We start from the raw sequence: 115,343 nt of genomic DNA, 5'->3' as shown, positions 1-115,343 counted from the left end.
TACGACGATGATTACGACGATGATGATTATGAGGATCAAGAGCCGATGCCGAAGAAAGCAAAAGGCAAAGGTAACAAGCCTCGCCGTAAACGTACCTGGCTATGGCTACTGTTCAAGCTAGGGATCGTGGTCGCGGTGCTGGTTGCCGCTTACGGTGTCTATCTCGATCAGAAAATCCGTAGCCGTATCGACGGCAAAGTCTGGGAGCTTCCGGCGGCGGTCTATGGCCGGATGGTTAACCTCGAACCGGATATGCAGATCAGCAAAAATGAGATGGTGCGTCTGCTGAATGCCACGCAGTACCGCCAGGTCAGCGCGATGACGCGTCCGGGCGAGTACACCGTGCAGGCCAACAGCATTGAGATGATCCGTCGTCCGTTTGATTTCCCTGATAGTAAAGAAGGGCAGGTGCGTGCACGTCTGACCTTTGACGGCGATCATCTGGAAACGATTGAGAATATGGAGAACAACCGCCAGTTCGGCTTCTTCCGTCTCGATCCGCGGCTGATCACGATGCTGCAGTCGGCAAATGGCGAACAGCGTCTGTTTGTCAAGCGCAGCGGTTTCCCGGACCTGCTGGTGGATACGCTGCTGGCGACCGAAGACCGTCACTTCTATGAACACGACGGGATCAGCCTGTACTCGATTGGTCGTGCGGTGCTGGCGAACCTGACGGCCGGGCGCACGGTGCAAGGGGCCAGTACGCTGACCCAGCAGCTGGTGAAAAACCTGTTCCTTTCCAGCGAGCGTTCTTACTGGCGTAAAGCGAACGAAGCCTATATGGCGCTGATCGTTGATGCGCGTTACAGCAAGGATCGTATCCTTGAGCTGTATATGAACGAGGTATACCTCGGTCAGAGCGGCGACAACGAAATTCGCGGCTTCCCGCTGGCGAGCCTCTATTACTTTGGCCGCCCGGTCGAAGAACTCAGCCTCGACCAGCAGGCGCTGCTGGTCGGGATGGTGAAAGGGGCATCGATTTACAACCCGTGGCGTAATCCGAAGCTGGCGCTGGAACGACGCAACCTGGTGCTGCGTCTGCTGCAGCAGCAGAACGTGATCGATCAGGAGCTGTATGACATGCTGAGCGCGCGTCCGCTGGGCGTGCAGCCGCGCGGCGGCGTGATCTCTCCACAGCCGGCATTTATGCAGATGGTTCGTCAGGAGCTGCAGGCGAAACTGGGCGATAAGGTGAAAGATCTCTCCGGCGTGAAGATCTTTACTACCTTTGACTCCGTTGCGCAGGATGCGGCAGAAAAAGCGGCGACCGACGGCATTCCGGCCTTGAAGAAACAGCGTAAGCTGCCGGATCTGGAAACCGCGATGGTGGTCGTTGACCGCTTTACGGGCGAAGTGCGGGCGATGGTCGGCGGTGCGGAACCGCAGTTTGCCGGTTACAACCGCGCGATGCAGGCCCGCCGTTCAATCGGTTCTCTGGCGAAGCCAGCGACCTATCTGACGGCGCTGAGCTTGCCGAACCAGTATCGCCTGAACACCTCGATTGCCGATGCACCGATCTCCATCCGTCTGCCAAACGGTCAGACCTGGTCCCCGCAGAACGACGATCGTCGCTTTAGTGGTCAGGTGATGCTGGTGGATGCGTTGACGCGCTCGATGAACGTGCCGACCGTTAACCTCGGGATGGCGCTGGGCCTGCCGGCGATAACCGACACCTGGGTCAAACTGGGCGTGCCGAAAGATCAGCTGCACCCGGTACCGGCGATGATTCTCGGGGCGTTGAACCTGACGCCGATAGAAGTCGCGCAGGCGTTCCAGACCATCGCCAGCGGCGGTAACCGCGCGACGCTTTCGGCGCTGCGTTCGGTCATCGCCGAAGATGGTACCGTGCTGTATCAGAGCTATCCGCAGGCAGAGCGTGCGGTGCCGGCGCAGGCGGCGTACATGACGCTGTGGACCATGCAGCAGGTTGTGCAGCGCGGTACCGGCCGTCAGCTTGGCGCGAAGTATCCGGGCCTTCATCTGGCAGGGAAAACCGGGACCACCAACAATAACGTCGATACCTGGTTTGCCGGTATTGACGGCGGTCAGGTGACCATTACCTGGGTGGGTCGCGATAACAACCAGCCGACGAAACTCTACGGTGCCAGCGGCGCCATGTCTATTTACCAGCGCTATCTGGCTAACCAGACGCCGACGCCGCTGGTGTTGACGGCACCGGAAGACGTGGTGGATATGGGCGTGGACAGCAATGGCAACTTCGTGTGTAGCGGGGGGATGCGTTCGCTTCCGGTCTGGACAACCACGCCGGATGCGCTGTGTCGCCAGGGCGAGCAGATGCAACAGCAGCAGCTGGAGCAGCAGCAGCAGAACAATCCGTTCAATCAGTCCGGACAGCAGCAGCCGGCGCAACAACAGCAGCAACAGCAACAGCCCGCGAAGCAGGAAAAGAGCGATGGCGTAGCAGGCTGGATTAAGGATATGTTCGGCGGTAACTGATCGTCGTCACCAGGCCCTCTGATACAGATGTATCAGAGGGCTTTTTTATTTCTGCACATTACTTAACAGTCACTTAACCCCACAATAACTGCCTGGTTATTATTTCATCCTTCAGTCTTCAGCGCGGGGCATACCACTTGCCTTGTATTCTGCCTTTCGCCTATTATGTCAACGGTCATAATAATAATTCTCGTTTACGTTATCATTCACTTTCATCAGAGATATACCCATGGCGCGTCCAAAAACTGCTCAGCCAAATCACTCGCTGCGTAAAATCGCAGTCGTAGTAGCCACGGCGGTTAGCGGCATGTCTGTCTATGCGCAGGCAGCAGTTGAACCGAAACAAGAAGAAACCATCACCGTTATCGCGGCACCTGCCGCGCAAGAGAGTGCCTGGGGCCCGTCGCCCACGATCGCGGCGAAACATTCGGCAACTGCGACCAAAACCGATACCCCGATTGAAAAAACACCGCAGTCTGTCTCCGTCGTCACCCGTGCCGAGATGGACATGAAGCAGCCGACGACGGTGAAAGAGGCGCTGTCCTATACGCCGAGCGTCTTCTCCACCCGCGGCAGCTCTACCACCTATGATGTGGTGACCATTCGCGGCTTCACGACCTCCACAACGGTCAATACCAACCAGTATCTGGACGGCATGAAGCTGCAGGGGAATAACTATTCAGAAGTGTCGATGGACCCTTACTTCCTTGAACGTGTGGAAGTGATGCGTGGGCCAACATCGGTGCTGTACGGCAACAGCAACCCTGGCGGCATCGTCAGTATGGTGAGCAAGCGTCCGACGACCGAACCGCTGAAAGAAATTCAGTTCAAAATGGGTACCGATAATCTGTGGCAGACCGGTTTTGACTTCAGTGATGCCATCGATGATAACGGCGTATGGTCGTATCGACTGACCGGTTTAGGCCGCAGTCAGGATGCGCAGCAGCAGATGGCGAAATCGACTCGCTACGCGGTCGCGCCCTCCTTCAGCTGGCGTCCGGATGATAAAACCGACTTCACTTTCCTGAGCAACTTCCAGAACGATCCGTATGCCGGTTACTACGGCTGGCTGCCTCGCGAAGGGACCGTGGTGCCGTATTACGATGCCAACGGCAATGCCCATAAGCTGCCGACTGATTACAACGAAGGCGAGCCGGATAACAAGATGTCCCGCCGTCAGCAGATGGTCGGCTACAGCTTCTCGCATCAGTTCGATGACACCTTCACGGTGCGTCAGAACCTGCGCTATACCGACGTGAAGACGCTGTATCGCTCCGTTTACGGTAACGGCTATTCGGCTCCGGGCCAAATCAACCGCGCCTATGTGCGTTCTGATGAACATCTCAATACGTTCACCGTTGATACGCAGCTGCAGTCTGATTTTGCCACCGGCGCGGTTAACCATACGTTGCTGACCGGCGTTGATTATTCGCGCATGCGTAACGATGTGAATGCGGAATACGGTTCTGCCGATTCAATCAGCATGAGCAATCCGCAATACGGTGATGCGAACGTCAACGTGAACTTCCCCTACGCGGTGCTGAACCGCATGGAGCAGACCGGCCTGTATGCTCAGGACCAGATGGAGTGGGACAAATGGGTGATGACGCTGGGCGGCCGCTATGATTACGCCATGGCTTCGACCCTGACGCGCTCTTCTAACGATCTCGCGGAAAACCACGATCAGCAGTTTACCTGGCGTGGTGGTATTAACTATCTGTTCGATAACGGCATCTCTCCGTACTTCAGCTATAGCCAGTCCTTCGAACCGGTTTCCGGCTCTTCCCGCGAAGGCAAGCCGTTCGATCCTTCTCGCGGCGAGCAGTATGAAGCGGGCGTGAAATACGTCCCGAAAGATATGCCGGTGGTGGTGACCGCGGCAGTCTATCAGCTGACCAAAGACAAAAACCTGACCGCGGATCCCAACGATCCGTACGGAATTTATAGCATTCAAACAGGTGAAATTCGCTCACGCGGCTTTGAGCTGGAAGCAAAAGCAGCGGTCAATGCCAATATCAACCTGACGGCGGCCTATAGCTATACCGATGCGGAGTACACCGAAGACACCGTATTCAAAGGCAAACGTCCGGCGGAAGTTCCGCGCAACATGGCGTCGCTGTGGGCGGATTATACCTTCCACGAGAGCGCGCTGAGCGGTCTGACGGTCGGGGCCGGGGCGCGTTATATCGGCTCGACGGTGAGCTACTACAAAAATGATACCGACACCGGGAAGAAAAACGACTCCTTCAACGTGGCCGGCTATGCATTGATGGATGCCACGGTGAAATACGATCTGGCGCGTTTTGGTCTGCCAGGATCGTCTGTGGGGATCAACGTGAACAACCTGTTCGATCGTGAGTACGTATCCAGCTGCTACAGCGAATACGCGTGCTACTGGGGCGCAGGACGTCAGGTTATTGCGACCGGAACCTTCCGCTTCTAATCACTTACCGGGCGCGGTTCGCCGCGCCGTTCACCAGGTCGCCGCTATGCAGGAAAACTCTCCGCACTCTGATACCACGTTTTCGTTGAATCGCGTTACCTTTCGCGTACCTGGCCGTACGCTGCTGCATCCTCTCTCCTTAACTTTCCCGGCGGGAAAAGTGACGGGGCTGATTGGCCATAATGGCTCCGGCAAATCCACACTGCTGAAAATGCTCGGCCGTCATCAGCCGCCGTCGGAAGGCGATGTGCTGCTGGACGGGCAGCCTCTGGACAGCTGGAGCAGCAAGGCCTTTGCCCGTAAAGTGGCCTATCTGCCGCAGCAGCTGCCGCCGGCGGAAGGGATGACCGTGCGCGAGCTGGTGGCCATCGGCCGCTATCCGTGGCACGGCGCGCTGGGGCGTTTCGGTGCCGCCGACCGGGAAAAAGTTGAAGAGGCGATTGCGTTGGTCGGCCTTAAGCCGCTGGCGCACCGGCTGGTTGACAGCCTGTCAGGCGGTGAGCGCCAGCGGGCGTGGATTGCCATGCTGGTGGCGCAGGACAGCCGCTGTTTATTGCTGGATGAACCTACCTCGGCGCTGGATATTGCCCATCAGGTGGATGTCCTGGCGCTGGTGCATCGTTTGAGTCAACAGCGCGGGTTAACGGTGATCGCCGTTCTGCACGATATCAACATGGCTGCCCGTTACTGTGATTATCTGGTCGCGTTACGTGGTGGGGAGATGATTGCTCAGGGCACGCCCGCGCAGCTGATGCGCAGCGAAACGCTGGAGCAAATTTACGGTATTCCGATGGGTATTCTGCCGCATCCGGCGGGTAGCGCGCCGGTAAGCTTTGTCTATTGATGGAAAAGACCCCTTTCATTACCCGTCGCCGTCTGCTGGCGGCGATGGCCCTGTCGCCCCTGCTGTGGCAGATGCGCGGCGCCCAGGCCGCAAGCTTCGATCCGCAGCGTATTGTGGCGCTGGAGTGGCTGCCGGCAGAACTCCTGCTGGCGCTTGGCGTGACGCCCTACGGCGTGGCCGATATCCCGAACTATAACCTGTGGGTGAATGAACCGGCGCTGCCTTCCTCGGTGATTGATGTCGGGCTGCGTACGGAGCCGAATCTTGAGCTGCTGACGCAGATGAAACCGTCGTTTATCGTCTGGTCGGCCGGATATGGGCCGTCGCCAGAGAAGCTGGCGCGCATTGCCCCGGGGCGGGGATTCACCTTCAGCGACGGTAAACGACCGCTGCAGATGGCGCAGCAATCTCTCAACGAGATGGCCGAGCTGATTGGCCGGCAGCAGGCGGCGAAGCGCCATCTGGCGGAATTTGACGCGCTGATGGAGAATCTGCGCCCGCGTTTCGCCCGCCGTGGCGATCGTCCGCTGCTGATGATCACCTTGCTCGATCCCCGCCATGTCCTGGTTTTCGGCAATAATTGTCTGTTTCAGGAGGTGCTCGATCGCCTGGGGATTAAAAATGCCTGGCGCGGTGAAACCGCCTTCTGGGGCAGCGTCAGCGTGGGAATCGATCGACTGGCCGCCTACAAAGAGACCGATGTTATCTGCTTCGACCACGGTAATCGTGCCGAAATGAGCCAACTGATGAGTACGCCGCTCTGGCAGGCGATGCCGTTTGTCCGCGAAGGGCGCTTCCAGCGCGTGCCGGCTGTCTGGTTCTACGGTGCGACGCTGTCGGCAATGCATTTTGCCCGCGTGCTGGCGGATGTCCAGGGAGGTGAGGCATGAGATCGCGACTGTCTCCTCTGGCGGCACTGCTGCTGACGGTGCTGGCGATGACCGCATTTGCGCTCAGCTTCTTGAATCTCCAGGCGGCGTTGCCGCAGCACGAGTGGCGCCAGGCGCTGTGGCAGCCGGATATCGACAATATCGCTCAGATGTTGTTCCACTACAGCCTGCTGCCGAGACTGGCGGTGTCGCTGCTGGTTGGCGCGGGGCTCGGACTGGTGGGCGTGCTGTTCCAGCAGGTGCTGCGCAACCCGCTGGCGGAACCGACCACCCTCGGGGTCGCGACCGGCGCTCAGCTGGGGATGACGGTGACGACGCTGTGGGCGATTCCTGGCGTACTGGCGTCGCAATTCGCCGCACTGGCGGGGGCCTGTCTTGTCGGGGCGCTGGTTTTCGGCGTCTCGTGGGGAAAACGGCTGTCGCCGGTAACCCTGATTCTTGCCGGTCTGGTGGTCAGTCTGTACTGCGGGGCGCTGAACCAGCTGATGGTTATTTTCCATCACGATCAGCTGCAAAGTATGTTCCTGTGGAGCACCGGTACGCTGACGCAAACCGACTGGAGCGTGGTGCAACGGCTGTGGCCGCAGCTGCTCGGCGGCCTCATGTTAACGTTGCTGCTGCTGCGTCCCCTCACGCTGATGGGGCTGGATGATGGCGTGGCGCGTAATCTCGGACTGGCGCTCTCTCTGGCGCGTCTGGCCACGCTGACGCTGGCGATCGTTATCAGCGCGTTGCTGGTGAATGCGGTGGGGATTATCGGTTTTATCGGCCTGTTTTCGCCGCTGCTGGCGAAAATGCTCGGCGCGCGTCGTCTGCTGTCGCGTCTGCTGCTGGCGGCGGTGATTGGCGCGCTGATTCTCTGGCTGTCAGACCAGATCATTCTGTGGCTGACCCGGGTATGGCGGGAAGTGTCCACCGGTTCCGTGACGGCGCTGATCGGCGCGCCGCTGCTGCTGTGGCTGCTGCCGCGCTTGCGCAGCATCAGTGCGCCGGTGATGAATGCCGGCGATAAAGTGCTGGTGGAACGGCAAAACGTACGGGGATTTGCGTTTGGCGGTTTGCTGATCCTGCTGCTGGCGCTCCTCGTCGCCCTGGCCTTTGGGCGGGATGCGCAGAGCTGGCACTGGGCGAGCGGCACGCTGCTGGATCAACTGATGCCGTGGCGCTGGCCGCGGGTGTTCGCCGCGCTGTTCGCCGGGGTGATGCTGGCGGTCGCGGGGTGTATTATCCAGCGCCTGACCGGTAACCCGATGGCCAGCCCGGAAGTGCTGGGCATCAGCTCCGGCGCAGCTTTTGGTATTGTCCTGATGCTGTTTTTCGTTCCCGGCAACGCTTTCGGCTGGCTGCTGCCGGCCGGTAGCCTGGGGGCGGCGGCGACGCTGCTGGTGATCCTGGTGGCTGCCGGGCGCGGCGGTTTCTCGCCGCACCGGATGCTGCTGGCGGGGATGGCGCTCAGCACCGCCTTCACTATGCTGTTGATGATGCTGCAGGCCAGCGGCGATCCGCGCATGGCGCAGATTCTGACGTGGATTTCCGGCTCGACTTACGGCGCCACGCCGGAGATGGTCGTTCGGAGCGGGGTGGCGATGGTGCTGCTGCTGATTCTGGTGCCGCTGTGTCGGCGCTGGCTGACGATTCTGCCGCTGGGTGGTGAAGCCGCACGCGCGGTAGGTATCGCGCTGACGCCGTCGCGGGTCGCTCTGCTGCTGCTGGCCGCTGGCCTGACGGCGGCCGCCACGCTGACTATCGGCCCGCTGAGTTTTGTTGGCCTGATGGCGCCGCATATTGCGCGCATGATGGGATTCCGCCGGACGATGCCGCAGATGGTGATGGCCGGGTTGATCGGCGGGTTGCTGCTGGTCTTTGCCGACTGGTGCGGGCGAATGATGATGTTCCCGTATCAGATCCCCGCAGGTCTGCTGTCGACCTTTATCGGCGCGCCGTACTTTATTTATCTGCTGAGGAAACAGAGCCGATAATTTTCCCCGGTGGCGCTTCGCTTACCGGGGCGACAAAAACACAGGCCGGGCAAGCTTGCGCTGCCCGGTCTTGAATTACAGCTTCGCAAACGCCTTACGGGCGGCGGCGATGGTATCGTTGATATCATCAGGGGTGTGGGCAATCGACATAAAGCCGGCCTCAAACGCCGATGGCGCCAGATAGACGCCTTCTTCCAGCATCAGATGGAAGAAACGCTTAAAGCGTTCAACGTCGCACGTCAGCACATCCTGATAGCAGGTGACCGTTTCGGCATCGGTAAAGAAGAGGCCGAACATGCCGCCCACATTATTCACCACCAGCGGAATGCCCGCTTCGCGCGCGGCATCCAGCAGCCCTTGAGAGAGCTGATTGGTTAAATCGGTCAGCGTTTCGTGGACCCCCGGCTGGGCGACTTCGCTCAGGCAGGCAAAACCGGCCGCCATGGCGATCGGGTTACCAGACAGGGTTCCGGCCTGATACACCGGGCCGGTCGGGGCCAGGGCATCCATCACATCGCGACGACCGCCAAATGCGCCGACCGGCATACCGCCCCCGATGATCTTGCCCAGACAGGTCAGATCCGGAACCACGTCGTAGTATGACTGCGCGCCCGCCAGCGCCACGCGGAAGCCGGTCATCACTTCATCGATAATCAGCAGCGCGCCAAATTCGTCGCACAGCGCGCGCAGGCCCGGCAGGAACGCCGGTAGCGGCGGGATGCAGTTCATGTTGCCGGCTACCGGCTCCACGATGATGCAGGCAATCTCTTGCGGATATTGCTCAAACGCGGCGCGAACGGAGGCCAGATCGTTATAGGTGCAGGTCAGGGTATGTTTAGCAAAATCAGCCGGTACGCCCGGTGAGTTCGGCTGGCCCAGGGTCAGCGCGCCGGAGCCCGCTTTCACCAGCAGACAGTCTGCGTGGCCGTGATAGCACCCTTCAAATTTGATGATTTTGTCACGGCCGGTAAAGCCACGGGCCAGGCGAATGGCGCTCATCGTCGCTTCGGTACCGGAGTTCACCATCCGCACCATATCCATCGTTGGGACCAGTTCGGTCACCAGCTCCGCCATTTTGACTTCCATTTCCGTCGGCGCGCCAAAGCTCAGGCCGCGCTCCGCGGCTTCAATCACCGCATTGCGAATGGCCGGATGGTTATGGCCCAGCACCATGGGGCCCCAGGAGCCGACATAATCGATATACGCTTTACCGTCGACATCGTACAGCCTGGCGCCGTCGGCGCGTTCGATAAACAGCGGTGTACCGCCGACGCCGCTAAAGGCGCGGACCGGCGAGTTCACGCCGCCGGGGATGAGTTCACGTGCGGCGCTATAGAGTGTTTCAGATTTGCTCATTGCCATGATCCTGGTTCGTGATAAATGTTTTGCTGGTTATTCTAAGTTATTCCAGGATAGTTATGAAAGTTTTGCCCAATTGAAACAAAGCGCAGCAGGTGCATTTTTCCCGCGACGTAGGACGTTCAGAAGGCTAAAATGTCCCCTTCGTATTTGTATGACTATTGACGATAAGAGTATGAAAACAGAAGCCTCTACTTTTGAAGCAAAACAAATCGTGCGCTTGCGTCGTGGCGATGTGGTACGTCGATTAGTTCAACGTGACAAAACGCCGCTGGCGGTGCTGCTGATGGCCGCGGTGGTCGGCACGCTGGCCGGGCTGGTGGGGGTCGCCTTTGAAAAGAGCGTCAGCTGGGTGCAGAACATGCGCATCGGTTCCCTGGTGCAGGTGGCGGATCACGGGTTCCTGATTTGGCCGCTGGCTTTTATTTTATCTGCGTTGCTGGCGATGGTGGGCTATTTTCTGGTGCGTCGTTTCGCGCCGGAGGCAGGGGGATCCGGTATACCGGAGATCGAAGGGGCGCTGGAAGAGCTGCGTCCGGTTCGCTGGTGGCGAGTGCTGCCGGTAAAATTTATCGGCGGGATGGGGACGCTGGGCGCCGGCATGGTGCTCGGTCGCGAAGGGCCAACGGTACAGCTGGGCGGCAACGTCGGGCGAATGGTGCTGGATATTTTCCGCATGCGCAGCCCCGAAGCGCGCCACACGTTGCTGGCCACCGGGGCCGCGGCGGGGCTCTCTGCGGCATTTAACGCGCCGCTGGCGGGGATTTTATTCATTATCGAAGAGATGCGCCCGCAGTTTCGCTACAACCTGATTTCGATTAAAGCCGTCTTTACCGGCGTGATTATGTCGAGCATTGTGTTCCGTATCTTTAATGGCGAATCGGCGATTATTGAGGTCGGCAAGCTGAGCGATGCGCCGGTGAATACGCTGTGGCTGTACCTGATCCTGGGGATGATTTTTGGCTGCGTTGGCCCGCTGTTTAATAGCCTGGTGCTGCGCACCCAGGATATGTTCCAGCGTATTCATGGCGGCAATACGAAGAAGTGGGTACTGATCGGCGGGCTAATTGGCGGGATGTGCGGCGTTCTCGGGCTGATTCAACCGGCGGCGGCAGGAGGCGGTTTTAACCTGATTCCGATTGCTGCGGCGGGCAACTTTTCCGTTGGCCTGCTGCTGTTTATCTTTATCGCCCGCGTGATAACCACGTTACTCTGTTTCTCCTCCGGGGCGCCCGGCGGCATTTTTGCGCCGATGCTGGCGCTGGGAACCTTGCTGGGAACCGCCTTCGGGATGGCCGTCACGCCGATGCTGCCGGCCTATCATCTGGATGCCGGGACCTTTGCGATTGCCGGAATGGGGGCCCTGCTGGCGGCGTCAATCCGCGCTCCGCTGACCGGGATTGTGCTGGTGCTGGAGATGACCGATAACTATCAGCTCATTCTGCCAATGATTATTACCTGTCTTGGCGCAACACTACTGGCGCAATTCCTTGGCGGTAAGCCTTTGTATTCCACGATCCTGGAGCGCACGCTGGCGAAACAGGCCGCAGAACAGGCGGCAAAAGCGCAGCAGGTTGCCGGGGAGAATACTTGAACGATTTACCAGGGTATTAGATAATGGCTCATAAGGTCGGGTTATTCTTTAACCGGTCAGAAGTATCAATGGGAGCATAAAATGAGTGATGACGTAGCGTTGCCGCTGGAGTTTACTGAAGCTGCAGCCAAAAAAGTAAAATTCCTGATTGCAGATGAAGACAATCCAAACCTGAAACTGCGTGTGTATATCACCGGTGGTGGTTGCAGTGGTTTTCAGTACGGCTTCACCTTTGACGATCAGGTTAACGAAGGCGATATGACCATCGAAAAACAGGGCGTCGGCCTGGTGGTCGATCCGATGAGCCTGCAGTATCTGGTCGGCGGTGCCGTCGACTACACTGAAGGCCTGGAAGGCTCGCGTTTTATCGTGACCAACCCGAATGCGAAAAGTACCTGCGGCTGCGGGTCTTCATTCAGCGTCTGATCCCCGCACTGGATTCTCGCCCCGGTAGTTTTTCTCCGCCGGGGCAATTTCCCCGTTCTATCGCCCGTGATCATCGAGGGCAAAAGTCGGCAGCTTCAGATGCCAACGGATGGCCGCAAGGCGAATCATCAGCGTGACGACCATGCCCATCATCGCCGAGTTCTGCAGCGAAACATGAAAAGTGTCATAGGCCGTGGCGTGCACGATACCGCCGACAATACAGGCCGTGGCATAGATTTCCGTGCGTAAAATCATCGGAATTTCGCGCGCCAGTACGTCGCGAATGATCCCGCCGCCTACGCCGGTGACGACACCCATACAGATAGCGACCAGCGGGCCGCTGTGGGCCAGAAACGCTTTATTCACTCCGATGCCGACAAATACCGCCAGACCAACGGCATCAAGCACCGGCAATATCCATTTCGGCAGTCGACGTGGCTGGCGCACCAGCAGAATGGTCAGCATGCTGGTGACCATCGCCACCACCAGATCAGTGGGGTCTTTTACCCAGAACACCGGGCCGTTGGCGAGCGCCATATCGCGAATGGTCCCACCGCCCACGGCGGTGACAACGCCGAGCACCAGCACGCCAAAAGGATCCATCCGGAGTTTACCGGCCAGCAATACGCCCGAGATAGCAAATACGGCGGTGCCAATAATATCCAGCCAATAGACAAGCATCGTCAGTTCTCGTTAAGCGCCCGGATCCTTAGGCTATTTTTACTCACCAAATTGCACCCGCACGGCGTCCGCCAACCGTACGTATGTCGGTTACACTGGCGTTCTCTGTAACGGATGTCGTTATTACCCTGCGCAAACGGCGCTATTTGACCTGCCCGAGCGCCTCGCAGAGCTGTTTTGCGGCGAGGATAATACGCGGGCTTGCGCGTTCAAACCAGTCGCCATCTACTGCAATCAGGGAAATTTTTAACTGATTATGCCAGTAACGTTCAACTTCAGGGAGTCTGCTGACATCACCGGCGATAACAATGGCCTGAGGCTGCCTTGCCAGGACCTGTTCACGACTCACCTGGGGCCAGGGAACCGGGCTGGAGGCAAAAATGTTGTCACCGCCGCACAACGTCAGCACCTGGTCCTGAATCGATCCCCGACTGCTGGTAAAAAGGGGATTGCTGCCAAACTGCAGAAAGACGCGTTTTTTCGGCGTATGTGCGTAGCGGGCTTTGAGGGCATCATAGTCGTCCTGCATTCGCTGTGCGGATGCGCGAGCCTTTTCCGGCTGCGGACTCCACTGCGCCAGCTGTCGCAGCGTCGCAATGATCTCTTCAATCGTCGCGGTATTGACCCAGAGTACCTTGATCCCCAGCGCGCTCAGTTGATTAACCTGCCGCTCGGCATTGCCGCCGCGCCATGCCAGAATCAGGTCCGGCTGCAACGCGACAATGCGTTCCAGGTTCATCCCTTGCCAGCTGGCAACCTGTTCGATACCGGCCGCTTGCGGCGGATAATCGGAATGGCTGCTGACGCCAACCGGCGTAATACCGGCGGCAAAGGCCAGTTCGGTATTGGAGGGGGATAGCGTGATAACCCGCGGCGCGGCGAAGAGCCACGCCGGGGTAAGCAGCAGCAGAGCGGCAAGCGCCCGTTTTAGCGACTTAGCCACGCGCCAGCGTCTGTACCAGTTTTTCCACCATCAGCGTGGACTGTTTGGCGGCAACGGTGAGGAACTCATCAAAGCTCAGGTGAGACTGCTGATCCGCCACGTCGGAAATCGCGCGTACCACCACGAACGGCACGCCGAAGTTGTGGCAAACATGGGCAATCGCCGTTGCTTCCATTTCAACCGCTACGGCCTGCGGGAAGTTGTGGCGGATTTTCGCCAGCCCGACCGAGCCGTTGATGAAGGCGTCACCGCTGACGATCAGGCCGCGCACCGCGTGCAGATTCAGCGCTTCGATGCAGCTTTGCGCGGCGGCAATCAGCTTATCGTCGGCTTTGAAGCCTGCCGGGCAGCCTGGCAGCTGGCCATACTCATAACCAAAGGCGGTGACGTCGGCATCGTGGTAGCGGGTCTCGTCGGAGATGACGATGTCGCCGACTTTCAGCGTCGACGCCAGTCCGCCTGCGGAGCCGGTGTTGATAATCACGTCCGGCTTGCAAATCTCCAGCAGCAGGGCCGCGCCCATCGCCGCCGCCACTTTGCCAATGCCTGATTTTAACAGGGCGACATCGGTGCCGTTCAGCTGGCCGGTGTAGATTTCGCTCCCGCCATGGGTCAGAGTCTGACGGTTTTCGATTTTGTCGCGCAGAAGGGTAACTTCTTCTTCCATAGCGCCAATAATGCCGATTTTCATAGATTTACTCGCGATGTGTCAGGTTTAGTTGCATAGTCTATCATGCACTCAAAGGGAAACGTTATTGCTTGCGCGGGAGAGGCCATGGCAAAGATTGATTTTCGCAACAAGATTAACTGGCGTCGGCGCTACCGCTCGCCGCAGGGGGTCGAAACGGAACGTGAGATCCTGCGTATTTTTGAAAGCGATCGCGGGCGCATTATCAACTCGCCGGCAATCCGCCGTTTACAGCAAAAAACCCAGGTCTTCCCGCTAGAACGTAATGCCGCGGTGCGGACTCGTTTAACCCACTCCCTTGAAGTTCAGCAGGTGGGACGCTATATCGCCAAAGAGATCCTCAGTCGCCTGAAAGAGCAGCGTCTGCTGGAAGCCTACGGGCTGGATGAACTCACCGGACCGTTTGAGAGCGTGGTGGAAATGGCCTGCCTGATGCATGACATCGGCAATCCGCCGTTCGGCCATTTTGGCGAGGCGGCGATTAATGACTGGTTCCGTCAGCGGCTCGCGCCTGACGATGCCGCCGGCGCGCCGTTAGCGCAGGATCGTTGTACGGTGGAGGCGCTCCGTTTGCAGGAGGGCGCTGACGAACTGAATGTGCTGCGGAGCAAAGTTCGTCAGGATCTGTGCTGGTTTGAAGGCAACGCGCAGGGTATTCGCTTAGTGCATACCCTGATGCGGATGAATCTGACCTGGGCGCAGGTTGGCTGCATTCTAAAATATACGCGCCCGGCGTGGTGGCGGGGAGAACTTCCCTCCAGCCACAGTTATTTAATGAAGAAGCCTGGTTATTATTTAGCCGAAGAGGGCTATATTGCGAGGTTGCGTAAAGAACTGGAGCTGGCTCCTTACAATCGTTTTCCTTTGACCTGGATTATGGAGGCGGCGGACGATATCTCATATTGTGTGGCCGATCTTGAGGATGCGGTAGAAAAACGAATTTTCAGCGTAGAACAACTTTATCAGCTGCTTCACGAGGCGTGGGGGCAGCATGAAAAAGGCTCTTTATTTTCGCAAGTGGTAGAAAATGCCTGGGATAAATCGCGCGCGAATTCTCTGAGTCGAAGTACAGAAGATCAGTTCTTTATGTATTTACGGGTCAACACGCTGAATAAACTGGTGCCGTATGCGGCACGCCGGTTTATCGATAATTTACCGAAGATCTTTGCCGGTGATTTTAATCATGCGCTGCTTGAGGACGATAGCGACTGCAGTCAGCTGCTGGAACTATATAAAAACGTTGCGATAAAACATGTGTTTAGTCATCCAGACGTTGAACAGCTGGAATTACAAGGCTATCGGGTGATTAGCGGTCTTCTGGATATCTATGAGCCGCTGTTAAAATTATCGCTGGCGGAGTTTAGCTTATTAGTGGAGAAAGAGCGGGTGAGGAGCTTACCTATCGCCTCGCGCTTGTTCCAGAAACTTTCGACGCGTCATCGGCTGGCCTATGTTGAAGCAGTAAATAAGGTTTCGCGCGATGCTGAAGAATTTCCGGTGATGGAATATTATTATCGCTGCCGTCTGATACAGGACTATATCAGTGGGATGACGGATTTGTATGCATGGGATGAATATCGACGCTTGATGGCGGTGGAATAAGTACAGGTTTTGTAAAGACGAACAATAAATTTTTACTTTTTCCAGATGCTTAATTCCGGAACTTAGCGCGATAAAATGACTCTGATAGTCACATACATAGCAATTTGCATTATCTAAAATCGAGATTGAGACATATGAAAAAAACCACGTTAGCAATGAGTGCACTGGCTCTGAGTTTAGGTCTGGCGTTATCCCCGCTCTCTGCGAGCGCGGCAGAAACGTCCTCTTCGGCCTCAAGTACACAGCAAATGCCAAGCCTGGCCCCGATGCTGGAAAAAGTGATGCCGTCGGTTGTCAGCATTAATGTTGAAGGCAGCACAACGGTCAACACTCCGCGGATGCCGCGTAACTTCCAGCAGTTCTTTGGTGATAATTCACCGTTCTGCCAGGATGGTTCGCCGTTCCAGAGTTCTCCGTTCTGTCAGGGCGGTGGACAGGGCGGCGGGGCGCCGGGAGATGGCGGTCAGCAGCAGAAATTTATGGCGCTGGGCTCCGGGGTGATCATCGATGCGGCTAAAGGCTATGTCGTGACCAATAACCACGTTGTGGATAATGCGACCACGATTAAAGTACAGCTGAGCGACGGACGTAAGTTTGATGCCAAAGTCGTTGGCAAAGATCCGCGTTCCGATATTGCGCTGATCCAGATTCAGGATCCGAAAAATCTGACGGCGATTAAGCTGGCAGATTCCGATGCGCTGCGCGTCGGTGACTACACCGTCGCGATCGGTAACCCGTTTGGTCTGGGTGAAACCGTCACTTCGGGTATTGTCTCCGCGCTTGGCCGTAGTGGCCTGAACGTTGAAAACTACGAAAACTTTATCCAGACCGATGCGGCGATCAACCGCGGTAACTCCGGCGGTGCGCTGGTTAACCTGAACGGCGAACTGATCGGGATTAATACCGCGATCCTGGCGCCGGACGGCGGCAATATCGGTATCGGTTTTGCCATCCCGAGTAACATGGTCAAAAACCTGACCGAGCAGATGGTTAAGTATGGCCAGGTGAAACGCGGCGAGCTGGGTATTATGGGGACCGAGCTGAACTCTGAACTGGCGAAAGCGATGAAGGTCGATGCGCAGCGCGGTGCCTTCGTCAGCCAGGTTATGCCGGGTTCTGCGGCGGCGAAGGCCGGTATCAAAGCCGGTGACGTGATTACCTCGCTGAACGGTAAGCCTATCAGCAGCTTCGCGGCGCTGCGTGCGCAAGTCGGTACTATGCCTATCGGTAGCAAAGTCCAGCTGGGACTGGTACGCGACGGCAAAGCGGTCAATGCGACCGTCGAACTGCAGCAGAGCAACCAGACTCAGGTTGACTCCAGCACCATCTTCAATGGTATTGAAGGTGCGGAAATGAGCAACAAAGGTCAGGACAAAGGTGTGGTGGTCAATAATGTGAAAGCGGGGACTCCGGCGGCACAAATTGGCCTCAAGAAAGGCGACATCATCGTCGGCGCTAACCAGCAGCCGGTGAAAAATATCGCCGATCTGCGCAAAATCTTTGATGCCAAACCTTCGGTGCTGGCGCTGAACATCCAGCGTGGCGATAGCACTATCTATCTTCTGATGCAGTAATCGCTAACGGCTAAACCAGCCCCTTCTCCTCGTTGCGGGAAGGGGCTTTTTTTTGCCCCGCTATCCGCCGCGCTTTCCTTTCTGTGACTCCACCCGCAACTCCATACTTCTCTGCCTGGCTTTATGCATATGCACAATGCGACGTTCGGCCAACTCTTTTATGCTGACCCCCTGTTGACGGGAGGGTTACATGGCTGGCTGGCATCTTGATACCAACATGGCGCAGGATATCGTTGCGCGAACGATGCGCATCATTGATACCAATATCAACGTAATGGACGCCCGCGGGCGCATTATCGGCAGCGGCGATCGCGAGCGAATTGGGGAATTGCACGAAGGGGCGCTGCTGGTGCTTTCCCAGGGGCGGGTCGTGGATATTGATGATGCGGTTGCTCGTCATCTACACGGCGTGCGTCAGGGGATTAACCTGCCTTTGCGTCTGGAGGGGGAGATCGTCGGCGTGATTGGCCTCACCGGCGAACCAGAAACGCTGCGCAAATATGGCGAGCTGGTGTGCATGACCGCCGAGATGATGCTGGAGCAGTCGCGGTTAATGCATCTTCTGGCCCAGGATAGCCGCCTGCGTGAAGAGCTGGTCATGAACCTGATTCAGGCAGAAGAGAATACGCCCGCCTTAACCGAGTGGGCGCAGCGGCTGGGCATCGATCTGAACCAGCCTCGCGTGGTCGCGATGATTGAAGTGGATAGCGGTCAGCTCGGGGTAGACAGCGCCATGGCCGAACTGCAGCAGCTGCAAACCGCCCTGACCACGCCCGATCGCAACAATCTGGTGGCGATTGTCTCACTGACCGAGATGGTGGTGCTCAAACCGGCATTCAATGCCTTTGGTCGCTGGGACGCGGAGGATCACCGCAAACGAATCGATCAGCTGATCGCCCGAATGAAAGAAAACGGCCAGCTGCGCTTTCGCGTGGCGCTGGGGAACTTCTTTACCGGCCCCGGCAGCATCGCCCGTTCCTGGCGCACCGCGCGTACCACGATGATGGTCGGCAAACAGCGGATGCCCGAGAGCCGCAGCTATTTTTATCAGGATTTAATGTTACCGGTGCTGCTCGATAGCCTGCGCGGCGGCTGGCAGGCCAATGAACTCGCCCGTCCTCTGGTCCGGCTGAAGGCGATGGATAATAACGGTCTGTTGCGGCGTACTCTACAAGCCTGGTTTCGCCATAACGTGCAGCCGCTGGCGACGTCAAAGGCGCTGTTTATTCATCGTAATACGCTGGAGTATCGCCTGAATCGTATTGCTGAACTGACGGGACTGGACCTGGGGAGTTTTGACGATCGTCTGCTGCTTTATATTGCGCTGCAGCTGGATGAACAGCGTTAGAAGATAGCCCGGATAGCGACACAGTGTCTTCTCCGGGTTGCTGTGGGTCTCTCCCCGGAAAGCATCGCCGGCCAGGGAGTGAAAACCAACTTATTTATTCCGCGTCAGTTTTTCCAGATCGGCTTCAATTTCACTGATCTTATGAGTGACGACGCTTTCCAGATGACGCAGATCGTCAAGGATCTTACGTTTGAGGTCGACTTCGGTGCGATCGCGCTGGCAGATCTGATCCAGCTCATCGATAACGTAGCGCAGATTCGGGCTAATTTCCTGAACCTCTTTATACCCCTGGCCTACGCCATCTGCGACAACGGTCTTACGCTGGCGCGGGTATTTAAACTTGACGCTTTTGGCGAAGAACTCGCCTTTGTCTTTCTGAAAATAGATTTTCAGAATGTCGTTGTTGGCTTCCTGCCGCAGGCTATAGCGATCGATCTCATCAGGATTGGTAATGCCAAGACTTTTCAGATTATCGTACATAACGGTACCTTTGATATCATCATAACCTTTGAATAATTAACGAAAAGATCCATCTTCGCCAGCTTCAAATATAAAAAAAGCGGGATATCTCCCGCTTTTTATTCTGCTTAGTCGATGGTACGCAGCAGTTCGTTAATGCCGACCTTGCCGCGAGTTTTCGCATCCACTTTCTTCACGATAACGGCGCAGTACAGGCTGTACTTGCCATCTTTCGACGGCAGGTTGCCGGAAACCACCACTGAGCCCGCCGGAACGCGGCCGTAATGGACTTCGCCGGTTTCGCGATCGTAAATTTTGGTGCTTTGACCCAGGTACACGCCCATGGAGATCACGGAACCTTCTTCAACGATCACGCCTTCAACCACTTCAGAGCGTGCGCCGATGAAGCAGTTGTCTTCGATGATTGTCGGGTTAGCCTGCAGCGGCTCCAGCACGCCACCGATGCCGACGCCGCCGGACAGGTGCACGTTTTTACCGATCTGCGCGCAGGAACCCACGGTGGCCCAGGTATCTACCATGGAGCCTTCATCAACGTAGGCGCCAATGTTGACGTAGGACGGCATCAGCACGGTGTTGCGGGCAATAAATGCGCCCTGACGAACCGCCGCCGGCGGAACCACGCGGAAGCCTTCTTTCTGGAAACGCGCTTCATCATAGTCAGCGAATTTCATCGGCACTTTATCGAAGTAGCGGCTTTCCGCACCGTCGATAACCTGGTTATCGTTAATACGGAAAGAGAGCAGAACCGCCTTCTTCAGCCATTGATGGGTGACCCACTGGCCATCGATTTTTTCAGCGACACGCAGCGCGCCGGAATCAAGCAGAGAAATCACCTGGTTAACCGCTTCGCGGGTTACGGTATCCACATTTGCCGGCGTGATGTCGGCGCGACGCTCAAAAGCGGACTCAATAACATTCTGTAATTGCTGCATTGTTTTACTCTTTCTCTTTACACATTAAAAGTTCGTCACCCTTTATCGTTTGGATTGAGGGCCTCTGTCAACCGTTGTTGTACTTCTTGTTGGAGCGCATTATTAAGCCCACGCCGGTCCGCCGTCGCGATTATAAATAAATCTTCTACTCGCTCACCAATTGTCGTAATTCTGGCCCCGTGAAGCGAAATATTGAGGTCGGCGAACACCTGACCCACGCGAGCCAGCAGGCCCGGCTGATCGAGCGCAATCAGCTCAAGAAACGATTTTCTGTCGGTGTGCGTTGGCAGGAAATTGACTTCGGTAACGACGGAGAAATGGCGAAGTTTCGCCGCCTGACGGCGCGGGGCCGGCGGCTGCCAGCTGCGTTGGGTGATGGTCTGTTCCAGGCCGTGGCGGATCATCTCATGACGATCGGCGGAAAGCGGACTGCCGTCCGGTTCCAGTACAATAAAGGTATCCATCGCCATGCCGTCGCGGGTGGTAAAAATCTGGGCATCGTGAACGCTGAGGTTGCGGCGATCCAGTTCGCCACAGACGGCGGCAAACAGGTACGGGCGGTCCGGGCTCCAGATAAAAATTTCGGTCCCGCCGCGCGTGGCCTGCGAGCTGAGCAGGATCATCGGTTTGCTCAGGTCGTGTTTGAGCAAATTGCGGGCGTGCCAGGCGAGCTGGTTCGGCGTATGGCGCACGAAGTAGTTGGCGCGGCAGCGATTCCAGATTTGATGCAGCGCCTCTTCATTAATATTTTCCATCCGCAGGAGCGCCAGCGCCTGCAGCTGATGATGGCGTACCCGTTCGCGCATATCTGGCGTGCTTTGCATCCCGCGACGCAGCTGTTTTTCGGTGGCGAAATAGAGCTCGCGCAGCAGGCTCTGCTTCCAGCTGTTCCACAAGGTTTCGTTGGTCGCACAGATATCGGCGACGGTCAGGCACACCAGGTAGCGCAGGCGGTTTTCGGTTTGCACCTCTTCGGCAAACTGCTTGATGACCTCCGGATCCTGAATATCACGGCGCTGAGCGGTGACCGACATCAACAGATGATGGCGCACCAGCCAGGCCACCAGCTGGGTTTCCCGCGAGTTAAGCCCGTGCAGCTCGGCGAATTTCAGCACATCCTGGGCACCGAGGACAGAATGATCGCCGCCGCGACCTTTAGCAATATCATGGAACAGGGCGGCAATCAGAATCAGCTCCGGGTGCGTCAGGCGAGGCCACAGTTCTACGCACAGCGGGTGGCGACTGCGGGTCTCTTCTTTGGCGAAGCTTTCCAGCTTCAGCATCACGCGGATCGTATGTTCATCGACCGTATAGGCATGAAACAGGTCAAACTGCATCTGGCCCACAATATGCGACCACTGCGGCATATAGGCCCACAGTACGCTGTGGCGGTGCATCGGCAACAGCCCCCGGCTGACCGCGCCCTGGTGGCGCAACATGCTGAGGAAAATCGTGCGCGCTTCCGGGATATAGCACAGCGGCTGCGTCAGATGGCGCCGCGCGTGGCGCAGGTGGCGAAGCGTCGTGGAGTAGATGCCGGTGATGTTGCTGTTACGCACCATAATATAGAACATGCGCAGGATCGCCTGCGGTTCGCGCATAAACAGCGTATCGTCGCGCAGGTCAATCAGCGTGCCGCGCAGCTGAAAATCATCATCGATGGGCCGCGGCTTTTCATCTTCGGTGAGGGCGAGGATTGCTTCATCAAACAGCTGGAGCAGCATGTGATTCAGTTCGCTGACCCGCCGGGTGACGCGGAAAAAATCCTTCATCATGTATTCGATAGGCTGATTGCCTTCGCCTTCGTAGCGCAGTCGGCGGGCGACGCTGAGCTGGCGGTCGAATAGCAGGCGGTTATCGTAGCGGTTTAACTCGAGGTGCAGCGCAAAGCGAATCCGCCACAGCTGGTGCAGACATTCGTTAAGCTCGTTACGTTCGGCTTCGGTGAGAAAGCCGAAGCCAACCATTTCATCCAGCGAGGTGGCGCCGAAGTGGCGACGGGCGACCCACTGTAGGGTGTGGATATCTCGCAGGCCGCCTGGGCTGCTTTTCACATCTGGTTCGAGGTTATAGCTGGTGCCGTGGTAGCGCTGGTGGCGGATGTTCTGCTCTTCGACCTTGGCGGCAAAAAACTTCTCTGAAGGCCAGAAACCATCGCTGAAGATATGTTTCTGCAGTTCAAGAAACAGGGCCACATCGCCAATCAGCAGGCGAGATTCAATCAGGTTGGTCGCGACGCTAAGATCGGACAGTCCTTCCAGCAGGCACTCTTCGAGCGTGCGTACGCTGTGGCCGACCTCGAGCTTGATATCCCACAGCAGCGTCAGCAGTTCGCCCACCTTCTGCGCCTGCTCATCGGAGAGTTTTTTGCGGCTGAGAATCAGCAGGTCGACGTCGGAGAGCGGGTGCAGCTCGCCGCGGCCATACCCCCCGACCGCGACCAGCGCCAGATCGCTGACCGGACCAAAACCAAAATCAATCCACAGGCGCTGGAGCAACTGGTCGATAAATTCGGTGCGCGCTTCGATTAGCTGCCCGGCGGCGATACCGCTATCAAACGCTTCACCCAGCCAGCGCTGGAAAATATCGAGGTGTGCCTTGATGGTGGCACAGGTCAAATCACCTTGCGGCCAGCTACCCGGATTCTCTGGCTGACCGGAGAGGGTAGGGGAGACAGTGTCAGGTAAAGAGTTGCTCATCGCGTCACCATAAGAAAATAACTATCGCCCATAAAAAATCGCCGGGAGCGATTTTTAACGTCGCCCGCGACGGCCCATCGGGTGACGGGCAGGACGCCCGTCATAAAAAAAGCCGGCGGGCGCCGGCTTTTCGTTATGCGTCGTGCGAGATTATCGCCGGGATGGTGTCATCCTTACGTAACGTCAGAATCTCACAGCCGTTCTCTGTCACCACAATAGTATGCTCGTACTGCGCAGACAAGCTTCGGTCTTTGGTTTTCACCGTCCAGCCGTCTTTCATGCTGCGGATCTCTTTCTTACCGGCATTGACCATCGGTTCGATGGTAAAGGTCATGCCCGGCTTGAGCACCACATTGGTTTCAGGAGAGTCGTAGTGCAGCACCTGCGGTTCTTCATGGAAACCGCGACCGATACCGTGACCGCAATATTCACGCACCACCGAGAAACCTTCCGCTTCGACGAATTTCTGGATAGCTGCGCCGATCGCGCGCAGGTTGATTCCCGGCTTAACCATCTTCAGGGCCAGATAAAGGCTCTCCTGGGTGATGCGGCACAGACGCTCGCCGAGAATCGTCGGTTTGCCGACGATGAACATCCTGGAGGTGTCGCCGTGGAAATCATCCTTAATTACCGTGACATCAATGTTGACGATGTCGCCGTCTTTCAACAGTTTTTCGTCGTCCGGAATCCCGTGACAGACGACTTCGTTAATAGAGATGCACACGGATTTCGGGTAACCGTGGTAGCCGAGGCAGGCGGAGATCGCTTTCTGTTCGTTAACAATATAATCGTTACAGATGCGGTCCAGTTCGCCGGTACTGACGCCCGGTTTAACGTAGGGTTCGATCATTTCCAGCACTTCAGCGGCCAGGCGGCCGGCGACGCGCATTTTTTCGATGTCTTCAGATGTCTTGATAGATATAGCCATGGATTGTGTCCAGCTGTGTCGGTTTTTTCGACAATAATAGAGTTATTCCTGCCAATGTTAACAGTCCGGGTGTCCTGGTGCCAAATTGAGAATCATTAACAGCACTCAGCGTCAACAACAGTTGGTTTCCGATCGGGTTTTGTGGTATAAAGCGCGCCGGACTTCCGTTCCATTTCGTACTACACAGGATGGACTGAAGCGACAAATCTCACTTTGTGTAAATAACACACACGTATCGACACATATTCCGGGGTGCCCTTTAGGGTCGGTAATATGGGATACGTGGAGGCATAACCCCAACTTTATCTATAGAGGTTTTAAACATGGCAACTGTTTCCATGCGCGACATGCTCAAGGCTGGTGTTCACTTTGGTCACCAGACCCGTTACTGGAACCCGAAAATGAAGCCTTTCATCTTCGGCGCGCGTAACAAAGTTCACATCATCAACCTTGAGAAAACTGTACCGATGTTCAACGAAGCTCTGGCTGAACTGAACAAGATCTCTGCTCGTAAAGGTAAAATCCTTTTCGTTGGTACTAAACGCGCTGCAAGCGAAGCGGTAAAAGAAGCTGCTAACAGCTGCGACCAGTTCTTCGTGAACCATCGCTGGTTGGGCGGCATGCTGACTAACTGGAAAACCGTTCGTCAGTCCATCAAACGTCTGAAAGACCTGGAAACTCAGTCCCAGGACGGTACTTTCGAGAAGCTGACCAAGAAAGAAGCGCTGATGCGCACTCGTGAGCTGGACAAGCTGGAAAACAGCCTGGGCGGTATCAAAGACATGGGCGGCCTGCCGGACGCACTGTTTGTTATCGACGCTGACCACGAGCACATCGCTATCAAAGAAGCAAACAACCTGGGTATCCCGGTATTTGCTATCGTTGATACTAACTCCGATCCGGACGGCGTAGACTTCGTTATCCCGGGTAACGACGACGCAATCCGCGCTGTTAGCCTGTACCTGGGCGCTGTAGCTGCAACCGTGCGTGAAGGTCGTTCTCAGGATCTGGCTTCTCAGGCGGAAGAAAGCTTCGTAGAAGCTGAATAATAAGGTTTCACCCCTTATTAGTACCGTGTATGAATAGGGGCCCATTTTCGGCCCCTTTTTTCAATTTATACTGTTTGGCCCCCGGCCGGGCAGTTCACATCTCCCGAGGATTTAAGAATGGCTGAAATTACCGCATCCCTGGTAAAAGAGCTGCGTGAGCGTACTGGCGCAGGCATGATGGATTGCAAAAAAGCGCTGACCGAAGCGAACGGCGACATTGAGCTGGCAATCGAAAACATGCGTAAATCCGGCGCAATCAAAGCGGCGAAAAAAGCAGGTAACGTTGCTGCTGACGGCGTGATCATCACTAAGATCGACGGTACCTACGGCATCATTCTGGAAGTTAACTGCCAGACTGACTTCGTTGCTAAAGATGGTGGTTTCCAGGCATTTGCTAATAAAGTACTGGACGCTGCGGTCGCTGGCAAAATCACCGACGTTGAAGTTCTGAAAGCACAGTTCGAAGAAGAGCGTGTTGCGCTGGTTGCTAAAATCGGTGAGAACATCAACATCCGTCGCGTGGCTTCCCTGGAAGGCGACGTTCTGGGTTCATACCAGCACGGCGCACGTATCGGTGTTCTGGTTGCGGCTAAAGGCGCTGACCAGGAGCTGGTTAAACAGCTGGCAATGCACATCGCAGCAAGCAAGCCGGAATTCGTTAAGCCGGAAGACGTTTCTGCTGAAGTGGTTGAGAAAGAGTACCAGGTTCAGCTGGACATCGCGATGCAGTCTGGTAAGCCGAAAGAAATCGCAGAGAAAATGGTTGAAGGCCGCATGAAGAAATTCACCGGCGAAGTTTCTCTGACCGGCCAGCCTTTCGTTATGGACCCGAGCAAATCTGTTGCTCAGCTGCTGAAAGAGCACAATGCCGACGTTACTGGCTTCATCCGCTTTGAAGTGGGCGAAGGCATCGAGAAAGTTGAGACTGACTTTGCAGCAGAAGTTGCTGCGATGTCCAAGCAGTCTTAATTTTCAAAAGGAGCCGCCTGAGGGCGGCTTCTTTTTGTGCCCGTTTTGTAAATTCAGCTCATCGCTTATAGTGGCGGTGCTGAAAAGCGGCATACAATGTCGCCAGAATTAACTCATCTCACTCGTTGACAGTCTCAGGAAAGAAACATGGCTACCAATGCAAAACCCGTCTACAAACGTATTCTGCTTAAGTTAAGTGGCGAAGCTCTGCAGGGTTCGGAAGGCTTCGGTATTGATGCAAGCATACTTGACCGTATGGCTCAGGAAATCAAAGAACTGGTTGAACTGGGTATTCAGGTTGGCGTAGTGATTGGTGGCGGTAACCTGTTCCGTGGTGCTGGGCTGGCGAAAGCGGGGATGAACCGCGTTGTGGGCGACCACATGGGCATGCTGGCAACGGTGATGAACGGCCTTGCGATGCGTGACTCACTTCATCGCGCCTATGTGAACGCTCGCCTGATGTCAGCGATTCCGCTGAATGGCGTGTGTGATAACTACAGCTGGGCGGAAGCCATCAGCCTGCTGCGTAACAATCGCGTAGTGATTCTTTCAGCAGGGACCGGTAACCCGTTCTTCACCACCGATTCCGCTGCCTGTCTGCGCGGTATTGAAATCGAAGCCGATGTTGTGCTGAAAGCCACCAAAGTCGACGGTGTGTTTACCGCTGACCCGGCCAAAGACCCGTCTGCCACCATGTACGATCAGCTGACCTACAGCGAAGTGCTCGATAAAGAACTGAAAGTCATGGATTTGGCCGCCTTTACCCTGGCGCGTGACCATAAATTGCCGATTCGCGTCTTCAACATGAACAAACCCGGCGCACTGCGTCGCGTGGTGATGGGCGAAAAAGAAGGCACATTGATTACGGAATAATTCCCGTCAGCGCCAAATCCGGGTAATATTCCGCCTTACTTTCGCGGGCTTATTGCCCGGTGATTTGCATTAAACCTGACTATACTTAGCTCACTTTTACGGTGAGCGACCGTCTGGTCTGTCTGAGACAAGTTTTCAAGGATTCGTAACGTGATTAGCGATATCAGAAAAGATGCTGAAGTACGCATGGAAAAATGCGTCGAAGCGTTCAAAACCCAAATCAGCAAAATACGCACGGGTCGTGCTTCTCCCAGCCTGCTGGATGGCATTGTCGTGGAATATTACGGCACGCCGACGCCTCTGCGTCAGCTGGCAAGCGTCACGGTAGAAGACTCCCGTACACTGAAAATCAACGTATTCGATCGCTCGATGAGCCCGGCCGTTGAGAAAGCGATCATGGCTTCCGATCTCGGTCTGAACCCGAGCTCTGCGGGTACCGACATCCGCGTTCCGCTGCCGCCGCTGACCGAAGAACGTCGTAAAGATCTGACTAAGATCGTGCGTGCCGAAGCCGAACAGGCTCGCGTGTCTGTCCGTAACGTGCGTCGTGATGCTAACGACAAAGTTAAAGCGCTGCTGAAAGACAAAGAGATCAGCGAAGATGACGATCGCCGTTCTCAGGACGACGTGCAGAAAATGACTGACGCCGCCATTAAGAAAGTGGATGCGGCGCTGGCCGATAAAGAAGCGGAACTGATGCAGTTCTGATTCTCTGCCGATACGCTCGCCGCCCACTTTGATTGATGAGCTGCGGGCGTTAAGTCTGAAACGCCGTACAGAAGACCGAACGCTCAATTCCTGGGATTGTGTTAAAACGGTCGGCCCTGTAGCCTTTGGCACGCTTGCTGAAGGTGATAGACCGCCGATCTGCTCCCGGGTCATTGTGGCGTAAGGGCTTTCTGACGGCGTTTTTCTTTTTATCCTGTCTCAATTCTTCTGGACATCTCATGAAGCAATTAACCGTTCTCGGTTCGACCGGTTCAATTGGCTGCAGCACGCTGGATGTGGTGCGCCATAACCCCGATCGCTTTTCCATCGCCGCGCTGGTCGCAGGGAAAAATGTCGACCGCATGGTTGAACAATGTCTGGAATTTTCTCCCCGCTACGCGGTGATGGACGATGTACAAAGCGCCGACGCGCTGCGCATCCGCCTGCGTGAAAACGGTAGCCGCACTGACGTATTGAGCGGCCAGCAGGCTGCCGCTGAAGTGGCTGCGCTGGACGACGTTGACCAGGTCATGGCGGCGATTGTGGGTGCTGCGGGGCTGGTGCCAACGCTGGCCGCCATCCGTGCCGGCAAAACGGTGCTGCTGGCGAATAAAGAGTCGCTGGTCACCTGCGGACGTCTGTTTATGGATGCCGTACAGCAGTATGGTGCGCACCTGCTGCCCGTGGACAGCGAACATAACGCGATTTTTCAGAGTATGCCTGTAACCGTACAGCATAATCTTGGATACGCTGACTTAACGCAGAACGGCGTATCGTCGATTCTGCTGACCGGTTCCGGTGGTCCTTTCCGGGAAACGGCGATAGCGGAACTGGCGGCGATGACGCCGGATCAGGCCTGCCGTCACCCCAACTGGTCAATGGGACGCAAAATCTCTGTCGATTCCGCCACGATGATGAACAAAGGGCTGGAATATATCGAAGCCCGCTGGTTGTTCAACGCTTCAGCCCGGCAGATGGAAGTGCTGATCCATCCGCAGTCCGTCATTCACTCGATGGTGCGTTATCTTGACGGCAGCGTCATTGCGCAGCTCGGCGAACCGGATATGCGTACGCCTATCGCCCATACGATGGGCTGGCCAGACCGCCTGAATTCTGGCGTGCCGGCGTTAGACTTCTGCCAGCTGAGTCAGCTGAGCTTTTCCGCGCCGGACTACGGGCGCTATCCGTGTCTCAAGCTGGCGATGGACGCATTTGATCAAGGTCAGGCGGCGACAACGGCACTGAATGCGGCCAACGAAATCTCCGTGGCGGCCTTCCTGGCTGAAGAGATTCGCTTTACCGATATTGCGGGAGTCAACCTGGCGGTACTGGATCAGCTGGCGCTTGATGAGCCGCAAAGCATTGATGAAGTGCTGGTTATTGATGCTCAGGCCAGGGTCGTTGCGCAGAAGCAGATAAAACATCTGACAACGCGGGGCTGAACCTCACGACACGTTGTGATATTTGTGGGCGCTGGGCTTCGGTGATATAGTCTGCGCCACCCAATCGTTGCATTTTGTTGTAAAAGATTGTGGTGGCCGTGGAAAAACACGGCTTTTTTGCGTAAAGCTTTGGGTTGTTCTCTGCGATTAGCTGTAGCTTCGGCACTGGATAAAAATGCGTATACAGCGCTGACCGGTTGCTCGCGTTTAGTGGCTTGGCTAATCCTTATTATGGACTTAAAACGCGTTATGTTGTCTGCTAATCACACTGTCAGCGAAATATCGCCTGCGCATGGCTGTCGTCATGTCGCCATTATCATGGACGGCAACGGTCGTTGGGCGAAACAGCAAGGAAAAATTCGCGCATTCGGCCATAAAGCCGGGGCGAAGTCGGTTCGTCGCGCGGTCTCCTTCGCGGCGAACAATGGTATTGAAGCGTTGACGCTATATGCATTCAGCAGCGAGAACTGGAACCGCCCCGAGCAGGAAGTCAGTGCTCTGATGGAGCTGTTCGTTTGGGCGCTGGATAGCGAAGTGAAAAGCTTGCATCGGCATAACGTTCGTCTGCGGATCATCGGCGAGACGACGCGTTTTAATGCTCGCCTGCAGGAGCGTATCCGCAAAGCGGAAGCGCTGACGGAGAACAACACGGGCTTAACGCTGAATATTGCGGCGAACTACGGTGGGCGCTGGGATATTATTCAGGGTGTCCGCAATCTGGCCGAACAGGTTCAGAACGGGTTACTTCGGCCCGAACAGATCACGGAAGACATGCTGAGTCAGCAGGTCTGTATGCATGAACTGGCACCTGTAGATTTAGTTATTAGGACCGGGGGAGAGCATCGCATCAGTAATTTTTTGATTTGGCAAATTGCGTATGCCGAACTTTACTTTACCGATGTTCTTTGGCCCGATTTTGCTGAACAGGACTTTGAAGGTGCACTCCATGCCTTTGTTAATCGAGAGCGTCGTTTCGGCGGCACTGAGCCGGGTGGCAATCATGCCTGATGGGGGTCACTTTTGCTGAAGTATCGCCTGATATCGGCTTTCGTTTTAATCCCCGTGGTGATTGCGGCGCTTTTTCTGTTGCCGCCTGCGGGTTTTGCCATCGTCACGCTCGTGGTGTGTATGCTCGCTGCGTGGGAGTGGGGGCAATTTAGCGGTTTCACTTCAACTTCACAACGCATCTGGCTGGCGCTGCTGTGTGGCCTGCTACTGGCGTTGATGCTTTTCCTGATGCCGGAATATCACTACGACGTTCATCAACCGTTGGTTGAGGGATCGCTCTGGGCGTCGTTTGGCTGGTGGATTGTGGCGCTGCTGCTGGTGCTTTCTTACCCGGCCTCCGCTGCTTTCTGGCGCAACTCGAAAGCGCTGCGTCTGATCTTTGGTATTCTGACCATCGTCCCGTTCTTCTGGGGCATGCTGGCGCTGCGCGCCTGGCATTATGCGGATAACCATTACAGCGGCGCGCTGTGGCTGCTGTACGTGATGATTCTGGTCTGGGGCGCGGATTCTGGCGCCTATATGTTTGGCAAGATGTTCGGCAAGCATAAGCTGGCACCGAAAGTGTCTCCGGGTAAAACCTGGCAGGGGTTCTTCGGCGGCCTGGTGACGGCAGCGATCATCTCCTGGGCCTACGGTCAGTGGGCGAATCTGGATGTTACCCCAACGGTATTACTGGTGTGTTCCGTTGTTGCGGCACTGGCATCGGTGCTGGGCGATCTGACAGAGAGTATGTTTAAGCGAGAGGCCGGCATTAAGGATAGCGGTCATCTGATTCCCGGACACGGTGGAATACTGGATCGTATCGATAGCCTGACGGCGGCGGTACCGGTGTTTGCTTGTCTGCTATTGTTGGTCTTCAGGACGATTTGACGGAAGGTTTTATGCTAAGCGTTCTCTGGAATTTGGCTGCCTTTATCATTGCGCTGGGCGTATTGATCACCGTGCATGAGTTTGGCCATTTCTGGGTGGCTCGTCGCTGCGGCGTTCGCGTTGAACGCTTTTCCATCGGCTTTGGTAAAGCGTTATGGCGACGTTTTGACAAGCAGGGAACGGAATTCGTCATCGCTCTTATTCCACTCGGCGGCTATGTCAAAATGCTCGACGAACGCGTCGAGCCAGTGGCGCCTGAGATGCGCCACTACGCTTTCAATAACAAAACCGTTGGCCAGCGTGCGGCCATCATTGCCGCTGGTCCTGTCGCGAACTTCATTTTTGCCATCTTTGCCTACTGGCTGGTGTTTATCATCGGTGTCCCTGGTGTCCGTCCGGTTGTTGGTGAAATAGTACCCGACTCGATTGCCGCACACGCACAAATTGCAAAAGGAACGGAACTTAAAGCGATAGATGGCATCGAAACGCCTGATTGGGATGCAGTGCGTATGGCGCTGGTCTCGAAGATAGGCGACGAGCAAACAATAGTTACGGTCGCCCCTTTCGGGAGCAGTCAGCGCCAGGATAAAATCCTCGATCTGCGGCACTGGGCGTTTGAGCCGGATAAACAAGATCCGGTGACATCGCTGGGTATTCAGCCTCGCAGCGCGCAGATTGATACGGTGCTGGCTGAAGTACAATCTGGTTCGGCGGCGCAGAAGGCCGGTTTGCAAGCGGGCGACAGGATCGTTAAAGTCGATGGTCAACCGTTAACGCAGTGGATGACGTTTGTAAATCTGGTGCGTGATAATCCGGGTAAGGCGCTGATTCTGGACATCGAGCGACAGGGGAGTCCCTTGTCTGTTACGCTGACGCCAGATAGCCGATCCGCAAAAGGTAAAGCCGAAGGGTTTGCAGGGGTCGTACCTAAGGTCATCCCGCTGCCTGATGAATATAAAACAGTGCGTCAGTACGGGCCGTTTGCCGCCATTGCTGAAGCCACGGATAAAACCTGGCAACTGATGTCATTAACCGTCAGGATGCTGGGTAAATTGATAACCGGTGATGTCAAACTGAACAACCTCAGCGGGCCGATTTCTATCGCCCAGGGGGCTGGAATGTCAGCGGAGTTTGGATTGATTTACTATCTGATGTTCCTTGCGCTGATTAGCGTGAACCTCGGAATAATCAATCTGTTCCCGCTTCCCGTCCTGGACGGGGGGCACCTGCTATTTTTGGCGATTGAAAAGCTGAAGGGCGGGCCGGTATCCGAGCGAGTTCAAGACTTTAGTTATCGCATTGGCTCAATACTGCTGGTGTTGTTAATGGGGCTTGCACTTTTCAATGATTTCTCTCGGTTGTAAGAGAGTTTGTTAGGAAGAACGCATAATAACGATGGCGATGAAAAAGTTGCTCATAGCGTCGCTGCTGTTTAGCAGCGCAACCGTATACGGTGCTGAAGGGTTCGTGGTGAAGGACATTCATTTCGAAGGCTTGCAGCGTGTCGCTGTTGGTGCGGCCCTCCTCAGTATGCCCGTGCGTCCTGGCGATACGGTGACCGATGATGATATCAGTAACACCATTCGTGCTTTGTTTGCCACTGGCAACTTTGAGGACGTCCGCGTCCTGCGCGATGGTGATACCCTGTTGGTGCAGGTGAAAGAGCGCCCAACGATTGCCAGCATCACTTTCTCCGGTAATAAGTCGGTGAAGGATGACATGCTCAAGCAAAACCTTGAGGCATCCGGCGTTCGCGTTGGGGAGTCCCTTGACCGCACGACCCTCGCTGATATCGAGAAAGGGCTGGAAGATTTCTACTACAGCGTCGGTAAGTACAGCGCCAGCGTAAAAGCTGTCGTTACGCCGCTGCCGCGTAACCGCGTCGACCTGAAACTGGTATTCCAGGAGGGCGTCTCGGCGAAAATCCAGCAGATTAATATTGTCGGTAACCATGCGTTCAGTACCGATGAACTGATCTCAACATTCCAGCTGCGCGATGAAGTGCCGTGGTGGAACGTGGTCGGCGATCGCAAATACCAGAAGCAGAAGCTGGCCGGGGATCTCGAAACCCTGCGCAGTTACTACCTGGATCGCGGTTACGCACGTTTCAACATCGACTCCACTCAGGTGAGCCTGACGCCGGATAAAAAAGGCATCTATATCACCGTGAATATCACTGAAGGCGAGCAGTACAAGCTTTCTGGTGTTCAGGTGACGGGCGATCTGGCGGGACATTCGGCAGAAATCGAAGCGTTGACCAAAGTCGAGCCGGGCGAGCTGTATAACGGCGCCAAAGTGACCAAAATGGAGAATGATATTAAGAAACTCCTCGGTCGCTATGGCTACGCTTATCCGCGCGTCCAGTCTCAGCCGGAAATTAACGATAGCGATAAGACCGTGAAGCTGCACGTCAACGTCGATGCGGGCAACCGTTACTACGTACGTAAAATTCGCTTCGAGGGCAACGACACCTCCAAAGACTCCGTTCTGCGTCGCGAAATGCGTCAGATGGAAGGGGCATGGCTGGGCAGCGATCTGGTCGACCAGGGTAAAGATCGTCTCAACCGCTTAGGCTATTTTGAAACGGTCGATACCGATACGCAGCGCGTACCGGGCAGCCCGGATCAGGTCGACGTAGTCTATAAAGTCAAAGAACGTAACACCGGTAGCTTCAACTTTGGTATCGGCTACGGTACGGAAAGTGGCGTCAGCTTCCAGGCCGGTGTTCAGCAGGACAACTGGTTGGGTACCGGCTATTCCGTCGGAATTAACGGCACCAAAAACGATTACCAGACCTATACTGAACTGTCGGTCACTAACCCGTATTTCACCGTTGATGGCGTGAGTCTCGGTGGTCGTATTTTCTATAACGACTTCGACGCGAACGATGCGGATCTGTCTGACTATACCAACAAAAGCTATGGTACGGACGTTACGCTGGGCTTCCCGGTTAACGAATACAATACGCTGCGCGCGGGCTTAGGGTATGTCCATAACTCCCTGTCCAATATGCAGCCGCAGGTGTCGATGTGGCGTTATCTGAACTCAATGGGTCAATATCCGGAAAATACCGATGATAAAAACTCATTCAGCGCCAACGACTTCACCTTCAACTACGGTTGGACCTATAACAAGCTCGACCGCGGCTTCTTCCCGACGGAAGGTTCGCGTGTCAACCTGAATGGTAAAGTGACCATTCCAGGTTCTGATAACGAATACTACAAAGCTACGCTGGATACCGCGACCTACGTGCCGATCGATAACGATCACAAATGGGTGGTTCTGGGACGTACTCGCTTCGGCTATGGCGACGGTATTGGCAGCAAAGAGATGCCGTTCTACGAGAACTTCTATGCCGGTGGTTCAAGCACCGTGCGCGGGTTCCAGTCGAACACCATTGGTCCGAAAGCGGTTTATTTCCCGGCCAGCAATCGCCACGATGGCGATGATAACTATGACAGTAACTGTAAGAGCACTGAATCTGCACCGTGTAAATCGGATGATGCAGTGGGCGGTAACGCCATGGCCGTGGCCAGCCTGGAGCTGATTACTCCGACGCCGTTTATCAGCGACAAATATGCTAACTCGGTCCGTACCTCCTTCTTCTGGGATATGGGTACCGTGTGGGATACTCACTGGGATTCGAGCGCTTACGCGGGTTATCCGGATTACGGTGATCCGAGCAACATCCGTATGTCCGCTGGTATTGCGGTACAGTGGATGTCGCCGTTGGGGCCGTTGGTATTCTCCTACGCCCAACCGTTTAAAAAGTACGAAGGAGACAAGGCCGAGCAGTTCCAGTTTAACATTGGTAAAACCTGGTAATTGCGGGCAGCAATGGAATGTAAGTGCAGTATAGCGCTGACTTTAGGCGATAATCACGGTTATCGCCTGGCCACGCAAATAACGGTACCCCTGGGTACTCATGGGATGGTAAGGAGTTAATTGTGAAAAAGTGGTTATTAGCTGCAGGTCTGGGTTTAGCAATGGTAACTTCCGCTCAGGCGGCAGATAAAATTGCAATGGTTAACATGAACAGCCTGTTCCAACAGGTTGCCCAGAAAACAGGCGTTTCTAACACGCTGGAAAACGAGTTCAAAGGCCGCGCGAGCGAGCTGCAGCGTATGGAAGGCGATCTGCAGTCCAAAATGCAGCGTCTGCAGTCCATGAAACCGGGTGCTGACCGTACCAAGCTGGAAAAAGACGTCATGGCTCAGCGCCAGACCTTCTCTCAGAAGGCGCAGTCTTTTGAGCAGGATCGTGCACGTCGCTCCAACGAAGAGCGCGGCAAACTGGTTAACCGTATCCAGACTGCTGTGAAAAGCGTAGCGAGCAGCCAGAGCATCGACCTGGTTGTTGATTCTAATGCCGTTGCATACAACAGCAGCGATGTAAAAGACATCACCGCTGATGTGCTGAAACAGGTTAAATAAGTAATGCCTTCTATTCGACTGGCTGATCTAGCACAGCAGTTGGATGCAGAATTACACGGTGATGGCGATATCGTCATCACCGGCGTTGCGTCCATGCAGACTGCAAAAGCAGGTCATATTACGTTCATGGTCAACCCTAAGTACCGTGAGCACCTGGCCGCTTGCCAGGCTTCTGCCGTTGTCATGACGCAGGATGATTTACCTTTTGCCCAAAGCGCCGCGCTGGTAGTGCGTAATCCCTACCTGACCTATGCGCGAATGGCTCAAATTCTGGATACCACGCCGCAGCCGGCGCAGGATATCGCCCCGAGTGCGGTGATTGATGCCACGGCGACGCTGGGTAAAAACGTCTCGATTGGCCCTAACGCCGTGATCGAATCTGATGTTGTGCTGGGTGACAATGTGGTGATTGGCGCCGGGTGCTTCGTTGGGAAAAAGACTAAAATTGGTGCTGGCTCCCGTTTGTGGGCCAACGTGACCGTTTACCACGAGATTGAGATCGGTGAGAATTGCCTGATTCAGTCCAGCACCGTTATCGGTGCCGATGGTTTCGGCTATGCCAACGACCGCGGCAACTGGGTGAAGATCCCGCAGCTCGGTCGCGTCATCATTGGCGATCGCGTGGAGATCGGCGCCTGTACGACCATTGACCGTGGTGCGCTGGATGATACCGTGATCGGCAATGGCGTTATCATTGATAACCAGTGTCAGATTGCGCATAACGTTGTGATTGGTGACAATACTGCCGTTGCAGGTGGCGTTATCATGGCAGGCAGCCTGAAAATTGGCCGTTACTGCATGATTGGCGGAGCCAGCGTAATCAACGGACATATGGAAATCTGCGACAAAGTCACCGTCACCGGTATGGGGATGGTCATGCGTCCTATCACCGAGCCTGGCGTCTATTCTTCAGGGATTCCGCTGCAACCGAATAAGGTGTGGCGTAAAACCGCGGCGCTGGTGATGAATATTGATGAGATAAACAAACGCCTCAAATCGATTGAGCGTAAGGTTAATCAGCAAGATTAGCGCATCAGTTGACACACAAAATCATGCAAAGCAGTATCGGGGCGGCAACCACCGCTGACAAAGACGCTGCCTGAGAGATGAAGTGTAAAAATTTTCGGCCTGTTGCATTCATAAGATTGCCGCAGGCCGTGTTATTATTGCCTTTTAGTATATTTAGACAGGAAGAGTATTTTGACTACTGAAACTCATACTCTGCACATTGAAGAGATTCTGGAACTTCTCCCTCACCGCTACCCGTTCCTGCTGGTAGACCGTGTGCTGGATTTTGAAGAAGGTCGTTTTCTGCGCGCAGTAAAAAATGTTTCTGTTAACGAGCCGTTTTTCCAGGGGCACTTCCCTGGTAAACCGATTTTACCGGGCGTGCTGATTCTGGAAGCGATGGCTCAGGCCACCGGCATTCTGGCATTCAAAAGCGTAGGTAAGCTCGAACCGGGTGAACTCTATTACTTCGCCGGGATTGATGAAGCGCGTTTCAAACGTCCGGTAGTACCAGGCGATCAGATGATTATGGAAGTCACTTTCGAGAAAACCCGTCGCGGCCTGACTCGTTTTAAAGGCGTCGCGCTGGTTGATGGTAAAGTGGTGTGCGAAGCAACGATGATGTGTGCGCGTAGCCGGGAGGCCTGATACGTGATTGATAAAACCGCCTTTGTTCATCCGACTGCCATCGTGGAAGAAGGCGCCGTTATCGGTGCTAACGCTCACATTGGCCCGTTTTGTATTGTTGGTGCTAACGTCGAAATTGGCGAAGGTACCGTACTGAAGTCTCATGTTGTTGTTAACGGCCATACCAGAATTGGTCGTGATAACGAGATCTATCAGTTCGCTTCCATCGGTGAAGTTAACCAGGACCTGAAATACGCTGGTGAACCGACGCGTGTGGAAATTGGCGACCGCAACCGCATCCGCGAAAGCGTCACCATCCATCGTGGCACAGTACAGGGTGGTGGATTAACGAAGGTGGGCAGCGATAACCTGCTGATGATCAACGCTCACGTCGCGCACGATTGTACGGTCGGAAACCGCTGTATTCTGGCCAACAATGCCACGCTCGCCGGCCATGTCTCGCTGGATGATTTCGTTATCATCGGCGGCATGACGGCAGTCCATCAGTTCTGCATTATCGGCGCACACGTCATGGTCGGCGGCTGCTCCGGCGTCGCGCAGGATGTCCCGCCGTTCGTGATTGCCCAGGGCAACCACGCAACGCCGTATGGCGTCAATATTGAAGGGCTGAAGCGCCGTGGCTTTAGCCGCGAAGCCATCACCGCGATTCGCAATGCGTACAAACTGCTGTACCGCAGCGGGAAAACGCTGGATGAAGCGAAGCCGGAAATCGCCGAGCTGGCGACTCAGTATCCTGAAGTTCAGCCATTTGTCGATTTCTTCGCCCGCTCCACGCGCGGTCTGATTCGTTAATGTCTGCACAGCGTCCCCTGACGATTGCCCTGGTCGCCGGAGAAACCTCCGGCGATATTCTTGGTGCAGGTCTCATCCGCGCCCTTAAAGCACGTATTCCCGATGCCCGCTTTGTCGGCGTGGCGGGGCCATTGATGCAGGCCGAAGGCTGTGAGGCCTGGTATGAGATGGAAGAGCTGGCGGTGATGGGCATTGTCGAAGTGCTCGGTCGCCTGCGTCGCCTGCTGCATATCCGCGCCGATCTCACCCGGCGATTTACCGAGCTTAAACCAGACGTATTCGTCGGGATTGATGCGCCTGACTTCAATATCACCCTCGAAGGTAATCTGAAGAAGCAGGGTATCAAAACGATCCATTACGTCAGCCCGTCAGTTTGGGCATGGCGGCAAAAACGCGTTTTCAAAATTGGCAGATCCACCGATCTGGTACTGGCATTTCTGCCTTTCGAAAAAGCGTTTTACGACAAATTTAACGTTCCCTGCCGCTTTATCGGCCATACCATGGCGGATGCCATGCCGTTGGATCCGGATAAAGGCGCCGCGCGGGATCGCCTGGGCATTGCCCGGGATGTGCACTGCCTGGCGCTGCTGCCGGGCAGTCGCGGCGCTGAGGTCGAAATGCTCAGCGCAGACTTTCTGAAAACCGCGCAGATTCTGCGCAAAGATTATCCCGACCTGCAGGTCCTGGTGCCGCTGGTGAATGCCAGAAGGCGGGAGCAGTTCGAACGTATTAAAGCGGAAACGGCGCCGGATCTTACGGTACATCTGCTGGATGGTCAGGCGCGCGATGCCATGATCGCCAGCGATGCGGCCCTGCTGGCTTCCGGAACCGCGGCGCTGGAGTGCATGCTGGCCAAGTGTCCAATGGTGGTTGGCTATCGCATGAAGCCGTTCACTTTCTGGCTGGCGAAACGACTGGTGAAAACCGACTACGTTTCGTTGCCGAACCTGCTGGCCGGCCGCGAGCTGGTCAAAGAGCTGCTGCAGGATGAGTGCCAGCCTGCGTTGCTGGCGGATGCGCTGCGGCCGCTGCTGGCCGATGGTAAAACCAGCCATGACATGCATGACACTTTCCGCGCGCTGCATCAACAAATTCGTTGTAATGCGGATGAGCAGGCGGCGGACGCAGTACTGGAGTTAGCAAAATGATTGAGTTTGTGTATCCGCATACTCACCTGGTCGCCGGCGTAGACGAAGTCGGTCGGGGACCTCTGGTCGGAGCGGTCGTGACCGCCGCGGTGATCCTTGACCCGGCACGGCCAATTGTGGGTCTGAATGACTCCAAAAAATTAAGCGAAAAGCGTCGTCTGGCGCTGTTCGATGAAATCAAAGAGAAAGCGTTGGCCTGGAGTTTCGGCCGTGCGGAACCGCACGAAATAGACGAGCTGAATATTCTGCATGCGACCATGCTGGCGATGCAGCGCGCCGTTGCTGCTCTGCCGGTTGTGCCGGAGTTTGTGCTGATCGATGGCAACCGCTGCCCGCCGCTGCCTGTGCCTTCACAGGCGGTGGTCAAAGGCGACAGCCGGGTGGCAGAAATCAGCGCAGCGTCTATTCTGGCTAAAGTCGCGCGCGATGCGGAAATGGCTGAGCTGGACCTTGAATTTCCTCAATACGGCTTTGCGCAGCATAAAGGCTATCCTACCGCTTTCCATCTGGAAAAACTGATCGAACATGGCGCAACCGAGCATCATCGGCGTAGTTTTGGCCCGGTAAAACGCGCGCTGGGCCTTGCGTCCTGATTCTTGTGTCGAGAAATAAGTAAACCGGAATCTGAAGATGTCTGAACCACGTTTCGTCCACCTGCGGGTGCATAGCGACTATTCCATGATCGATGGGCTGGCAAAAACCGGGCCGCTGGTGAAAAAGGCGGCCTCGCTTGGCATGCCTGCGCTGGCGATCACCGATTTTACTAACCTGTGCGGACTGGTGAAGTTCTACGGAGCGGGACATGGCGCGGGCCTGAAGCCTATCGTCGGCGCGGATTTTCACGTCCAGAGCGAACTGATGGGCGATGAGTTCACCGAACTCACGGTGCTGGCGGCCAACAATGTGGGTTATCAAAACCTGACGCTGCTGATTTCACGTGCTTATCAACGCGGCTATGGCGCGCTGGGGCCGTGGATTGACCGGGACTGGCTGGCCGAACATCAGGAAGGGCTGATCCTGCTTTCCGGCGCGCGTAAAGGCGATGTTGGCGTCAGCCTGACGCGTGGCAATATGGCGCTGGTCGATCAATGTCTCTCTTTCTACCAGCAGCATTTCCCGGATCGCTACTATCTGGAGCTGATCCGCACCGGCCGCGCCGATGAAGAGGCCTATTTACACGCCGCCGTGCAGCTGGCTGAAGAACGCGGTTTACCGGTCGTGGCGACCAACGATGTGCGTTTCCTGGAAACCGGTGATTTCGATGCGCATGAGATCCGCGTCGCGATCCATGACGGCTTTACCCTGGACGATCCGAAGCGCCCGCGCAAATACTCGCCGCAGCAATATATGCGCAGCGAAGATGAAATGTGCGAGCTGTTCTCCGATATTCCGGAGGCGCTGGAAAATACCGTCGAAATCGCCAAGCGCTGCAACGTTACCGTGCGTCTTGGCGAATACTTCCTGCCGCAGTTCCCGACCGGGGATATGACGACGGAAGATTATCTGGTTAAAAAATCAAAAGAGGGCCTGGAAGAGCGTCTGGCTTTCCTGTTCCCTGATCCTGAAGAGCGGCTTAAACGCCGACCTGAATACGATGAACGACTGGATATCGAACTTCAGGTAATTAACCAGATGGGCTTCCCCGGCTACTTCCTGATCGTCATGGAGTTTATCCAGTGGTCCAAGGATAACGGCGTACCGGTAGGGCCGGGACGTGGTTCCGGCGCCGGGTCGTTAGTCGCCTACGCCTTAAAAATCACCGATCTGGATCCGCTGGAATTCGATCTGCTGTTTGAACGTTTCCTGAACCCTGAACGTGTATCGATGCCCGACTTTGACGTCGACTTCTGCATGGAGAAGCGCGATCAGGTTATCGAGCACGTGGCGGAGATGTACGGTCGCGACGCGGTATCGCAGATCATCACCTTTGGTACGATGGCAGCGAAAGCGGTTATTCGTGACGTGGGCCGCGTGCTCGGCCACCCGTACGGGTTCGTGGATCGGATCTCAAAACTGGTGCCGCCCGACCCGGGTATGACGCTGGCGAAAGCGTTTGAGGCCGAGCCGCAGCTGCCGGAGATCTACGAAGCTGACGAAGAGGTCAGAGCGCTGATCGACATGGCGCGTAAGCTGGAAGGCGTCACGCGTAACGCCGGTAAGCATGCGGGGGGCGTGGTTATCGCCCCGACCAAAATTACCGACTTCGCCCCGCTATATTGCGATGAAGCCGGTCTCCATCCGGTCACCCAGTTTGATAAGAACGACGTCGAATACGCCGGGCTGGTGAAGTTCGACTTCCTTGGCCTGCGTACGCTGACCATCATCAACTGGGCGCTGGAGATGATCAACAAGCGGCGGGCGAAACACGGCGAGCCGCCGCTGGATATCGCGGCGATCCCGCTGGACGATAAGAAAAGCTTCGATATGCTGCAACGCTCGGAAACCACCGCGGTTTTCCAGCTTGAATCGCGCGGCATGAAAGATCTGATTAAACGCCTGCAGCCCGACTGCTTCGAAGATATGATCGCGCTGGTGGCCCTGTTCCGTCCGGGGCCGCTGCAATCGGGGATGGTAGATAACTTTATCGACCGTAAACACGGCCGCGAAGAGATCTCTTACCCGGACGTGCAGTGGCAGCATGAGTGTCTGAAACCGGTGCTTGAGCCGACGTATGGCATTATCCTGTATCAGGAACAGGTCATGCAGATTGCCCAGGAGCTCTCAGGCTATACCCTCGGCGGCGCGGATATGCTGCGTCGTGCGATGGGTAAGAAAAAGCCGGAAGAGATGGCCAAGCAGCGCGGTACCTTTGAAGAAGGGGCCAGGAAAAACGGCATTGACGGCGAGCTGGCGATCAAAATCTTTGACCTGGTGGAGAAATTCGCCGGCTACGGATTTAACAAATCGCACTCGGCAGCCTATGCACTGGTCTCCTACCAGACGCTGTGGCTGAAAGCGCACTATCCGGCCGAGTTTATGGCGGCGGTGATGACCGCGGATATGGATAACACCGAAAAAGTGGTGGGGCTGGTCGACGAGTGCTGGCGGATGGGCCTGAAAATCCTGCCGCCGGATATTAACTCCGGTCTGTACCATTTCCACGTGAATGACGACGGTGAAATCGTCTATGGTATCGGCGCGATTAAAGGGGTCGGCGAAGGCCCGATCGAAGCCATTATTGAAGCGCGTAACAACGGTGGTTATTTCCGCGAGTTGTTCGATCTTTGCGCCCGCACCGATACCAAAAAGCTGAACCGCCGGGTGCTGGAAAAACTGATTATGTCCGGGGCGTTTGACCGTCTCGGGCCGCATCGCGCGGCATTAATGAATTCGCTGGGCGATGCGCTGAAGGCCGCCGATCAGCATGCGAAAGCCGAAGCGATTGGCCAGGCGGATATGTTCGGGGTGCTGGCGGAAGAGCCGGAGCAAATCGAGCAATCCTATGCCAACTGCCAGCCGTGGCCGGAGCAGGTGGTGCTGGATGGTGAAAGGGAGACCCTGGGGCTGTACCTGACGGGCCATCCTATCAACCAGTATTTGAAAGAGATTGAGCGCTATGTTGGCGGCGTGAGACTCAAAGACATGCATCCGACCGATCGTGGTAAAGTCACCACGGCGGCGGGGCTCGTTATTGCTGCGCGGGTAATGGTCACCAAGCGCGGCAATCGTATCGGTATCTGTACGTTGGATGACCGTTCCGGGCGTCTGGAGGTGATGTTATTTACCGACGCGCTGGATAAATATCAGCAATTGCTGGAAAAAGACCGCATACTTATCGTCAGCGGACAGGTCAGCTTTGATGACTTCAGCGGGGGGCTTAAAATGACCGCCCGTGAAGTCATGGACATTGACGAAGCCCGGGAAAAATATGCTCGCGGGCTTGCTATCTCGCTGACGGACAGGCAAATTGATGACCAGCTTTTAAACCGACTCCGTCAGTCTCTGGAACCCCACCGTTCGGGAACCATTCCAGTACACCTCTATTATCAGAGGGCGGATGCGCGCGCGCGGCTGCGTTTTGGCGCAACATGGCGCGTCTCTCCGAGCGATCGTTTACTCAACGATCTGCGTGGCCTTATCGGCTCGGAGCAGGTGGAACTGGAGTTTGACTAATACAGGAATACTATGAGTCTGAATTTCCTTGATTTTGAACAGCCGATTGCAGAGCTGGAAGCGAAAATCGATTCCCTGACTGCGGTAAGCCGTCAGGATGAGAAACTCGATATTAACATCGACGAAGAAGTGCATCGTCTGCGCGAAAAAAGCGTTGAACTGACGCGTAAAATCTTCGCCGATCTGGGGGCATGGCAGGTTGCTCAACTGGCACGCCACCCACGTCGCCCGTACACCCTGGATTATGTTCGCCTGGCATTCGACGAATTTGACGAACTGGCTGGCGACCGCGCTTACGCTGACGATAAAGCCATTGTTGGCGGTATTGCGCGTCTGGACGGGCGTCCGGTGATGATTATCGGCCACCAGAAAGGGCGCGAAACGAAAGAGAAGATTCGCCGCAACTTCGGGATGCCGGCGCCGGAAGGCTATCGTAAAGCGCTGCGCCTGATGGAGATGGCTGAGCGTTTCAAAATGCCGATCATCACCTTTATCGACACTCCGGGTGCGTACCCGGGCGTAGGCGCGGAAGAGCGCGGCCAGTCTGAGGCGATTGCCCGTAACCTGCGCGAAATGTCGCGTCTGAGCGTTCCGGTCATCTGTACCGTTATCGGGGAAGGTGGTTCCGGCGGCGCGCTGGCGATCGGCGTTGGCGACAAGGTCAACATGCTGCAGTACAGCACCTACTCGGTCATTTCGCCGGAAGGCTGCGCCTCCATTCTGTGGAAAAGCGCGGATAAAGCCCCGCTGGCGGCCGAAGCAATGGGGATCATCGCTCCGCGTCTGAAAGAGCTGAAGCTGATTGACTCAATTATCCCGGAACCTCTGGGCGGCGCTCATCGCAACCCGGAAGCCATTGCGGCAAGCCTGAAGGCGCAGCTGCTGGCGGATCTGGCTGACCTCGACACGCTGAGTGAAGAGGAGCTGTTAAATCGTCGCTACCAGCGTCTGATGAGCTACGGCTACGCCTGATTATTTCTCGCGTCAATATTGCCTGGGGCCGGACTTTCCGGCCCCTTTTTTATGTGCGATACGCCAGCGCGATTGATATGATGCCTGACTCAGGTCAATTCCAGGAGGAAAGCGTGAATATCATCGCCATCATGGGGCCCCACGGCGTCTACCACAAAGACGAACCGATCAAAGAGCTGGAAGCAGCCCTGCAACGGCAAGGCTTTCAGACTATCTGGCCGCAAAACAGCGCCGACCTGCTGCAGTTTATCGAACATAATCCGCGGATCTGCGGGGTCATCTTTGACTGGGATGAGTACAACGCCGATCTGTGCAGCGATATCAATCAGCTGAATGAATATCTCCCGCTATACGCCTTCATCAACGCGCATTCGACGATGGATGTCAGCAGCCAGGATCTGCGTATGACGCTGTGGTTCTTTGAATACGCGCTTGGCCTGGCAGAAGAGATCGCCACCCGAATCGCCCAGTACACGCGCGAATACCTGGATAACATTACCCCGCCGTTTACCAAAGCCCTGTTCAACTATGTGCAGGAGGGAAAATATACCTTCTGTACGCCGGGGCATATGGGGGGAAGCGCGTACCAGAAAAGCCCGGTTGGCTGCCTGTTTTATGACTTTTTCGGTGGCAATACGCTGAAAGCCGACGTGTCGATTTCGGTCACCGAGCTGGGGTCGCTCCTCGACCACACCGGCCCGCATCTCGAAGCCGAGGAGTATATCGCCCGCGCCTTTGGTGCCGAGCAGAGCTACATGGTGACGAACGGCACCTCGACGTCGAACAAAATTGTCGGCATGTATTCGGCACCGGCGGGCAGCACGCTGCTGATTGACCGTAACTGCCATAAGTCACTGGCGCACCTGCTGATGATGAGCGATGTCGTGCCGCTGTGGCTGAAACCGACGCGTAATGCGCTGGGGATCCTCGGCGGCATCCCGAAGCGTGAATTTACCCGCGACAGCATTCAGCAGAAGGTGAATACCACGGGTGGCGCCGGGTGGCCGGTACATGCGGTGATTACCAACTCCACCTATGACGGGCTGCTGTATAACACCACCTGGATCAAAGAGACGCTCGATGTGCCCTCGATCCATTTTGACTCGGCCTGGGTGCCTTACACTCATTTCCATCCGATCTACCAGGGGAAAAGCGGGATGAGCGGCGATCGCATTCCGGGTAAGGTCGTCTTCGAAACACAATCAACGCACAAAATGCTGGCCGCGCTGTCGCAGGCCTCGCTTATCCACATTAAAGGCAGCTACGACGAAGAGACCTTTAATGAAGCGTTTATGATGCACACCTCGACGTCGCCGAGCTATCCGATCGTTGCTTCGATAGAAACCGCGGCGGCCATGCTGCGCGGCAATTCTGGCAAGCGTTTGATCCAACGCTCCATTGAGCGAGCGCTGGATTTCCGCAAAGAGGTCCAGCGTCTGCGCGAAGAGACTGACGGCTGGTTCTTTGATATCTGGCAGCCGGAGAATATCGAGCAGGTGCAGTGCTGGCCGGTGGCAGGCGGTGAGAACTGGCACGGTTTTAAAGATGCTGACGATAACCATATGTTCCTCGACCCGGTGAAGGTGACGATCCTGACGCCGGGAATGGATGAACAGGGCAATATGGACGATGAGGGGATCCCGGCGGCGCTGGTGGCGAAATTCCTCGATGAGCGCGGCGTGGTAGTGGAGAAAACGGGTCCCTACAACCTGCTGTTCCTGTTCAGTATTGGTATTGATAAAACCCGGGCGATGGGGTTGTTACGTGGCTTAACCGAGTTTAAGCGCGCCTACGATCTCAACCTGCGAGTGAAGAACATGCTGCCGGATCTCTACGCGGAAGATCCCGATTTTTATCGCAATATGCGTATTCAGGATCTGGCGCAGGGGATCCATCGCCTGATCCGCCAGCACCAGTTGTCGCAGCTGATGCTGAGCGCGTTTGACGTGCTGCCGGAAATGAAAATGACGCCGCATCAGGCCTGGCAGCGGCAAATCAAAGGTGAAGTCGAAACCATTGAGCTGGAAAATCTGGTCGGGCGCATTTCGGCTAATATGATTCTGCCGTACCCGCCGGGCGTACCGCTGTTGATGCCCGGAGAGATGATTACCGAAGAGAGCCGGGCGGTGCTCGATTTCCTGCTGATGCTGTGCTCGATTGGGCGCCATTATCCGGGCTTTGAAACGGATATCCACGGGGCGAAGCGCGATGACGACGGCGTCTACCGGGTACGAGTCTTAAAAAATGACTCACTGCTTGCGCCGCGCTAAGCGGCGCGAGTAACCTGGATGGCATTAACTGGAGGAGTAGACATGCTGGGTTTAAAACGGGTTCACCATATTGCTATCATCGCGACCAATTATGCGCAGAGCAAAGCCTTTTACTGCGATATTCTGGGCTTTACGTTGCAGAGCGAGTTTTATCGTGAAGAGCGCGATTCGTGGAAGGGCGATCTGGCATTGAATGGCGAGTATGTCATCGAACTGTTCTCTTTCCCGTTTCCTCCCGCCCGTCCGAGCCGTCCGGAAGCCTGTGGGCTGCGCCACCTGGCCTTTAGCGTCGATGATATTGACGCGGCGGTGGCCCATCTGGAAGCGCATGGCGTGGCCTGTGAGGGGATTCGCATCGATCCTTTTACCGGCAAACGCTTCACCTTTTTTAACGATCCCGACGGCCTGCCGCTGGAGATTTATCAGCAGTAACCCTTGCCAGAGCGCGCCCGGCCCGATAATGTGCCGGGCTATCTCCCCAGCGACACTATCAAGATGATGACGCCCGATATTGCGCAAACCCTACACCCCTATCGTCAGTTTTTGGTCGCCTTCAGCGGTGGTCTGGATTCGACGGTGCTTTTACATCAGCTGGTCTGCTGGCGTGAACGGGACCCGACGCTGCAGCTGCGGGCCATCCATATTCACCATGGCCTGAGCGCGAATGCCGATAGCTGGGTTACGCACTGCCAGCAGGTTTGCCAGCACTGGCAGGTTCCGCTGATGGTCGAGCGCGTTACCCTCGCGGATGATGGCCTGGGCGTGGAGGCGCACGCACGGCAGGCTCGCTACCAGGCTTTCCGGATGGCGCTGCAGCCGGGAGAAGCCCTGGTGACGGCTCAGCACCTCGACGATCAGTGTGAAACCTTCCTGTTGGCGCTCAAACGCGGCAGCGGCCCAACCGGGCTGGCGGCGATGGCGGCATCCTCGGGGTTTGCCGCTACGCGACTGCTGCGCCCTCTGCTGAATACCCGTCGTGAAACGCTGCACCAGTGGGCGCTGGCTCATCAGCTTAGCTGGATTGAGGACGAGAGCAATCAGGATGATACCTACGATCGTAACTTCCTCCGTCTGCGCGTTGTTCCGCAGCTTAACGCGCGCTGGCCCCATTTTTCCGAGGCGGTTGCCCGTAGCGCCAGCCTGTGCGGCGAACAGGAGCAGCTGCTGGATGAACTGCTGGCGGAAGATTTGGCAAAACTGGTGGCGGATGACGGTTCGTTAGCTATCGACGCGCTGGCGTCCATGAGCGCGCCGCGCCGCGCTGCGCTGCTGCGGCGCTGGCTGGCCGGGCACTCTGCGCCGATGCCCTCGCGCGAGATGCCGGAGCGTATCTGGCGCGAAGTCGCGCTGGCGCGGGAGGATGCTTTTCCCTGCCTGCGACTTGGCGATTTTTCCGTGCGTCGTTATCAGCAGCGGCTGTGGTGGGTCAGATATCAACCTGGCCAGACGGATGTGGTGCTACCGTGGCCGGACTACCGGCGACCGCTACGGCTGCCGGAAGGTCTGGGCGAACTGACGCTGCGGTCAGGCGGACCGTTACGCGCCCCGCGTGGTGAAGAGCCGGTGACGGTGCGCTTTCGCGCCAGCGGAAATCTGCATATTGTCGGCCGTCACGGCGGCCGCAAGCTGAAGAAAATCTGGCAGGAGCTGGGCGTTGCCCCCTGGCGCCGCGATACCACACCGCTGCTGTTCTACGGTGAGACGCTGATTGCGGCGGCGGATTCGCTGTTCGTAACCTGCGAAGGGGAAGCGCGGGAAGGCGAAGGGGTAGAGATGATATGGAGGAAAACGGGCGGCTGAGCCACCCGTTTTTATTCAGGACTCGCTTACCACCACGGTACCGATTTCCGGGTGGCTGAAGCTGGCGATTTTATCCAGGCGTAGCTCGCGAATGTTTCCGCTCAGTTCCACCACCAGATACTCGATATTTTTGCGCGAGATAAGATCGCTCGCCTTCGCTTGCAGCTGCTCACCATCTTTGAGCGTCAGGACAAGCACCAGATGATGCTGGCAGGCAAGTTCGAGGTTGTCATAATCATCACAGTTGATGGGTTGATAAGTATCATTCATTGACATAATCGCTCACCAGTAAGTTTGCTGCCGCACAGGCGGCTTTTTCCCTGACTGACTCCGAAAGGGCCTCATCCGCCGCAATTTCATTCAATACTTTCAACACGCAACCCAGCGCATCTGGAATATACCCTAGGTCTCCGCTGGCTATTTCCGCATACCGCTTGCGTATTAACTCACAATATTGGTCCACATGCCCTCCTGTCAGTATTCTGACTCAACCGTGGGATGCAAGTTTAAGCCTACGAAGATACACTCTGTTTAGCAAGGTGACTATACCATAGTCATTTAAGCAATATCAGCAGGATGAAAAGAGAGCCGCCGATTGCCGGCAGCCTTTTGTCGCCAGTTTCGCTACAATGTACGCCATTTATTTCAGGAGAGTATTCATGGCGCTGAAAGCGACAATTTATAAGGCTACGGTGAACGTTGCCGATCTCGATCGCAACCAGTTTCTGGATGCCAGCCTGACGCTGGCTCAGCATCCGTCGGAAACCCAGGAGCGCATGATGCTACGCCTGCTGGCGTGGATAAAATACGCCGACGAACGTCTGCAGTTTACCCGTGGTCTCTCGTCTGATGATGAGGCGGAACTGTGGCTGCTCAACGATCATCTCGGCGTTGACCTGTGGATTGAGCTTGGTTTGCCGGATGAGCGGCGGATTAAAAAAGCGTGTTCACGGGCGCAGGAGGTGGTGTTGTTTGCCTACAATAGCCGGGCAGCGGAAATCTGGTGGCAGCAGAACAAGAGCAAAATGGCGCAGTTTAGCAAACTGACGGTCTGGTATCTGGATGATGAGCAGCTCGCCCGGCTCAGCGCTTTTGCCGATCGTTCAATGGTGCTACAGGCCACTTTACAGGACGGCGGAATCTGGCTATCTGACGCTAAGAATAATCTGGAAATTCATTTAACGGCGTGGCAGCCGTCGGCATGATTACGATTAGCCGCAGCGTGGTTATTCCGGATGAAGAGATAACGTTGTCCGGTATACGCGCGCAGGGCGCGGGCGGTCAGCACGTGAATAAAGCGTCTACCGCCATCCATCTGCGCTTTGACATAAAAGCATCCAGCCTGCCTGAGTATTATAAAGAACGATTGCTGGCTGCCAGTCACCACTTAATTTCTGCCGATGGTGTGGTTATCATTAAGGCTCAGGAATATCGCAGCCAGGAAATGAATCGTGAAGCGGCCATTTCCCGTCTGGTTGCGTTAATAAAAGAATTAACCGCAGTGCAAAAAAGTCGCCGTGAGACCCGGCCGACCCGGGCGTCAAAAGAGCGTCGTCTTGCCTCGAAGGCGCAAAAGTCCTCTGTCAAAGCACTGCGTGGGAAAGTTCGTCAGTAGGCGGCATGGCGAACGGGTGGAATGGATTATAAGGAATTAACAGTGAAGAAAATCGTACTCTCTGTTGCCGTAGCGTGTTCGCTCTTTGCGCTATTTGGCTGCAACCATCGTTCGGATGTCGAGATGTTACAGCCGGCGCCGATGGAAGAACTGAAGCCGATGCAGCAAAGCTGGCGTGGTATTTTGCCCTGCGCCGATTGTGAAGGGATTGAAACCTCGCTGTTCCTCGAAAAGGATGGCAGCTGGGTAATGAACGAACGTTACCAGGGCGTCAGCCGTGAGCCGTCATCGTTCGCCTCGTACGGGACCTGGGCGCGGACCGCCGATAAGCTGGTCCTGACCGACAGCAAAGGTGAGAAGTCCTACTATCGCGCGAAGGGGGAAACCCTGGAAATGCTCGATCGGGAAGGTAACCCCATTGAGTCAACGCTCAACTACACCCTGAAATCGGTTAAAGCCAGTCTGCCGACGACGCCGATGACCATGCGCGGGATGTATTTCTATATGGCGGATGCGGCCACCTTCACCGACTGCGCGACCGGTAAGCGGATCGCGGTGGCTAACAATGCCCAGCTTGAGCGCGATTATGCCGCCGCTCGCGGAACGCAAACGCGCCCGGTGCTGCTGGTGGTAGAAGGGCACTTTACGCTGGAAGCCAACCCCGATAGCGGGGAGATGGTGAAAACGCTGATGGCGGATAAAGATATTAAATTCGTGCCGGGCAAAGACTGTAGCCAGTAAGCCGTTTTCTCGCGAACGCGGCAAACAAAGGCCGCGGCGAACCTGGTTGCCAACATAAAAAAGGCCCCGCAGATGCGGGGCCTTTTTACGTTTAGCGGTGGGTTCAGCCTTTGATTGCGTTAACCAGGTAATTCACGATATCGCCGGTTTTGATCAGCTGCTTCTCGCCGTTGCGACGATATTTATATTCGATATCGTCATTGTCGAGGTTGCGATCGCCGAGCACGATGGTATGCGGAATACCAATCAGCTCCATATCGGCAAACATCACGCCCGGACGCTCTTTACGGTCGTCCATCAGCACTTCGATACCCTGGGCGCGCAGCTCGCTATACAGCTTCTCAGCCAGCTCCTGCACGCGGTAGGATTTGTGCATGTTCATCGGCAGGATGGCGACCTGGAAAGGCGCAATCGCGTCTGGCCAGATAATACCGCGGTCGTCATGGTTCTGCTCAATGGCTGCAGCCACCACGCGGGTTACCCCGATGCCGTAGCAGCCCATCGTCAGCACCTGGTTACGGCCGTCTTCACCTTGTACCGAAGCGTTCATCGCCTGGGAGTACTTGGTTCCCAGCTGGAAGATGTGACCCACTTCGATGCCACGTTTAATCAGCAGCGTACCCTGACCATCCGGGCTCGGATCGCCAGCGACAACGTTACGGATATCGGCGACTTCCGGGGTCGCCACATCGCGATCCCAGTTAATGCCGAAGTAGTGTTTACCATCGATATTAGCGCCGGCAGCGAAATCGCTCATTGCCGCCACGGTACGGTCGATAACCACCGGAATCGGCATATTCACCGGTCCCAGAGAACCCGGACCTGCGTTAACGATAGCGCGAATTTCTGCTTCAGTGGCGAAGGTCAGCGGGCTGGCAACCTGCGCCAGTTTTTCTGCTTTCACTTCGTTCAGCTCGTGGTCGCCGCGCACCAGCAGGGCAACCAGCGGGTAGCTGCTACCCTCAACGGCTTTAACCAGCAGCGTTTTGACGGTCTTCTCAACCGGCAGGTTGAACTGCTCGACCAGCTCAGCGATGGTTTTCGCATTCGGCGTATCGACCAGGGTCATCTCCTGAGTTGCCGCCGCACGCGGCGCTTTCGGCGCAACGGCTTCAGCAAACTCAATGTTGGCCGCGAAGTCAGAGCTGTCAGAGAAGATCACGTCATCTTCGCCGCTCTGCGCCAGAACCTGGAACTCATGAGACGCGCTACCGCCGATTGAGCCGGTGTCAGCCTGTACCGCGCGGAAATCAAGACCCATGCGGGTGAAGATTTTGCTGTAGGCGGCATACATCGCATCGTAGGTCTCTTGCAGCGATTCCTGAGAGGTATGGAAAGAGTAGGCATCTTTCATCAGGAACTCACGAGAACGCATTACGCCAAAGCGCGGGCGAACTTCGTCACGGAACTTGGTCTGAATCTGGAAGAAGTTCAGCGGCAGCTGCTTATAAGAGTTCAGCTCGTTACGGATCAGGTCGGTAATGACCTCTTCATGCGTCGGACCGAGAACAAACGGACGTTCGCCACGATCAACAAAACGCAGCAGTTCCGGACCATACTGCTCCCAGCGACCGCTCTCCTGCCACAGGTCCGCTGGCTGAACTACCGGCATAGACACCTCGATGGCACCGGCGTTGTTCATCTCCTCACGCACGATGTTTTCGACTTTTTTCAGGACGCGCAGGCCGGTCGGCAGCCAGGTATACAACCCGGAGGCCAGCTTGCGGATCATCCCGGCGCGCAGCATCAACTGATGGCTGATGACTTCGGCGTCGGCAGGTGTCTCCTTTTGAGTGGAGAGCAGGTATTGGCTAGTACGCATGTTGTTACGGTTCCATTTGGACGATCGGAACAGGCTGGGGGACCAGCCTGAAACAAAAAAAGTGGTTTAGTTTACCAGTGTGGCAAAGATGCCAAAAGAGAGGAAAATAAAATTAGCGCGGTTCAAGGGAAAAGACTTCAAAACCGGACGGAATCACGCGCCAGCGTACGTTAAAATCGAGCAGCCAGACGGCATAGGTTTTTCCCGCTTCTTCCTCTTTACGATAGGCCGGCCGCGGATCCTGCGCCAGCACCTCGCAGATAAACGCTTTAAGGTGCGGATAGCGCTTTTCCAGGGCGAAGAGCTGCGCCTGCGTTTCAGGGGTAAAGCTGACCGTCATCTCCGCCTGCGGCGCCTGCTGGGCGTAGCTGGCGCTGGCATCCGGCAGGGCTTCGGCAAACGGCAGGTAAGGCTTGATATCGACGACCGGCGTACCGTCAACCAGATCCAGACTGCCAAGCTGAAGGATGACCTGATCTTTATGACAGCGAACGCCTTTCAGTTCAACCAGCGACATCCCGATGGGATTCGGGCGAAACGTTGAACGCGTGGCGAACACGCCCATGCGCGCGTTGCCGCCGAGGCGGGGAGGGCGCACGGTGGGGCGCCAGCCGCCTTCCATCGTCTGATGGAAAACAAACAGCACCCACAGATGACTGAATGCTTCCAGGCCGCGGACGGCATCAGCCTGGTTATAAGGTGGCAGCAGATGCAATTCGCCGCCGCCATGTTTGACCAGGCCTGGCTGGCGCGGGACGGCAAATTTTTCTTTATATGGCGAGCGGATAACGCCTATCTGCGCAAACTGAAAAGCACTCATTGCGCCGAGACGTTAAGCGCTGAACCCAGGCAAACGGCCTGGCGATAGCATCCTGGTGTGCCGCTGGTGACTTCACAGCTGTGCAGAAGGACCGCGTTGGCTTTCATTTTAGCTGCGTTGATTTGCAGGCGCTTGCGGGCGGTTGGGATATTGGGCGGCGAGTCCTGATTGCTGGCCTGGCATGATTCGCCGGTCACTTCACCAAGATCGCGGAATGGCTTCCCGACCAGTGCGGAGGCATCGGTATAAATTCTTACCGGCGCCGGACGTACTGCTTTCGGTTTGGCAGGCTCCGTTTTGGCCGGTGCGGTTGCGGTGCTTTGTACAGGTTCGACGGGAGATCTGCTTAGCATAGAACAGCCGCTTAACATGAGTGCTAACAAACAGACCGGTAAAGCACGCATAGTATTTCCTCAATAAATGATCAAACAGGGCGCTATTGAATCAGGTGCTTGCATAAATGACAAGACGGGCATAAAGCCCGTCCTGAATGATATTACGGTGAAAAGAGATTACCAGCCTTTCACTGCACCGCCGTTAAAGATTTTGTTAGCGGCTTCGTAAACTTCATCGCTCTGGTAAGCCTGAACAAATTTCTTAACATTTTCCGCATCTTTGTTGTCTTCGCGAGCAACAATCAGGTTCACGTACGGAGAATCCTTACCTTCTACGAAAATACCATCTTTGGCCGGGGTCAGGCCGATCTGGCTGGCGTAGGTGGTGTTGATAACCGCCAGCGCAATCTGTGCATCGTCGAGGGAGCGCGGCAGCTGCGGTGCTTCCAGCTCAACAATCTTCAGGTTTTTCGGGTTTTCAATGATATCCAGGGAAGTCGGCAGCAGACCAACGCCTTCTTTCAGTTTGATCAGGCCCACCTGTTGCAGCAGCAGCAGGGAACGACCGAGGTTGGTCGGATCGTTAGGAATGGCAATCTGGGAGCCCGGCTGCAGCTCATCCAGTGATTTGATTTTTTTGGAATAACCGGCAATCGGATAGACAAAGGAGTTGCCCACGGCAACCAGTTTGTAGCCACGGTCTTTAATTTGCTGATCGAGGTACGGTTTATGCTGGAAGGCGTTAACGTCGATATCGCCTTTGCTCAATGCTTCGTTCGGCAGAACGTAATCGTTGAAGGTCACCAGCTCAACGTCGAGACCGTATTTCTCTTTCGCCACTTTTTGTGCCACTTCGGCAACCTGCTGCTCGGCACCAACGATGACGCCGACTTTAATATGGTTCGGATCTTTTTCATCCTGGCCACAACCCACCAGAGCCAGAGAACCGATTAATGCGCCGACTGCCGCAAAGGTTTTGAAATTAAAGGCCATGTTATTTCCTTTCTGTCAGAGTCTGTGTGTACACGAGTCATTGGGCCGCACGGAGACGACCCGAATGAGGAGGTGTAGATAATGTTATTTGTGAGTTACAGCCCGGACGATACGATCGCCAGAGAATTGGATTAAATAAACCAGAATAACCAGTAATACCAGCACGGTATTCATTACCGTCGCGTTGTAGCCGATATAGCCGTACTGATAGCCAATCTGCCCCAGACCGCCGGCACCCACCGCCCCGCCCATCGCGGAGTAGCCGACCAGCGTAATGAGGGTGATGGTTGCAGCGTTTACCAGACCCGGCAGTGCTTCAGGCAGCAGCACCTTACGCACGATCTGCATCGGCGTGGCGCCCATCGCACGGGATGCCTCGATAAGCCCGGTCGGAATTTCCAGCAGCGCATTTTCCACCATACGGGCGATAAACGGCGCCGCGCCAACCGTCAGCGGCACAATGGCGGCCTGCAGCCCAATGGACGTACCGACAATCACGCGAGTAAACGGAATCATCCACACCAGCAGGATAATGAAAGGGATGGAACGGAAAATGTTAACCAGCGCGGACAGCGTCCGGTACAGTTTTGCGTTGGCAACAATCTGTCCCGGGCGGGTGACGTACAGCAGCACCCCCACCGGCAGGCCGATGACGAAACCGAAAAAGCCGGAGACGAACGTCATGGCCAGCGTTTCCCACACGCCGCGCAACAGCAGCCAAATCATTGCCTCAGACATATCCCAGTACCTCTACTTTTACATGGTGTTCCTGCAACCAGGCGATGGCCGCCTGGGTATCTTCCTGCGTGCCGTGCATCTCGGTCAGCATAATGCCGAACTTCACGCCGCCGGCGTAATCCATCTGCGCGCTAATAATGTTGTTATTCACATTAAAGCGGCGGGCGGTTTCAGAGAGCAGCGGAGCGTCGACGGAATGGCCGGTGAACTCCATGCGCAGCATAGGAACGCTATCGGGTAGCGCGGTCGGCTTCAGGCGAGCCTGGTAGTCTTCCGGAATATCCAGATGCAGCGTGGATTGAATAAACTGTTGGGCCAGCGGAGTTTTCGGATGAGAGAAGACTTCACTCACCGTATCCTGTTCGATCAGCTGGCCATTGCTGATAACCGCGACGCAATCACAGATGCGTTTGACGACATCCATCTCGTGGGTAATCAGCAGAATCGTCAGGCCCAGGCGACGGTTGATATCTTTCAGCAGTTCCAGAATGGAGCGCGTGGTTGCCGGGTCCAGGGCGCTGGTGGCTTCGTCACACAGCAGTACCTTCGGGTTGCTTGCCAGCGCGCGAGCAATAGCCACACGCTGTTTCTGACCGCCGGAGAGGTTTGCCGGGTAACTGTCATGTTTATCGGCAAGACCGACCAGATCCAGCAGTTCGGTCACGCGGCGCTTAATTTCCGCCTGTGGGGTATTATCCAGCTCCAGAGGGAGCGCTACGTTGCCGAAGACGGTGCGCGAGGCCAGCAGGTTAAAGTGCTGGAAAATCATGCCAATCTGGCGACGTGCGCGGGTCAGCTCTTTTTCAGACAGCGCGGTCAACTCCTGACCGTCAACCAGGACACTGCCTTCGGTCGGACGTTCCAGTAGGTTAACGCAGCGAATCAGCGTGCTTTTACCGGCGCCGGATGCACCGATCACGCCATAAATTTGTCCGGCAGGGACATGCAGGCTGACATTGTCCAGAGCCTGTATGGTGCGATTCCCCTGCAGGAACACTTTGGTGATATTCGAAAGTTTAATCATCAGTTATTTATTATCGTTTAGCCGTTTGCCGTGGCATTTTCTTCTGCCGTGTCCAGGCGATGCCTGTCAATGAAATGGATGTTAAGGCATCCAGACGTCTAAATCAATCAGCCTCTGTATAATGAGCACTTTCTTGCCTGCAGAAACATGCGATACTAATCAGACTAGCCTTTATCAGGAGCAAACCGGTGGCAAAGTCAGTACCCGCAATTTTTCTCGACCGTGACGGCACGATTAATGTCGATCATGGCTATGTCCACGAAATCGACAACTTTGAATTTATCGATGGCGTCATTGACGCGATGCGTCAGTTAAAGGAGATGGGATTCGCCCTGGTGGTGGTCACCAATCAGTCCGGCATCGCGCGCGGTAAGTTCACGGAAGCGCAGTTTGAAACGCTGACCGAATGGATGGACTGGTCTCTGGCCGATCGCGGTATCGACCTGGACGGTATCTATTACTGCCCGCACCACCCGCAGGGGACGGTTGAAGAGTTCCGTCAGACCTGTGATTGCCGTAAGCCGCACCCGGGGATGCTGATCTCGGCGCGCGACTATCTTCATATAGATATGGCTGCTTCTTATATGGTCGGCGATAAAGTGGAAGATATGCAGGCCGCCGCCGCCGCATCTATTGGGACTAAAGTCCTGGTTCGTACCGGTAAGCCGGTCACGCCGGAAGCGGAAAATGCCGCAGACTGGGTGCTGAATAGCCTGGCAGACCTGCCGGAAGCCATCAAAAAGCAGCAAAAATAGGCGTTAAGTACAAAAGATGAGCGGTTGAAATAAAAATGTATTTTTCCGCTTGTCATTCCCGTTCGGCTCCCTATAATGCGCCTCCATCGACACGGAACAACGGCAAACAAGCCGCCGGGTTGAAAGAGAAAACTTCTGAAAAATGAGGTTGACTCTGAAAGAGGAAAGCGTAATATACGCCACCTCGCGACAGAGCGCTCAGCGCCGTCGCACTGCTCTTTAACAATTTATCAGACAATCTGTGTGGGCACTCAAAGTGACATGGATTCTTAACGTCCTCGGACGAAAAATGAATACCAAGTCTCTGAGTGAACACGTAATTCATTACGAAGTTTAATTCACGAGCATCAAACTTAAATTGAAGAGTTTGATCATGGCTCAGATTGAACGCTGGCGGCAGGCCTAACACATGCAAGTCGAGCGGTAGCACAGAGAGCTTGCTCTCGGGTGACGAGCGGCGGACGGGTGAGTAATGTCTGGGAAACTGCCTGATGGAGGGGGATAACTACTGGAAACGGTAGCTAATACCGCATAACGTCGCAAGACCAAAGTGGGGGACCTTCGGGCCTCATGCCATCAGATGTGCCCAGATGGGATTAGCTAGTAGGTGGGGTAATGGCTCACCTAGGCGACGATCCCTAGCTGGTCTGAGAGGATGACCAGCCACACTGGAACTGAGACACGGTCCAGACTCCTACGGGAGGCAGCAGTGGGGAATATTGCACAATGGGCGCAAGCCTGATGCAGCCATGCCGCGTGTATGAAGAAGGCCTTCGGGTTGTAAAGTACTTTCAGCGAGGAGGAAGGCGTTAAGGTTAATAACCTTAGCGATTGACGTTACTCGCAGAAGAAGCACCGGCTAACTCCGTGCCAGCAGCCGCGGTAATACGGAGGGTGCAAGCGTTAATCGGAATTACTGGGCGTAAAGCGCACGCAGGCGGTCTGTTAAGTCAGATGTGAAATCCCCGGGCTCAACCTGGGAACTGCATTTGAAACTGGCAGGCTTGAGTCTTGTAGAGGGGGTAGAATTCCAGGTGTAGCGGTGAAATGCGTAGAGATCTGGAGGAATACCGGTGGCGAAGGCGGCCCCCTGGACAAAGACTGACGCTCAGGTGCGAAAGCGTGGGGAGCAAACAGGATTAGATACCCTGGTAGTCCACGCTGTAAACGATGTCGACTTGGAGGTTGTTCCCTTGAGGAGTGGCTTCCGGAGCTAACGCGTTAAGTCGACCGCCTGGGGAGTACGGCCGCAAGGTTAAAACTCAAATGAATTGACGGGGGCCCGCACAAGCGGTGGAGCATGTGGTTTAATTCGATGCAACGCGAAGAACCTTACCTACTCTTGACATCCAGAGAACTTAGCAGAGATGCTTTGGTGCCTTCGGGAACTCTGAGACAGGTGCTGCATGGCTGTCGTCAGCTCGTGTTGTGAAATGTTGGGTTAAGTCCCGCAACGAGCGCAACCCTTATCCTTTGTTGCCAGCGGTTCGGCCGGGAACTCAAAGGAGACTGCCAGTGATAAACTGGAGGAAGGTGGGGATGACGTCAAGTCATCATGGCCCTTACGAGTAGGGCTACACACGTGCTACAATGGCATATACAAAGAGAAGCGACCTCGCGAGAGCAAGCGGACCTCATAAAGTATGTCGTAGTCCGGATTGGAGTCTGCAACTCGACTCCATGAAGTCGGAATCGCTAGTAATCGTAGATCAGAATGCTACGGTGAATACGTTCCCGGGCCTTGTACACACCGCCCGTCACACCATGGGAGTGGGTTGCAAAAGAAGTAGGTAGCTTAACCTTCGGGAGGGCGCTTACCACTTTGTGATTCATGACTGGGGTGAAGTCGTAACAAGGTAACCGTAGGGGAACCTGCGGTTGGATCACCTCCTTACCTGAAAGAACCTGCCTTTGTAGTGCTCACACAGATTGTCTGATGAAAAATAAGCAGTAAAAAATCTCTGCAGGCTTGTAGCTCAGGTGGTTAGAGCGCACCCCTGATAAGGGTGAGGTCGGTGGTTCAAGTCCACTCAGGCCTACCAAATTCATCCTGAATACTGCGTTGTGAAACGACTCGCATACTTCAGTATGCTTCGTCCTTCCACGCCTTGTCTCAGTCTGAATTACCGGTACAAGAGATTTAGCATTACGATGGGGCTATAGCTCAGCTGGGAGAGCGCCTGCCTTGCACGCAGGAGGTCTGCGGTTCGATCCCGCATAGCTCCACCATCCTTTACTGCTGAACAACAAGAAAACTTCAGAGTGTACCTGAAAAGGTATGCTGCGAAGTTTTGCTCTTTAAAAATCTGGATCAAGCTGAAAATTGAAACGACACACTGTTTCCTTTCTCCGTAATAAGAAAGGAAAATCGGTGTGTTCGAGTCTCTCAAATTTTCGCAACGCGGACTGTTTTACGAAACAGTTTCGGGTTGTGAGGTTAAGCGACTAAGCGTACACGGTGGATGCCCTGGCAGTCAGAGGCGATGAAGGACGTGCTAATCTGCGATAAGCGTCGGTAAGGTGATATGAACCGTTATAACCGGCGATTTCCGAATGGGGAAACCCAGTGTGATTCGTCACACTATCGTTAAGTGAATACATAGCTTAACGAAGCGAACCGGGGAACTGAAACATCTAAGTACCCCGAGGAAAAGAAATCAACCGAGATTCCCCCAGTAGCGGCGAGCGAACGGGGAGGAGCCCAGAGTCTGAATCAGCGCGTGTGTTAGTGGAACGGTCTGGAAAGTCCGGCGGTACAGGGTGATAGCCCCGTACACTAAAATGCACACGTTGTGAACTCGAAGAGTAGGGCGGGACACGTGGTATCCTGTCTGAATATGGGGGGACCATCCTCCAAGGCTAAATACTCCTGACTGACCGATAGTGAACCAGTACCGTGAGGGAAAGGCGAAAAGAACCCCGGCGAGGGGAGTGAAAAAGAACCTGAAACCGTGTACGTACAAGCAGTGGGAGCCTACTTGTTAGGTGACTGCGTACCTTTTGTATAATGGGTCAGCGACTTATATTCTGTAGCAAGGTTAACCGTATAGGGGAGCCGCAGGGAAACCGAGTCTTAACTGGGCGTTAAGTTGCAGGGTATAGACCCGAAACCCGGTGATCTAGCCATGGGCAGGTTGAAGGTTGGGTAACACTAACTGGAGGACCGAACCGACTAATGTTGAAAAATTAGCGGATGACTTGTGGCTGGGGGTGAAAGGCCAATCAAACCGGGAGATAGCTGGTTCTCCCCGAAAGCTATTTAGGTAGCGCCTCGTGAACTCATCTTCGGGGGTAGAGCACTGTTTCGGCTAGGGGGTCATCCCGACTTACCAACCCGATGCAAACTACGAATACCGAAGAATGTTATCACGGGAGACACACGGCGGGTGCTAACGTCCGTCGTGAAGAGGGAAACAACCCAGACCGCCAGCTAAGGTCCCAAAGTCATGGTTAAGTGGGAAACGATGTGGGAAGGCACAGACAGCCAGGATGTTGGCTTAGAAGCAGCCATCATTTAAAGAAAGCGTAATAGCTCACTGGTCGAGTCGGCCTGCGCGGAAGATGTAACGGGGCTAAACCATGCACCGAAGCTGCGGCAGCGACACTATGTGTTGTTGGGTAGGGGAGCGTTCTGTAAGCCGTTGAAGGTGGCCTGTGAGGGTTGCTGGAGGTATCAGAAGTGCGAATGCTGACATAAGTAACGATAAAGCGGGTGAAAAGCCCGCTCGCCGGAAGACCAAGGGTTCCTGTCCAACGTTAATCGGGGCAGGGTGAGTCGACCCCTAAGGCGAGGCCGAAAGGCGTAGTCGATGGGAAACAGGTTAATATTCCTGTACTCAGTGTTACTGCGAAGGGGGACGGAGAAGGCTATGTTAGCCGGGCGACGGTTGTCCCGGTTTAAGCATGTAGGCGGGAAGTTTAGGTAAATCCGGACTTCTTTTAACGCTGAGGTGTGATGACGAGGCACTACGGTGCTGAAGTAACAAATGCCCTGCTTCCAGGAAAAGCCTCTAAGCATCAGGTAACAACGAATCGTACCCCAAACCGACACAGGTGGTCAGGTAGAGAATACCAAGGCGCTTGAGAGAACTCGGGTGAAGGAACTAGGCAAAATGGTGCCGTAACTTCGGGAGAAGGCACGCTGATGGTAGGTGAAGCGACTTGCTCGTGGAGCTGAAATCAGTCGAAGATACCAGCTGGCTGCAACTGTTTATTAAAAACACAGCACTGTGCAAACACGAAAGTGGACGTATACGGTGTGACGCCTGCCCGGTGCCGGAAGGTTAATTGATGGGGTTATCCGTAAGGAGAAGCTCTTGATCGAAGCCCCGGTAAACGGCGGCCGTAACTATAACGGTCCTAAGGTAGCGAAATTCCTTGTCGGGTAAGTTCCGACCTGCACGAATGGCGTAATGATGGCCAGGCTGTCTCCACCCGAGACTCAGTGAAATTGAACTCGCTGTGAAGATGCAGTGTACCCGCGGCAAGACGGAAAGACCCCGTGAACCTTTACTATAGCTTGACACTGAACATTGAGCCTTGATGTGTAGGATAGGTGGGAGGCTTTGAAGCGTGGACGCCAGTCTGCGTGGAGCCAACCTTGAAATACCACCCTTTAATGTTTGATGTTCTAACGTAGACCCGTGATCCGGGTTGCGGACAGTGTCTGGTGGGTAGTTTGACTGGGGCGGTCTCCTCCCAAAGAGTAACGGAGGAGCACGAAGGTTAGCTAATCCTGGTCGGACATCAGGAGGTTAGTGCAATGGCATAAGCTAGCTTGACTGCGAGCGTGACGGCGCGAGCAGGTGCGAAAGCAGGTCATAGTGATCCGGTGGTTCTGAATGGAAGGGCCATCGCTCAACGGATAAAAGGTACTCCGGGGATAACAGGCTGATACCGCCCAAGAGTTCATATCGACGGCGGTGTTTGGCACCTCGATGTCGGCTCATCACATCCTGGGGCTGAAGTAGGTCCCAAGGGTATGGCTGTTCGCCATTTAAAGTGGTACGCGAGCTGGGTTTAGAACGTCGTGAGACAGTTCGGTCCCTATCTGCCGTGGGCGCTGGAGAATTGAGGGGGCTGCTCCTAGTACGAGAGGACCGGAGTGGACGCATCACTGGTGTTCGGGTTGTCATGCCAATGGCATTGCCCGGTAGCTAAATGCGGAAAAGATAAGTGCTGAAAGCATCTAAGCACGAAACTTGCCCCGAGATGAGTTCTCCCTGACTCCTTGAGAGTCCTGAAGGAACGTTGAAGACGACGACGTTGATAGGTCGGGTGTGTAAGCGTAGCGATACGTTGAGCTAACCGATACTAATGAACCGTGAGGCTTAACCTTACAACGCCGAAGCTGTTTTGGCGAAGAGACGAAATGTTCAGCTTGATTACAGATTAAATCATCGCGCAGGAATGCGGGGTGAAAACAGAATTTGCCTGGCGGCGATAGCGCGGTGGTCCCACCTGACCCCATGCCGAACTCAGAAGTGAAACGCCGTAGCGCCGATGGTAGTGTGGGGTCTCCCCATGTGAGAGTAGGGAACTGCCAGGCATCAAATTAGAAGTATGGCACTGACCTTTGAGGCAGTTCACTACTCGAAAGAGAGTAGGACAAAAGCGAACGCTTTTGAACGTTGCGAAGCAACGGCCCGAAGGGTGAATCACAGAGTGATTCATAAACTGCCAGGCATCAAATTACGCAGTAAACTGATGTAAAAATCAGTAGTTGTAGAAAAATTCGGTGGAGCGGTAGTTCAGTCGGTTAGAATACCTGCCTGTCACGCAGGGGGTCGCGGGTTCGAGTCCCGTCCGTTCCGCCACTTATTAAAAGCCCTGAGCATTTGCTCAGGGCTTTTTCTTTTTCCGTCGTACTATTGTTGCTGTTTCAGCAAAAATCCTCTGCATTTATCGATCTTTTTCCCCTCTATCGCCTCAGTCATAATCATTCTCAATGAGTTAACACTAAGTAAAAAAAGAGGAATTTTATGGCAATCCCTGCATTTGGTCTTGGAACCTTCCGCCTGAAAGATGACGTTGTCATCGCATCAGTGAAAACGGCGCTGGAACTGGGCTACCGTACGATAGATACCGCCCAGATCTATGATAATGAAGCGGCCGTTGGCCAGGCTATCGCCGAAAGCGGCGTGGCGCGTGATGAGCTGTTTATCACCACCAAAATATGGATTGAAAACCTGAGCCCGGAAAAGCTTATCGCCAGTCTTGAAGAGAGCCTGCAGAAGCTGCGTACAGATTATGTCGATCTGACGCTGATCCACTGGCCGTCGCCGAACGATACCGTTGCCGTCGAAGCATTTATGCCGGCGCTGCTGGAAGCGAAAAAGCAGGGGCTGACCCGCCAGATTGGTATCTCTAACTTCACCATCCCGCTAATGGAACGTGCGATTGCCGCCGTCGGTGCAGAAAATATTGCGACCAATCAGATTGAGCTCTCTCCGTACCTGCAAAACCGTAAAGTGGTGGAGTGGGCTGCGGAACACGGTATCCATATCACCTCTTACATGACGCTGGCTTATGGTAAGGCGCTGCAAGATGAAGTGATTGCGGGCATTGCGGCGAAACACAATGCGACGCCGGCACAGGTGATTCTGGCCTGGGCTTTGGGGGAAGGCTACGCGGTGATTCCTTCTTCAACGAAGCGTGAAAACCTGGCGAGCAACCTGAAAGCTCAGGATCTTCAGCTGGATGAGGAGGATCGCAAAGCGATCGCCGCGCTGGATTGCAACGATCGTCTGGTGAGCCCGGAAGGCCTGGCGCCTGAGTGGGATTGATCGTCTGAATCAGTACAGTGCCTGGCCGAGTGCGCGAAAAGAGCGGTCGGGAACGCGCGTATCACAGCTCCTGCGGGAGCTGTTTTACGTGCTCGCTAAGAAAGTCGATAAATGCCCGGATGCGCGTGCTAACGGCTCTGTCACTGTAGTAAACCGCGCTGAACGGCATTTCAACCGGCAGGCGTTTCTCGGCCAGCAGTTCAACAAACTCCCCGCGCACAATTTCCTGGTTGACCATATAATCGGACAGACAGGCAATACCATTCCCCGCCAGACATAGCTGCTTAAGGGTTTCCCCGCTGTTCGACGAGATCTCACAATTCACTTCCAGCAGTTGGCCATCGCAGCAGGAGACAGGCCAGGTATTCAACGAGACCGGCTCGGTAAAGCCCAGGCACAGGTGATCTTTCAGGTCAGCGACATTTTTCGGCGTACCGTGGCGAGCCAGATAGTCCGGGGAGGCGATAATTTTGCGGTAGCTGTTAAAAAGCGGCCGGGCGCGAAGGCTGGAATCTGTTAACGTGCCGGCGCGGATCGCGACGTCGACCTTACGCTCAATCAGATTGATAAAAGTTTCTGATGACACTAGCGACAGGGTCATTTCCGGATAACGCTCGCGGAAAGGTTTCACCAGCGGCATCAGGAAATGCAACATCACCGGCGTAGCGGCATCAACGCGTAGCAATCCCCTCGGCGTCGTCCGGGTCTCCAGAAGCTCATTCTCCGCCGCCGCCATCTCCTGCAGAACAATCTGCATGCGACGAAAATAGCGCTCTCCCTCTTCAGTCAGGTTGAGCTGACGGGTTGTGCGGTTCAGCAGGCTGACGCCAAGCTTTGATTCCAGCTTCTTTACCGCCCGACTAACGGCGGAGTTAGCCTGCCCCAGCTGTTCGGCCGCCCGGCTAAAGCTCCCGCTTTCAACGACGGCGATAAAGATGGCTATCTCTTCTGAAGTGGCTCTCATTATTGCACCTGTAGCAAAATTCTATTGAGACTTTGATAGTTTTTGTTATTTAAACACCGCTTCATACTACGTGTCATCTTAATCCTGATGATATGGAGTAAATTATGCCACTGGCGCTACTTGCCTTAACAATCGGTGCCTTTGCTATTGGTACCACGGAATTTGTGATTGTGGGGCTGGTCCCCACGATTGCGGAACAACTGGCGATCTCGTTGCCTTCTGCCGGCCTGTTGGTTTCTATCTACGCACTGGGGGTCGCTATCGGGGCGCCGGTGCTGACCGCATTAACCGGACGTATGCCGCGTAAACAGCTGCTTCTGGCGCTGATGGTGCTCTTTACCGCCGGTAACCTGCTGGCCTGGCAGGCTCCTGGCTATGCGACGCTGGTCTTTGCACGTCTGCTGACGGGCCTGGCACACGGTGTGTTTTTCTCAATTGGCTCAACTATCGCGACGAGCCTGGTACCGAAAGAGAAAGCCGCTTCGGCCATCGCCATTATGTTTGGTGGCTTAACGGTCGCCCTGGTGACCGGTGTGCCGATCGGGACCTTTATCGGTCAGCATTTTGGCTGGCGAGAAACCTTTCTCGCCGTCTCCATTCTCGGCGTCATTGCACTGGTGAGCAGTCTGATTTTGGTACCGAACAACATCCCAGGCCGCGCCAGCGCAAGCCTGCGCGATCAGATAAAAGTCCTCACCCATCCGCGCCTGTTGATGATTTATGCCATCACCGCATTGGGATATGGCGGGGTCTTCACCGCGTTTACTTTCCTGGCCCCCATGATGCAGGAGCTGGCCGGATTTAGTCCATCAACGGTGAGCTGGATTCTGTTGGGCTATGGTATCTCGGTGGCCATTGGCAACGTCTGGGGCGGAAAACTGGCCGATAAGCATGGGGCCGTTGCGGCACTGAAATTTATCTTTGCCGCCCTGGTCGTCCTGCTGCTGGTGTTCCAGTTTACCGCCAGTATCCAGTATGCTGCGCTGGCAACGGTGCTGGTCATGGGGATTTTTGCCTTCGGTAACGTGCCGGGGCTGCAGGTTTACGTAGTGCAAAAAGCCGAGCAGTATACGCCGGGTGCGGTTGACGTGGCCTCCGGCCTGAATATCGCCGCATTCAACGTTGGCATAGCGTTAGGTTCCGTTATCGGTGGGCAAACGGTGGAGCGCTATGGTTTGGCCGAGACGCCGTGGATAGGGGCCATCATTGTCTTCGCCGCGCTGCTGCTGGTAGTGCGCAGTGGGCGTCTTGATAAGTACCGACCGGCAAAGACGGTGAACGTCGAAGGATAAAGGTTTCTCGCGAATTGCATTGAAAGTACCCGTGAAAGTCCCTATAACAGAAGAACCAGCCGCAGTCAGGCTGGTTTCCTGTTATCGAGGTTTGATGCCCAAATTGCGAAAGAACACTTATGCTATGCGCTACGTTGCCGGACAGCCCGCGGAGAGAATTTTGCCTCCGGGGTCATTCGCAAGCGTGGGCCAGGCATTTCCTGCCGGCGTGCCATTAAGCACAGATGAAAAGATCCGCGTCCTGGTGTGGAATATCTTTAAGCAGCAGCGCGCTGAGTGGAAGTCCGTTCTCAAGAACTTCGGTAAAGATGCCCATCTTGTGCTGTTACAGGAAGCACAAACGACCCCTGAAATGGTGCGATTTGCGACGACGAACTACCTGGCCGCCGATCAGGTTCCGGCTCTGGTGTTGCCGCAGCACCCCTCTGGTGTCATGACGCTGGCTTCGGCGCATCCGGTGTACTGCTGCCCGCTGCGCGAGCGTGAGCCGATTCTGCGGCTGGCAAAGTCTGCGTTAGTGACCGTGTATCCGCTGCCGGATACGCGTTTACTGATGGTTGTGAATATTCACGCAGTAAATTTCAGCCTCGGCGTCGATGTCTACAGCAAGCAGCTGCTGCCGATTGGCGATCAAATTGCCCATCACAGTGGACCGGTGATTATGGCCGGTGACTTCAATGCCTGGAGCCGTTCACGAATGAATGCGCTCTATCACTTTGCGCGAGAAATGTCGCTGCGCGAAGTCCGCTTCCCTGACGATCAGCGCCGCCGCGCGTTTGGTCGCCCGCTTGATTTTGTCTTCTATCGTGGGTTAAGCGTACACGATGCTTCCGTGCTGGTGACGCGCGCCTCTGACCACAACCCGCTACTAGTCGAATTCAGTCCCGGCAAGCCTGATTAATTAAGGTATGTCAGGCCTGCCATCGGGCAGGTCTGCGCTCAGCACGATGCTGCCCTTAATTACTCACACAACCGAAGGACAACACAATGACAACACGCTCTCACCATGACAATGTCGAAAAGCAGTTCGGCTCACAGGCTAGCGCCTACCTGACCAGCGCCGTGCACGCTTCCGGGCGCGATCTGCAGCGCCTGGCTGAACGGCTGGCCGATTTCCCACAGGCAACGTTGCTGGATATGGGATGCGGGGCAGGGCACGCCAGCTTTACCGCAGCGGGGCAGGTGGCGCAGGTCACGGCTTATGATTTATCGAGCCAGATGCTGGAGGTGGTTGCTGAAGCCGCAAAAGATAAAGGTTTCACCAATATTGCTACCCAACAGGGGTATGCTGAAACGCTGCCGTTTGCCGATGCCAGCTTTGATGTGGTGATAAGCCGCTATTCTGCCCATCACTGGCATGATGTTGGCCAGGCGCTGCGTGAGGTTAAGCGCGTCCTGAAGCCGGGCGGCGTGATGATTATTATGGATGTGATGTCGCCCGGGCATCCCGTACGCGATATCTGGCTGCAAACCGTTGAAGCGCTGCGTGATACGTCCCATGTGCGTAACTACTCGAGCGGAGAATGGCTGGCGTTAGCGAATGAGGCCGGGCTGGCCGTCAATCAGCTGTTGACCGATCGCTTGCCGCTGGAATTTGCCTCCTGGGTCGCCCGGATGCGCACGCCAGCGCCGCTGGTGGAGGCCATCCGTTTATATCAGGAGAGCGCATCCGCAGAGGTCAAAGCCTATTTCGCTTTGCAGCAGGACGGCTCATTTACCAGCGATACGATTATGTTTGAAGCGCATAAAGCGCTTTAAAACAAAAAACGCGTTAAAACAAAAAGGCACCGGATTCCGGTGCCTTTTCTATTAAGTCGATATATCAGGAGTCTGGCCTGTCGCTGTTCTTCACGTACAGCGTCAGCTGGTCGCCAGGCTTCAGATCACCCGTGCCGCTATTCCAGCGCATCACATCACGTGTATTCACGCCGTGACGTTTCGCGATGCTCGACAACGAATCGCCTTTACGCACGCGATAGGTGATGCTATCGCTGTTGTTGGCAAGACGCTGCGCGCTGCTACCGGCGCCAATCACCAGGTTTTGGCCCACTTTCAACCCAGACCCGCGCAGGTTATTCCACTGCTGCAGATCTTTCGTCGATACGCCAAGACGCGAAGCAATCCCGGAAACCGTATCACCCGAACGCACCTTGTAGCTACGGCTGGTCAACGGCGTGTTGTCCGCCAGCAGCGTAGGTTGCACGGCTGCAATGTCGCCAGAGGCCAGTGATTCACGCAGCTGAGCGGCGTGCTTTTGTGGCACCATAACGTACTTTGGCCCGCTGGCACCGAGGGTTGATCCCTTGACGCCGGCGTTGAAGGTTTTCAGCTTGCCGACGGGTATACCTGCCATATCTGCGAGCTGGCTAATCTCAACCGGACTGTCGAGGCGAACACGCGCCAGCGCACGGCTTTCGTCTGCCGTCGGCAGCTTCACGCCATAACGTTTGCTGTTTTTGAGAATATCACTCAACGCCAGCATTTTAGGCACATACACCTTGGTTTCCCGCGGTAATGGAAGTGACCAGAAATCGGTGGGTTTACCACGCGAACGGTTCGCTTTCATTGCCTTCAGCACCCGACCTTCGCCGCTGTTGTACGCTGCGACAGTTAACAACCAGTCGCCGTCGAACATCTTGTTCAGACGCTGCATCATATCCAGCGCCGCCGTTGTAGAGGCGACGACGTCACGACGCGCATCGTAGCTGCGGGTCTGTTTCAAACCATAATTGCGCCCGGTGCTCGGAATGATCTGCCAGATGCCTGCGGCATTGGCGCCAGACGTTGCGTGCGGGTCAAAAGCGCTCTCCACTATGGGTAGTAATACCAGTTCCATTGGCATGTTACGTTTCTTAACTTGCCCGGCTATCCAGTACATATACGGCTCTGCCCGTAAAGTTACATCGTGGAGATAGCTCTTATTACTTAAATACTTCTGTTTTTGTTCGCGAATCCGGGGATTTTCCGGTATTCCCATCTTTAGCTCGTCGCCTATGGAAGTCCACAGATCCTGGTCTTGCGCGTAGAAGGTTCCATCATCTAACCAGCGCGCTTGACTTGTGAACTTACCTGCTTCCCCTTGACCAGCTGCAGAAAGGCTCTGTGCGTGCTGTTGGACGTTGCCATCGTTTTTCGACGACTGGCACCCCACCAGCAGGACAGAGGCGAGTAAAATCGCTCGTGCCTTCATGTGTGTGTCAATAGTTGCTTAAAAGACGAGCAAGAATAACGGTGAAGGCGGCGAATGACAAGAATTAAATATCAGAAGTCATCTTTCTTTGACCTTAACCAGGCAAATCTCTGCGCAGAGTGTTGCAAATTTGTTTCTTTGGATATTTCTTTAATTAAATCATTGTCATCCGTGCGTAAAAAAATATTTATACGTCGCTCATTTTTCAGAGTTACGGGGAGTGTTTTTTGTTTTTTTGCACGTAACTCATTAACTTTATGGTAGTAATCATTTATATCCCTGTCATGAGGCAGGATACTCAATGCAAACTTCATATTTGCTAAAGTATACTCATGTGCACAACAAATCAGAGTATCCTCAGGAAGCGCGTTTATTTTCCTAAATGATTGATACATCTGATCCGCCGTTCCTTCGAAAAGTCTTCCGCAGCCGCCGGAAAACATTGTATCGCCACAGAAAAGATAAGGTTCGCTGTAGAAACAGATGTGTCCTAAAGTGTGACCGGGCGTGGAAAAAATAGAAAATTCGTGACCCAAAATCATCACCCGATCGCCATCGGCCACCAGGTGAGTGGTGCCTTTATCCTGGGTTTCTGCCGGTCCGTAAACCACAAGATCCGGGAACTTTTCACGCAGTTGTTTTACGCCGCCAACATGATCGTGGTGGTGGTGGGTCAGCAAAATGGCTTCGGGTTGCCAGTGATTGGTCTCGATGGCGGCCAGTACCGGCGCCGCTTCGCCGGGATCGACGATAAGACAGCGGCCGTTCTCCTCACTAAGAACCCAGATGTAGTTGTCCTGAAATGCGGGAATGCTGATAAGATTCATTAATTACCTCTCAAAGCGTAGCGGAAGGTTGCGATGAAGCCGGCAAGGATACCTCAGACAATCACAGCGCCCGAGCACTGGTCCAGTATGCCCTGGGGCGAATACTATCGCGAATCGCTGGAACGGCAGATGAAACCGTGGCTGGCTAAATTATATGGCTTTCATTTGCTTAAGATTGGCAATCTGAGCGCGGAAATCAATACGGAAGCCTGTGCTATCTCTCATCAGGTGAATGTATCTTTGCAGGGCAACCCGATTCAGGTGAAAGCCGATCCGCTGCATCTTCCTTTTGCGGAAAAATCGGTTGATGCCTGCCTGCTGGCGCATACTTTGCCGTGGTGCAGCGATCCGCATCGTTTGCTACGTGAGGCCGACCGGGTATTGATTGATGACGGCTGGATGATTTTGACCGGCTTTAACCCCGTCAGTCTGATGGGGCTGCGTAAGCTGGTGCCGGTATTACGTAAGACGACCCCCTACAACAGCCGGATGTTTACGTTGACGCGCCAGCTGGACTGGCTGGCGTTATTGAATTTTGAGGTGCTGCATTATGGCCGCTATCAGGTACTGCCCTGGTCCAGGCATGGCGGCAAACTCCTCAGCGCGCACCTGCCGGCTCTGGGCTGCCTGCAGCTGATTGTTGCCCGAAAACGGACGGTTCCGCTGACGCTAAACCCGATGAAATCAGGAAAAGCAAAAACGCAGCTGCGTCAGACGGTTGGCGCCACGCGGCAGTGGCGCAACGGGCAGAGTTAGCTTTCTGGCTGGTAGCCGGTGTCGCTCTGCGTCGGGCTGGAGGCGGCAGCGCGTGCCAGCTCATCACAGCGTTCATTTTCCGGGTGACCGGCGTGGCCTTTGACCCATTCCCATTTGATTTGATGCTGACCGAGCGCGGCATCCAGGCGCTGCCAGAGATCGACATTTTTAACCGGTTTTTTGTCAGCGGTTTTCCAGCCGCGTTTTTTCCAGTTATGGATCCACTGGGTGATCCCCTGACGCACGTACTGGCTGTCGGTGCTGAGGATCACTTCGCACTGCTCTTTCAGCGCTTCGAGAGCGACGATTGCCGCCATCATCTCCATCCGGTTGTTGGTGGTGAGGTGATAGCCCTGACTAAAGATTTTTTCTTTTCCGCGATAGCGTAAGATTGCCCCATAACCACCGGGCCCAGGATTTCCCAGGCATGAACCATCGGTGAAAATTTCTACCTGTTTAAGCATCTCTGGTAGACTTCCTGTAATTGAAATCGATAGATAAACGGCAAGTCTGACATAAATGACTGATATGAGCACTGCAATTACACGACAGATTGTTCTCGATACTGAAACCACCGGTATGAATCAGATCGGTGCGCACTACGAAGGACATAAGATCATTGAGATCGGTGCGGTAGAGGTGATCAACCGCCGCCTCACCGGGAACAACTTCCATGTTTATCTGAAACCGGACCGGCTGGTGGACCCGGAAGCGTTTGGCGTTCACGGGATCGCCGATGAATTCCTGATGGATAAACCGGTGTTTGCGGATGTGGCCGACGAGTTTATAGACTATATCCGCGGCGCGGAGCTGGTCATCCATAATGCCTCGTTTGATATCGGCTTTATGGATTATGAATTCAGCAAGCTGAATCGCGGCATTGCGAAAACGAATACTTTCTGCAAAGTCACCGATAGCCTCGCGCTGGCGCGGAAAATGTTCCCCGGTAAGCGTAATAGCCTGGATGCGCTGTGCTCACGTTATGAAATAGACAACAGTAAGCGTACGCTGCACGGGGCATTACTCGATGCCCAGATTCTGGCCGATGTCTATCTGATGATGACCGGTGGTCAGACGACGATGGCATTTTCAATGGAAGGTGAGGGGCAGCAGCAGGCCGGAGAAATGGGAATACAGCGGGTTGTTCGCGCCGCCAACAAGTTACGCGTGGTTTATGCGACTGATGACGAGATCGTGAGCCATGAATCCCGACTCGATCTGGTGCAAAAGAAAGGCGGAAGCTGCCTGTGGCGCGCCTGAGCCACTGAGATATGCTGTAAAAATCATCTGACGGGTGATTTTTACAGCAAACGATTCAAAACTGAAGAAAAAGCGTTGACGGCGTTACGGGGAATCCGTAATATTCGCCTCGTTCCCAAGGGAACAGTAAGTGGAGCGGTAGTTCAGTCGGTTAGAATACCTGCCTGTCACGCAGGGGGTCGCGGGTTCGAGTCCCGTCCGTTCCGCCACTATTCAGAAAGCCTGAATCAGCAATGATTCAGGCTTTCGTCGTTTCGGCGCTCGTAAAAACAAACTCACCGAGTTCATTTCATATATTTCAATTGCTTGCGAATATGATGTTGCATAACGGCCAGCATGCAGGCGCCGGACAGACCGATCATCAGCGCCCCGTTGACTGCCTCCAGCGGGCCGAGCAGCTTCCATCTGGCGCTCATCACAACATCGCCATACCCCAATGTCGCGAAGTTAACCCCGGAGTGATACACCGCATCCAGCAGCGTCGGAAACTCGCCCAGCCAGACAAACAGCACTCCCCAGAGCAAAATCTGCAGCAAATTACCCATTAAAATGATGATGATGGTGCCAAACAGCGCCAGTACGCCGGCAAGTAGCCCCTCTTTGCGGTGGAAACGCTTGAGATAAAAGCGAATACACCAGATGGACACCAGAGATTGCAGCAGCATATTACACAGGATAACGGGCATGCCCGTAATCAGCGGAAGCAACATGTTAATCTCCTGAGTGAAGTTCTGTTGAGGATGAGTCAAGGGGGCGCCAGCGCTCGAGAAGGGCGATGCAGGCCCAGCCATAGAGCGCGATGATGAGATATAACGTGCAGCGCATCGCGGCGGCTGTCCAGACATCTTTTGCGGAATCGCTGTCCTGAATCGCCGGCCCGAACAGAATGAGGGCGGTTATCCAGACATTGCTCCAGAAAGAGGGCGGAAACCGTCCCGCCACCAGGCGAACCAGTCGCCGGGCCACCCACAGACTGGCCAGACTCAGCCAGAGAACCAGCATTAGCAGCGACGGCCAGAGGCTAAGACCGAACCACAGCCCCAGCGCCAACAGCGCGCCCAGTAGCGTCGATAGCACCAGTTCTTTCCCCGACGTTTTCGTGGTGAGCGTCGTCGCCTGCTGCGCCAGCGTGACGGTTTTCATCACCGCCGGGATGTAGAACGTCGGGTGGCTCAGCGCCAGAAGCCAGACGGGGAGCACAATGATCACCGCCCGTAGCGCTCTGAGATGGGGAGCGCTGACCGCCGGCGACTCCCTGGGCGGGGGCGCCTGGCCCGGCGATGGCGGGAATAACGCCACCGCCAGCCCGTTGACCAGCGTACCGATAATAAAACCGATCCCCAGCATTTGCGCCAGTCCTATCGCCAGCGCCTGCTCAATCAGCCCGGCAATGGGAATCACCGCTATCGCCACCACCAGCAGCATCGACAGCGTGGTCTTCCCGTAAAGGCCCATTAACATCAGCTGATACAGCAACAGCGCCGTGAGCAGCACGCCTGGTAGGGCGTAATAGGTCAGTAATGGCACCATCAGAATGCCAGCCGTCATGGTGACTATCAGGAGAGAACCCATCACGAGACCTTTTTTCAGCGCTAAAGGTTTCCCCTGGCACAACACAATCCAGGCCATGATGCATCCGAGGTGCGGCATCGGCAGCGCGCTGGCGTAGCAGACCAGCGCAGCCAGTCCGCTACCACAGCTTATTCTCAGTACGGCGCGGTCCACGTTATGCATCGCGCAGGTCTCCTAATAGAGCCAGGAGAACAGGCTCATGACTCGGATATACAGGTAGCCCGCAACGTTCAGCAGGCTACTGCCGCTGGTATAAACCAGCACATCCGCCTGCCCGCCAACCCGCAGGCTGGTGGGCGGCGGGGCATCATCTCTTGCAAAGGCGATTTTAACCGGGAAGCGCTGGGCCTGACGGAGCCAGTCACGATTGTTATCCACGGTAGGGAGGCCGCCGGCCGGCGGGGGTTGCGATGCGTTGATACCATAGCCGATGCTGAGTACCTGGCCGCTAAAAATGTGTCCCGGCATGCTGTCGAGAAGAATTGCCACCTTATTACCCGGCCGGATACGACCGAGGTTATTTTCGGTCATGTCTGCGTTGATCCAGACATCGTTCAGGGCAATCAATGTCATCACCGGGGCGCCTGTGCCAACAAACTGGCCAGCTTCGGTGCGTAAATCGGTAATCAGCCCGCGGCTGCCGGCAATCACGGTGCTTTTACTGCGGTCCAGTTCGGCTTTGCGCACCGCGGCCCGGGCGCTTAACAGCTGAGAATTATTGTCGCCGGCTGCACCGGCGGCTTCGATGGCACGACGCACGTCGGCGGCGGCGGCGGCCATCTGACTACGGGCGGTTTCCCGGGTGGCCTGGGCAATCTCCAGACGCCGGACGGAAATAGTACCGGGATCTTCACGATAGAGCCGCTCCTGGCGCTCGGCATCTTTCGCGGCATTCTGGTAAGCGGTGGCGGCGGCCTGCAGGCCAGCCTTTGCCGCCACCACGCTTTCACCGTTGGCCTTCACGGCGCTGAGCACCGTGGCATAATCCGAACGTGCGCGCGCCAGGGCGATATCATAAGGTTCCGGATCCAGCTCAAACAGCGGTTCGCCCATAGCGACACGCTGATTGTCACGAACATATACCTTCTTTATTTGCCCGGTTACTTCCGCTGCGACCGGAATGACGAAGGCCTGTACCCTGGCCTGCGAGGTATAGGGCGTCACTCTGTCCGTGACTAAATACAAGCAGATCAGCAGTACAATCAGCACCACCAGGCCGATGGCCGTACGACGGCTGGCTTGTCCTGGTGAAGGGGAGGAGGCATTCATGGCGAAGGTCCTTCTGAAGGGGATGTGGCGGAAGGAAGCGGGGTATTCAGCAGCGGCAGCCAGTTATCACGCTGGCGTAGGTGCGATTCCGTCGCAGCATCGACCAGCGGGCGTGTTCGGCCACTTTCCCAGCCGCCGCCCAGCGCTTTATAAAGCGCGATCAGATCGCGCATCGCCGCACCGCGGCTGCTGACCAACCGTTCTTGTTGGTTGAACAGCGCCCGCTGTGAGTCAAGGACGCGCTGAAAGTCAGCCATTCCCTCACGATACTGTGTGTTGGCTATTTCGAGGGAGCGGCTGGCGGCTTTACCCGTTTGGGTCAGCAACACAATTTCATCTTTATCATTGGCGTAGGCGATGGCCGCATCGTCGACTTCACGCGCGGCCTGAAAGACGGTATCGCGATAGTGTTCGTGAAGCTGGAGAAAACGGGCATCCTGAACCAGAACCTGATTCCCGAGCCGCCCCTGATCCAGCAGATTCCAGCTAAACGTCGGGCCCGCCGCCCAGCTGAGCGTGCTATTACTCTCGCTCCTGCCGCTTATTCCGACGCTGCCGATCAGTGAGATGGACGGGTAGAGCTCGCTCTCCGCCACGCCGATAAGCGCCGACTGTGCGGCCATCTGTCGTTCAGCAGCCCTGACGTCGGGCCGCCGGCGCAGAAGGTTGGCCGGAAGTTCAGACACTAACGAGAGTTCGCCTGACGGGATATCGCCGGTCTGGCTCGCCATTTCCGGCAGGGGGCCGGGTTTGCGTGCCAGCAGCGCGCTCAGGGCATTCTGGCTCTGTGCGAGGCTGGTTTCCAGTTGGGGGATCGTCGAAAGCGTGGAGAGGTACTGGGTTTTTGCCTGCTGAACGTCCAGCTCTGCGCTGTTGCCGCTGAGGAATAACCGCTCGGTGATCTGCAGGCTACGTTGCTGAATCTTCGCATTGCCGCGGGTAATTTGCAGGCGGGCTTCCAGCATGCGGATATTGACGTACCACTGCGCCACCTGGGCTGCCATCAGCACCTGAATATCATCGTACTGCGCTAGCGTGGCGAAATAGCTGGCATCGGCGGATTCGACGCCGCGCTGAAACTTACCCCAGAAATCGATCTCCCATCCCAGATTGACCCCGGCGCTGTAGCGGGTCCCTGAGCTATAGTTTCCCGAACGTTGCTGGCCGGTGCGCAGCAGATCGCCGCTGCCGATCGTCGCCTGCGGTCCCAGTAAACTCTCGGCGATCCCCAGCTGCGCCCGGGATTCCAGCAGACGCAAACCGGCGATTTTGACATCCGGATTTTTTCGCAGCGCTTCGTTAATCAGCGCCGTTAAGGTCGGATCGTTGAGCTGCGTCCACCACCGCGCGTAATCGGCAGGCGTCGACCGGGAAGCCATCCGCTGCGTAGCCGGTTGCCAGTGGCTTAGCTCCGGCGTTTTCGGCGGATGATAGTCTGGCCCCAGCGTCGTGCATGCGGTGAGAACAAGGCCGGCGCCAGCGGTGAACAGGAGACGCCAGGCACGGTGCTCATTGAGCATCTTTGTCGTCCGGCACGACGGGAGTCTGGCCATCGCCGACCTGCCCATCGTTGACCCACGACATGAAGATACGATAGCCGATAGAGAGTAGGGTCGCGCCGATAAACATACCGAGAATACCGCTGGCCGCCATGCCGCCTAATGCACCAAGCAGTACCACAGGCATAGGCGCATCGACACCGCGCCCGAGCATTAGCGGTTTGAGCACGTTGTCAGCCATACCGGCCACAATCAGCAAGATCGTATAGACGATATTCATAGCCGTTCCGTGATCGCCGAGGCTCCACATCAACGCAATCGCCGGTGCGGTCACCAGAATCACCGGAATCTGCGCGATCCCGAGGATCAGCGCCAGAATAAAGAAGATCCCCACGGCCGGAATACCTGCCACGATCATAATGACGCCCACCAGCAGCGCCTGAATAAGCGCGACGCCGATAACGCCCTGCGCCACCGCACGGATCGTGCTGGTGCACAGTTTCACCAAAGATTGTCCTTTGTTCTCATCCGTCAGGCGGATGGCAATGCGCCGGGCGCTGTCTGCCCCGGCGGCGCCCCAGGTCATGATAATCCCCGCCACGATGAAGGAGAGGATAAAACCAAGCAATCCACCGCCCATACTGGCAAGAATGCCGAGGGTAGCTTTCGCGATGTCTCCTATCTGAGTGCGATAGTTGCTAATCAGCCCCGGCAAATCGTTGGACGCTTTTAACCACAGGACGCTAATTTTTTCTCCGACGATGGGAATGGTGGCGATATGTGCTGATGGCGGCGGAATGACGAAAGCACGACCGCTGAGCTTATCAATCATCACGCTGACGCTTTCGCCGAGAGAGCTAATCATCAGCACCGTGGGGACCACGATCAGCACAATGCCGAGCAGGACTATCAGGGTTGAGGACCAGCCCTGTTTTCCTCCCAGCCTGGTCGCAAAATACTGATGAAGAGGGTAGAGGGTGACGGCCAGGATAACGGCCCACAGCATCATATTAAGAAACGGAGAAAACACGGTATAGCAGAAAGAGGCTAATGCCAGGATAAGTCCAAAGCGAATGAACATATCCAGAAAACGGGCAACCAGTCTTTTTTCAACAACAAGCAGATTATTATTTTCCATGATGGTTTGTTCTCGCTGAGAATGCGCGCACAACCGTACCGGTCGGGTAATAAAACCGGACCAGGACCGAGATGGAATCGTTTTAAAAAAGCTGAAAGTTATTTGAAAATGAAGCTCGTTCTTGTTGAATTTTATCCACTTAATGAGTGTAGAACAGAAATAATCCCGCCGGAAAAATATTATTTCTCCCGCTTATTCTGCGGGCTGGTGGGGGAAAAAGAGGCGGCGGCGAGGTATAAAACGGGGTCCCCTCGGTTAACGAGGGGAGAGAAGACGATCAGTTCAGGGTGAACGGATCGGCATCCTGCCAGGCCGGAAAATTCTCACGATACTCTTTGAGCGCCGTCATCGACAGCTCTGCATCCAGACGCGTTGCCTGATGGGGTTCTGCCGTTGCCAGAATTTCTCCCTGCGGGCTGATAATGCGGCTATCGCCGCGGTAATGATGGCCGTTGCCATCGGTGCCGACGCGGTTACAGCCGGCAACATAGGCCAGATTCTCGATGGCGCGAGCCACCAGCAGGGACTGCCAGTGAAGTGAGCGTGGGGCAGGCCAGTTGGCCACATAGAGCGCTAAATCGTAGTCGTTATGGTTACGTGACCACACCGGGAAGCGCAGGTCATAACACACCAGCGGCAGAATTCGCCAGCCGCGCCACTCAAAAACAACCCGTTCGTTGCCCGCCTCATAATGATGATGTTCTTCGGCCATGCGGAACAGATGGCGCTTGTCATAGAAGTGGGTTGTGCCATCGGGCTCGACCAGCAAGAAGCGGTTAACCGGCCCGCGATCGGTTTGCAGCGCCGCGCTGCCGGCAATCAGGGCATTTGTTTGCACCGCTTTACTCTGCATCCAGTCAATGACGTTTTCGGCTGACATCGACTGCTTTGCGGCCTCCATAGCGAATCCGGTCGTGAACATTTCCGGCAAGACTATGACGTCACGTCCGGTAATGCCTTCCAGTTGACGATCGAAGTGACGCAGGTTGGCGGGACCATCCATCCACACCAGGGGTTGTTGCAACAACGTAATTTTCAAACCAGGCACAGTGTTGAACTCCATCATCATGAGAGCATCAGGGTAATTTTAACACCATATCAGTCTCTCGCTGCTCAGCGGAATATGTTGTTAAAAAAATGATAACGCAGACAGCTGAATGTCGGTCGCCGGGTAAAAAAGAAAGGCGGGGAAATTCCCCGCCCTGGTCGTGATGTGGTAACTGTTATTGTTTTATGCGGCTTCAACCTTGCGGACTTTCTCCGGGAGCTTTACCGGTTTGGTCGCCAGCTCATCGGCTGCGAAATCGTCAACGTTAATGCTGCGCAGACGGCTGGTTTCCGCACGGGTCAGAATATCGGCTTCATCCTGATTGATTAAACCTTTTGCCAGCGCGTTGCGGGCCAGTTCATCCAGACGGGTAAACGGCAGGTTTTTACCCAGCTCTTTGCAGATACGCTGATGAATCGGATCGGCGGCCATGACATCGAGCAGGGCCTCTTCCAGCAGACCGACCGGGTTATGTTCACTCGGGGTCAGATACTGGCCGCGACCGATACGTGAACGCGTCGCGCTCGGAACCTGCAGGATTTTTGCCACCTTATGATCCAGCTTATCGGACGGCGCGTTGTAGTGACGGCCGGTCGGGAAGATAGCAATGCGCAGGGCGCCCGCGACAAAACGGTTCGGGAAGTTCTTCAGCAGATCGTCAATCGCCTGTTCTGCCTGATACAGCGCATCCTGGACGCCCCAATGGACCAGCGGGAGGTCGGCTTCATTGCGCCCTTCATCGTCATAGCGTTTCAGCACCGCAGAGGCGAGATAGAGCTGGCTCAGGACATCGCCGAGACGCGCGGAGATGCGCTCGCGACGCTTCAGGCTGCCGCCCAGCACCGCCATGGAGACGTCGGACAGCAGCGCCAGGTTCGCGCTCAGACGGTTCATGTGCTGGTAGTAGCGACGAGTGCCATCACGGGTCGGCGTGCTGCTTGTCAGCCCGCGGGTCAGGCCCAGCCAGAAGCTGCGGACTTTGTTACTGCCGACGTGACCAATGTGTTTAAACAGCAGTTTGTCGAAAGCGTTAACATCGTTGCTTTGCGCGGCGGCCATTTCATCCAGTACGTACGGATGGCAGCGAATCGCCCCTTGACCAAAGATCATCATGCTACGGGTCAGGATATTGGCCCCTTCGACGGTGATAGCGATTGGTGCCCCTTGATAGGCGCGGGCGAGGAAGTTACCTTCGCCCAGCATGATGCCTTTTCCGCCGGTGATATCCATGGCGTCAATGATTGAGCGCTGTCCGCGATGGGTGCAGTGGTACTTGACGATAGCCGACAGCACCGCCGGTTTCTCTCCCAGCATGATGCCGTAGGTAATCAGCGAAGCGGCGGCATCCATCACGTATGCGTTACCGGCAATACGCGCCAGAGGCTCTTCGATGCCTTCCATTTTACCGATGGAGATTTTGAACTGGCGACGAATATGGGCATAGGCGCCGGTCGCCATCGCCACGGATTTCAGTCCGCCGGTGGCATTAGACGGCAGGGTGATGCCGCGTCCTACGGACAGGCATTCCACCAGCATCCGCCAGCCCTGGCCGGCCATCGACGGGCCGCCGATGATGTAATCGATCGGCACGAAAATATCTTTCCCCTGGGTCGGACCATTCTGGAACGGCACGTTCAGCGGGAAGTGGCGACGGCCAATTTCGACGCCCGGGGTGCTGGTCGGGATCAGCGCACAGGTGATGCCCAGATCTTCTTCGCCGCCCAGCAGACGGTCGGGATCGGAGAGTTTAAAAGCCAGGCCCAATACGGTCGCGATAGGGGCGAGGGTGATATAACGCTTATTCCAGGTCAGGCGCATGCCCAGTACCTGCTCGCCTTGCCATTCGCCCATGCAGACGACGCCGCTGTCCGGGATGGCGCCGGCGTCAGAGCCCGCTTCCGGACTGGTCAGCGCAAAGCACGGAATTTCCTGACCACGCGCCAGGCGCGGCAGATAGTGGTTTTTCTGCTCTTCAGTACCGTAATGTTGCAGCAGTTCGCCCGGGCCTAAGGAGTTCGGCACGCCGACGGTAATCGCCAGGATACCGGAAACGCCGGAGAGCTTTTGCAGCACCCGTGACTGAGCGTAAGCGGAGAACTCCAGGCCGCCGTACTCTTTCTTAATGATCATCGCAAAGAAACGATGCTCTTTCAGGTAGGCCCACAGCGCCGGCGGCAGATCGGCCATTTCATGGGTGATTTCAAAATCGTTCGCCATGCGACAGGCTTCTTCTACCGGCCCGTCGATGAACGCCTGTTCTTCGGCGGTCAGGCGCGGCTGCGGATAGTTGTGCAGTTTCTGCCAGTCTGGCGTCCCGCGAAACAGGTCGCCTTCCCACCAGGTCGTGCCCGCATCGATGGCCTCTTTTTCGGTACGCGACATCGGCGGCATCACCTTACGGAATGCGCGGAATGCCGGTGCCGAGAAAATTGACTTGCGCATCGGCGCAAAGTTGAACGGCAGCAGAATAATCGCCAGCGGCAGCAGCAGCCAGATATTCCACAGCCCGGCAACGCTGAGCGCCGCGGTCCAGGCGAGCAAAATCACGCTGCTCAGCAGGAGATTAATTCGGTGATAGAAGAGCGCACCGAGTAAAACAACGGTTGCAACAATACTCAAAATCATCATAGAGAAATGCTCCCTGTCTTGTAGGAGGTCTGACCACTTGTGATGATATGGTTGTAGTGGATGTTATTGGCTTTAGCAATGTGTTTACAAAATAATTACAACCTTGCTCACATTGTTGTACGTAAATGCGGCACGTAAAATCAAAACCACGGCGGATAACGTCGGCTGCTTCTTCTCGCTTCGGCGCCTATCCGGTACACTGCCAGGGTTATTCCAACCATACTGAAGGATTATCCTCATGTACCAGGATCTTATTCGTAACGAACTGAACGAAGCGGCGGAAACGCTGGCTAACTTTCTGCAGGACGAAGCCAATATTCACGCGATTCAGCGTGCCGCGGTGCTGCTGGCTGATAGCTTTAAGGCCGGTGGTAAAGTCCTCTCCTGCGGTAACGGCGGTTCCCACTGCGATGCGATGCACTTTGCAGAAGAACTGACCGGGCGCTATCGTGAAAATCGCCCCGGCTATCCGGCGATTGCGATTTCAGACGTCAGCCACCTGTCCTGCGTCAGTAACGATTTTGGCTATGAGTACGTCTTCTCCCGCTACGTCGAGTCCGTGGGTCGCGCTGGCGATGTGCTGCTGGGTATCTCCACCTCCGGCAACTCCGGCAACGTGATTAAGGCGATTGAGGCTGCCCGCGCGCAGGGGATGAAGGTCATCACGCTGACCGGCAAAGATGGCGGTAAAATGGCCGGTTCCGCCGATGTTGAAATTCGCGTGCCGCATTTTGGTTATGCCGATCGTATTCAGGAAATTCACATTAAAGTGATTCATATTCTGATTATGCTGATCGAAAAAGAGATGGTTAAGGCCTGATGACATGGTGTCGGGCGGCACTGCGTTTGCCCGACCTGCGGGCTGAGTTGTCGGCCGGGTAAGCTGCGCGCCACCCGGCACTGCCTGAAAGTGCGAAGAGGTGATGTATGTGCGAATTGCTCGGGATGAGCGCGAATGTGCCAACAGATATTTGTTTTAGCTTTACCGGGCTGGTTCAGCGCGGTGGAGGCACCGGCCCGCATAAAGATGGCTGGGGTATTACCTTTTATGAAGGTAAAGGCTGTCGCACATTTAAAGATCCGCAGCCCAGCTTCCAGTCGCCGATTGCGAAACTGGTACAGGACTATCCCATCAAATCGTGCTCGGTCATCGCCCATATTCGCCAGGCTAACCGCGGTATTGTTGCGCTGGAAAACACCCATCCCTTTACCCGCGAGCTGTGGGGACGCAACTGGACCTATGCTCATAACGGCCAGTTAGAGGGCTATGAGTCCCTGGATACCGGAAATCTCCAGCCGATCGGCGAGACCGACAGCGAAAAAGCCTTCTGCTGGCTGCTGCACTGCCTGACCGAGCGCTATTCGGGGACGCCGGACGATATGGTTGAAGTGTTCAGCTTTATCGCCACCCTCGCGGGCTCGCTACGGGAAAAAGGCGTCTTTAATATGCTGTTGTCGGACGGGCGTTACGTGATGGCGTTTTGCTCGACGAATCTGCACTGGATAACGCGGCGGGCGCCGTTTGGCGTGGCAACGTTACTGGATCAGGACGTAGAAATCGATTTTCAACGGGAGACCACACCTAACGATGTGGTCACCGTTATCGCCACTCAGCCGCTGACCGGCAACGAGACCTGGCATAAAATCATGCCAGGCGAGTGGGCGTTATTTTGCCTCGGGGACCGTGTAGTTTGAAGCCAGCTGCGGCTGGATAACTTCATGACTGAGCGGCTTGCTGACGATATAGCGGCCATCGGCCACTGAGATAACCGGCGGCTTATGGGTTTGCTGGAAATAGTCGTAGCCTGGCTTCAGCTGTTTCCAGAAATCCGCATAGTAGGAGTATTTGTGGCGTTCCATATTGGCATTGGTCATGCGGAAAGGATAAATGCTGACCTGCACGCTGGACTGGCCGAACACGAGCGCGCCGGTCACAAACTGGAAAATCTCATCAATGCCGGTATCGGTCATCGCGTAGCAGCCGATGGATACGCAGGCACCGTGAATCATCAGGTATTTACCTTCATAACCATGGGCGCGATCGTAGGCGTTCGGGAAGCCGATATTAATGGCTTTATAGAAACGGCTGTCAGGCTTGAGCTGATTGCGCGTCACGCTATAAAACCCTTCCGGACTTTTGAAGTCGCCCTGACGCTGCTTCGGCCCCAGACCGCCGGAATAGTTACAGATCCGGTAGCTGTCGAGTAGCTGGTAGGTTTCGCCCATTTTGACGTAGAGATCGAGCGTACGCTCTTCTTTGAAGATCTCAATGTAAACCGGGGAACCCATTAATTGTTGCTTGTATTCTTTGCTAACCGGCGTCGTCGAGCCGCTATTGCTGAGTAACCCAGCAAATGAAACGCACGGCAACAGAAGCATCGCAATAAATAATGCGATTTTGCGCATACTGCTTGTTCCTTGATAAATCAAAAACCACATTGCCAGGACGGCAAGAGATACCCGAAATCAGACTTTTCTGGATTTAGAGCGCTCACATTAGCATCACGGCATTTTTTCGCAAGCGCGGCCTTACCGCGTTTACAATTTAGTTGTCCTTTATAGCGAATCCGGCGTCAAAGCGCAGTCAGAACTTTGCGCAATAGATCTCATTTTATAGGTAGTTAATCGTGGTTTATCTACTGACGCCGCTCACGAAATGTTACACTTGCGCCGCTTAACGATCAGGGTAAGAAAGGATGCTTCTCTCCCGTCTTGTGAACCGCCAGGACTCAGCTTTTCCTTTTCTCTGATTTCCCATCAATGTTGCTGGCCTCGGTCTGATATCGAGGTTTAAGTTACGGATACCTGCTAACGATATGATTAAAATCACGAAAGGGCTGAATCTGCCCATAGCTGGCATGCCATCACAGCAGAAAACTTCTCAGGTTGCCGTCAAACGCGTCGCGCTGCTGGGCGAGGAGTACGTCGGTATGCGCCCCTCAATGGCGGTGCGCGAAGGTGACCGGGTACAAAAAGGGCAGATCCTCTTCGAAGACAAAAAGAACCCCGGCGTCTGCTTTACCGCACCTGCGGCTGGGGTGATTGGCGCCATCCATCGCGGCGAACGTCGGGTTCTGCAATCCATTGTTATCGATGTCGACGGCGATGAGGCCGTCTCCTTCCCCCGCTATGCACCGGGCGACCTGGCTGGATTGGCGCGGGAAACTGTGCAGCAGCTGCTGCTGACTTCCGGCCAATGGACGGCATTCCGCACTCGTCCGTTTAGTAAAACGCCGGTGCCGGGGAGCGTACCGGCGGCGATTTTCGTGACCGCTATTGATACCAACCCGCTGGCGGCAGATCCGCAACCGATTATTCTGGCCCACCGCGAGGCCTTCGATGCGGGACTCACCGTGCTCACCAGCCTGACGGATGGCAAAGTGCATGTCTGCCAGGCCAGCGGCGGCAAGCTCGGTGGCCACCCCGCAGGGCAGGTGACCTTTAACCAGTTTGCCGGGCCGCATCCGGCCGGGCTGGCAGGCACCCATATCCATTTCCTTGAGCCCGTCAGCCTGAATAAACAGGTCTGGCACCTTAACTATCAAGATGTTATCGCCATCGGCCGGCTGTTTCTCGACGGGGAACTTTACAGCAAACGCGTGATTGCGCTCGGGGGCCCGCAGGTCAAAGAGCCGCGGCTGATCGAAACCTGCTGCGGCGCCAGTCTTGATGAACTGCTGGCCGGTGAGCTGCTGGAGGGGGAAAACCGGGTCATTTCCGGCTCGGTGCTGAGCGGTACCCACGCCCAGGGGCCGTATGCGTTCCTTGGTCGCTATCACCTGCAGGTGAGCGTCGTGAAGGAAGGGCGTGAGAAGGAGCTGTTTGGTTGGGTGATGCCGGGCAAAGACAAATTTTCGATTACCCGCACCACGCTCGGACATTTTCTCAAACACAAACTGTTCAGTTTCTCAACGGATACCAACGGCGGCGAGCGTGCGATGGTTCCCATCGGCAACTACGAGCGCGTGATGCCGCTGGATATTCTGCCGACGCATCTGCTGCGGGATTTGCTGGCGGGAGACACCGACAGCGCGCAGGCGCTGGGCTGCCTGGAGCTGGATGAAGAAGATTTAGCGCTCTGCACCTACGTCTGCCCGGCAAAATATGAATACGGCCCGCTGCTGCGTGACGTCTTAACCCGCATTGAGCAGGAAGGATAAGTGATGGGTTTGAAAAATCTGCTGGAAAAAATTGAGCCGCACTTCACCCACGGCGGCAAACTGGAAAAGTACTACCCGTTGTATGAGGCGGCGGCGACTATTTTCTATACCCCGGGTCAGGTGACGAAAGGGGCCTCTCACGTCCGTGATGCCATCGACCTCAAGCGGATGATGATCCTGGTGTGGCTGGCGGTGTTCCCGGCGATGTTCTGGGGCATGTACAACGTCGGGCTGCAAACTATCCCGGCGCTACACAAACTCTACGGCGCGGAGCAGCTGCAGCAGGTGATCGCCAGCCACTGGCACTATAGCGTGGCGCAGTGGCTGGGGGTGAACTTTGGCCCGGATGCGGGCTGGCTGAGCATGATGGGGCTGGGCGCAGTGTTCTTCCTGCCCATTTATCTCACCGTGTTTATCGTCGGCGGCTTTTGGGAAGTGCTGTTCGCCATCGTGCGCAAACACGAAATCAACGAAGGCTTCTTTGTTACCTCCATTCTGTTCGCGCTGATTGTGCCGCCGACGCTGCCGTTATGGCAGGCGGCGCTGGGCATCAGTTTTGGCGTGGTGATTGGCAAAGAGATCTTCGGCGGCACCGGGCGTAACTTCCTCAACCCGGCGCTGGCCGGGCGTGCATTTCTGTTCTTCGCCTATCCGGCGCAAATTTCCGGCGATCTGGTGTGGACGGCGGCGGACGGTTTCTCCGGCGCAACGCCGCTTTCTCAGTGGGCGAGCCGCGGCGGTGAAGCGCTGGTGAATGTCACCAGCGGCCAGCCGGTCAGCTGGATGGATGCCTTCCTCGGCAATATTCCCGGCTCCATCGGCGAGGTCTCGACGCTGATGATTCTGCTTGGCGGCGCCATCATCATTTTCGGTCGCGTCGCCTCCTGGCGCATTGTCGCCGGGGTGATGATTGGCATGATTGCCACGGCAACGCTGTTTAACTTTGTTGGCTCTGATACCAACCCGATGTTTGCCATGCCGTGGTACTGGCATCTGGTGCTCGGCGGTTTTGCCTTTGGCATGATGTTTATGGCGACCGACCCGGTGTCGGCGTCGTTCACCGACAAAGGAAAGTGGGCATACGGTGCGCTGATTGGCGCGATGTGCGTGCTGATCCGCGTGGTGAACCCGGCCTATCCGGAAGGGATGATGCTGGCCATTCTGTTTGCCAACCTCTTTGCGCCACTGTTCGATTACCTGGTGGTGCAGGCCAATATCAAGCGGAGGAAGTCGCGTGGCTGAGAAAAAAAGTAACGATAGCATCGGCAAAACGCTGCTGGTGGTGCTGGTGCTTTGCCTGGTCTGCTCGGTCATTGTTGCCGGTTCTGCGGTGGGGCTGAAGCCGCGCCAGCAGGAGCAAAAAGCGCTCGATAAACAGCGTAACATTCTCTCCGTTGCCGGGCTGATGCAGCCGGACATGAAGCAGGAGGAGATTGCCTCGGTGTTTGCCGAGCGCATCAGCCCGCGGCTGCTGGATTTGAAAAGCGGCGAACTGCTGGAAAAAGATCCGGACTCCTTTAATCAGGGGCTGGCGCTGAAAGATCCTGAGCAAAGTACCGTGCTGGAGGCCAGCCAGGATCCGGCGGGCATCAAGCGTCGTACTAACGTGGTGGAAATCTACCTCGTGAAAGACGAGCAGAAAAAGGTTCAGGAAGTGGTGCTGCCGATTTACGGCAACGGCCTGTGGTCGATGATGTATGCCTTTGTGGCGCTTGATACCGATGGCCGTACCGTGAAAGGCATCACCTATTACGATCAGGGCGAAACGCCGGGCCTCGGCGGCGAAGTGGAAAACCCCGCCTGGCGTAAACAGTTCATCGGCAAAAAAGTGCTCGACGACAGCGGCATGCCGGCGCTGAAAGTGGTGAAGGGCGGTGCGCGTCAGGGTGATGACTACGCGGTTGACGGCCTTTCCGGCGCAACGCTCACGTCCAACGGCGTGCAGCACAGTTTTGATTTCTGGATGGGGGAGCAGGGCTTTGGTCCGTTCCTCAAGCAGATTCGTGAAGGAGGCCTGAACAATGGCTGAGCTCGATGAGATGAAAGAAGTAAAACGGGTGCTGGTCGGGCCGTTGATTAGCAACAACCCTATTGCCCTGCAGGTGCTGGGGGTCTGTTCGGCGCTGGCGGTGACCACCAAGCTGGAAACCGCATTCGTCATGACTATCGCGGTAACGCTGGTGACGGCGTTTTCCAGCATGTTTATCTCGATGATCCGCCACCATATTCCCAACAGCGTGCGCATTATCGTGCAGATGGCGATCATCGCCTCGCTGGTGATCGTCGTCGATCAGCTGCTGCGCGCCTACGCCTACGAAGTCTCCAAACAGCTGTCGGTGTTCGTCGGGCTTATCATCACCAACTGTATCGTGATGGGGCGCGCGGAAGCGTATGCCATGAAGTCGCCGCCGCTGGCGAGCTTTATGGACGGTATCGGTAACGGTCTGGGCTACGGCGCCATTCTGATGATTGTCGGTTTCCTGCGCGAGCTTATCGGCAGCGGCAAACTGTTTGGCGTCACCGTGCTGCAAACCGTGCAGAACGGCGGCTGGTATCAGCCGAACGGCCTGTTCCTGCTCGCGCCGAGCGCGTTTTTCATCATCGGTCTGCTGATCTGGGCGCTGCGCAGCTGGAAGCCGGAACAGCAGGAGAAGGAGTAACCGAGTATGGCTCATTACCTCAGTCTTTTTGTCCGCGCGGTGTTTGTTGAAAACATGGCGCTGGCCTTCTTTCTCGGCATGTGTACGTTTCTTGCGGTGTCGAAGAAAGTCTCCACGGCGTTTGGTCTTGGCGTAGCGGTGACGGTGGTGCTCGGCATTTCCGTGCCGGTGAACAACCTGATTTACAACCTCGTACTGCGCGACGGTGCGCTGGTGGACGGGGTGGATTTGAGCTTCCTCAACTTCATCACCTTTATCGGGGTGATCGCCGCGCTGGTGCAGATTCTGGAGATGATCCTCGATAAGTATTTCCCGTCGCTGTACAACGCACTGGGGATCTTCCTGCCGCTTATTGCCGTGAACTGCGCCATTTTTGGCGGCGTCTCCTTTATGGTGCAGCGCGACTATAACTTCCCGGAATCCATCGTGTATGGCTTCGGCTCCGGTATCGGCTGGATGCTGGCGATTGTGGCGATGGCGGGCATCCGCGAAAAAATGAAATACGCAAATGTGCCCGCGGGTCTGCGCGGGTTAGGGATCACCTTTATTACCACAGGTCTGATGGCGCTGGGCTTTATGTCATTCTCCGGTGTGCAGCTATAAGGGCGGAAAGTATGGAAATTATTCTTGGCGTCGTGATGTTCACGCTGATCGTGCTGGTGCTGTCGGGGCTGATCCTGGCGGCGCGCTCGAAGCTGGTCAACGCCGGTGATGTGGTTATTGAAATCAATAATGAAGCGGATAAACAGATTCGCACGCCGGCGGGCGATAAGCTGCTGAATACGCTGTCCAGCAACGGGATCTTTATCTCTTCTGCCTGCGGCGGCGGCGGTTCCTGCGGCCAGTGCCGGGTGACGGTGAAGGAGGGGGGCGGTGATATCCTGCCTACCGAACTTTCCCATATCAGCAAACGCGAGGCGAAAGAGGGCTGCCGTCTGGCCTGTCAGGTCGCCGTGAAACAAAACATGAAGATCGCGCTGCCGGAAGAGATTTTTGGCGTCAAAAAATGGGAGTGTGAAGTTATCTCCAATGATAACAAAGCGACTTTCATTAAAGAGCTGAAGCTGGCCATCCCGGAAGGCGAAAGCGTGCCGTTCCGCGCGGGCGGCTATATTCAGATTGAATGTCCGTCGCATAAAGTGGCGTATGCCGATTTTGACGTGCCGGACGAGTACCGTGCGGACTGGGATAAATTTAATCTGTTCCGCTATGTTTCCGAGGTTAAAGAGCCGACGCTGCGCGCCTATTCGATGGCGAACTATCCGGATGAGAAGGGCATCATTATGCTCAACGTGCGTATTGCGACGCCACCGCCGAAAGTGCCGGATGCGCCGCCGGGGATCATGTCTTCGTATATCTGGTCGCTGAAAGCCGGTGATAAGGTGACGATTTCCGGGCCGTTCGGCGAGTTCTTCGCGAAAGAGACGGACGCCGAGATGGTCTTTATCGGCGGTGGCGCTGGTATGGCGCCCATGCGTTCGCATATTTTCGACCAGCTTAAACGGTTGCACAGCAAGCGCAAAATCAGCTTCTGGTACGGCGCCCGTTCGCTGCGTGAAATGTTCTATGACGATGAGTTTGAACAGCTGGCACGTGAAAATCCGAACTTTACCTTCCACGTGGCGCTTTCCGATCCGCAGCCGGAAGATAACTGGAACGGCCACACCGGCTTTATTCACAATGTGCTGTATGAAAACTACCTGCGCGATCATCCGGCGCCGGAGGACTGCGAGTTTTATATGTGTGGGCCGCCGGTGATGAATGCCGCAGTGATCAAGATGCTAAAAGATCTTGGCGTTGAGGATGACAACATCATGTTGGATGACTTTGGAGGTTAATGATGTTGACGGTGTTTGTGGCAACCTTCGTCATTTTCGCGCTGGTTATTCTGGGGATGTCCTTAGGATATCTGATAAAGCGCAAAAGTCTCCAGGGCAGCTGCGGCGGTATCTCATCGCTGGGGCTTGAGAAGGTCTGCGACTGCCCGGAGCCGTGCGATGCACGTAAAAAGCGCATGGCTCGTGAAGCACAGCGCCAGCAAAATCGGATCCTCTGATCTCTCCGTAGGCCCGGCAAGCTTGCGCCGCCGGGCATTATTGCCTGATGGCGCAAGCTTATCAGCCCTACAAACCCCGCTTCTCATTCCTTGTATTACTACTGTATACTTAACCAGTAATCGTTGAGGGCTGAGTATGCGCAAAATTATCCATGTCGATATGGACTGCTTTTTTGCCGCCGTGGAAATGCGGGATAATCCAGCCCTGCGTGATATCCCCATTGCCATCGGCGGTAGCCGGGTACAGCGGGGGGTGATCAGCACGGCCAACTATCCGGCGCGCAAATTTGGCGTACGCAGCGCGATGCCGACCGCGATGGCCCTCAAGCTTTGCCCGCATTTAACCCTGCTACCCGGCCGCTTTGATGCCTACAAAGAGGCCTCGTCCCATATCCGTGAAATCTTCTCACGCTACACGTCGTTAATTGAACCGCTGTCTCTGGATGAGGCGTATCTCGACGTCAGCGATAGCGTTCACTGCCAGGGCTCTGCGACGCTGATCGCGGAAGAGATTCGCCAGACCATTTTTCACGAGCTTCAACTGACCGCCTCTGCCGGTATCGCGCCGGTAAAATTTCTGGCGAAAATTGCTTCCGATATGAATAAACCCAACGGTCAGTTTGTGATTGCGCCGCATCAGGTCGCGGAGTTTGTCCGAACGCTGCCGCTGGCGAAGATCCCCGGCGTGGGGAAAGTCTCAGCCGCAAAGCTGGAAAGCATGGGGCTGCGTACCTGCGAAGATGTGCAGAAAAGCGACCTGGCGATGTTGCTCCGCCGTTTTGGTAAGTTTGGTCGGATCCTGTGGGAGCGTAGCCAGGGAATCGATGAGCGGGAGATCAACAACACCCGACAGCGTAAATCGGTTGGCGTTGAGCGTACGCTGGTGGAGGATATCCACGAGTGGTCTGCCTGTGAGAGCATCATTGAGCACCTCTATCCAGAGCTGGAGCGGCGGGTGCTGAAGGTCAAACCGGACCTTCTGATTGCCCGTCAGGGGGTAAAGCTGAAATTCAATGATTTTCAGCTGACCACTCAGGAACATGTCTGGCCGCGCCTGAATAAAGAGGATTTGCTCTCCACCGCCTACAAAGCCTGGCACGAACGGCGGGGCGGTCGCGGAGTGCGGCTGGTCGGGTTGCATGTGACGCTGCTCGATCCTCAACTGGAGCGGCAGCTGGTACTGGGGTTATAACGATGCTGAAGATCAGACCTTATCGCGACGATGATTTTACTGCGCTGTGCGCCATTTTTCTGCGCGCGGTACAAGAGACCGCCAGCCATGATTATTCACCCCGCCAGATAGCCGCCTGGGCGCAGATAGACGAGACCCGCTGGCGGCACAAAATGAGGGAGTCTCTGGTATGGGTCGCGGCGATGGACCAGCGTCCTGTGGGGTTTATCACCGCCGTGGACCGCTATATCGATCTCCTGTTTGTGGCGCCGGAGTATGGCCGCCGGGGTATTGCCAGCGCGCTACTCCAGGAACTGTTTACGCAGATACCGCATGGCTCCCTGACGGTCGACGCGAGCATTACGGCAAAACCGTGTTTTGAACGGCATGGTTTCAGGGTCGTGGAAGAACAGCAGGTGGCGGTGCGCGGCGAGACGTTTATTAATTACCGTATGGAGAAGGTGAGACGGCCCGGATAAGGCGCCACGCGCCGCTATCCGGACCGTTTATTGCCGTAACTTACTTCGCAGGAATCGCTTTCAGCAGTTCCGTCAGCAGCGTCCAGTATTGACCAACGCTTTCGATATGCACCTGCTCATCCGGAGAGTGCGGGCCGGTAATGGTAGGCCCGATTGAGACCATATCCATATTCGGGTACGGTTTCTTGAACAGACCGCATTCCAGGCCGGCGTGGATAATCTGGATGTTCGGCGTCTTGTTGAACAGACGCTGATAGGTTTCACGCACCAGATGCATCACCGGTGAGTTCGCGTCCGGCTGCCAGCCAGGGTATGCGCCTTTGGCTTCGGTTTTCGCGCCCGCCAGTTTACCCAGTGAATCCAGCATGCTGACGACGTAATCTTTGCCGCTGTCGATCAGCGAACGAATCAGGCAGTGGATCTCAACATTATCATCGGTCATGGTCACGACGCCGACGTTCAGAGAGGTCTCGACAACGCCTTTTGCCACGTCAGAGTTACGAATAACACCGTTTGGCGTGGCGTTGAGCAGACGCACAAAGCCGTCACGGGATTGCACGGTCAGGGCCGCTTTGTCGTTGACGACAGAGTCCAGCAGCAGCACCAGATTTTTCTCTTTTGCCGCCAGTTCGTTTTTCAGGATGTCCTGATAGGTGGCGACCAGCGCTTTCAGCGCATCGACCTTATCGGCCGCGACCGCGACGGTAGCGAAAGCTTCACGCGGAATGGCGTTACGCAGGGTGCCGCCGTTGAAATCGACCAGACGCAGGTCCAGCTCTTGCGCGTGACCGGCGAGGAAACGGGCCAGCAGCTTGTTGGCGTTCCCCAGACCGACGTGAATTTCGCCGCCGGAGTGACCGCCTTTCAGCCCTTTTAAGGTCAGCTTAAAGCTCTGGAAACCTGCCGGCACCGCTTCGCGGGTTAAGGTCAGGTTGGAGGTAAAGTCGATACCGCCGGCACAACCCATATAGATTTCGCCCTCTTCTTCAGAGTCGGTATTGATCAGGATATCGGCCTGCAGCCAGTTAGCCTGAAGACCAAACGCGCCGTCCATGCCGGCTTCTTCGGTCATGGTCAGCAGCACTTCCAGCGGGCCATGTACGACGCTGTCATCAGCCAGCACTGCCAGCGCAGAAGCCATACCGATGCCGTTATCCGCGCCCAGGGTGGTGCCGCGCGCTTTGACCCACTCGCCATCGATATATGGCTGAATCGGATCTTTAGTGAAGTCATGAACGGTGTCGTTATTTTTCTGCGGCACCATATCGAGGTGCGCCTGCAGAACAACCGGTTTACGGTTTTCCATACCGGCCGTGGCGGCCTTACGAATCAGAATGTTGCCAACCTGATCGCGTTCTGCGTGTAAGCCTTTTTCTTTTGCCCAGCCCATGATGTGTTCAGCGAGTTGTTCTTCGTGATAGGACGGATGGGGAATGGAGCAGATTTTGGCAAAAATATCCCATAGCGGCTGCGGGGATAATTGAGACAATTCAGACACGATGAGTCTCCTTACGATCGCCTGCAAAAGTCTTTTGCAGGTCGAGGGTTAGCAATAAAAAATACAACAGGCGCAGGCTTGCGCGGTGGGGTTGAGAATACCACTTTCCACGCCGACTGGTAGTGTAAACAACGCAAAAAGCGCTGGGATGGCCGCTTAACACTGGTTTTTAGTGCGTCAGATCTCTATAATCTCGCGCAACCATTTTCCCCCTCGAACATCATTTAAGCCGTATAACACAGGCTGGGACACTTCACATGAGCGAAAAATACGTCGTCACCTGGGACATGTTGCAGATTCACGCCCGCAAACTGGCCAATCGTCTGATGCCTTCTGAACAATGGAAAGGCATTATTGCCGTAAGCCGCGGTGGTCTGGTACCGGGTGCATTACTGGCGCGTGAACTGGGTATTCGTCATGTTGATACCGTTTGCATTTCCAGCTACGACCACGATAACCAGCGTGAGCTGACCGTCCTGAAACGCGCTGAAGGTGATGGTGAAGGTTTCATCGTGATCGATGACCTGGTCGATACCGGCGGTACCGCCGTCGCTATTCGCGAAATGTACCCAAAAGCACACTTCGTTACCATTTTTGCTAAACCGGCTGGTCGTCCGCTGGTTGATGATTATGTTGTTGATATCCCGCAGGATACCTGGATTGAACAACCGTGGGATATGGGCGTGGTGTTCGTACCGCCGATCTCAGGTCGTTAATTTACAAGGTGAGTGCTATTTACCACGCCCGGTTATGCCGGGCGTGGTTTTTTTTGCCCGTATGCAGGTTACAATAGCCCGGAGTGGCAACACGATGGAGGCTGCACATGTCACAAGCTAACCTTAGCGAAACACTGTTTAAACCTCGATTCAAACATCCAGAAACGTCTACGCTGGTGCGCCGGTTTGCGTCGGGTTCGCAACAGCCGATCCACTCTGCGCTCGACGGGAGCAATGTCGATCACTGGTATCGCTTGATTAACCGTCTGATGTGGATCTGGCGCGGCGTGGCGCCACAGGAGATCCTGGATGTGCAGGCGCGCATTGTGATGAGCGATGCTGAGCGTACGGATCCGGAGCTTTATGACACCGTGGTGGGCTATCGCGGCGGCAACTGGATTTTCGAATGGGCCAAACAGGCGATGATCTGGCAGCAAAAGGCCGGGCAGGAAGCCGATCCGCTGAGCAGCGGGCGCCACTGGCTGCATGCATCCAATCTCTATAGCATTGCCGCCTACCCACATATTAAAGGTGATGAGCTGGCGGAGCAGGCGCAGGCGCTGGCTAATCGGGCCTATGAAGAGGCGGCTCTTCGCCTGCCGGGCGAGCTGCGCGAGCTGGAGTTTCCTGTGCCCGGCGGCGCGCCGGTGACCGGCTTTTTACATATGCCGAAAAGCGAAGGTCCGTTCCCGGTGGTCCTGATGTGCGGCGGTCTGGATGCGCTGCAGACGGACTACTACAGCCTGTATGAGAACTATTTTGCGCCGCTGGGGATTGCCATGCTGACGCTGGATATGCCTTCGATAGGCTTCTCGTCAAAATGGAAGCTAACCCAGGATACCAGCCTGCTGCATCAGCATGCGTTGCGGCACCTGACGAATGTGCCGTGGGTCGATCATACCCGGGTTGCAGCGTTCGGTTTCCGTTTTGGGGCGAATGTCGCCGTCCGTCTGGGTTATCTGGAGCCGCAGCGCTTAAAAGCCGTGGCCTGCCTCGGCCCGGTGGTGCATAACCTGCTGGTGGATCCGCTGCACCAGGGCCGGGTTCCGGAAATGTATCTCGACGTTCTGGCATCGCGGCTGGGCATGCACGATGCATCTGATGAAGCATTGCGCATAGAGCTGAACCGCTACTCATTAAAAACCCAGGGGCTTCTGGGCCGTCGCTGTCCGACGCCGATGCTTTCTGGCTTCTGGAAAAACGATCCGTTCAGCCCGGAAGAGGAATCGCGCTTAATTACGTCGTCATCCGCCGATGGTAAGCTGCTTGAGATTCCATTTAAGCCCGTTTATCACAATTTCGATCGCGCATTGCGCCAGATTGCCCGCTGGATCAATCAGAGATTTAGTTAATATATTGCTAAATTTTATTGATTTGGTAAAACAGTTGCATCACTAAAGGAGATCGCAATGACGTTACCGAGTGGACACCTCAAGAGTAAGCTGATTAAGAAATTCACGGCTCTTGGCCCTTATATTCGTGAAGAACAGTGTGAAGACAACCGCTTCTTTTTCGATTGCCTGGCAGTTTGCGTCAATGTAAAACCCGCCCCGGAAAAACGAGAGTTCTGGGGATGGTGGATGGAGATGGAAGCGCAGGCATCACGCTTCACTTACAGCTATCAGTTTGGCCTGTTCGATAAAGAAGGGAGCTGGCGGCCGGTGGCTATTGACGATCCGGAAGTCAGCGAGAAACTTGAGAAAACGCTGCGTGATTTCCACGATCGGGCTAACGCATTGCTGGCGACATTCAGCCTGAAGCTGGAACCCGCCGATGACTTTAGCGAGCCGCTCAGACTGCGCGCCTGATATCTCGCCGATTATCTGGTTATATCGAAAAAAATCCACGCCCGAGCGCGTGGATTTTTTTATTCCTTTACCCGCCCTCAAACTGCCAGATTTTCATTAATCACTGGTGTCGTTGAGTGATGTCGGACTTATTTCCATCACCCTGTTTATAGGATTTTTCTTAGAAGCGCGCCGTACCGAGGAAATGTGTCCCAAGAGAATGCCTGAACAGGCTATCCGTGTTACCGTCACCACATGGCCCTGTAAAATAAAGATATTTATGAAGATTGTATTACTAATGAGTCTGTTAAGCCTGTTTCTTTCTCCGGCATTTGCCGGGACTGCAGTGAAATTGTCCTGCTCGTTACGCAAAAGCGTGACGATCTCAAAATTCCATTACCAGCTGTCGACAATGAAATGGGGCGATCACTTCCAGGTTGCTGCCGGAATAAGACAGGCGCAAACCAAAAGCAATGTCCCGTTTCGCGTGACGCGTTTTCAAAATGGCGACGATCTGGTCTTTTTCCCCGACAGCCAGGACTATTATTTCTTCTATTCCGGGATGGCGACACCTGACCGCTGCATTGTACAGGAGACGTATTCCTATCCGGCTGTTGAGCTACCGCGCTACAAGAAAAGCGAGTAGCCGGCGGCGCAAACAGAGCCCGAAGGGTCACCCCATCGGGACTCCGCTGCCTGGAACGGACGTGAATTAAAGGCCAATACACATGTATTTGATTTCTAAATAGTCTTCAATGCCATACTTCGAGCCTTCGCGGCCCAGACCGGAAGCCTTCACGCCACCAAACGGGGCGACTTCGTTGGAAATCAGCCCGGTATTGATGCCCACAATCCCATACTCCAGCGCTTCGCCGACGCGGAAAACGCGGCTCAAATCACGGGCATAGAAGTAGGCGGCGAGGCCAAATTCAGTATCGTTGGCCTGGCGGATGACATCCGCTTCATCTGTGAAGCGGAACAGAGGAGCCAACGGGCCGAACGTCTCTTCTTTCGCCACTTTTGCACCGTCGGGAACATCGACCAGAATAGTCGGCTGAAAGAAGTTGCCGCCGAGGGCATCCACTTTCCCGCCGGTGATGACCCGGGCGCCTTTCCCGACGGCATCGGCAATATGTTCCTGCACTTTGGCAATGGCTTTCTCATCAATCAACGGTCCGGTTGTGACCCCCGCCTGAAGGCCGTCGCCGAGATGCAGCTGCTCCACCGCCTGCTGCAGTTTTTCGGCAAAACGCGCATACACCCCGTCCTGCACGTACAGGCGATTGGCGCAGACGCAGGTCTGCCCGGCGTTACGAAACTTCGACGCCATGGCGCCTTCTACCGCTTTATCCAGATCGGCATCGTCAAACACGATAAACGGCGCGTTACCGCCCAGTTCGAGCGAAACTTTTTTGATGTCCTGGGCACACTGCGCCATCAGCTGGCGGCCGATTTCCGTGGAGCCGGTAAACGACAGCTTACGCACCAGCGGGTTGCCGGTCAGTTCATTACCTACCGCGCTGGCGGAGCCGGTCACCACGTTAAATACGCCGTCAGGGATCCCGGCGCGTCTAGCCAGTTCGGCCAGCGCCAGCGCGGAAAAAGGGGTCTGGCTGGCGGGTTTGAGTACCATTGTGCAGCCGGCGGCTAACGCCGGGCCGGCTTTACGGGTGATCATCGCCGCTGGAAAATTCCACGGCGTGATCGCGGCGGTAACGCCAATCGGCTGTTTAATCACGATCAGGCGCTTATCGGCCTGATGACCGGGAATGGTATCGCCATAAATGCGTTTTCCCTCTTCGGCAAACCATTCGATAAATGAAGCGGCGTAGCCAATCTCGCCTTTTGCTTCTGCCAGCGGTTTGCCCTGCTCCAGGGTCATCAGCCGGGCCAGATCGTCCTGGTTTGCCATCATCAGATCGAACCAGCGGCGCAGGATCGCGGCGCGCTCTTTTGCCGTTAGCTGTCGCCAGGCGGGAAGGGCGCGATGGGCGGCCTGGATCGCATCGCGCGTCTCTTCTGCGCCCATTTTAGGGACTGAGCCCAGCACCTCTCCGTTCGCCGGGTTGGTCACCGTAATGACATCGCTGCTGAGGGCATCACGCCACTCACCATTGATAAATGCCTGCTGGCGGAACAAGGTTAGGTCATTCAGTTGCATGGTTATTTCCTGTCTCAGAAGGTTAACGGTTGAACGGCGTACTCCAGCGTAGCGGAGAATCAAAAGCGGCGTTTGCGATAGCCTTCACGTTTACCAACGTCTCTCGGCGCGAACCCGCGTCATGCCCGGTAAAGACTTTTCCGGCCCTCTTCTTTTACGCCAGCCAGGTACGCCTGTGTTTGTTTAGTGTAGTCGCCAGAGTCAGATGACAGCAGCGACTAAACAGTGACTAAACAGCGATGACGACGTTTTCACGATGTAAAACCAGCGTCTGAATTCGCGACGCCTGCCACAAAATTCACACATCATGCGCGATGACGGGGGGAAGCAACTTGCTTTTATCTGGCGAGGCGAATACGGTCTGTAACGTTACACTAAAACGTTACAGTAGAAATTTACCCTCCGGTTATGAGTGAAGTCCCTGGCGATTTAGCGAGGCCCGAAGGTGCTACAGACACCTCAACGGTACGTGAAAGGATAACGATGATGAAAATGACACAGTTTTGTTCGGCCAGACGTTTTTTAGCTTTTGCTTGTTTGAGCTCGGCCCTGATAGCGGGAAGTGCGGTGAGCGCCTTAGCCCATGCGGCGCTCAACTTCCGCGTTTATTCTTCTCTCCCCGCGGACGACTCCTCGGCGCACTACATCTGGTTCAGCCGTTTTCAGGAAAACATTAACAACAATGCGAAATTGAAAGGGCAAATTAAGCTCAACTATTTTGCCAATGGCATGTTGGGCAAAGAGGCCGATGCGACGCAGCAGGTTCGCATTGGCGCAATTAATATGATGATCTCCGGTACATCCATTTGGGCCACGCTGGTACCTGAAATGGGCGTCCTGGATCTGGGTTATTTATTTAAAGATTACAGTCAGGTAGGGAAAGCGCTGGACGGCAGCGCCGGGGAAAAACTCTCCGCCTTAATGATGGATAAAGCCAACGTGATGGTGCTCGGCTACGGCTTTAACCTCGGCGCGCGTAATATTTATACCAAAAAGGTGATTGAAAAGCCGGAGGATTTAAAGAACCTGAAAATTCGCGTGCTGCCGGTGCCTAATTTCATTGCCACGTTAAACCATATGGGGGCGGTGGCGATCCCGATGCCGGGCGGTGAAGTCTATTCCAGCCTGCAAATGGGCGTTATTGACGGCGTAGAGCACGATGCTCCGACGATTTATGCGAGCAAATATTATGAAATCATCAAAAACGGCACCCTGACTCGCCACAGCTACAACCCGCTGATGATTGCGATGAATAAAAAGAGTTTCGAACAAATCCCGCCGGAGCTGCGTGCGGACGTGCTGGCGGCGGCGAAAGAAGCGACGGACTATGAACGTATGCAAGCGGGTAAAAAAGAACAGGAAGCAATAAAGAACCTTGAAGCAAAAGGGGTGACGTTCCGCGAAACCGATCGCCAGTTCTTCTATCAGCAGGTGCAGCCCGTGTGGCAGTCGTTCCTCAAGCAATATCCGGATATGAAGCCCATCGTTGATGAAATTACCGCGGCGGCAAAAGACCCGTCATGATCGGCGCCGCTTAACCCGCCCGTGCCACGGCGGGGTTAAGCGGTGAGATTGGCAATCTTGTGGAGAAGATTCAACATGGCTGATATCTCTATTAAAGCAAAGGACGGGTGCGTTGCCCTTGCGCTATTGGGCAAACTGAGCCGCTTTTTAACCACCTTAACCGCCTGGGCCGGAGCGCTGGTGCTGTTTATCAACGTGCTGGTGGTGTTTGCATCCGTCATCTGGCGCTATGCGCTGCACTCGCCCATTCATTGGGCCGAAGAGGTGGCTCGCGCGCTGATGATTGCGCTGGTGTTTTTCGGCGTGGCCACCTCGACGGCGAAAGGGGGTCATATTGGCGTCGATCTGTTCCTGCGTTTCCTGCCTGAACGGGTTCGACCCTATGTCGTTCATGCCAGCCGCTGGATCCTGTTTCTGGTCTCGGTTGGGCTCGTCGTTTCCAGCTACGACCTGGTGCAGGCCGCGCGATTGCAAACCACGGAGACCGGTTTACCGCAGACAATCTACGTCATTCCGGTGCTGATTGGTTCGCTGGTTATGATGGTGGCGGCGCTGGAGCTGGCCTTGCGAGAACGTGTTCGGGTTGTGCTGTTCAGCGGCCTTGGCATTGTGGTTCTGGCCGCCATTGGCTATATGAAACTTTCGCTCATGGCCGATCCCGCCAGCGCTGCTGCCGGGCTAATGCTGATCTGCTTTGTGCTCGGTATTCTCGCCGGCGTACCGATTGCGTTTACCCTTGGTCTGTCGGCGATGGTGTTCTTTATCTGCGATCCGTCATTACCGTTTGTCTTTTTCTCCCAGCAGGTCGCGGCGGGGGTAGATCACTTCGTGCTGTTGGCTATTCCGTTCTTCCTGCTTGCCGGTGCCGCCATGGAGATCAACGGGATGTCAACGCGGCTCGTTGAACTTATCGTGCGTGGCATGGGGCGCTTTCGCGGCGGCCTCAATATGACTACCGTACTGTCGATGGCCTTTTTCTCCGGGATCTCCGGCTCCAAACTGGCAGATGTTGCGGCGGTTGGCGGCGTGCTGATGCCGGCGGTGCGTCGGGCTAAACAGGATGGCGAAGAGGCCGCCGGGGTGTTTGCCGCCTCGGCCGTGATGGCCGAAACAATCCCACCTTGCGTGAATCTGATTGTTATGGGTTTTGTCGCGAACATCTCGATTGGCGCGCTGTTTATTGCAGGCCTGGTGCCCGCCGTCTGCCTGCTGGTACTGCTGATGATTGCCGCCAACCGGTTTGGCGGCAAAATCAACGTTAGCGAAGCGTATCCGGTATTACGGCCGCGCACGCAGCTCTACCTTGGTGCCGCCGTTGGGCTGGTGATGATCTTTATGATTGGCCGCGGCGTCATGATGGGGATCGCCACCTCGACAGAAATCTCCGCTTTTGCAGTGATTTACGCCATCGTCGTCGGTCGCCTTGCATTTCGTGAACTGACGTTCAAAGCGACGGTAAAAATGTTTATCGATATCGCCGCCATGTCCGGAGTGCTGCTGTTTATCGTCGCCTGCGCCACCAGCCTTTCTTATGCGCTGACGATACAGATGATCCCGCAGCAAATAGCGGAATTACTGGTCAGCATTGGGGTTGAGCAGGGAGCCTGGCTGTTTCTGCTATTAACCATCGTTATTCTGGTTATTTTTGGCGCCGTTCTGGAAGGGGCTCCGGCGCTGATTATCTTTGCGCCGATTCTGGTACCGATCGCCGTTCAGCTTGGTTTCAGCCCGCTGCATTTCGGCATCATTATGATTATGGCAATGGGTTTTGGTCTCTTTTCACCGCCTATCGGACTCGGTCTTTATACCACTTGCGCCATTTGCGGCGTGGAGATGAAACACGTTATTCGGCCCATGGCAAAATATCTGGCGGTAGTCTTCGTCGGGATTATTATCGTGGCTATGGTCCCACCATTAACAACATGGTTGCCGGGGCTCGCTGGGTATTAATTGTGAATCCAGTCGTCAACCGCATTCCGTTATTTAAACACGGTTAAAAGAGGCGTCCTGTCAATATCGGCAGGGCGCAAGGTCAACAGGTATCGCTCAGGTTCTGATATTTAACACGCCTGCAGGTGGGGATAACAACGTCCTGAATCTCTCGCTGATAAATATTATGCGCCGATGGCGGATTTATTCTGAAACAGGAGTATGCAATGGGGTCATTAACGGGAAAGAAAGTTTTTATTACTGGCGCTGAGCAAGGTATTGGTAAAGAGACTGCGAGAAAATTAATTGAGGCCGGATGTGATATCTATATTCACTATTTCAGCGGTGAAGAAGGCCCCAGAGAATTAATCGCGATTGCCCAACAGCGGGGAGCCAAGGCCGCCTGCGGCTATGCGGATTTGACCAACGAGGCGGATGCGGCGCGCTGCGTTGCCGAGGGGGCAGCGTTCTTAGGTGGCATCGATATTCTGGTGAATAACGTCGGGGGAATTATTGCCCGCAAATGGCTCGGTGAAATTGACCCGCAGTTCTGGCGTACCGTCATTGATGTCAATATGACGACCATGCTCAATGTGACTCAATCGGCGCTGCCGTTGTTAAAAGAGGCGACTGACGGCGCGAGTATCGTCAATCTCGCCTCGTTAGCCGGACGCTCCGGCGGGCACTCCGGATCGCTGGTCTATTCGATGACTAAAGGCGCGGTGCTGACGTGGACCCGCTCCCTTGCCGCAGAGCTTGGCGAGTTTGGTATTCGGGTGAATGCGGTGGCGCCAGGGCTGATTCTGGGGACACGTTTTCATAACCAGCATACCACTCAGGCCTCGGCCGATCGGACTATCGAAGATATTCCGCTGGGAAGAGCCGGTACGCCTGAAGATATCGCACGCGCGATCTGCTTCCTTGCCTCGGAATACGATGGCTTTATCTCCGGGGCGACTCTGGATATTAACGGCGGTATTTATCGAGCATAAATCTCAGGGCGGGTTATATCCCGCCCATATTAAGAGAACGTAGTCATGATCAAAACAGAAATTATTCATCCGGATTTGCTCCAGGCGTTGGCCCAGTGTGGCCATAAAGCCAATATTCTTATCGCCGATGCTAATTATTCATTTTTAACCAACTCATCTCCGCGGGCGCGGATTATTTATCTCAATTTTTCCCCGGGTTTAATTAGCAGCGTGGTCATCCTGCAAAAAATGCTCGGCTACATCAATATTGAAAAAGCGGTGCTGATGTCCTGCCCGGATGATTTTGATAATACGATTGCGCGTGAATATCGCACTCTGCTTGCTGAGTCGACCGCAGTGGAATATGTGACCCGGGAGGCCTTTTACGCGCTGGCGAAATCGTCGGATACCCTGCTGGTTGTCGCCTCTGGCGAGACCCGCCGCTTTGCCAATATTCTGCTCACCGTCGGCCCGACGCTACTGTGACGCGGGAGAAGGGCAACGTGTTCTTCTCCCGTCACAGGCACAAACACAGCGGCGCGAGAGTCAGACCTCGGGCGCATCGCGTACCGACTGACGGCACACCAGGGAAGGCGTAAACAAAAACTCCTGCGGCGGGAGGGAGGGGTTGTCCGTCCGCTCAATCAGGCGTTGTACCATGACCTCCGCCATATCACTCAGCGGAGGCATCACCGAACTTAATCTGGGATAAACCAGCCCGGAGAGCGGGATGTTATCGATGCCGATGATGGAGATCTCTCCCGGCACGCTAATCCCGGCTTCGTGCAGGCCGGCCATCAGCCCAATGCCGAGCGCGTCATTAATTGCCACAATACCGTCAGGACGGCGCGACTGGCGGCAGATTTTTTGCGCCAGCGATCGGCCCAGTTCGGTCATTTCCGCATCACCGTACGCCGCTTGCGTCTTCTCCTCGACAATCATGCCCTCACGAAATAGCCCGTGGCGTTGCACCGCGCTGAGAAAGCCTTCGATTTTATGGGCGCGGCTCGGGATCATACCGGCGACGGTGGCGAAGGTCAGGTGTCGGCACCCGCGCGCAATCAGATGCTCTGTGGCTAAACGTCCGGCTTCGACGTTATCCATGGATACGCTGTCGAGCGCCAGACCGCCGGAACCGGCGCTGGCCGGCATACGACTGTCGTAGTTGACCATGATCATGCCCTGAGAGGCGGCACGCACAAAATGCGGTTTTTCAATATCACCGGCGGCGACAATAATGCCGCGCACGCCGTGGGCAAACATATCTTCCAGAAAGGCTTCTTCTTCTTCAATCTGACGGTAGGTGTTACCAATCAGCACGCGATAAAAGCGCTTTTTTGCCGCCAGATCCACTTCACGGACCAGCGAGGCGAAGCTGGGGTTGACGATGGACGGAACCAGCAGGCCGATCATTTTGGCCTGGCCCGTTTTCAGCTGCTGGGCGACGCGATTAGGAAAGTAATTGAGCGTTTGCATGCTTTGCTGGATACGTGCCAGCGTCTCTTCGCGCATCTGGTCGGTACGGCCATTGAGCACGTTGGATACGGTGCTGACGGACACGCCAGCATGCTTTGCGACATCGCGAATGTTTGCCATACATCTCCTTTGCAGCGGTGGGCGAGGCGCGGACGAGAGCGATTCTCCGCGCCGCTTTATACGGGGTCGACAAGCCTGATCCTGCATCGTTTTCTGATGAGGATCATCAACAATAACGGTTTAGTGTAACGTTACAGCTGGTGCTGTCAATGCGCTTGCAAACGGCAAGTGATGTCAGCCACGCGACTGCGCCCCAGGCTGCGGGAAACCGCAGGCCCTTTATTTAACCCGGTCCGACACACCGTCGGGGATGTTTCCCGTCGGCATAGCCATCCATGCAGACAGTGAGGAGGTGCGAAAGGAGACAAACGAGAACGGGTGGCGTCTCGTGGTCATCGTGAGGCCTCCTGACCTGCGATGGTAAACTAATGACCCGTTGATATTAAAAGATTCATCGCTGGCGATAATGCATTACGCTGTACACGGCAGCGCGTTAAGCGCGACGTTAACTGCCGCTAACAATCGCGCTTCTGAGACACCGTCGCGCGCCTGAACGGAAAGACCATGCAAAAAGACGGCGAAATAGTCTCCCAGACTGTCGGCATCGGTTGTATCCGGTATCTCGCCGTTATCCGCCGCCTGTCTCAGTCGGTCGATGATCTGTTGCGTGCGTTGCAGGCGATGTTCGGCCAGCCAGGTTTTGATCTCATCATTTTCCGCGCTGACACTCGCGGCAGAGGCGACGACCATACATCCTCGCGGTAATTCCGCCTGGCTGTACAGGCGCACGGCGTCGACAAGCATCTTTTTGATCGCCTCCTGCACGTTGTTCTCAGCGGCGAAGGCCCGATCTGCAAACCCGCCTTCCTGGCTTTCATAATGGGCGATGGCCTGTCGGAACAACTGTTCTTTTGAACCGAACGCTTTGTAAATGCGCGCGGAAGCGATGCCAAGTTCTGCCACTAAATCCGACATTGACGTACCTTCATATCCCTGTCGCCAGAAGAGATTGCGCGCCTTCAAAAGCGCATGTTCGCGATCAAATTCGCGCGGTCTGCCTGCCATTGTGCTGCTCCATTTTGCCTGCCGTTCAGTCACACAGGATCGCTTAATCCTGCGCTATTACCAAAGAATTTATAAATTTTTCTTGTGGTTCTCCGATTTTACTCCTATTGTTTGTCAATCGACAAACAATAGGAGTTTACGATGAAAACCATCAAAGGCCCAAGCCTGCATCTCGCCCAATTCAGTGATGGGATAGCCCCGTTCAACAGCTTGCCTGCGATTGCCCGATGGGCGTCGGAAACCGGCTTCAAAGCATTGCAAATTCCGGCATGGGATCGGCGTCTGTTTGATGTAGCCACCGCGGCGGAGAGCCAGACCTACTGCGATGACCTCACTGGAATGCTGGCGGAACATGGCCTGGTCGTCAGTGAACTGACCAGCCATATTTTCGGCCAGCTGATGGCGGTACATCCGGCTTACGACGCCATGTGCGACAGTTTTGCGCCGTCGGCACTGCATGGTGATCCGCAGGCGCGCGGTGAATGGGCGCGGCAGCAGCTGCTGTTGGCCGTCAAAGCCTCAGCACGGCTTGGTCTCAGCGAGCTGGGCACGTTCTCCGGCTCGCTGGCCTGGCCCTATCTGTTTCCGTTCCCGCAGCGTCCGGCAGGGTTAATCGAAGCGGCTTTCGACGAGTTGGCCAGACGTTGGCTGCCGGTACTCAATGCCTGCGATGAGCAGGGTATTAACCTGTGTTATGAAATCCACCCGTGCGAAGATCTGCATGATGGGGTGACGTTCGAAATGTTTCATCAGCGGGTAGGGGAACACCTTCGCTGTCAGGTACTTTTCGATCCCAGCCACATGGTGCTTCAGCAGCTTAACTATCTGGAGTTTATTGATATTTATAAAGATGTTATTGGCATGTTTCACGCCAAGGATGCCGAGTTTAATCCCACCGGCCGCCAGGGCATCTATGGTGGCTATCAATCGTGGATTGACCGTGCAGGCCGTTTTCGCTCGTTGGGGGATGGTCAGGTTGATTTTAATGGCATCTTCTCGAAGCTGGCACAATATGACTATTCCGGCTGGGCTACCCTGGAGTGGGAATGTTGCCTGAAACACCCGCAGGACGGCGCCCGGGAAGGTGCTGCTTTCATCCGCGACCACATCATTAACGTCACTGATAAAGTGTTCGACGATTTCGCCGGCGCACAGGTTAATCCTCATCAGATCAATACATTACTCGGCATTCGCTAAGCCGTAATATCACAGGGAGTCCCCCATGAAACAGCCATATGACGAGATCCTGGAACAGGATCCCGGGACGCAACACGTCTATACGAAGGTAAACGGACAACGCATCCACTGCGTTGTCGCAGGGAAAGGGCAGCCAGTCCTGCTGATCCCCGGATGGCCGCAGACCTGGTATACCTGGCGCCATGTTATGCGTGCGCTGGCCGCGGCTGGTTTTCAGGCGATAGCCGTAGACCCGCCCGGCATCGGCGATTCGGACAAACCGCGCGACGGTTACGACACCGGAAGTATCGCCGTGATGTTGCATACGATGATGACGCAACTGGGACATTCGCGTTACCGTCTGGTGGGGCACGATGTCGGCATGTGGATTGGCTACGCTATGGCGAGCGATTTTCCGCAGGCCGTCGAGCGCCTGGTGCTGACAGAAGCGGTGATCCCTGGTCTTGCTCCGCCACCGCCGATTTTTGTCGCGCCGGAGGAGAACATTTTTCTGTGGCACTTCATGTTCAATCAGTTGACTGATTTACCTGAAACCTTGACCTGCGGGCGTGAATCACAGTATCTCACCTATATTTTCAACCGCTGGTCCCATCGCCGCGATCGGGTCGCCGCAGAGGTTTACATTGCCGCTTATTCGACTCCGGGTGGATTGCGAGCGGGCTTTGAGTACTATCGGGCGATCCCGGAAACCATTCGACAGAATCAATTACGCGCGCAAACGCCATTAACCATGCCGGTACTAACAATCGGTGCGGAGCACGCGACGGGCGATGCGCCGCTGGCCACCTTACGAGGCAACGCGCATGATTTGCGCGGCGAGACGGTGGCCGACTGCGGACATTTTATTACCGAAGAGTGCCATGAGGTTTTTATCGCGCTGATTGTGCCATTTCTGTCAGAGGGGACCTGTTATGCCGCTTGATAAGCGTATTGCCGAGTTTTTGGCCTCTTTGGCGGGAACACCGGCGCCCGTGTCGCTGACCGATATGAGAATGGCGACAGAAACGGGTTTGCGCCAGCTGCAGGGCAAAGGGGAAATGAGCGGAGGTATTAAGGATTATATCGTTGTCGCTGATGACGGCCATCGCATTATGCTTCGCGCCTATAAGCCCGTAGCGGCAAATGACGGGAGCGCCCGGCCAGCAATGCTGTTTGCCCACGGCGGCGGTTGGTGTCTGGGGTCTCTGGCGCTGTACGATCAACCTTGCCAGGCATTGGCTAACGCGACGGGCCGGATAATTCTGTCGGTTGATTACCGGCTGGCGCCAGAATATCCGTTTCCTCGCCCCCTGGAAGATGTCTATCAGGCACTATGCTGGGTTTACGAGCAGGCGCATCGTCTGGGTATAGATGCCAGTCGGTTAGCGGTGGGCGGCGATAGCGCTGGAGGAAATATGGCTGCGGCTACGGCATTGTTGGCTCGGGACCGCGGGGGGCCTCATATCGAGCATCAGCTGTTGTTGTATCCAGCGTTAAGTCGCGATATGGCGACGGAGAGCTACCGGGAGTTTGCCGAAGGCTACTTTTTAACGCGAGATGCGATGGCGTTTTGCTGGGACAACTATCTTGGCCTGCGTCGTCATCCCTACGCCGAACCGCTGCATGCCGCTTCACTCAGCGGCTTACCTCCGGCCACCATTTTGAGCTGCGAATATGATCCGTTACGCGATGAGGCTGAGGATTATGGGCAACGGCTTCAGAAAGCTGGCGTTAAGGTGCGCAGCGAGCGATTGCAGGGGATGGTCCATGCCTGTATCCATATGTCAGGTCTGACCCCGGCGACAGGCCAGCTATTCGAGCTCGCCCGCGGTTAACGGAAGGCGTGCAGCCAAAAAAGCACATTGCAACGGCGCGGCCGGTGGTTTACAGCCGCTGATAATCATCCGCTCAGGCATTTTTGCCCTCCCGATTTTCAGCTCGCATTAGCTGTAATCAGTGCTGGTTCAACCCCACAATGCCTGCAAATGGACCGGCATTTTCCGCCCCGACATGCATCGCAATTTTACTTAACATGTTGAGCCGCACTGACGGTTTAACCTCAGCGACTGGCTGCGCCTGCATACGGGAAAATAGCGTTGGAAATGTCTCTATGATGGCAGAGGCATCTGGTGCCGATGTAAGTATCCCTGCCCCCTCTGATAAATAGCAGTGTCTGTGATGCATCATTGAACGTTACTGAAAGCGTGGATAGAATTAAGAAAACTCTTATAAATGGAATGGCGTTTATGGTTAAGAAAATCTCATGGCTGGGCTTGTCGGTACTTCTTCTGTCACAGGTTGCTATTGCAGAAAATTCAAGTAACTGGATTTCGGTTGCATCTAATGACACCACTGAGTATTCAGCTAAAAAGGGTACTTTCAAAAACATCAAAGGCGAGTCATCTATCCTTATGATGTTCGATAACAAAAGCGATAAGACAATCAAATACTACAAAGTCAGCATCAAAAATGCGGATTGTGACAATGGCTTCGGAAAGCTGAGTTTCTTCGGTATGGATGGGAGATTAGATTTTCAGGGCGATTACGTAGCCGATGGTAACAGCGTTGGTGCTGGCATGGGGGATTTTATCTGTGGCGTGAGAATTGCGGCCGCAAACGCACAAAATAGCTAATATATCAGGGGCGTTGGTTATCATCGCCTCTCTGTTAACTCCTCCTCTGACTTCCTCCTCTGACTTCCTCCTCTGCTGATTCATTTAGGTATACCTCAGGAAGCACTGTAAGGGGCATCGGAGCTGAATGCGTAACTTCTAAGCGTTTATTGAGCAATTTTGAGACATTGGAAGTCATCAGCTTCGAGTTGAGCTTGCACCTGTTCGAGCGGTACAACGACAGGCCGTTACAGTTAACATCCCAATTGCCATATCAACCATAACGGCAGCTATGAGGGATGATTTACCGATTCTTATAGATGAATTAAAGGCAGGCCTTTAAGTTTAACATGTTGATTTATAAGGATTTTTAAGTGATGGTGCCGATAATAGGAGTCGAACCTACGACCTTCGCATTACGAATGCGCTGCTCTACCAACTGAGCTATATCGGCCCTGAAGAGGACGCGTCCACGAACGTGAATCACGGGGTAAAAGGTTAAAACTAAGTGGAGGGGGCGTCAATGCCCTCTTGTATCGAATGGCTATTTTTCCAGCATCTGCACGGTATTACACATCAAATTGTCCACTTCTACGACGATCATTGACCTGAATTGCTCAGGGGATGGGCGCGAGCTGCTCTTTAGCGACACGTTTCAAAACTCCATTACTACAGCCTACCAGAGCTGTAAAAATGCTAACTGTATGCAACTAAAGGCCACTGGCTAACCTTAGTAGTTGTCAGCTTTCCCCTGAATGATAAAATCAGTGGTGGTTAATAATAGGGTGATGCAGTGAAAAAAATACTTTCTAATCCCGCGTTGAAATATGTAATGGTGGGGTTATTGAACACAGCAATAACTGCGGTGGTGATATTTTTATTAATGTCTGCCGGGGTTGGGATATATCTATCAAATGCCATGGGGTATGTGGTAGGTATTCTGTTTAGTTTTGTCGTTAATTCGTTATTTACGTTTTCAAAAGCGCTGAGCGGCAAACGGTTTATAAAGTTTTTGGCATCTTGTGCAATATGCTGGGTAGCAAATATTATAACAGTTAAAATATTTTTATTAATATTCCCTGATTTGACTTATATATCTCAGTTATGTGGCATGATTGTTTATACAATTGCTGGTTTTTTAATTAATAAACTCTGGGTGATGAAATAATGAAACAACCAAAGTTGGCTATTGTTGTGCCATGTTACAACGAGGAAGAAGTATTCAGTCACTGCTTATCTGAATTACAAGCGGTTCTGGCGGAATTAGTCACGGCAACACTGATTTCCGCTGATAGCTATATTTTATTCGTTGATGATGGCAGCCGTGACTCAACGTGGCAGTTGATTGCTCAGGCATCGATGGATTACTCAACGGTTAAAGGAGTTAAGCTTTCAAGAAATCGTGGTCATCAGGTAGCCCTGGTTGCGGGTCTTGAGGCCGCCGAATCGGATATTACCGTGAGCATTGATGCAGATCTTCAGGATGATACATCTGTTATTGCGTTAATGGTTAAAGAGTACCTCAATGGTAATGAGATTGTATATGGTGTACGTAATGATCGGGCATCTGACTCGCCATTTAAAAGAAAAACCGCGGGTCTCTTTTATAGTTGTATGAAGTGGATGGGCGTTCAGCAGGTTCCACAGCATGCCGATTTTCGATTGTTGAGCGATCGCGCAAAAAAGGCGCTGCTGAGCTTTAAAGAGCAAAATTTATATTTACGTGGATTAGTACCACTGATTGGTTACCGTTCCACCCAGGTCGCCTATTCGAGAACAGTACGTCTGGCCGGCGAGTCGAAGTATCCATTAAAAAAAATGCTTGCCCTGGCAATTGAAGGCATCACTTCTCTGACCATTACCCCATTAAGGATTATCGCAATCTCAGGGTTTGCGATCAGTATTCTTTCGGTGTTTGCAGCAATTTATGCGCTGTTTGAGAAATTCTCAGGAAATACCGTTGAAGGGTGGGCTTCAGTCATGATCGCTATTTTCTTCCTCGGCGGGGTACAGATGCTATCGTTAGGTATCATTGGTGAGTATGTAGGTAAGATATATATGGAGGCTAAAGCTCGGCCTAAATATTTTATCGAAAAAACAACGCAGCAGAAGGTTGATGATGAATAACGAAAAAATAAGCAGAGGAATATTGTATGTGGCATTCATCGCCATACTATCAGTACTTTGTTATTCCTTTGTGGCAAGTGAAAATCAGGCTTATACATGGGATTCCAGATTTTACTGGGTGGTATGGAATGAGTATACTGACTTACTGCAAGGCTCATTTAGTCAATGGCTTGCTAGTATAAAATCTTCAGTCTATTCAGCTGATTATAATCCTTTGCCAGTCATTGCACTGATCCCGTTTAACTATCTGCCGATAGGAAACCGGGAAGCTTATATATTGGGTGTGTATATTCTTTATCTGTTGCCATTTGCTTATATTGCAATGCGCTTGTTTGCGACTGCTGCAGGTGTTGACAAAAAATACCAGCCGTATATCTTTGTTTTTCTGGCAAGTTTTATTCCTTTTATCACGCCAACATTGCGTGGCTATCCTGATATTATAGGAATGATTCCATTATCGCTGTGCTGCTTGATTCTGTTTAAAGTTAATATATTAAATTATCGAGGGTTCCGCTTTGTATTACTTGCAATCGCAATGGGAGTATTACTATGGTTGCCATTTGCATTCCGGCGGTGGTATGCCTATAGCGTAGTTTCATTGTTTGTAACGTTACCTTTCTTAAATACTTTTTTGTTTGGTGAAACGGCTAAGTTTAGTAAGGAAAGAATATTAAAATACTTTATTTTCTTTACTATTTCTGGGCTGGTAGTTATTTTCTTAGTCTGTGTTTTTCAGTTTGAACTGGCGGAGAGAATACTGACGACCAACTATTCTGATATTTATTCCGCATACAAAGCAACAGAGCAAGCAACGTTCTTTATAACCCTGAATTATGCTGGTTTATATTTGGTGCCATTAATTTTAGTGGGTGGGTTATATATTATTTTTGGAACCAGTTTTCGGCTTAAAATTCTTTGTGCTTTTGCCTTAGCTAATTTTATCATCACCTATATTATATTTACCCGAACACAGACGCCAGGGATGCAGCATGGAATACCATTCTGTTTTTGGTTGGCAATACTCGTGCTTTCGGCTTTGAAACTATTCTTTGATAGGTTAAGTAAGGGGCTGGCGATAGCGCTTACGATCGCATTCTCATTATTTACGGTTGCAGTCTTTATTAGCACGTATTCAAAACCATTCGGTAAACCGGAATTAGTTAGCCGCTATCTGCCAGGCAAAGAGTATCCTCTCAGATTAGAAAACTTTGACCATTATCATGAGCTGATTGCCTTTATGAGTGCGCGTCTTGAACCAGATGATAAGGTGGCTGTTTTTGCATCCAGCGGTTCACTTAATAATGATCTGTTTTCAGCCATATCACCGGCATCATTTGTCAGCCATATCGCCAATGTCTCGCAGGTAGATTTGCGTGATAAACTGGCGACTGAAGCCTTTAGTTCTCGTTATGCTATTGTGACCGACCCTGCTCAAACGCACCTTGGGATTCATGGACAACAGGTTATATATCTGCCAAATAATCTTATCCTGGAAGGTAAGGGCATTGGTGCCGCTTATAAAAGAGTGAGTCAGCCATTTATACTCAGCGGCGGTGTTCAGGCATACGTCTATGAAAAAATCAGGCCGTATACAATCAATGAATACCGAAGCATGATTGATGAATTTTCCCGTTCCTACCCCTCATGGAAAGCGGAGTATGAAAACAATCTTACGGAGAGTTATCTCAGCGCGGCGATAGAGAAGGGCGATACCTGGGGTCAGTTTAGTATGTATCGTGAAGGCCGAATCTACGCCCACCCTGGTGCGACAACGCCGACTGTTGTCAGGATGTTCGTCGGGGAATATGACACCTTACGTATTACGTCAGTCAATAAAAACTGCGGGAAAACTGACGGGGTGAAAGTGATTATCAAAGATGCGACGCATCGTGTAGAAAAGCATATTGCCACAGCGGAGAGCGTGGTTTTCGATATGCGTGATTTCCACAACAAAGATATTACCTTGATTATTGATAATAATGGCTCTTCTGCCTGTGATAGCCTGGATATTAACCAGTAAATAAAAATGGGGGCAATCGCCCCCATTTCACTGCCGTTGCCGATTTGACTTAAGCACGAATCGTATCGTCGCCGAAACCAATCCACTTGTAGGTCGTTAACGCTTCCAGGCCCATCGGGCCGCGCGCGTGCAGCTTCTGGGTGCTGACCGCCACTTCTGCGCCGAGGCCAAACTGGCCGCCGTCGGTAAAGCGGGTAGAGGCGTTAATGTATACCGCAGAGGAATCCACTTCGTTGATAAAGCGGTTGGCATTGCTCAGCGTGCGGGTCAGGATGGCGTCAGAGTGCTGGGTACCGTGCTCGCGGATATGGGCGATGGCCTCGTCGAGGCCGGCGACCACTTTGACATTCAGATCCAGCGACAGATACTCATCGTTGTACTGCTCCGCCTTCACCGGCTCGACGTTTGCCGGGCCGTTTTGCAATACCGGCAGGGTGGTGGCGTCAGCATGCAGCGTCACGCCGCTTTCCGCCATCTGTTTACTCAGCGCTGGCAGGAAACGGTCGGCGATATGCTGATTGACCAACAAGGTTTCTACCGAGTTACAGGCGCTTGGGCGCTGAACCTTGGCATTGACGATAATCTTCAGCGCTTCAGCTATGTCGGCCGAATCATCAATATAAATATGACACACGCCAATCCCGCCGGTGATCACCGGAATCGTGGACTGTTCGCGGCACAACTTGTGCAGACCGGCACCACCGCGTGGGATCAGCATATCGATGTACTTATCCATCTTCAGCATCTCGCCAACCAGCGCGCGATCCGGGTTCTCAATCGCCTGGACCGTCGCGGCCGGCAGCCCGCACTCCTCCAGCGCCCGCTGAATCACTTTCACCGTGGCGGCATTGGTGCGCCAGGTCTCTTTCCCACCGCGCAGAATCGCGGCATTGCCGGTTTTCAGGCACAGGGAAGCCACATCGACGGTGACGTTAGGACGGGCTTCATAAATCACCCCCACCACGCCCAGCGGCACGCGGCGGCGTTCGATGCGCAGACCGCTATCAAGCAGACCGCCGTCGATCACCTGGCCGACCGGATCGGCCAGGTTGCACACCTGGCGAACATCGTTCGCAATGCCGCTTAAACGCGCCGGGTTAAGCGCCAGGCGGTCGAGCAGCGCGTCGCTTAAGCCATTGGCGCGCGCTTCCGTCAGGTCTTCGGCGTTCGCACGCAGAATCTCTTCACTCTGCGCTTCGAGATAATCGGCGATCTTTTCCAGTACCTGATTTTTTTCACGGCTGGAGAGTTGCGCGAGTTTGTACGAGGCCGCCTTGGCAGCAATGCCCATTTGTTCCAGCATTTTCAGCTCCTTAACGGATAATCATATCGTCACGATGCACGGCAACCGGGCCGTATTCGTAGCCCAGAATGGCATCAATCTGCTGCGAGTGCTGGCCGGCAATCAGGCGCAGCGCGTCGCTGTTATAGCGGCTGACGCCGTGGGCAATATCGCGACCTTCGCTATTGCGGATGCGGATAACTTCACCGCGGGAAAAGTTACCCGTGACGGTTTTGATGCCTTTTGGCAGCAGGGAGCTGCCGCGTTCCAGAATCGCCTGGGTGGCGCCGGCATCAACGCTAATTTCACCCGCCGGCGGGGCTCCGAAGATCCAGCGTTTGCGGTTCTCCAGCGGCGATTCCTGCGCGTGGAAGCGGGTACCGACCGACACGCTCTCCATCACATCGGCAATCACCCCAGGACGGTTGCCGGCGGCAATAATGGTGTCGATACCTGCACGGCAGGCGACATCGGCGGCCTGCAGCTTGGTTCCCATACCGCCGGTGCCGAGGCCGGAAACGCTATCGCCGGCGATGGCGCGCAGGGCGTCATCAATGCCGTAGACATCTTTGATCAGTTCCGCCTGCGGGTTATTGCGCGGGTCGGCGGTGAACAGACCCGGCTGGTCGGTCAGCAGCAGCAGCTTATCGGCGCCGGCAAGGATTGCCGCCAGCGCGGAGAGATTGTCGTTATCGCCGACTTTAATCTCGGCGGTCGCCACGGCGTCATTTTCGTTAATGACCGGCACGATGTTGTTATCGAGCAGCGCGCGCAGGGTATCGCGGGCATTGAGGAAGCGCTCGCGATCTTCCATATCCGCACGGGTCAGCAGCATCTGGCCAACGTGAATACCATAAATGGAAAACAGCTGTTCCCACAGCTGGATCAGACGACTCTGTCCTACCGCAGCCAGAAGCTGTTTCGACGCAATGGTCGCGGGCAGTTCCGGGTAGCCGAGGTGCTCACGCCCGGCGGCAATCGCCCCGGAGGTCACAATGACAATACGGTGGCCCATCGCGTGCAGCTGTGCGCACTGACGCACTAATTCGACGATATGGGCGCGGTTCAGGCGACGGGATCCGCCCGTTAAAACACTGGTGCCCAGTTTTACCACCAGCGTCTGGCTATCACTCATGATTCTCTGCCGTTCAAAAGGAATATCGATATCGAGCTGATGTTGTAACAGGACTCAGGCCGCTTGCCAACACCTGGCGTATTGGACGAGCCACTTTATTGCGCGAGATCGGGCATTGTGGAGTAACACGATGACAAATTTATGACGGAAACATCTAAACACTCTTTTTTATAAAAAGTTCCACATTGTCATAAATTTTTAATATCGGAGCGTTAAAAAACCTCCTGTTTTTCACGG

Annotated in this window: 100 protein-coding genes, 5 tRNA genes and 3 rRNA genes (1 of these 108 running past the window's edge); 73 read left to right on the top strand and 35 right to left on the bottom strand. The window is 54.9% G+C overall.

Annotated elements, in window-relative coordinates; genetic code table 11:
- The 5 genes from mrcB to fhuB form a co-directional block, all read left to right on the top strand.
- On the top strand, positions 1-2,457 hold the 3' portion of the coding sequence (mrcB, locus tag OQV00_RS21795; protein ID WP_004858069.1) for a bifunctional glycosyl transferase/transpeptidase. Its footprint begins 96 nt before the window's first position; the window shows 2,457 of its 2,553 coding nt (coding positions 97-2,553); its start codon lies beyond the left edge, outside the window; its stop codon occupies positions 2,455-2,457.
- Positions 2,458-2,686: 229 nt separating this feature from the next.
- Entirely contained in the window at positions 2,687-4,900 is a 2,214-nt protein-coding gene (gene fhuA, locus OQV00_RS21790) for a ferrichrome porin FhuA (protein ID WP_044348470.1), read from the top strand.
- A gap of 46 nt (positions 4,901-4,946) precedes the next feature.
- Complete coding sequence (gene fhuC / locus OQV00_RS21785; protein WP_004858074.1) at positions 4,947-5,744, top strand: Fe3+-hydroxamate ABC transporter ATP-binding protein FhuC; 798 nt, start codon at positions 4,947-4,949, stop codon at positions 5,742-5,744.
- Complete coding sequence (gene fhuD, locus OQV00_RS21780; RefSeq protein ID WP_004858076.1) at positions 5,744-6,634, top strand: Fe(3+)-hydroxamate ABC transporter substrate-binding protein FhuD; 891 nt, start codon at positions 5,744-5,746, stop codon at positions 6,632-6,634. Before fhuC ends, fhuD begins: the two co-directional genes overlap by 1 nt.
- Positions 6,631-8,613 (top strand): Fe(3+)-hydroxamate ABC transporter permease FhuB, encoded by a 1,983-nt coding sequence (gene fhuB / locus OQV00_RS21775; protein WP_099144638.1) that lies wholly within the window; start codon positions 6,631-6,633, stop codon positions 8,611-8,613. Before fhuD ends, fhuB begins: the two co-directional genes overlap by 4 nt.
- 75 nt (positions 8,614-8,688) lie before the next feature.
- Here the strand turns inward: fhuB and hemL are convergent, their stop codons facing one another.
- Positions 8,689-9,969, bottom strand: a complete 1,281-nt coding sequence (hemL, locus tag OQV00_RS21770; protein ID WP_266279411.1) for a glutamate-1-semialdehyde 2,1-aminomutase — start codon at positions 9,967-9,969, stop codon at positions 8,689-8,691.
- A gap of 178 nt (positions 9,970-10,147) precedes the next feature.
- Between hemL and clcA the strand changes: the two genes are divergently transcribed.
- Both clcA and erpA read left to right on the top strand, forming a co-directional pair.
- On the top strand, positions 10,148-11,566 hold the full coding sequence (gene clcA, locus OQV00_RS21765) for a H(+)/Cl(-) exchange transporter ClcA (RefSeq protein ID WP_015585111.1): 1,419 nt from the start codon (positions 10,148-10,150) through the stop codon (positions 11,564-11,566).
- Between the two features lie 81 nt (positions 11,567-11,647).
- Positions 11,648-11,992: an iron-sulfur cluster insertion protein ErpA gene (gene erpA / locus OQV00_RS21760; RefSeq protein WP_004858085.1), complete on the top strand. Its 345-nt coding sequence runs from the start codon at positions 11,648-11,650 to the stop codon at positions 11,990-11,992.
- A gap of 57 nt (positions 11,993-12,049) precedes the next feature.
- On the opposite strand, the gene OQV00_RS21755 is transcribed toward erpA, so the two are convergent.
- From OQV00_RS21755 to mtnN, 3 genes are all read right to left on the bottom strand, one after another.
- A complete protein-coding gene (locus tag OQV00_RS21755; RefSeq protein WP_015585110.1) occupies positions 12,050-12,673 on the bottom strand; it encodes a TRIC cation channel family protein in 624 nt (207 codons plus the stop codon).
- Between the two features lie 142 nt (positions 12,674-12,815).
- A complete protein-coding gene (gene btuF, locus OQV00_RS21750) occupies positions 12,816-13,616 on the bottom strand; it encodes a vitamin B12 ABC transporter substrate-binding protein BtuF (protein ID WP_182924842.1) in 801 nt (266 codons plus the stop codon).
- Positions 13,609-14,307 carry a 5'-methylthioadenosine/S-adenosylhomocysteine nucleosidase gene (mtnN, locus tag OQV00_RS21745; RefSeq protein WP_004858091.1) on the bottom strand — a complete coding sequence of 233 codons (699 nt, stop codon included), beginning with the start codon at positions 14,305-14,307 and terminating at the stop codon, positions 13,609-13,611. The genes btuF and mtnN overlap by 8 nt, the downstream gene beginning before the upstream one ends.
- Positions 14,308-14,391: 84 nt before the next feature.
- Here mtnN and dgt point away from each other — a divergent pair, with 84 nt between their 5' ends.
- From dgt to OQV00_RS21730, 3 genes are all read left to right on the top strand, one after another.
- Positions 14,392-15,906, top strand: coding sequence for a dGTPase (gene dgt, locus OQV00_RS21740; protein WP_004858094.1), 1,515 nt, complete (start codon positions 14,392-14,394; stop codon positions 15,904-15,906).
- Between the two features lie 134 nt (positions 15,907-16,040).
- Positions 16,041-17,480, top strand: coding sequence for a serine endoprotease DegP (gene degP / locus OQV00_RS21735; RefSeq protein ID WP_004858096.1), 1,440 nt, complete (start codon positions 16,041-16,043; stop codon positions 17,478-17,480).
- Between the two features lie 190 nt (positions 17,481-17,670).
- On the top strand, positions 17,671-18,828 hold the full coding sequence (locus tag OQV00_RS21730; RefSeq protein ID WP_004858098.1) for a CdaR family transcriptional regulator: 1,158 nt from the start codon (positions 17,671-17,673) through the stop codon (positions 18,826-18,828).
- A 90-nt stretch (positions 18,829-18,918) separates the two neighbouring features.
- Here the strand turns inward: OQV00_RS21730 and OQV00_RS21725 are convergent, their stop codons facing one another.
- The 4 genes from OQV00_RS21725 to map form a co-directional block, all read right to left on the bottom strand.
- Positions 18,919-19,308 (bottom strand): DUF3461 family protein, encoded by a 390-nt coding sequence (locus tag OQV00_RS21725; protein ID WP_004858100.1) that lies wholly within the window; start codon positions 19,306-19,308, stop codon positions 18,919-18,921.
- Between the two features lie 107 nt (positions 19,309-19,415).
- Positions 19,416-20,240 carry a 2,3,4,5-tetrahydropyridine-2,6-dicarboxylate N-succinyltransferase gene (gene dapD / locus OQV00_RS21720; RefSeq protein WP_004858103.1) on the bottom strand — a complete coding sequence of 275 codons (825 nt, stop codon included), beginning with the start codon at positions 20,238-20,240 and terminating at the stop codon, positions 19,416-19,418.
- A 35-nt stretch (positions 20,241-20,275) separates the two neighbouring features.
- Positions 20,276-22,939, bottom strand: coding sequence for a bifunctional uridylyltransferase/uridylyl-removing protein GlnD (gene glnD, locus OQV00_RS21715; protein WP_004858104.1), 2,664 nt, complete (start codon positions 22,937-22,939; stop codon positions 20,276-20,278).
- A 133-nt stretch (positions 22,940-23,072) separates the two neighbouring features.
- A complete protein-coding gene (gene map, locus OQV00_RS21710) occupies positions 23,073-23,867 on the bottom strand; it encodes a type I methionyl aminopeptidase (protein ID WP_004858106.1) in 795 nt (264 codons plus the stop codon).
- Between the two features lie 323 nt (positions 23,868-24,190).
- Between map and rpsB the strand changes: the two genes are divergently transcribed.
- From rpsB to tilS, 20 genes are all read left to right on the top strand, one after another.
- A complete protein-coding gene (gene rpsB, locus OQV00_RS21705) occupies positions 24,191-24,916 on the top strand; it encodes a 30S ribosomal protein S2 (protein ID WP_004858107.1) in 726 nt (241 codons plus the stop codon).
- Between the two features lie 117 nt (positions 24,917-25,033).
- Entirely contained in the window at positions 25,034-25,885 is an 852-nt protein-coding gene (gene tsf / locus OQV00_RS21700; protein WP_015585106.1) for a translation elongation factor Ts, read from the top strand.
- A 147-nt stretch (positions 25,886-26,032) separates the two neighbouring features.
- On the top strand, positions 26,033-26,758 hold the full coding sequence (gene pyrH / locus OQV00_RS21695; protein ID WP_004858112.1) for a UMP kinase: 726 nt from the start codon (positions 26,033-26,035) through the stop codon (positions 26,756-26,758).
- 150 nt (positions 26,759-26,908) lie between these two features.
- Positions 26,909-27,466: a ribosome recycling factor gene (gene frr / locus OQV00_RS21690; RefSeq protein ID WP_004858114.1), complete on the top strand. Its 558-nt coding sequence runs from the start codon at positions 26,909-26,911 to the stop codon at positions 27,464-27,466.
- Between the two features lie 239 nt (positions 27,467-27,705).
- Positions 27,706-28,908: a 1-deoxy-D-xylulose-5-phosphate reductoisomerase gene (ispC, locus tag OQV00_RS21685; protein WP_004858116.1), complete on the top strand. Its 1,203-nt coding sequence runs from the start codon at positions 27,706-27,708 to the stop codon at positions 28,906-28,908.
- A gap of 249 nt (positions 28,909-29,157) precedes the next feature.
- Complete coding sequence (gene ispU, locus OQV00_RS21680) at positions 29,158-29,916, top strand: (2E,6E)-farnesyl-diphosphate-specific ditrans,polycis-undecaprenyl-diphosphate synthase (RefSeq protein WP_004858119.1); 759 nt, start codon at positions 29,158-29,160, stop codon at positions 29,914-29,916.
- Between the two features lie 12 nt (positions 29,917-29,928).
- A complete protein-coding gene (gene cdsA / locus OQV00_RS21675) occupies positions 29,929-30,786 on the top strand; it encodes a phosphatidate cytidylyltransferase (RefSeq protein WP_032716598.1) in 858 nt (285 codons plus the stop codon).
- An 11-nt stretch (positions 30,787-30,797) separates the two neighbouring features.
- Positions 30,798-32,150 carry a sigma E protease regulator RseP gene (gene rseP / locus OQV00_RS21670; RefSeq protein WP_004858123.1) on the top strand — a complete coding sequence of 451 codons (1,353 nt, stop codon included), beginning with the start codon at positions 30,798-30,800 and terminating at the stop codon, positions 32,148-32,150.
- 31 nt (positions 32,151-32,181) lie between these two features.
- Positions 32,182-34,611 (top strand): outer membrane protein assembly factor BamA, encoded by a 2,430-nt coding sequence (bamA, locus tag OQV00_RS21665; protein ID WP_004858125.1) that lies wholly within the window; start codon positions 32,182-32,184, stop codon positions 34,609-34,611.
- A 122-nt stretch (positions 34,612-34,733) separates the two neighbouring features.
- A complete protein-coding gene (skp, locus tag OQV00_RS21660; protein ID WP_004858127.1) occupies positions 34,734-35,219 on the top strand; it encodes a molecular chaperone Skp in 486 nt (161 codons plus the stop codon).
- Positions 35,220-35,222: 3 nt separating this feature from the next.
- A complete protein-coding gene (gene lpxD / locus OQV00_RS21655) occupies positions 35,223-36,248 on the top strand; it encodes a UDP-3-O-(3-hydroxymyristoyl)glucosamine N-acyltransferase (RefSeq protein WP_004858130.1) in 1,026 nt (341 codons plus the stop codon).
- Positions 36,249-36,419: 171 nt separating this feature from the next.
- Positions 36,420-36,875: a 3-hydroxyacyl-ACP dehydratase FabZ gene (gene fabZ / locus OQV00_RS21650; protein ID WP_004858132.1), complete on the top strand. Its 456-nt coding sequence runs from the start codon at positions 36,420-36,422 to the stop codon at positions 36,873-36,875.
- A gap of 3 nt (positions 36,876-36,878) precedes the next feature.
- The gene (lpxA, locus tag OQV00_RS21645; RefSeq protein ID WP_004858134.1) at positions 36,879-37,667 is read left to right on the top strand and encodes an acyl-ACP--UDP-N-acetylglucosamine O-acyltransferase; all 789 of its coding nucleotides are present in this window, start codon (positions 36,879-36,881) and stop codon (positions 37,665-37,667) included.
- The gene (gene lpxB, locus OQV00_RS21640) at positions 37,667-38,815 is read left to right on the top strand and encodes a lipid-A-disaccharide synthase (protein ID WP_032716599.1); all 1,149 of its coding nucleotides are present in this window, start codon (positions 37,667-37,669) and stop codon (positions 38,813-38,815) included. Before lpxA ends, lpxB begins: the two co-directional genes overlap by 1 nt.
- Complete coding sequence (gene rnhB / locus OQV00_RS21635) at positions 38,812-39,408, top strand: ribonuclease HII (RefSeq protein ID WP_004858138.1); 597 nt, start codon at positions 38,812-38,814, stop codon at positions 39,406-39,408. Before lpxB ends, rnhB begins: the two co-directional genes overlap by 4 nt.
- A gap of 37 nt (positions 39,409-39,445) precedes the next feature.
- A complete protein-coding gene (gene dnaE / locus OQV00_RS21630; RefSeq protein ID WP_004858140.1) occupies positions 39,446-42,928 on the top strand; it encodes a DNA polymerase III subunit alpha in 3,483 nt (1,160 codons plus the stop codon).
- Positions 42,929-42,940: 12 nt separating this feature from the next.
- A complete protein-coding gene (accA, locus tag OQV00_RS21625; protein WP_015585101.1) occupies positions 42,941-43,900 on the top strand; it encodes an acetyl-CoA carboxylase carboxyl transferase subunit alpha in 960 nt (319 codons plus the stop codon).
- A gap of 113 nt (positions 43,901-44,013) precedes the next feature.
- Positions 44,014-46,170, top strand: coding sequence for a lysine decarboxylase LdcC (locus OQV00_RS21620; RefSeq protein ID WP_015585100.1), 2,157 nt, complete (start codon positions 44,014-44,016; stop codon positions 46,168-46,170).
- A 42-nt stretch (positions 46,171-46,212) separates the two neighbouring features.
- Positions 46,213-46,602, top strand: coding sequence for a VOC family protein (locus OQV00_RS21615; protein ID WP_004858147.1), 390 nt, complete (start codon positions 46,213-46,215; stop codon positions 46,600-46,602).
- Positions 46,603-46,668: 66 nt separating this feature from the next.
- A complete protein-coding gene (gene tilS, locus OQV00_RS21610) occupies positions 46,669-47,970 on the top strand; it encodes a tRNA lysidine(34) synthetase TilS (protein ID WP_211843932.1) in 1,302 nt (433 codons plus the stop codon).
- 15 nt (positions 47,971-47,985) lie between these two features.
- Here tilS and rof read toward each other — a convergent pair whose 3' ends face one another.
- Positions 47,986-48,246, bottom strand: a complete 261-nt coding sequence (gene rof / locus OQV00_RS21605) for a Rho-binding antiterminator (protein WP_004858152.1) — start codon at positions 48,244-48,246, stop codon at positions 47,986-47,988.
- The gene (locus OQV00_RS21600; protein WP_004858155.1) at positions 48,233-48,433 is read right to left on the bottom strand and encodes a YaeP family protein; all 201 of its coding nucleotides are present in this window, start codon (positions 48,431-48,433) and stop codon (positions 48,233-48,235) included. The genes rof and OQV00_RS21600 overlap by 14 nt, the downstream gene beginning before the upstream one ends.
- Positions 48,434-48,629: 196 nt before the next feature.
- Here OQV00_RS21600 and OQV00_RS21595 point away from each other — a divergent pair, with 196 nt between their 5' ends.
- From OQV00_RS21595 to nlpE, 3 genes are read left to right on the top strand one after another with little or no spacing between them, the layout of a single operon-like run.
- Positions 48,630-49,175: a YaeQ family protein gene (locus tag OQV00_RS21595; RefSeq protein ID WP_004858157.1), complete on the top strand. Its 546-nt coding sequence runs from the start codon at positions 48,630-48,632 to the stop codon at positions 49,173-49,175.
- A complete protein-coding gene (gene arfB, locus OQV00_RS21590; protein ID WP_004858159.1) occupies positions 49,172-49,585 on the top strand; it encodes an alternative ribosome rescue aminoacyl-tRNA hydrolase ArfB in 414 nt (137 codons plus the stop codon). The genes OQV00_RS21595 and arfB overlap by 4 nt, the downstream gene beginning before the upstream one ends.
- 42 nt (positions 49,586-49,627) lie before the next feature.
- The gene (gene nlpE, locus OQV00_RS21585; RefSeq protein WP_004858161.1) at positions 49,628-50,326 is read left to right on the top strand and encodes an envelope stress response activation lipoprotein NlpE; all 699 of its coding nucleotides are present in this window, start codon (positions 49,628-49,630) and stop codon (positions 50,324-50,326) included.
- A gap of 103 nt (positions 50,327-50,429) precedes the next feature.
- Here nlpE and proS read toward each other — a convergent pair whose 3' ends face one another.
- From proS to metN, 6 genes are all read right to left on the bottom strand, one after another.
- Positions 50,430-52,148 carry a proline--tRNA ligase gene (proS, locus tag OQV00_RS21580; RefSeq protein WP_004858164.1) on the bottom strand — a complete coding sequence of 573 codons (1,719 nt, stop codon included), beginning with the start codon at positions 52,146-52,148 and terminating at the stop codon, positions 50,430-50,432.
- A 112-nt stretch (positions 52,149-52,260) separates the two neighbouring features.
- On the bottom strand, positions 52,261-52,968 hold the full coding sequence (gene tsaA / locus OQV00_RS21575; RefSeq protein ID WP_004858166.1) for a tRNA (N6-threonylcarbamoyladenosine(37)-N6)-methyltransferase TrmO: 708 nt from the start codon (positions 52,966-52,968) through the stop codon (positions 52,261-52,263).
- Positions 52,965-53,372: an Rcs stress response system protein RcsF gene (gene rcsF, locus OQV00_RS21570; protein ID WP_004858168.1), complete on the bottom strand. Its 408-nt coding sequence runs from the start codon at positions 53,370-53,372 to the stop codon at positions 52,965-52,967. Before rcsF ends, tsaA begins: the two co-directional genes overlap by 4 nt.
- A gap of 108 nt (positions 53,373-53,480) precedes the next feature.
- Complete coding sequence (locus OQV00_RS21565) at positions 53,481-54,296, bottom strand: MetQ/NlpA family lipoprotein (RefSeq protein WP_004858169.1); 816 nt, start codon at positions 54,294-54,296, stop codon at positions 53,481-53,483.
- An 84-nt stretch (positions 54,297-54,380) separates the two neighbouring features.
- Positions 54,381-55,034 carry a methionine ABC transporter permease MetI gene (locus OQV00_RS21560; RefSeq protein WP_004858171.1) on the bottom strand — a complete coding sequence of 218 codons (654 nt, stop codon included), beginning with the start codon at positions 55,032-55,034 and terminating at the stop codon, positions 54,381-54,383.
- Entirely contained in the window at positions 55,027-56,058 is a 1,032-nt protein-coding gene (metN, locus tag OQV00_RS21555) for a methionine ABC transporter ATP-binding protein MetN (RefSeq protein WP_004858173.1), read from the bottom strand. Before metN ends, OQV00_RS21560 begins: the two co-directional genes overlap by 8 nt.
- Before the next feature lie 188 nt (positions 56,059-56,246).
- On the opposite strand from metN, the gene gmhB reads away from it, so the two are divergent.
- From gmhB to dkgB, 8 genes are all read left to right on the top strand, one after another.
- On the top strand, positions 56,247-56,813 hold the full coding sequence (gene gmhB, locus OQV00_RS21550; protein ID WP_004858176.1) for a D-glycero-beta-D-manno-heptose 1,7-bisphosphate 7-phosphatase: 567 nt from the start codon (positions 56,247-56,249) through the stop codon (positions 56,811-56,813).
- Between the two features lie 355 nt (positions 56,814-57,168).
- Positions 57,169-58,707 (top strand): 16S ribosomal RNA (locus OQV00_RS21545).
- Positions 58,708-58,778: 71 nt separating this feature from the next.
- Positions 58,779-58,855, top strand: a tRNA-Ile gene (locus tag OQV00_RS21540).
- Positions 58,856-58,966: 111 nt separating this feature from the next.
- Positions 58,967-59,042, top strand: a tRNA-Ala gene (locus tag OQV00_RS21535).
- Positions 59,043-59,248: 206 nt separating this feature from the next.
- Positions 59,249-62,151, top strand: a 23S ribosomal RNA gene (locus OQV00_RS21530).
- Between the two features lie 94 nt (positions 62,152-62,245).
- Positions 62,246-62,361 (top strand): 5S ribosomal RNA (gene rrf / locus OQV00_RS21525).
- Together the 16S, 23S and 5S rRNA genes with 3 tRNA genes alongside form the textbook arrangement of a ribosomal RNA operon.
- Before the next feature lie 191 nt (positions 62,362-62,552).
- Positions 62,553-62,629, top strand: a tRNA-Asp gene (locus OQV00_RS21520).
- Positions 62,630-62,794: 165 nt separating this feature from the next.
- Positions 62,795-63,598 carry a 2,5-didehydrogluconate reductase DkgB gene (gene dkgB / locus OQV00_RS21515; RefSeq protein WP_004858179.1) on the top strand — a complete coding sequence of 268 codons (804 nt, stop codon included), beginning with the start codon at positions 62,795-62,797 and terminating at the stop codon, positions 63,596-63,598.
- A gap of 61 nt (positions 63,599-63,659) precedes the next feature.
- Here dkgB and yafC read toward each other — a convergent pair whose 3' ends face one another.
- Positions 63,660-64,562 carry a DNA-binding transcriptional regulator YafC gene (yafC, locus tag OQV00_RS21510; protein ID WP_004858181.1) on the bottom strand — a complete coding sequence of 301 codons (903 nt, stop codon included), beginning with the start codon at positions 64,560-64,562 and terminating at the stop codon, positions 63,660-63,662.
- 104 nt (positions 64,563-64,666) lie between these two features.
- Between yafC and OQV00_RS21505 the strand changes: the two genes are divergently transcribed.
- From OQV00_RS21505 to OQV00_RS21495, 3 genes are all read left to right on the top strand, one after another.
- Positions 64,667-65,854, top strand: a complete 1,188-nt coding sequence (locus tag OQV00_RS21505; RefSeq protein WP_004858184.1) for an MFS transporter — start codon at positions 64,667-64,669, stop codon at positions 65,852-65,854.
- Positions 65,855-65,957: 103 nt separating this feature from the next.
- Entirely contained in the window at positions 65,958-66,755 is a 798-nt protein-coding gene (locus OQV00_RS21500; protein ID WP_015585098.1) for an endonuclease/exonuclease/phosphatase family protein, read from the top strand.
- Between the two features lie 86 nt (positions 66,756-66,841).
- On the top strand, positions 66,842-67,612 hold the full coding sequence (locus tag OQV00_RS21495) for a class I SAM-dependent methyltransferase (protein WP_004858189.1): 771 nt from the start codon (positions 66,842-66,844) through the stop codon (positions 67,610-67,612).
- Between the two features lie 64 nt (positions 67,613-67,676).
- Here the strand turns inward: OQV00_RS21495 and mltD are convergent, their stop codons facing one another.
- The gene (mltD, locus tag OQV00_RS21490; protein WP_004858192.1) at positions 67,677-69,044 is read right to left on the bottom strand and encodes a murein transglycosylase D; all 1,368 of its coding nucleotides are present in this window, start codon (positions 69,042-69,044) and stop codon (positions 67,677-67,679) included.
- A 71-nt stretch (positions 69,045-69,115) separates the two neighbouring features.
- Complete coding sequence (gene gloB, locus OQV00_RS21485; protein ID WP_004858194.1) at positions 69,116-69,871, bottom strand: hydroxyacylglutathione hydrolase; 756 nt, start codon at positions 69,869-69,871, stop codon at positions 69,116-69,118.
- 33 nt (positions 69,872-69,904) lie between these two features.
- Between gloB and OQV00_RS21480 the strand changes: the two genes are divergently transcribed.
- Positions 69,905-70,627, top strand: coding sequence for a class I SAM-dependent methyltransferase (locus OQV00_RS21480; RefSeq protein ID WP_004858196.1), 723 nt, complete (start codon positions 69,905-69,907; stop codon positions 70,625-70,627).
- On the opposite strand, the gene rnhA is transcribed toward OQV00_RS21480, so the two are convergent.
- A complete protein-coding gene (gene rnhA, locus OQV00_RS21475) occupies positions 70,624-71,202 on the bottom strand; it encodes a ribonuclease HI (protein ID WP_160873233.1) in 579 nt (192 codons plus the stop codon). The genes OQV00_RS21480 and rnhA overlap by 4 nt on opposite strands.
- Between rnhA and dnaQ the strand changes: the two genes are divergently transcribed.
- Both dnaQ and OQV00_RS21465 read left to right on the top strand, forming a co-directional pair.
- Positions 71,156-71,887, top strand: coding sequence for a DNA polymerase III subunit epsilon (gene dnaQ, locus OQV00_RS21470; protein WP_032716706.1), 732 nt, complete (start codon positions 71,156-71,158; stop codon positions 71,885-71,887). The genes rnhA and dnaQ overlap by 47 nt on opposite strands.
- Before the next feature lie 132 nt (positions 71,888-72,019).
- Positions 72,020-72,096, top strand: a tRNA-Asp gene (locus OQV00_RS21465).
- A 75-nt stretch (positions 72,097-72,171) separates the two neighbouring features.
- Here the strand turns inward: OQV00_RS21465 and OQV00_RS21460 are convergent.
- From OQV00_RS21460 to fadE, 7 genes are all read right to left on the bottom strand, one after another.
- Entirely contained in the window at positions 72,172-72,597 is a 426-nt protein-coding gene (locus tag OQV00_RS21460; protein ID WP_032716707.1) for an ion channel, read from the bottom strand.
- Between the two features lies 1 nt (position 72,598).
- On the bottom strand, positions 72,599-73,621 hold the full coding sequence (locus OQV00_RS21455; protein WP_266279405.1) for a hypothetical protein: 1,023 nt from the start codon (positions 73,619-73,621) through the stop codon (positions 72,599-72,601).
- 12 nt (positions 73,622-73,633) lie between these two features.
- Entirely contained in the window at positions 73,634-74,728 is a 1,095-nt protein-coding gene (locus tag OQV00_RS21450) for an HlyD family secretion protein (protein ID WP_266279403.1), read from the bottom strand.
- A complete protein-coding gene (locus OQV00_RS21445) occupies positions 74,725-76,248 on the bottom strand; it encodes an efflux transporter outer membrane subunit (RefSeq protein ID WP_266279401.1) in 1,524 nt (507 codons plus the stop codon). The genes OQV00_RS21450 and OQV00_RS21445 overlap by 4 nt, the downstream gene beginning before the upstream one ends.
- Positions 76,238-77,365 (bottom strand): AI-2E family transporter, encoded by a 1,128-nt coding sequence (locus OQV00_RS21440; RefSeq protein WP_004858217.1) that lies wholly within the window; start codon positions 77,363-77,365, stop codon positions 76,238-76,240. Before OQV00_RS21440 ends, OQV00_RS21445 begins: the two co-directional genes overlap by 11 nt.
- Before the next feature lie 277 nt (positions 77,366-77,642).
- Complete coding sequence (locus OQV00_RS21435; protein WP_266279398.1) at positions 77,643-78,413, bottom strand: amidohydrolase; 771 nt, start codon at positions 78,411-78,413, stop codon at positions 77,643-77,645.
- Positions 78,414-78,596: 183 nt separating this feature from the next.
- Entirely contained in the window at positions 78,597-81,041 is a 2,445-nt protein-coding gene (fadE, locus tag OQV00_RS21430; protein ID WP_004858224.1) for an acyl-CoA dehydrogenase FadE, read from the bottom strand.
- A 238-nt stretch (positions 81,042-81,279) separates the two neighbouring features.
- Here fadE and lpcA point away from each other — a divergent pair, with 238 nt between their 5' ends.
- Both lpcA and OQV00_RS21420 read left to right on the top strand, forming a co-directional pair.
- Entirely contained in the window at positions 81,280-81,861 is a 582-nt protein-coding gene (gene lpcA / locus OQV00_RS21425; protein WP_004099149.1) for a D-sedoheptulose 7-phosphate isomerase, read from the top strand.
- Between the two features lie 107 nt (positions 81,862-81,968).
- A complete protein-coding gene (locus tag OQV00_RS21420; RefSeq protein WP_004858226.1) occupies positions 81,969-82,736 on the top strand; it encodes a class II glutamine amidotransferase in 768 nt (255 codons plus the stop codon).
- On the opposite strand, the gene dpaA is transcribed toward OQV00_RS21420, so the two are convergent.
- Positions 82,707-83,447, bottom strand: coding sequence for a peptidoglycan meso-diaminopimelic acid protein amidase (gene dpaA, locus OQV00_RS21415; RefSeq protein WP_015585090.1), 741 nt, complete (start codon positions 83,445-83,447; stop codon positions 82,707-82,709). The genes OQV00_RS21420 and dpaA overlap by 30 nt on opposite strands.
- 410 nt (positions 83,448-83,857) lie before the next feature.
- On the opposite strand from dpaA, the gene OQV00_RS21410 reads away from it, so the two are divergent.
- From OQV00_RS21410 to OQV00_RS21370, 9 genes are all read left to right on the top strand, one after another.
- Entirely contained in the window at positions 83,858-85,201 is a 1,344-nt protein-coding gene (locus OQV00_RS21410; RefSeq protein ID WP_044349667.1) for a Na(+)-translocating NADH-quinone reductase subunit A, read from the top strand.
- 3 nt (positions 85,202-85,204) lie between these two features.
- Positions 85,205-86,443: an NADH:ubiquinone reductase (Na(+)-transporting) subunit B gene (locus tag OQV00_RS21405; RefSeq protein ID WP_004858236.1), complete on the top strand. Its 1,239-nt coding sequence runs from the start codon at positions 85,205-85,207 to the stop codon at positions 86,441-86,443.
- Positions 86,436-87,230 (top strand): Na(+)-translocating NADH-quinone reductase subunit C, encoded by a 795-nt coding sequence (locus OQV00_RS21400; protein ID WP_004858241.1) that lies wholly within the window; start codon positions 86,436-86,438, stop codon positions 87,228-87,230. The genes OQV00_RS21405 and OQV00_RS21400 overlap by 8 nt, the downstream gene beginning before the upstream one ends.
- Positions 87,223-87,861 (top strand): NADH:ubiquinone reductase (Na(+)-transporting) subunit D, encoded by a 639-nt coding sequence (locus tag OQV00_RS21395; protein WP_004858245.1) that lies wholly within the window; start codon positions 87,223-87,225, stop codon positions 87,859-87,861. The genes OQV00_RS21400 and OQV00_RS21395 overlap by 8 nt, the downstream gene beginning before the upstream one ends.
- Before the next feature lie 6 nt (positions 87,862-87,867).
- Positions 87,868-88,464 (top strand): NADH:ubiquinone reductase (Na(+)-transporting) subunit E, encoded by a 597-nt coding sequence (gene nqrE / locus OQV00_RS21390; protein WP_004858248.1) that lies wholly within the window; start codon positions 87,868-87,870, stop codon positions 88,462-88,464.
- 11 nt (positions 88,465-88,475) lie between these two features.
- A complete protein-coding gene (gene nqrF, locus OQV00_RS21385) occupies positions 88,476-89,699 on the top strand; it encodes an NADH:ubiquinone reductase (Na(+)-transporting) subunit F (RefSeq protein WP_004858252.1) in 1,224 nt (407 codons plus the stop codon).
- 2 nt (positions 89,700-89,701) lie between these two features.
- Positions 89,702-89,917: a (Na+)-NQR maturation NqrM gene (nqrM, locus tag OQV00_RS21380; protein WP_004858255.1), complete on the top strand. Its 216-nt coding sequence runs from the start codon at positions 89,702-89,704 to the stop codon at positions 89,915-89,917.
- Between the two features lie 136 nt (positions 89,918-90,053).
- Complete coding sequence (gene dinB, locus OQV00_RS21375) at positions 90,054-91,109, top strand: DNA polymerase IV (RefSeq protein ID WP_044349669.1); 1,056 nt, start codon at positions 90,054-90,056, stop codon at positions 91,107-91,109.
- A 5-nt stretch (positions 91,110-91,114) separates the two neighbouring features.
- On the top strand, positions 91,115-91,567 hold the full coding sequence (locus OQV00_RS21370; protein ID WP_032724333.1) for a GNAT family N-acetyltransferase: 453 nt from the start codon (positions 91,115-91,117) through the stop codon (positions 91,565-91,567).
- Between the two features lie 40 nt (positions 91,568-91,607).
- Here OQV00_RS21370 and pepD read toward each other — a convergent pair whose 3' ends face one another.
- Complete coding sequence (gene pepD / locus OQV00_RS21365; protein ID WP_004858263.1) at positions 91,608-93,065, bottom strand: cytosol nonspecific dipeptidase; 1,458 nt, start codon at positions 93,063-93,065, stop codon at positions 91,608-91,610.
- 257 nt (positions 93,066-93,322) lie between these two features.
- On the opposite strand from pepD, the gene gpt reads away from it, so the two are divergent.
- The 4 genes from gpt to OQV00_RS21345 all read left to right on the top strand — a co-directional run bounded on the left by gpt (position 93,323) and on the right by OQV00_RS21345 (position 96,214).
- Positions 93,323-93,781: a xanthine phosphoribosyltransferase gene (gene gpt, locus OQV00_RS21360; protein WP_004858267.1), complete on the top strand. Its 459-nt coding sequence runs from the start codon at positions 93,323-93,325 to the stop codon at positions 93,779-93,781.
- Between the two features lie 107 nt (positions 93,782-93,888).
- A complete protein-coding gene (frsA, locus tag OQV00_RS21355; RefSeq protein ID WP_004858270.1) occupies positions 93,889-95,133 on the top strand; it encodes an esterase FrsA in 1,245 nt (414 codons plus the stop codon).
- A 57-nt stretch (positions 95,134-95,190) separates the two neighbouring features.
- Positions 95,191-95,589, top strand: coding sequence for a sigma factor-binding protein Crl (gene crl / locus OQV00_RS21350; protein WP_004858274.1), 399 nt, complete (start codon positions 95,191-95,193; stop codon positions 95,587-95,589).
- Positions 95,590-95,701: 112 nt separating this feature from the next.
- On the top strand, positions 95,702-96,214 hold the full coding sequence (locus tag OQV00_RS21345; RefSeq protein WP_266279396.1) for a hypothetical protein: 513 nt from the start codon (positions 95,702-95,704) through the stop codon (positions 96,212-96,214).
- A gap of 66 nt (positions 96,215-96,280) precedes the next feature.
- On the opposite strand, the gene gabD is transcribed toward OQV00_RS21345, so the two are convergent.
- Entirely contained in the window at positions 96,281-97,729 is a 1,449-nt protein-coding gene (gene gabD, locus OQV00_RS21340; RefSeq protein WP_004858280.1) for an NADP-dependent succinate-semialdehyde dehydrogenase, read from the bottom strand.
- A 567-nt stretch (positions 97,730-98,296) separates the two neighbouring features.
- Here gabD and OQV00_RS21335 point away from each other — a divergent pair.
- From OQV00_RS21335 to OQV00_RS21320, 4 genes are all read left to right on the top strand, one after another.
- Positions 98,297-99,253, top strand: a complete 957-nt coding sequence (locus OQV00_RS21335; RefSeq protein WP_224050084.1) for a TRAP transporter substrate-binding protein — start codon at positions 98,297-98,299, stop codon at positions 99,251-99,253.
- A 75-nt stretch (positions 99,254-99,328) separates the two neighbouring features.
- Positions 99,329-101,203, top strand: coding sequence for a TRAP transporter large permease (locus OQV00_RS21330; RefSeq protein ID WP_004858284.1), 1,875 nt, complete (start codon positions 99,329-99,331; stop codon positions 101,201-101,203).
- A gap of 206 nt (positions 101,204-101,409) precedes the next feature.
- On the top strand, positions 101,410-102,174 hold the full coding sequence (locus OQV00_RS21325) for an SDR family NAD(P)-dependent oxidoreductase (protein ID WP_004858287.1): 765 nt from the start codon (positions 101,410-101,412) through the stop codon (positions 102,172-102,174).
- A 45-nt stretch (positions 102,175-102,219) separates the two neighbouring features.
- Positions 102,220-102,639 (top strand): RbsD/FucU family protein, encoded by a 420-nt coding sequence (locus OQV00_RS21320; RefSeq protein ID WP_015585082.1) that lies wholly within the window; start codon positions 102,220-102,222, stop codon positions 102,637-102,639.
- 60 nt (positions 102,640-102,699) lie between these two features.
- Here the strand turns inward: OQV00_RS21320 and OQV00_RS21315 are convergent, their stop codons facing one another.
- Both OQV00_RS21315 and OQV00_RS21310 read right to left on the bottom strand, forming a co-directional pair.
- On the bottom strand, positions 102,700-103,749 hold the full coding sequence (locus tag OQV00_RS21315; RefSeq protein ID WP_004858294.1) for a LacI family DNA-binding transcriptional regulator: 1,050 nt from the start codon (positions 103,747-103,749) through the stop codon (positions 102,700-102,702).
- A 411-nt stretch (positions 103,750-104,160) separates the two neighbouring features.
- Positions 104,161-104,754 (bottom strand): TetR/AcrR family transcriptional regulator, encoded by a 594-nt coding sequence (locus OQV00_RS21310; RefSeq protein WP_064357473.1) that lies wholly within the window; start codon positions 104,752-104,754, stop codon positions 104,161-104,163.
- A gap of 141 nt (positions 104,755-104,895) precedes the next feature.
- Here OQV00_RS21310 and OQV00_RS21305 point away from each other — a divergent pair, with 141 nt between their 5' ends.
- The 4 genes from OQV00_RS21305 to OQV00_RS21290 all read left to right on the top strand — a co-directional run bounded on the left by OQV00_RS21305 (position 104,896) and on the right by OQV00_RS21290 (position 108,563).
- A complete protein-coding gene (locus OQV00_RS21305) occupies positions 104,896-105,951 on the top strand; it encodes a sugar phosphate isomerase/epimerase family protein (RefSeq protein WP_266279393.1) in 1,056 nt (351 codons plus the stop codon).
- 25 nt (positions 105,952-105,976) lie between these two features.
- On the top strand, positions 105,977-106,873 hold the full coding sequence (locus OQV00_RS21300) for an alpha/beta fold hydrolase (protein ID WP_266279391.1): 897 nt from the start codon (positions 105,977-105,979) through the stop codon (positions 106,871-106,873).
- Positions 106,863-107,765 carry an alpha/beta hydrolase gene (locus OQV00_RS21295; protein WP_128320455.1) on the top strand — a complete coding sequence of 301 codons (903 nt, stop codon included), beginning with the start codon at positions 106,863-106,865 and terminating at the stop codon, positions 107,763-107,765. Before OQV00_RS21300 ends, OQV00_RS21295 begins: the two co-directional genes overlap by 11 nt.
- 411 nt (positions 107,766-108,176) lie before the next feature.
- Positions 108,177-108,563, top strand: coding sequence for a hypothetical protein (locus OQV00_RS21290; protein WP_004858320.1), 387 nt, complete (start codon positions 108,177-108,179; stop codon positions 108,561-108,563).
- 357 nt (positions 108,564-108,920) lie between these two features.
- On the opposite strand, the gene OQV00_RS21285 is transcribed toward OQV00_RS21290, so the two are convergent.
- Positions 108,921-108,996, bottom strand: a tRNA-Thr gene (locus tag OQV00_RS21285).
- Between the two features lie 339 nt (positions 108,997-109,335).
- Between OQV00_RS21285 and OQV00_RS21280 the strand changes: the two genes are divergently transcribed.
- The 3 genes from OQV00_RS21280 to OQV00_RS21270 are packed head-to-tail and all read left to right on the top strand — an operon-like array spanning position 109,336 to position 112,689.
- On the top strand, positions 109,336-109,710 hold the full coding sequence (locus tag OQV00_RS21280; protein ID WP_032716723.1) for a GtrA family protein: 375 nt from the start codon (positions 109,336-109,338) through the stop codon (positions 109,708-109,710).
- Entirely contained in the window at positions 109,710-110,669 is a 960-nt protein-coding gene (locus tag OQV00_RS21275) for a glycosyltransferase family 2 protein (RefSeq protein ID WP_015585076.1), read from the top strand. The genes OQV00_RS21280 and OQV00_RS21275 overlap by 1 nt, the downstream gene beginning before the upstream one ends.
- Positions 110,659-112,689 (top strand): hypothetical protein, encoded by a 2,031-nt coding sequence (locus OQV00_RS21270; protein WP_227699662.1) that lies wholly within the window; start codon positions 110,659-110,661, stop codon positions 112,687-112,689. Before OQV00_RS21275 ends, OQV00_RS21270 begins: the two co-directional genes overlap by 11 nt.
- A 49-nt stretch (positions 112,690-112,738) precedes the next feature.
- On the opposite strand, the gene proA is transcribed toward OQV00_RS21270, so the two are convergent.
- On the bottom strand, positions 112,739-113,992 hold the full coding sequence (gene proA / locus OQV00_RS21265) for a glutamate-5-semialdehyde dehydrogenase (protein ID WP_064368288.1): 1,254 nt from the start codon (positions 113,990-113,992) through the stop codon (positions 112,739-112,741).
- 10 nt (positions 113,993-114,002) lie between these two features.
- Entirely contained in the window at positions 114,003-115,106 is a 1,104-nt protein-coding gene (proB, locus tag OQV00_RS21260; protein WP_004858334.1) for a glutamate 5-kinase, read from the bottom strand.
- Between the last annotated feature and the right edge of the window lie 237 nt (positions 115,107-115,343).

The organism is Klebsiella sp. DY2415, assembly GCF_026314315.1.
GTDB lineage: Bacteria > Pseudomonadota > Gammaproteobacteria > Enterobacterales > Enterobacteriaceae > Klebsiella > Klebsiella ornithinolytica.
The sequence above is the reverse complement of the archived record's forward strand: the minus strand, read 5'-3'. Positions and strand labels throughout refer to the sequence as shown.

Coding starts and splice junctions, on each gene's coding strand:
- fhuA (WP_044348470.1), top strand. CDS start 2,687: ATGGCGCGTCCAAAAACTGCTCAGCCAAATCACTCGCTGCGTAAAATC.
- fhuC (WP_004858074.1), top strand. CDS start 4,947: ATGCAGGAAAACTCTCCGCACTCTGATACCACGTTTTCGTTGAATCGC.
- fhuD (WP_004858076.1), top strand. CDS start 5,744: ATGGAAAAGACCCCTTTCATTACCCGTCGCCGTCTGCTGGCGGCGATG.
- fhuB (WP_099144638.1), top strand. CDS start 6,631: ATGAGATCGCGACTGTCTCCTCTGGCGGCACTGCTGCTGACGGTGCTG.
- hemL (WP_266279411.1), bottom strand. CDS start 9,969: ATGAGCAAATCTGAAACACTCTATAGCGCCGCACGTGAACTCATCCCC.
- clcA (WP_015585111.1), top strand. CDS start 10,148: ATGAAAACAGAAGCCTCTACTTTTGAAGCAAAACAAATCGTGCGCTTG.
- erpA (WP_004858085.1), top strand. CDS start 11,648: ATGAGTGATGACGTAGCGTTGCCGCTGGAGTTTACTGAAGCTGCAGCC.
- OQV00_RS21755 (WP_015585110.1), bottom strand. CDS start 12,673: ATGCTTGTCTATTGGCTGGATATTATTGGCACCGCCGTATTTGCTATC.
- mtnN (WP_004858091.1), bottom strand. CDS start 14,307: ATGAAAATCGGCATTATTGGCGCTATGGAAGAAGAAGTTACCCTTCTG.
- dgt (WP_004858094.1), top strand. CDS start 14,392: ATGGCAAAGATTGATTTTCGCAACAAGATTAACTGGCGTCGGCGCTAC.
- degP (WP_004858096.1), top strand. CDS start 16,041: ATGAAAAAAACCACGTTAGCAATGAGTGCACTGGCTCTGAGTTTAGGT.
- OQV00_RS21730 (WP_004858098.1), top strand. CDS start 17,671: ATGGCTGGCTGGCATCTTGATACCAACATGGCGCAGGATATCGTTGCG.
- OQV00_RS21725 (WP_004858100.1), bottom strand. CDS start 19,308: ATGTACGATAATCTGAAAAGTCTTGGCATTACCAATCCTGATGAGATC.
- dapD (WP_004858103.1), bottom strand. CDS start 20,240: ATGCAGCAATTACAGAATGTTATTGAGTCCGCTTTTGAGCGTCGCGCC.
- glnD (WP_004858104.1), bottom strand. CDS start 22,939: ATGAGCAACTCTTTACCTGACACTGTCTCCCCTACCCTCTCCGGTCAG.
- map (WP_004858106.1), bottom strand. CDS start 23,867: ATGGCTATATCTATCAAGACATCTGAAGACATCGAAAAAATGCGCGTC.
- rpsB (WP_004858107.1), top strand. CDS start 24,191: ATGGCAACTGTTTCCATGCGCGACATGCTCAAGGCTGGTGTTCACTTT.
- tsf (WP_015585106.1), top strand. CDS start 25,034: ATGGCTGAAATTACCGCATCCCTGGTAAAAGAGCTGCGTGAGCGTACT.
- pyrH (WP_004858112.1), top strand. CDS start 26,033: ATGGCTACCAATGCAAAACCCGTCTACAAACGTATTCTGCTTAAGTTA.
- ispC (WP_004858116.1), top strand. CDS start 27,706: ATGAAGCAATTAACCGTTCTCGGTTCGACCGGTTCAATTGGCTGCAGC.
- ispU (WP_004858119.1), top strand. CDS start 29,158: ATGTTGTCTGCTAATCACACTGTCAGCGAAATATCGCCTGCGCATGGC.
- rseP (WP_004858123.1), top strand. CDS start 30,798: ATGCTAAGCGTTCTCTGGAATTTGGCTGCCTTTATCATTGCGCTGGGC.
- bamA (WP_004858125.1), top strand. CDS start 32,182: ATGGCGATGAAAAAGTTGCTCATAGCGTCGCTGCTGTTTAGCAGCGCA.
- lpxD (WP_004858130.1), top strand. CDS start 35,223: ATGCCTTCTATTCGACTGGCTGATCTAGCACAGCAGTTGGATGCAGAA.
- lpxB (WP_032716599.1), top strand. CDS start 37,667: ATGTCTGCACAGCGTCCCCTGACGATTGCCCTGGTCGCCGGAGAAACC.
- rnhB (WP_004858138.1), top strand. CDS start 38,812: ATGATTGAGTTTGTGTATCCGCATACTCACCTGGTCGCCGGCGTAGAC.
- dnaE (WP_004858140.1), top strand. CDS start 39,446: ATGTCTGAACCACGTTTCGTCCACCTGCGGGTGCATAGCGACTATTCC.
- accA (WP_015585101.1), top strand. CDS start 42,941: ATGAGTCTGAATTTCCTTGATTTTGAACAGCCGATTGCAGAGCTGGAA.
- OQV00_RS21615 (WP_004858147.1), top strand. CDS start 46,213: ATGCTGGGTTTAAAACGGGTTCACCATATTGCTATCATCGCGACCAAT.
- tilS (WP_211843932.1), top strand. CDS start 46,669: ATGACGCCCGATATTGCGCAAACCCTACACCCCTATCGTCAGTTTTTG.
- rof (WP_004858152.1), bottom strand. CDS start 48,246: ATGTCAATGAATGATACTTATCAACCCATCAACTGTGATGATTATGAC.
- OQV00_RS21595 (WP_004858157.1), top strand. CDS start 48,630: ATGGCGCTGAAAGCGACAATTTATAAGGCTACGGTGAACGTTGCCGAT.
- arfB (WP_004858159.1), top strand. CDS start 49,172: ATGATTACGATTAGCCGCAGCGTGGTTATTCCGGATGAAGAGATAACG.
- proS (WP_004858164.1), bottom strand. CDS start 52,148: ATGCGTACTAGCCAATACCTGCTCTCCACTCAAAAGGAGACACCTGCC.
- tsaA (WP_004858166.1), bottom strand. CDS start 52,968: ATGAGTGCTTTTCAGTTTGCGCAGATAGGCGTTATCCGCTCGCCATAT.
- rcsF (WP_004858168.1), bottom strand. CDS start 53,372: ATGCGTGCTTTACCGGTCTGTTTGTTAGCACTCATGTTAAGCGGCTGT.
- OQV00_RS21565 (WP_004858169.1), bottom strand. CDS start 54,296: ATGGCCTTTAATTTCAAAACCTTTGCGGCAGTCGGCGCATTAATCGGT.
- OQV00_RS21560 (WP_004858171.1), bottom strand. CDS start 55,034: ATGTCTGAGGCAATGATTTGGCTGCTGTTGCGCGGCGTGTGGGAAACG.
- metN (WP_004858173.1), bottom strand. CDS start 56,058: ATGATTAAACTTTCGAATATCACCAAAGTGTTCCTGCAGGGGAATCGC.
- dkgB (WP_004858179.1), top strand. CDS start 62,795: ATGGCAATCCCTGCATTTGGTCTTGGAACCTTCCGCCTGAAAGATGAC.
- yafC (WP_004858181.1), bottom strand. CDS start 64,562: ATGAGAGCCACTTCAGAAGAGATAGCCATCTTTATCGCCGTCGTTGAA.
- OQV00_RS21505 (WP_004858184.1), top strand. CDS start 64,667: ATGCCACTGGCGCTACTTGCCTTAACAATCGGTGCCTTTGCTATTGGT.
- OQV00_RS21495 (WP_004858189.1), top strand. CDS start 66,842: ATGACAACACGCTCTCACCATGACAATGTCGAAAAGCAGTTCGGCTCA.
- mltD (WP_004858192.1), bottom strand. CDS start 69,044: ATGAAGGCACGAGCGATTTTACTCGCCTCTGTCCTGCTGGTGGGGTGC.
- gloB (WP_004858194.1), bottom strand. CDS start 69,871: ATGAATCTTATCAGCATTCCCGCATTTCAGGACAACTACATCTGGGTT.
- OQV00_RS21480 (WP_004858196.1), top strand. CDS start 69,905: ATGAAGCCGGCAAGGATACCTCAGACAATCACAGCGCCCGAGCACTGG.
- dnaQ (WP_032716706.1), top strand. CDS start 71,156: ATGAGCACTGCAATTACACGACAGATTGTTCTCGATACTGAAACCACC.
- OQV00_RS21460 (WP_032716707.1), bottom strand. CDS start 72,597: ATGTTGCTTCCGCTGATTACGGGCATGCCCGTTATCCTGTGTAATATG.
- OQV00_RS21455 (WP_266279405.1), bottom strand. CDS start 73,621: ATGCATAACGTGGACCGCGCCGTACTGAGAATAAGCTGTGGTAGCGGA.
- OQV00_RS21450 (WP_266279403.1), bottom strand. CDS start 74,728: ATGAATGCCTCCTCCCCTTCACCAGGACAAGCCAGCCGTCGTACGGCC.
- OQV00_RS21445 (WP_266279401.1), bottom strand. CDS start 76,248: ATGCTCAATGAGCACCGTGCCTGGCGTCTCCTGTTCACCGCTGGCGCC.
- OQV00_RS21440 (WP_004858217.1), bottom strand. CDS start 77,365: ATGGAAAATAATAATCTGCTTGTTGTTGAAAAAAGACTGGTTGCCCGT.
- fadE (WP_004858224.1), bottom strand. CDS start 81,041: ATGATGATTTTGAGTATTGTTGCAACCGTTGTTTTACTCGGTGCGCTC.
- lpcA (WP_004099149.1), top strand. CDS start 81,280: ATGTACCAGGATCTTATTCGTAACGAACTGAACGAAGCGGCGGAAACG.
- OQV00_RS21420 (WP_004858226.1), top strand. CDS start 81,969: ATGTGCGAATTGCTCGGGATGAGCGCGAATGTGCCAACAGATATTTGT.
- dpaA (WP_015585090.1), bottom strand. CDS start 83,447: ATGCGCAAAATCGCATTATTTATTGCGATGCTTCTGTTGCCGTGCGTT.
- OQV00_RS21410 (WP_044349667.1), top strand. CDS start 83,858: ATGATTAAAATCACGAAAGGGCTGAATCTGCCCATAGCTGGCATGCCA.
- OQV00_RS21405 (WP_004858236.1), top strand. CDS start 85,205: ATGGGTTTGAAAAATCTGCTGGAAAAAATTGAGCCGCACTTCACCCAC.
- OQV00_RS21395 (WP_004858245.1), top strand. CDS start 87,223: ATGGCTGAGCTCGATGAGATGAAAGAAGTAAAACGGGTGCTGGTCGGG.
- nqrE (WP_004858248.1), top strand. CDS start 87,868: ATGGCTCATTACCTCAGTCTTTTTGTCCGCGCGGTGTTTGTTGAAAAC.
- nqrF (WP_004858252.1), top strand. CDS start 88,476: ATGGAAATTATTCTTGGCGTCGTGATGTTCACGCTGATCGTGCTGGTG.
- nqrM (WP_004858255.1), top strand. CDS start 89,702: ATGTTGACGGTGTTTGTGGCAACCTTCGTCATTTTCGCGCTGGTTATT.
- dinB (WP_044349669.1), top strand. CDS start 90,054: ATGCGCAAAATTATCCATGTCGATATGGACTGCTTTTTTGCCGCCGTG.
- gpt (WP_004858267.1), top strand. CDS start 93,323: ATGAGCGAAAAATACGTCGTCACCTGGGACATGTTGCAGATTCACGCC.
- frsA (WP_004858270.1), top strand. CDS start 93,889: ATGTCACAAGCTAACCTTAGCGAAACACTGTTTAAACCTCGATTCAAA.
- crl (WP_004858274.1), top strand. CDS start 95,191: ATGACGTTACCGAGTGGACACCTCAAGAGTAAGCTGATTAAGAAATTC.
- gabD (WP_004858280.1), bottom strand. CDS start 97,729: ATGCAACTGAATGACCTAACCTTGTTCCGCCAGCAGGCATTTATCAAT.
- OQV00_RS21330 (WP_004858284.1), top strand. CDS start 99,329: ATGGCTGATATCTCTATTAAAGCAAAGGACGGGTGCGTTGCCCTTGCG.
- OQV00_RS21325 (WP_004858287.1), top strand. CDS start 101,410: ATGGGGTCATTAACGGGAAAGAAAGTTTTTATTACTGGCGCTGAGCAA.
- OQV00_RS21320 (WP_015585082.1), top strand. CDS start 102,220: ATGATCAAAACAGAAATTATTCATCCGGATTTGCTCCAGGCGTTGGCC.
- OQV00_RS21315 (WP_004858294.1), bottom strand. CDS start 103,749: ATGGCAAACATTCGCGATGTCGCAAAGCATGCTGGCGTGTCCGTCAGC.
- OQV00_RS21310 (WP_064357473.1), bottom strand. CDS start 104,754: ATGGCAGGCAGACCGCGCGAATTTGATCGCGAACATGCGCTTTTGAAG.
- OQV00_RS21305 (WP_266279393.1), top strand. CDS start 104,896: ATGAAAACCATCAAAGGCCCAAGCCTGCATCTCGCCCAATTCAGTGAT.
- OQV00_RS21300 (WP_266279391.1), top strand. CDS start 105,977: ATGAAACAGCCATATGACGAGATCCTGGAACAGGATCCCGGGACGCAA.
- OQV00_RS21295 (WP_128320455.1), top strand. CDS start 106,863: ATGCCGCTTGATAAGCGTATTGCCGAGTTTTTGGCCTCTTTGGCGGGA.
- OQV00_RS21290 (WP_004858320.1), top strand. CDS start 108,177: ATGGTTAAGAAAATCTCATGGCTGGGCTTGTCGGTACTTCTTCTGTCA.
- OQV00_RS21275 (WP_015585076.1), top strand. CDS start 109,710: ATGAAACAACCAAAGTTGGCTATTGTTGTGCCATGTTACAACGAGGAA.
- OQV00_RS21270 (WP_227699662.1), top strand. CDS start 110,659: ATGATGAATAACGAAAAAATAAGCAGAGGAATATTGTATGTGGCATTC.
- proA (WP_064368288.1), bottom strand. CDS start 113,992: ATGCTGGAACAAATGGGCATTGCTGCCAAGGCGGCCTCGTACAAACTC.
- proB (WP_004858334.1), bottom strand. CDS start 115,106: ATGAGTGATAGCCAGACGCTGGTGGTAAAACTGGGCACCAGTGTTTTA.